At 55.6% G+C, this 113,408-nt stretch carries 111 protein-coding genes and 11 pseudogenes (2 of these 122 running past the window's edge); 78 read left to right on the forward strand and 44 right to left on the reverse strand.

Annotated elements, in window-relative coordinates:
• Nucleotides 1–1,129, reverse strand: partial view of a muconate cycloisomerase family protein gene (locus J2Y83_RS18330; protein WP_253397317.1) — the 5' portion only. Its footprint begins 20 nt before the window's first position; the window shows 1,129 of its 1,149 coding nt (coding positions 1–1,129); it begins with the start codon at nt 1,127–1,129; the stop codon falls past the left edge of the window.
• A 127-nt stretch (nt 1,130–1,256) separates the two neighbouring features.
• Here J2Y83_RS18330 and J2Y83_RS18335 point away from each other — a divergent pair, with 127 nt between their 5' ends.
• The gene (locus tag J2Y83_RS18335) at nt 1,257–2,150 is read left to right on the forward strand and encodes a LysR family transcriptional regulator (RefSeq protein ID WP_253397319.1); all 894 of its coding nucleotides are present in this window, start codon (nt 1,257–1,259) and stop codon (nt 2,148–2,150) included.
• A 658-nt stretch (nt 2,151–2,808) separates the two neighbouring features.
• Here the strand turns inward: J2Y83_RS18335 and J2Y83_RS18340 are convergent.
• Nucleotides 2,809–3,486, reverse strand: a pseudogene (locus tag J2Y83_RS18340) (IS5 family transposase); the annotation flags it as partial.
• On the opposite strand from J2Y83_RS18340, the pseudogene J2Y83_RS18345 reads away from it, so the two are divergent.
• Nucleotides 3,487–4,416 (forward strand): annotated as a pseudogene (locus J2Y83_RS18345) (MFS transporter); the annotation flags it as partial.
• Nucleotides 4,417–4,729: 313 nt separating this feature from the next.
• On the opposite strand, the pseudogene J2Y83_RS18350 reads toward J2Y83_RS18345, so the two are convergent.
• Nucleotides 4,730–5,461: pseudogene (locus J2Y83_RS18350) on the reverse strand (IS5 family transposase); the annotation flags it as partial.
• Between the two features lie 112 nt (nt 5,462–5,573).
• On the opposite strand from J2Y83_RS18350, the pseudogene istA reads away from it, so the two are divergent.
• Nucleotides 5,574–7,066 (forward strand): annotated as a pseudogene (gene istA / locus J2Y83_RS18355) (IS21 family transposase).
• Between the two features lie 20 nt (nt 7,067–7,086).
• Complete coding sequence (gene istB, locus J2Y83_RS18360; protein WP_253397321.1) at nt 7,087–7,842, forward strand: IS21-like element helper ATPase IstB; 756 nt, start codon at nt 7,087–7,089, stop codon at nt 7,840–7,842.
• Between the two features lie 50 nt (nt 7,843–7,892).
• Here the strand turns inward: istB and J2Y83_RS18365 are convergent.
• Nucleotides 7,893–8,153: pseudogene (locus tag J2Y83_RS18365) on the reverse strand (transposase); the annotation flags it as partial.
• Between the two features lie 180 nt (nt 8,154–8,333).
• Nucleotides 8,334–9,974: a sigma-54-dependent Fis family transcriptional regulator gene (locus J2Y83_RS18370; RefSeq protein ID WP_253397323.1), complete on the reverse strand. Its 1,641-nt coding sequence runs from the start codon at nt 9,972–9,974 to the stop codon at nt 8,334–8,336.
• Between the two features lie 273 nt (nt 9,975–10,247).
• Between J2Y83_RS18370 and J2Y83_RS18375 the strand changes: the two genes are divergently transcribed.
• The 6 genes from J2Y83_RS18375 (at nt 10,248) to J2Y83_RS18400 (ending at nt 16,635) form a co-directional block, all read left to right on the forward strand.
• Nucleotides 10,248–11,894 carry a bifunctional 3-(3-hydroxy-phenyl)propionate/3-hydroxycinnamic acid hydroxylase MhpA gene (locus tag J2Y83_RS18375; protein WP_253397325.1) on the forward strand — a complete coding sequence of 549 codons (1,647 nt, stop codon included), beginning with the start codon at nt 10,248–10,250 and terminating at the stop codon, nt 11,892–11,894.
• A 25-nt stretch (nt 11,895–11,919) separates the two neighbouring features.
• Entirely contained in the window at nt 11,920–12,975 is a 1,056-nt protein-coding gene (locus J2Y83_RS18380) for a maleylacetate reductase (RefSeq protein ID WP_253397327.1), read from the forward strand.
• Between the two features lie 74 nt (nt 12,976–13,049).
• Nucleotides 13,050–13,889, forward strand: a complete 840-nt coding sequence (locus J2Y83_RS18385; protein ID WP_253397331.1) for a dioxygenase — start codon at nt 13,050–13,052, stop codon at nt 13,887–13,889.
• 106 nt (nt 13,890–13,995) lie between these two features.
• Nucleotides 13,996–15,240, forward strand: coding sequence for an MFS transporter (locus tag J2Y83_RS18390; RefSeq protein ID WP_253397333.1), 1,245 nt, complete (start codon nt 13,996–13,998; stop codon nt 15,238–15,240).
• Nucleotides 15,241–15,376: 136 nt separating this feature from the next.
• On the forward strand, nt 15,377–15,607 hold the full coding sequence (locus tag J2Y83_RS18395; RefSeq protein ID WP_258170890.1) for a 2-hydroxymuconate tautomerase: 231 nt from the start codon (nt 15,377–15,379) through the stop codon (nt 15,605–15,607).
• A gap of 83 nt (nt 15,608–15,690) precedes the next feature.
• Nucleotides 15,691–16,635 carry a SphA family protein gene (locus J2Y83_RS18400; RefSeq protein ID WP_253397335.1) on the forward strand — a complete coding sequence of 315 codons (945 nt, stop codon included), beginning with the start codon at nt 15,691–15,693 and terminating at the stop codon, nt 16,633–16,635.
• A 143-nt stretch (nt 16,636–16,778) separates the two neighbouring features.
• Here J2Y83_RS18400 and J2Y83_RS18405 read toward each other — a convergent pair whose 3' ends face one another.
• Nucleotides 16,779–17,675, reverse strand: a complete 897-nt coding sequence (locus tag J2Y83_RS18405; protein ID WP_253397337.1) for a LysR substrate-binding domain-containing protein — start codon at nt 17,673–17,675, stop codon at nt 16,779–16,781.
• 148 nt (nt 17,676–17,823) lie between these two features.
• Here J2Y83_RS18405 and J2Y83_RS18410 point away from each other — a divergent pair, with 148 nt between their 5' ends.
• The 9 genes from J2Y83_RS18410 to J2Y83_RS18450 all read left to right on the forward strand — a co-directional run bounded on the left by J2Y83_RS18410 (nt 17,824) and on the right by J2Y83_RS18450 (nt 25,053).
• Complete coding sequence (locus J2Y83_RS18410) at nt 17,824–18,609, forward strand: fumarylacetoacetate hydrolase family protein (RefSeq protein ID WP_253397339.1); 786 nt, start codon at nt 17,824–17,826, stop codon at nt 18,607–18,609.
• A 13-nt stretch (nt 18,610–18,622) separates the two neighbouring features.
• Entirely contained in the window at nt 18,623–19,411 is a 789-nt protein-coding gene (dmpH, locus tag J2Y83_RS18415) for a 2-oxo-3-hexenedioate decarboxylase (RefSeq protein WP_010562994.1), read from the forward strand.
• Between the two features lie 18 nt (nt 19,412–19,429).
• Complete coding sequence (locus J2Y83_RS18420; protein WP_010562995.1) at nt 19,430–19,621, forward strand: tautomerase family protein; 192 nt, start codon at nt 19,430–19,432, stop codon at nt 19,619–19,621.
• Nucleotides 19,622–19,666: 45 nt separating this feature from the next.
• Nucleotides 19,667–20,614: an acetaldehyde dehydrogenase (acetylating) gene (locus tag J2Y83_RS18425; RefSeq protein WP_010562996.1), complete on the forward strand. Its 948-nt coding sequence runs from the start codon at nt 19,667–19,669 to the stop codon at nt 20,612–20,614.
• On the forward strand, nt 20,614–20,910 hold the full coding sequence (locus J2Y83_RS18430) for a 2Fe-2S iron-sulfur cluster-binding protein (RefSeq protein ID WP_253397341.1): 297 nt from the start codon (nt 20,614–20,616) through the stop codon (nt 20,908–20,910). The genes J2Y83_RS18425 and J2Y83_RS18430 overlap by 1 nt, the downstream gene beginning before the upstream one ends.
• A gap of 49 nt (nt 20,911–20,959) precedes the next feature.
• A complete protein-coding gene (locus J2Y83_RS18435; RefSeq protein WP_010562998.1) occupies nt 20,960–21,883 on the forward strand; it encodes a catechol 2,3-dioxygenase in 924 nt (307 codons plus the stop codon).
• Between the two features lie 31 nt (nt 21,884–21,914).
• A complete protein-coding gene (dmpG, locus tag J2Y83_RS18440) occupies nt 21,915–22,928 on the forward strand; it encodes a 4-hydroxy-2-oxovalerate aldolase (RefSeq protein ID WP_010562999.1) in 1,014 nt (337 codons plus the stop codon).
• Nucleotides 22,929–22,948: 20 nt separating this feature from the next.
• A complete protein-coding gene (locus J2Y83_RS18445) occupies nt 22,949–24,073 on the forward strand; it encodes a hypothetical protein (protein ID WP_010563000.1) in 1,125 nt (374 codons plus the stop codon).
• Nucleotides 24,074–24,165: 92 nt separating this feature from the next.
• Entirely contained in the window at nt 24,166–25,053 is an 888-nt protein-coding gene (locus J2Y83_RS18450) for a SphA family protein (RefSeq protein ID WP_253397343.1), read from the forward strand.
• 217 nt (nt 25,054–25,270) lie between these two features.
• Here the strand turns inward: J2Y83_RS18450 and J2Y83_RS18455 are convergent.
• Both J2Y83_RS18455 and J2Y83_RS18460 read right to left on the reverse strand, forming a co-directional pair.
• Nucleotides 25,271–26,167 (reverse strand): annotated as a pseudogene (locus J2Y83_RS18455) (alpha/beta hydrolase).
• On the reverse strand, nt 26,164–26,616 hold the full coding sequence (locus tag J2Y83_RS18460; protein WP_253397345.1) for an Lrp/AsnC family transcriptional regulator: 453 nt from the start codon (nt 26,614–26,616) through the stop codon (nt 26,164–26,166). The pseudogene J2Y83_RS18455 and the gene J2Y83_RS18460 overlap by 4 nt, the downstream one beginning before the upstream one ends.
• 147 nt (nt 26,617–26,763) lie before the next feature.
• Here J2Y83_RS18460 and J2Y83_RS18465 point away from each other — a divergent pair, with 147 nt between their 5' ends.
• The 3 genes from J2Y83_RS18465 to J2Y83_RS18475 are packed head-to-tail and all read left to right on the forward strand — an operon-like array spanning nt 26,764 to nt 28,755.
• The gene (locus J2Y83_RS18465; RefSeq protein ID WP_253397347.1) at nt 26,764–27,381 is read left to right on the forward strand and encodes a LysE family translocator; all 618 of its coding nucleotides are present in this window, start codon (nt 26,764–26,766) and stop codon (nt 27,379–27,381) included.
• Nucleotides 27,382–27,406: 25 nt separating this feature from the next.
• Nucleotides 27,407–28,270, forward strand: coding sequence for a 3-methyl-2-oxobutanoate hydroxymethyltransferase (panB, locus tag J2Y83_RS18470; protein WP_253397349.1), 864 nt, complete (start codon nt 27,407–27,409; stop codon nt 28,268–28,270).
• The gene (locus J2Y83_RS18475) at nt 28,270–28,755 is read left to right on the forward strand and encodes a MaoC family dehydratase (protein WP_253397351.1); all 486 of its coding nucleotides are present in this window, start codon (nt 28,270–28,272) and stop codon (nt 28,753–28,755) included. Before panB ends, J2Y83_RS18475 begins: the two co-directional genes overlap by 1 nt.
• 104 nt (nt 28,756–28,859) lie before the next feature.
• On the opposite strand, the gene J2Y83_RS18480 is transcribed toward J2Y83_RS18475, so the two are convergent.
• Genes J2Y83_RS18480 through galB form a run of 3 tightly spaced genes read right to left on the reverse strand, consistent with a single transcriptional unit; the run spans nt 28,860 to nt 31,404 of the window.
• The gene (locus J2Y83_RS18480) at nt 28,860–29,954 is read right to left on the reverse strand and encodes a 4-oxalomesaconate tautomerase (RefSeq protein WP_253397353.1); all 1,095 of its coding nucleotides are present in this window, start codon (nt 29,952–29,954) and stop codon (nt 28,860–28,862) included.
• A 2-nt stretch (nt 29,955–29,956) separates the two neighbouring features.
• The gene (locus tag J2Y83_RS18485) at nt 29,957–30,673 is read right to left on the reverse strand and encodes a 4-carboxy-4-hydroxy-2-oxoadipate aldolase/oxaloacetate decarboxylase (RefSeq protein ID WP_253397356.1); all 717 of its coding nucleotides are present in this window, start codon (nt 30,671–30,673) and stop codon (nt 29,957–29,959) included.
• On the reverse strand, nt 30,670–31,404 hold the full coding sequence (gene galB, locus J2Y83_RS18490; protein WP_253397357.1) for a 4-oxalmesaconate hydratase: 735 nt from the start codon (nt 31,402–31,404) through the stop codon (nt 30,670–30,672). Before galB ends, J2Y83_RS18485 begins: the two co-directional genes overlap by 4 nt.
• A 157-nt stretch (nt 31,405–31,561) precedes the next feature.
• Here galB and J2Y83_RS18495 point away from each other — a divergent pair, with 157 nt between their 5' ends.
• Nucleotides 31,562–32,788: a LysR family transcriptional regulator gene (locus tag J2Y83_RS18495; protein ID WP_253397360.1), complete on the forward strand. Its 1,227-nt coding sequence runs from the start codon at nt 31,562–31,564 to the stop codon at nt 32,786–32,788.
• Nucleotides 32,789–32,868: 80 nt separating this feature from the next.
• Here J2Y83_RS18495 and J2Y83_RS18500 read toward each other — a convergent pair whose 3' ends face one another.
• The 4 genes from J2Y83_RS18500 to J2Y83_RS18515 all read right to left on the reverse strand — a co-directional run bounded on the left by J2Y83_RS18500 (nt 32,869) and on the right by J2Y83_RS18515 (nt 38,624).
• Nucleotides 32,869–34,494, reverse strand: coding sequence for a methyl-accepting chemotaxis protein (locus J2Y83_RS18500; RefSeq protein ID WP_253397362.1), 1,626 nt, complete (start codon nt 34,492–34,494; stop codon nt 32,869–32,871).
• Between the two features lie 119 nt (nt 34,495–34,613).
• Nucleotides 34,614–35,861: an OprD family porin gene (locus J2Y83_RS18505; RefSeq protein ID WP_253397363.1), complete on the reverse strand. Its 1,248-nt coding sequence runs from the start codon at nt 35,859–35,861 to the stop codon at nt 34,614–34,616.
• A gap of 137 nt (nt 35,862–35,998) precedes the next feature.
• The gene (locus J2Y83_RS18510; protein WP_253397365.1) at nt 35,999–37,261 is read right to left on the reverse strand and encodes a gallate dioxygenase; all 1,263 of its coding nucleotides are present in this window, start codon (nt 37,259–37,261) and stop codon (nt 35,999–36,001) included.
• 25 nt (nt 37,262–37,286) lie between these two features.
• Nucleotides 37,287–38,624 (reverse strand): MFS transporter, encoded by a 1,338-nt coding sequence (locus J2Y83_RS18515; RefSeq protein WP_253397367.1) that lies wholly within the window; start codon nt 38,622–38,624, stop codon nt 37,287–37,289.
• 179 nt (nt 38,625–38,803) lie between these two features.
• Here J2Y83_RS18515 and J2Y83_RS18520 point away from each other — a divergent pair, with 179 nt between their 5' ends.
• Entirely contained in the window at nt 38,804–38,968 is a 165-nt protein-coding gene (locus tag J2Y83_RS18520) for a hypothetical protein (RefSeq protein ID WP_253397369.1), read from the forward strand.
• A gap of 455 nt (nt 38,969–39,423) precedes the next feature.
• On the forward strand, nt 39,424–39,972 hold the full coding sequence (locus J2Y83_RS18525; RefSeq protein ID WP_253397371.1) for a hypothetical protein: 549 nt from the start codon (nt 39,424–39,426) through the stop codon (nt 39,970–39,972).
• 366 nt (nt 39,973–40,338) lie between these two features.
• Here J2Y83_RS18525 and J2Y83_RS18530 read toward each other — a convergent pair.
• The 8 genes and pseudogenes from J2Y83_RS18530 to J2Y83_RS18565 all read right to left on the reverse strand — a co-directional run bounded on the left by J2Y83_RS18530 (nt 40,339) and on the right by J2Y83_RS18565 (nt 49,198).
• Nucleotides 40,339–41,178: pseudogene (locus tag J2Y83_RS18530) on the reverse strand (ABC transporter ATP-binding protein).
• Nucleotides 41,179–41,210: 32 nt separating this feature from the next.
• A complete protein-coding gene (locus J2Y83_RS18535; RefSeq protein ID WP_253397373.1) occupies nt 41,211–42,113 on the reverse strand; it encodes a FecCD family ABC transporter permease in 903 nt (300 codons plus the stop codon).
• 22 nt (nt 42,114–42,135) lie between these two features.
• Nucleotides 42,136–42,579, reverse strand: a pseudogene (locus J2Y83_RS18540) (iron chelate uptake ABC transporter family permease subunit); the annotation flags it as partial.
• Nucleotides 42,495–43,541 (reverse strand): MFS transporter, encoded by a 1,047-nt coding sequence (locus tag J2Y83_RS18545; protein WP_253397375.1) that lies wholly within the window; start codon nt 43,539–43,541, stop codon nt 42,495–42,497. The gene J2Y83_RS18545 and the pseudogene J2Y83_RS18540, both read right to left, overlap by 85 nt.
• 150 nt (nt 43,542–43,691) lie before the next feature.
• Complete coding sequence (locus tag J2Y83_RS18550; protein WP_253397377.1) at nt 43,692–44,975, reverse strand: ABC transporter substrate-binding protein; 1,284 nt, start codon at nt 44,973–44,975, stop codon at nt 43,692–43,694.
• A 106-nt stretch (nt 44,976–45,081) separates the two neighbouring features.
• Entirely contained in the window at nt 45,082–46,350 is a 1,269-nt protein-coding gene (locus tag J2Y83_RS18555) for a DUF1479 domain-containing protein (RefSeq protein WP_253397379.1), read from the reverse strand.
• Between the two features lie 160 nt (nt 46,351–46,510).
• Complete coding sequence (locus J2Y83_RS18560) at nt 46,511–47,383, reverse strand: helix-turn-helix domain-containing protein (RefSeq protein ID WP_253397381.1); 873 nt, start codon at nt 47,381–47,383, stop codon at nt 46,511–46,513.
• Between the two features lie 276 nt (nt 47,384–47,659).
• A pseudogene (locus tag J2Y83_RS18565) lies at nt 47,660–49,198 on the reverse strand (IS3 family transposase).
• Nucleotides 49,199–49,309: 111 nt separating this feature from the next.
• On the opposite strand from J2Y83_RS18565, the gene J2Y83_RS18570 reads away from it, so the two are divergent.
• The 3 genes and pseudogenes from J2Y83_RS18570 to J2Y83_RS18580 all read left to right on the forward strand — a co-directional run.
• A complete protein-coding gene (locus tag J2Y83_RS18570) occupies nt 49,310–49,708 on the forward strand; it encodes a hypothetical protein (protein ID WP_253397382.1) in 399 nt (132 codons plus the stop codon).
• A 48-nt stretch (nt 49,709–49,756) separates the two neighbouring features.
• Nucleotides 49,757–50,551, forward strand: a pseudogene (locus tag J2Y83_RS18575) (tyrosine-type recombinase/integrase); the annotation flags it as partial.
• 7 nt (nt 50,552–50,558) lie between these two features.
• Nucleotides 50,559–51,469, forward strand: a pseudogene (locus tag J2Y83_RS18580) (site-specific integrase); the annotation flags it as partial.
• A 346-nt stretch (nt 51,470–51,815) separates the two neighbouring features.
• On the opposite strand, the gene J2Y83_RS18585 reads toward J2Y83_RS18580, so the two are convergent.
• Nucleotides 51,816–53,954, reverse strand: coding sequence for a methyl-accepting chemotaxis protein (locus J2Y83_RS18585; RefSeq protein ID WP_253397383.1), 2,139 nt, complete (start codon nt 53,952–53,954; stop codon nt 51,816–51,818).
• A gap of 137 nt (nt 53,955–54,091) precedes the next feature.
• Here J2Y83_RS18585 and J2Y83_RS29620 point away from each other — a divergent pair, with 137 nt between their 5' ends.
• The gene (locus tag J2Y83_RS29620; RefSeq protein ID WP_301295027.1) at nt 54,092–54,220 is read left to right on the forward strand and encodes a hypothetical protein; all 129 of its coding nucleotides are present in this window, start codon (nt 54,092–54,094) and stop codon (nt 54,218–54,220) included.
• Between the two features lie 20 nt (nt 54,221–54,240).
• Here J2Y83_RS29620 and J2Y83_RS18590 read toward each other — a convergent pair whose 3' ends face one another.
• The 7 genes from J2Y83_RS18590 to J2Y83_RS18620 all read right to left on the reverse strand — a co-directional run bounded on the left by J2Y83_RS18590 (nt 54,241) and on the right by J2Y83_RS18620 (nt 61,533).
• Entirely contained in the window at nt 54,241–54,492 is a 252-nt protein-coding gene (locus tag J2Y83_RS18590) for a Sec-independent protein translocase subunit TatA (protein ID WP_101270298.1), read from the reverse strand.
• Nucleotides 54,493–54,641: 149 nt separating this feature from the next.
• Complete coding sequence (gene catA, locus J2Y83_RS18595) at nt 54,642–55,571, reverse strand: catechol 1,2-dioxygenase (RefSeq protein ID WP_101270295.1); 930 nt, start codon at nt 55,569–55,571, stop codon at nt 54,642–54,644.
• Nucleotides 55,572–55,762: 191 nt separating this feature from the next.
• Nucleotides 55,763–57,094 carry a hypothetical protein gene (locus J2Y83_RS18600; protein WP_373423768.1) on the reverse strand — a complete coding sequence of 444 codons (1,332 nt, stop codon included), beginning with the start codon at nt 57,092–57,094 and terminating at the stop codon, nt 55,763–55,765.
• Between the two features lie 240 nt (nt 57,095–57,334).
• Nucleotides 57,335–58,069 (reverse strand): hypothetical protein, encoded by a 735-nt coding sequence (locus J2Y83_RS18605; RefSeq protein WP_101270290.1) that lies wholly within the window; start codon nt 58,067–58,069, stop codon nt 57,335–57,337.
• Nucleotides 58,070–58,098: 29 nt separating this feature from the next.
• Nucleotides 58,099–58,470, reverse strand: coding sequence for a c-type cytochrome (locus tag J2Y83_RS18610; RefSeq protein ID WP_101270288.1), 372 nt, complete (start codon nt 58,468–58,470; stop codon nt 58,099–58,101).
• A 10-nt stretch (nt 58,471–58,480) separates the two neighbouring features.
• Nucleotides 58,481–59,941: a flavin monoamine oxidase family protein gene (locus J2Y83_RS18615; protein WP_253397384.1), complete on the reverse strand. Its 1,461-nt coding sequence runs from the start codon at nt 59,939–59,941 to the stop codon at nt 58,481–58,483.
• Nucleotides 59,942–60,522: 581 nt separating this feature from the next.
• Complete coding sequence (locus J2Y83_RS18620) at nt 60,523–61,533, reverse strand: AraC family transcriptional regulator (RefSeq protein WP_253397385.1); 1,011 nt, start codon at nt 61,531–61,533, stop codon at nt 60,523–60,525.
• 784 nt (nt 61,534–62,317) lie between these two features.
• Here J2Y83_RS18620 and antA point away from each other — a divergent pair.
• The 21 genes from antA to J2Y83_RS18725 all read left to right on the forward strand — a co-directional run bounded on the left by antA (nt 62,318) and on the right by J2Y83_RS18725 (nt 82,385).
• Nucleotides 62,318–63,721 carry an anthranilate 1,2-dioxygenase large subunit gene (gene antA / locus J2Y83_RS18625; RefSeq protein WP_101270286.1) on the forward strand — a complete coding sequence of 468 codons (1,404 nt, stop codon included), beginning with the start codon at nt 62,318–62,320 and terminating at the stop codon, nt 63,719–63,721.
• A 4-nt stretch (nt 63,722–63,725) separates the two neighbouring features.
• On the forward strand, nt 63,726–64,217 hold the full coding sequence (gene antB, locus J2Y83_RS18630; protein WP_101270284.1) for an anthranilate 1,2-dioxygenase small subunit: 492 nt from the start codon (nt 63,726–63,728) through the stop codon (nt 64,215–64,217).
• Between the two features lie 16 nt (nt 64,218–64,233).
• Nucleotides 64,234–65,256, forward strand: a complete 1,023-nt coding sequence (gene antC, locus J2Y83_RS18635; protein ID WP_106803925.1) for an anthranilate 1,2-dioxygenase electron transfer component AntC — start codon at nt 64,234–64,236, stop codon at nt 65,254–65,256.
• A 121-nt stretch (nt 65,257–65,377) separates the two neighbouring features.
• Nucleotides 65,378–66,322: a PDR/VanB family oxidoreductase gene (locus tag J2Y83_RS18640; RefSeq protein ID WP_101270279.1), complete on the forward strand. Its 945-nt coding sequence runs from the start codon at nt 65,378–65,380 to the stop codon at nt 66,320–66,322.
• An 18-nt stretch (nt 66,323–66,340) separates the two neighbouring features.
• Complete coding sequence (locus tag J2Y83_RS18645) at nt 66,341–67,672, forward strand: aromatic ring-hydroxylating dioxygenase subunit alpha (protein ID WP_101270277.1); 1,332 nt, start codon at nt 66,341–66,343, stop codon at nt 67,670–67,672.
• Nucleotides 67,662–68,195, forward strand: coding sequence for an aromatic-ring-hydroxylating dioxygenase subunit beta (locus J2Y83_RS18650; RefSeq protein WP_253397386.1), 534 nt, complete (start codon nt 67,662–67,664; stop codon nt 68,193–68,195). Before J2Y83_RS18645 ends, J2Y83_RS18650 begins: the two co-directional genes overlap by 11 nt.
• 11 nt (nt 68,196–68,206) lie before the next feature.
• Nucleotides 68,207–68,788 carry an isochorismatase family cysteine hydrolase gene (locus tag J2Y83_RS18655; protein ID WP_253397388.1) on the forward strand — a complete coding sequence of 194 codons (582 nt, stop codon included), beginning with the start codon at nt 68,207–68,209 and terminating at the stop codon, nt 68,786–68,788.
• Entirely contained in the window at nt 68,785–69,579 is a 795-nt protein-coding gene (locus J2Y83_RS18660; RefSeq protein ID WP_106803928.1) for an SDR family oxidoreductase, read from the forward strand. The genes J2Y83_RS18655 and J2Y83_RS18660 overlap by 4 nt, the downstream gene beginning before the upstream one ends.
• 22 nt (nt 69,580–69,601) lie before the next feature.
• Nucleotides 69,602–70,837, forward strand: coding sequence for a dienelactone hydrolase family protein (locus J2Y83_RS18665; protein ID WP_101270267.1), 1,236 nt, complete (start codon nt 69,602–69,604; stop codon nt 70,835–70,837).
• A 102-nt stretch (nt 70,838–70,939) separates the two neighbouring features.
• Nucleotides 70,940–72,406, forward strand: coding sequence for an aldehyde dehydrogenase family protein (locus tag J2Y83_RS18670; RefSeq protein ID WP_101270265.1), 1,467 nt, complete (start codon nt 70,940–70,942; stop codon nt 72,404–72,406).
• A 268-nt stretch (nt 72,407–72,674) separates the two neighbouring features.
• On the forward strand, nt 72,675–73,424 hold the full coding sequence (locus tag J2Y83_RS18675) for a hypothetical protein (RefSeq protein ID WP_101270262.1): 750 nt from the start codon (nt 72,675–72,677) through the stop codon (nt 73,422–73,424).
• Nucleotides 73,425–73,539: 115 nt separating this feature from the next.
• Entirely contained in the window at nt 73,540–73,764 is a 225-nt protein-coding gene (locus tag J2Y83_RS18680; RefSeq protein WP_101270259.1) for an AlpA family transcriptional regulator, read from the forward strand.
• Nucleotides 73,765–73,768: 4 nt separating this feature from the next.
• On the forward strand, nt 73,769–74,614 hold the full coding sequence (locus tag J2Y83_RS18685; RefSeq protein ID WP_253397390.1) for a ParA family protein: 846 nt from the start codon (nt 73,769–73,771) through the stop codon (nt 74,612–74,614).
• An 80-nt stretch (nt 74,615–74,694) separates the two neighbouring features.
• Nucleotides 74,695–74,904 (forward strand): hypothetical protein, encoded by a 210-nt coding sequence (locus J2Y83_RS18690; protein ID WP_101270254.1) that lies wholly within the window; start codon nt 74,695–74,697, stop codon nt 74,902–74,904.
• 14 nt (nt 74,905–74,918) lie between these two features.
• Nucleotides 74,919–76,508, forward strand: a complete 1,590-nt coding sequence (locus tag J2Y83_RS18695; protein WP_253397392.1) for a ParB family protein — start codon at nt 74,919–74,921, stop codon at nt 76,506–76,508.
• Nucleotides 76,505–77,053 (forward strand): DUF2857 domain-containing protein, encoded by a 549-nt coding sequence (locus J2Y83_RS18700; protein ID WP_253397394.1) that lies wholly within the window; start codon nt 76,505–76,507, stop codon nt 77,051–77,053. The genes J2Y83_RS18695 and J2Y83_RS18700 overlap by 4 nt, the downstream gene beginning before the upstream one ends.
• On the forward strand, nt 77,050–78,237 hold the full coding sequence (locus J2Y83_RS18705) for an STY4528 family pathogenicity island replication protein (RefSeq protein WP_253397396.1): 1,188 nt from the start codon (nt 77,050–77,052) through the stop codon (nt 78,235–78,237). Before J2Y83_RS18700 ends, J2Y83_RS18705 begins: the two co-directional genes overlap by 4 nt.
• 220 nt (nt 78,238–78,457) lie before the next feature.
• Complete coding sequence (locus tag J2Y83_RS18710; RefSeq protein ID WP_253397399.1) at nt 78,458–79,213, forward strand: PFL_4669 family integrating conjugative element protein; 756 nt, start codon at nt 78,458–78,460, stop codon at nt 79,211–79,213.
• The gene (locus tag J2Y83_RS18715; protein WP_253397401.1) at nt 79,210–79,725 is read left to right on the forward strand and encodes a DUF3158 family protein; all 516 of its coding nucleotides are present in this window, start codon (nt 79,210–79,212) and stop codon (nt 79,723–79,725) included. The genes J2Y83_RS18710 and J2Y83_RS18715 overlap by 4 nt, the downstream gene beginning before the upstream one ends.
• The gene (locus J2Y83_RS18720; protein ID WP_253400416.1) at nt 79,725–80,195 is read left to right on the forward strand and encodes a single-stranded DNA-binding protein; all 471 of its coding nucleotides are present in this window, start codon (nt 79,725–79,727) and stop codon (nt 80,193–80,195) included. The genes J2Y83_RS18715 and J2Y83_RS18720 overlap by 1 nt, the downstream gene beginning before the upstream one ends.
• Before the next feature lie 222 nt (nt 80,196–80,417).
• Complete coding sequence (locus J2Y83_RS18725; protein WP_253397403.1) at nt 80,418–82,385, forward strand: DNA topoisomerase III; 1,968 nt, start codon at nt 80,418–80,420, stop codon at nt 82,383–82,385.
• 44 nt (nt 82,386–82,429) lie between these two features.
• Here the strand turns inward: J2Y83_RS18725 and J2Y83_RS18730 are convergent, their stop codons facing one another.
• Nucleotides 82,430–82,687, reverse strand: coding sequence for a hypothetical protein (locus tag J2Y83_RS18730; protein ID WP_145338316.1), 258 nt, complete (start codon nt 82,685–82,687; stop codon nt 82,430–82,432).
• A gap of 209 nt (nt 82,688–82,896) precedes the next feature.
• Here J2Y83_RS18730 and J2Y83_RS18735 point away from each other — a divergent pair, with 209 nt between their 5' ends.
• From J2Y83_RS18735 to J2Y83_RS18790, 12 genes are all read left to right on the forward strand, one after another.
• Nucleotides 82,897–83,238, forward strand: coding sequence for a helix-turn-helix domain-containing protein (locus J2Y83_RS18735; protein WP_253397406.1), 342 nt, complete (start codon nt 82,897–82,899; stop codon nt 83,236–83,238).
• 904 nt (nt 83,239–84,142) lie between these two features.
• Nucleotides 84,143–84,724 (forward strand): STY4534 family ICE replication protein, encoded by a 582-nt coding sequence (locus J2Y83_RS18740; RefSeq protein ID WP_253397408.1) that lies wholly within the window; start codon nt 84,143–84,145, stop codon nt 84,722–84,724.
• Between the two features lie 71 nt (nt 84,725–84,795).
• Nucleotides 84,796–85,053 carry a hypothetical protein gene (locus J2Y83_RS18745; RefSeq protein ID WP_253397410.1) on the forward strand — a complete coding sequence of 86 codons (258 nt, stop codon included), beginning with the start codon at nt 84,796–84,798 and terminating at the stop codon, nt 85,051–85,053.
• A gap of 100 nt (nt 85,054–85,153) precedes the next feature.
• On the forward strand, nt 85,154–85,648 hold the full coding sequence (radC, locus tag J2Y83_RS18750; protein WP_253397412.1) for a RadC family protein: 495 nt from the start codon (nt 85,154–85,156) through the stop codon (nt 85,646–85,648).
• A gap of 52 nt (nt 85,649–85,700) precedes the next feature.
• Nucleotides 85,701–86,447, forward strand: coding sequence for an ABC transporter substrate-binding protein (locus J2Y83_RS18755; protein ID WP_253397414.1), 747 nt, complete (start codon nt 85,701–85,703; stop codon nt 86,445–86,447).
• 106 nt (nt 86,448–86,553) lie between these two features.
• A complete protein-coding gene (locus J2Y83_RS18760; RefSeq protein ID WP_253397416.1) occupies nt 86,554–87,096 on the forward strand; it encodes a PilL N-terminal domain-containing protein in 543 nt (180 codons plus the stop codon).
• Nucleotides 87,093–87,764 (forward strand): chemotaxis protein, encoded by a 672-nt coding sequence (locus J2Y83_RS18765; protein ID WP_253397418.1) that lies wholly within the window; start codon nt 87,093–87,095, stop codon nt 87,762–87,764. The genes J2Y83_RS18760 and J2Y83_RS18765 overlap by 4 nt, the downstream gene beginning before the upstream one ends.
• A gap of 9 nt (nt 87,765–87,773) precedes the next feature.
• Nucleotides 87,774–88,493, forward strand: coding sequence for a TIGR03759 family integrating conjugative element protein (locus J2Y83_RS18770; protein ID WP_253397420.1), 720 nt, complete (start codon nt 87,774–87,776; stop codon nt 88,491–88,493).
• Complete coding sequence (locus tag J2Y83_RS18775) at nt 88,475–89,023, forward strand: lytic transglycosylase (protein ID WP_253397423.1); 549 nt, start codon at nt 88,475–88,477, stop codon at nt 89,021–89,023. Before J2Y83_RS18770 ends, J2Y83_RS18775 begins: the two co-directional genes overlap by 19 nt.
• Nucleotides 89,020–89,535 (forward strand): integrating conjugative element protein, encoded by a 516-nt coding sequence (locus J2Y83_RS18780; RefSeq protein WP_253397425.1) that lies wholly within the window; start codon nt 89,020–89,022, stop codon nt 89,533–89,535. The genes J2Y83_RS18775 and J2Y83_RS18780 overlap by 4 nt, the downstream gene beginning before the upstream one ends.
• 9 nt (nt 89,536–89,544) lie before the next feature.
• A complete protein-coding gene (gene traD / locus J2Y83_RS18785; protein ID WP_253397427.1) occupies nt 89,545–91,650 on the forward strand; it encodes a type IV conjugative transfer system coupling protein TraD in 2,106 nt (701 codons plus the stop codon).
• Between the two features lie 90 nt (nt 91,651–91,740).
• Entirely contained in the window at nt 91,741–92,472 is a 732-nt protein-coding gene (locus J2Y83_RS18790) for a TIGR03747 family integrating conjugative element membrane protein (RefSeq protein WP_253397429.1), read from the forward strand.
• Between the two features lie 150 nt (nt 92,473–92,622).
• Here J2Y83_RS18790 and J2Y83_RS18795 read toward each other — a convergent pair whose 3' ends face one another.
• Entirely contained in the window at nt 92,623–93,231 is a 609-nt protein-coding gene (locus J2Y83_RS18795; RefSeq protein WP_253397431.1) for a hypothetical protein, read from the reverse strand.
• Nucleotides 93,232–93,724: 493 nt separating this feature from the next.
• Here J2Y83_RS18795 and J2Y83_RS18800 point away from each other — a divergent pair, with 493 nt between their 5' ends.
• Nucleotides 93,725–94,102: a hypothetical protein gene (locus J2Y83_RS18800; RefSeq protein WP_253397433.1), complete on the forward strand. Its 378-nt coding sequence runs from the start codon at nt 93,725–93,727 to the stop codon at nt 94,100–94,102.
• A 77-nt stretch (nt 94,103–94,179) separates the two neighbouring features.
• Here J2Y83_RS18800 and J2Y83_RS18805 read toward each other — a convergent pair whose 3' ends face one another.
• From J2Y83_RS18805 to J2Y83_RS18845, 10 genes are all read right to left on the reverse strand, one after another.
• Nucleotides 94,180–94,878, reverse strand: coding sequence for a hypothetical protein (locus J2Y83_RS18805; RefSeq protein WP_253397435.1), 699 nt, complete (start codon nt 94,876–94,878; stop codon nt 94,180–94,182).
• Nucleotides 94,879–94,887: 9 nt separating this feature from the next.
• Nucleotides 94,888–95,196 carry a hypothetical protein gene (locus J2Y83_RS18810; protein ID WP_253397437.1) on the reverse strand — a complete coding sequence of 103 codons (309 nt, stop codon included), beginning with the start codon at nt 95,194–95,196 and terminating at the stop codon, nt 94,888–94,890.
• 53 nt (nt 95,197–95,249) lie between these two features.
• Nucleotides 95,250–95,576, reverse strand: coding sequence for a DUF6388 family protein (locus J2Y83_RS18815; RefSeq protein ID WP_253397439.1), 327 nt, complete (start codon nt 95,574–95,576; stop codon nt 95,250–95,252).
• Between the two features lie 53 nt (nt 95,577–95,629).
• The gene (locus J2Y83_RS18820) at nt 95,630–95,956 is read right to left on the reverse strand and encodes a hypothetical protein (RefSeq protein WP_253397441.1); all 327 of its coding nucleotides are present in this window, start codon (nt 95,954–95,956) and stop codon (nt 95,630–95,632) included.
• A gap of 118 nt (nt 95,957–96,074) precedes the next feature.
• On the reverse strand, nt 96,075–96,263 hold the full coding sequence (locus J2Y83_RS18825) for a hypothetical protein (RefSeq protein ID WP_253397443.1): 189 nt from the start codon (nt 96,261–96,263) through the stop codon (nt 96,075–96,077).
• A 95-nt stretch (nt 96,264–96,358) separates the two neighbouring features.
• Nucleotides 96,359–96,643 carry a hypothetical protein gene (locus J2Y83_RS29695; RefSeq protein ID WP_367399737.1) on the reverse strand — a complete coding sequence of 95 codons (285 nt, stop codon included), beginning with the start codon at nt 96,641–96,643 and terminating at the stop codon, nt 96,359–96,361.
• A gap of 176 nt (nt 96,644–96,819) precedes the next feature.
• Nucleotides 96,820–97,197 (reverse strand): hypothetical protein, encoded by a 378-nt coding sequence (locus J2Y83_RS18830; protein ID WP_253397445.1) that lies wholly within the window; start codon nt 97,195–97,197, stop codon nt 96,820–96,822.
• Between the two features lie 38 nt (nt 97,198–97,235).
• The gene (locus J2Y83_RS18835) at nt 97,236–98,054 is read right to left on the reverse strand and encodes an abortive infection family protein (RefSeq protein ID WP_253397447.1); all 819 of its coding nucleotides are present in this window, start codon (nt 98,052–98,054) and stop codon (nt 97,236–97,238) included.
• Nucleotides 98,055–98,800: 746 nt separating this feature from the next.
• Entirely contained in the window at nt 98,801–99,109 is a 309-nt protein-coding gene (locus tag J2Y83_RS18840) for a hypothetical protein (RefSeq protein WP_253397449.1), read from the reverse strand.
• A 50-nt stretch (nt 99,110–99,159) separates the two neighbouring features.
• Complete coding sequence (locus J2Y83_RS18845) at nt 99,160–99,840, reverse strand: site-specific integrase (protein ID WP_253397451.1); 681 nt, start codon at nt 99,838–99,840, stop codon at nt 99,160–99,162.
• Between the two features lie 328 nt (nt 99,841–100,168).
• On the opposite strand from J2Y83_RS18845, the gene J2Y83_RS18850 reads away from it, so the two are divergent.
• The 10 genes from J2Y83_RS18850 (at nt 100,169) to J2Y83_RS18895 (ending at nt 108,834) form a co-directional block, all read left to right on the forward strand.
• Nucleotides 100,169–100,501, forward strand: coding sequence for an RAQPRD family integrative conjugative element protein (locus J2Y83_RS18850; RefSeq protein WP_253397453.1), 333 nt, complete (start codon nt 100,169–100,171; stop codon nt 100,499–100,501).
• A complete protein-coding gene (locus J2Y83_RS18855; protein ID WP_110656613.1) occupies nt 100,498–100,737 on the forward strand; it encodes a TIGR03758 family integrating conjugative element protein in 240 nt (79 codons plus the stop codon). The genes J2Y83_RS18850 and J2Y83_RS18855 overlap by 4 nt, the downstream gene beginning before the upstream one ends.
• A 17-nt stretch (nt 100,738–100,754) precedes the next feature.
• Nucleotides 100,755–101,126 (forward strand): TIGR03745 family integrating conjugative element membrane protein, encoded by a 372-nt coding sequence (locus J2Y83_RS18860; protein ID WP_253397455.1) that lies wholly within the window; start codon nt 100,755–100,757, stop codon nt 101,124–101,126.
• Nucleotides 101,127–101,133: 7 nt separating this feature from the next.
• Nucleotides 101,134–101,547 (forward strand): TIGR03750 family conjugal transfer protein, encoded by a 414-nt coding sequence (locus J2Y83_RS18865; protein WP_253397457.1) that lies wholly within the window; start codon nt 101,134–101,136, stop codon nt 101,545–101,547.
• Nucleotides 101,544–102,185 carry a PFL_4703 family integrating conjugative element protein gene (locus J2Y83_RS18870; protein ID WP_007901048.1) on the forward strand — a complete coding sequence of 214 codons (642 nt, stop codon included), beginning with the start codon at nt 101,544–101,546 and terminating at the stop codon, nt 102,183–102,185. Before J2Y83_RS18865 ends, J2Y83_RS18870 begins: the two co-directional genes overlap by 4 nt.
• A complete protein-coding gene (locus J2Y83_RS18875; RefSeq protein WP_253397458.1) occupies nt 102,182–102,994 on the forward strand; it encodes a TIGR03749 family integrating conjugative element protein in 813 nt (270 codons plus the stop codon). The genes J2Y83_RS18870 and J2Y83_RS18875 overlap by 4 nt, the downstream gene beginning before the upstream one ends.
• Nucleotides 102,984–104,501 carry a TIGR03752 family integrating conjugative element protein gene (locus tag J2Y83_RS18880; RefSeq protein WP_253397459.1) on the forward strand — a complete coding sequence of 506 codons (1,518 nt, stop codon included), beginning with the start codon at nt 102,984–102,986 and terminating at the stop codon, nt 104,499–104,501. The genes J2Y83_RS18875 and J2Y83_RS18880 overlap by 11 nt, the downstream gene beginning before the upstream one ends.
• On the forward strand, nt 104,464–104,880 hold the full coding sequence (locus tag J2Y83_RS18885; RefSeq protein ID WP_253397460.1) for a TIGR03751 family conjugal transfer lipoprotein: 417 nt from the start codon (nt 104,464–104,466) through the stop codon (nt 104,878–104,880). The genes J2Y83_RS18880 and J2Y83_RS18885 overlap by 38 nt, the downstream gene beginning before the upstream one ends.
• Entirely contained in the window at nt 104,880–107,636 is a 2,757-nt protein-coding gene (locus tag J2Y83_RS18890) for a conjugative transfer ATPase (protein WP_253397461.1), read from the forward strand. Before J2Y83_RS18885 ends, J2Y83_RS18890 begins: the two co-directional genes overlap by 1 nt.
• Nucleotides 107,637–107,871: 235 nt before the next feature.
• Nucleotides 107,872–108,834: a Shedu immune nuclease family protein gene (locus J2Y83_RS18895; protein WP_253397462.1), complete on the forward strand. Its 963-nt coding sequence runs from the start codon at nt 107,872–107,874 to the stop codon at nt 108,832–108,834.
• A 96-nt stretch (nt 108,835–108,930) separates the two neighbouring features.
• On the opposite strand, the gene J2Y83_RS18900 is transcribed toward J2Y83_RS18895, so the two are convergent.
• Nucleotides 108,931–109,188 carry a LasR-specific antiactivator QslA gene (locus J2Y83_RS18900; protein ID WP_253397463.1) on the reverse strand — a complete coding sequence of 86 codons (258 nt, stop codon included), beginning with the start codon at nt 109,186–109,188 and terminating at the stop codon, nt 108,931–108,933.
• A 169-nt stretch (nt 109,189–109,357) separates the two neighbouring features.
• On the opposite strand from J2Y83_RS18900, the gene J2Y83_RS18905 reads away from it, so the two are divergent.
• From J2Y83_RS18905 to J2Y83_RS18925, 5 genes are all read left to right on the forward strand, one after another.
• Nucleotides 109,358–109,612, forward strand: a complete 255-nt coding sequence (locus tag J2Y83_RS18905) for a helix-turn-helix domain-containing protein (RefSeq protein ID WP_100845509.1) — start codon at nt 109,358–109,360, stop codon at nt 109,610–109,612.
• 105 nt (nt 109,613–109,717) lie between these two features.
• Entirely contained in the window at nt 109,718–110,674 is a 957-nt protein-coding gene (locus tag J2Y83_RS18910; protein ID WP_253397465.1) for a TIGR03756 family integrating conjugative element protein, read from the forward strand.
• Nucleotides 110,671–112,053 (forward strand): integrating conjugative element protein, encoded by a 1,383-nt coding sequence (locus J2Y83_RS18915; RefSeq protein ID WP_253397466.1) that lies wholly within the window; start codon nt 110,671–110,673, stop codon nt 112,051–112,053. Before J2Y83_RS18910 ends, J2Y83_RS18915 begins: the two co-directional genes overlap by 4 nt.
• 3 nt (nt 112,054–112,056) lie before the next feature.
• Nucleotides 112,057–112,365 carry a hypothetical protein gene (locus tag J2Y83_RS18920; protein ID WP_253397468.1) on the forward strand — a complete coding sequence of 103 codons (309 nt, stop codon included), beginning with the start codon at nt 112,057–112,059 and terminating at the stop codon, nt 112,363–112,365.
• 10 nt (nt 112,366–112,375) lie between these two features.
• On the forward strand, nt 112,376–113,408 hold the 5' portion of the coding sequence (locus tag J2Y83_RS18925) for a conjugal transfer protein TraG N-terminal domain-containing protein (RefSeq protein WP_253397471.1). The gene runs 509 nt beyond the window's last position; 1,033 of the gene's 1,542 nt are visible here — the first part of the coding sequence; its start codon is at nt 112,376–112,378; its stop codon lies beyond the right edge, outside the window.

The following is a 113,408-nucleotide window of genomic DNA, read 5'->3' on the forward strand; positions in this document are numbered from 1 at the left end:
TAGCGGTTCTATCGCGACGGAAGAACGCCAGGCGCTCTTCATCGAGGCTCAGGCCCAGCCCCGGTGTGTTCGGCACGTGCAGCTCGAAATCGCGATAGACCAGCGGCTCACTGAGAATGTCCTCGGTCAACAACAACGGGCCGAACAGCTCGGTGTCCCACGCCAGTTTGTTCAGCGTGACAAAGGCATGGGCCGACGCCAGCGTGCCAATACCGCCCTCGAGCATGGTGCCGCCGTACAGGCCGATACCGGCCGCTTCGCCGATCGCGGCGGTTCGCAGCACAGCACGCGGGCCTCCGTTTTTGGCGATTTTCAAGGCGAATACTGAAGCGGCGCCCTCACGGGCCAGGTTGAACGCATCCTCCACGCACTCGATGGATTCGTCGGCCATGATTGGCGCCGGACTCATGGCGTTCAGGCGTGCCATACCCGCGCGGTTGTTGCGCGAGATCGGCTGCTCGATCAGATCGATGCCATTGCTGCCGAGAATCCGGCAAGCGCGCAACGCGACTGCTTCATCCCAGGCCTGATTGACATCGACTCGCACGCTGGCGCGATCGCCCAGGGCTTTCTTGATGGCGATGACGTGTGCCAGATCGCGGTTGACTTCACCGGCGCCGATTTTCAGTTTGAAGATACGGTGGCGGCGCAGGTCGAGCATTTTTTCTGCTTCAGCAATGTCCTTGTCGGTATCGCCACTCGCCAGGGTCCACGCCACCGGCAATGCATCGCGAACGCGGCCGCCCAGCAGCTCGCTGACCGGCAGCCCAAGACGTTTGCCCTGAGCGTCAAGCAAGGCGGTTTCAATACCTGATTTAGCAAAAGTGTTGCCACGGATGCTGCGCTCCAGGCGCAACATGGCGGCATTCACGTTAGCGCTGTCCTGACCCAGCAGCAGCGGCGCGAAGTGTTGGTCGATGTTGGTCTTGATGCTGTCGGGACTTTCGTTGCCGTAGGCCAGACCACCGATGGTGGTCGACTCGCCAATACCTTCGATGCCATCGACGCAGCGCACACGGATGATCACCAAGGTCTGGTTCTGCATGGTGTGCATCGCCAGCTTGTGCGGGCGAATGGTCGGCAGATCGATGATGATCGTCTCGATCGATTCAATGACTGTTGCAAGCATGTCGATACCCGTCAGGTTCTTAAAGTTCTGGGTCCGATTCTCTTACGGCTTTTTTCGCGAGGCCAATATAGAATTGGTCTGACTTGATACCTTTAAGGTATGCATCCAATGCATTCACGGAGGCTCCATGGAATTGCGTCACCTGCGGTATTTCCAGGTATTGGCTCAAACCCTCAATTTCACCCGTGCCGCCGAGTTGTTGCACATCGCCCAGCCGCCGCTGAGCCGACAGATCCAGCAACTGGAAGGTGAGCTCGGGGTCTTGTTGCTGGAACGCGGGCGGCCGTTGAGACTGACCGACGCCGGACGTTTTTTCCATGAGCACTCCACTGCCCTGCTCGAACAACTGGGCAAGGTTTGCGACAACACACGACGGATCGGCCTGGGTGAAAAAACCTGGTTGGGCATCGGTTTTGCGCCGTCGACACTGTATGGGGTGCTGCCGGAACTGATTCGCCGCTTGCGCAGTGGCGAACCGCTGGAGCTTGAACTAGGGCTCTCGGAAATGACCACGCTGCAACAGGTACAGGCGCTCAAGGCTGGGCGCATCGACATCGGTTTCGGCCGTATCCGCATCAATGACCCGGCGATCATCCAGACCGTCCTGACCAACGATCGCCTGGTTGCCGCCCTGCCCAACGGCCACCCTTTGCTCGCAGGCCCCATCAGCCTGAGCGACCTGGCCAGAGAACCCTTCGTGCTGTACCCCGGCAACCCGCGCCCCAGCTATGCCGACCACGTGATTGCGCTTTTCGAATCCTACGGCGTGAGTATCCATGTGGCGCAATGGACCAACGAGCTGCAGACAGCAATTGGTCTGGTGGGGGCTGGAATCGGCGTGACCCTGGTGCCGGCCTCGGTGCAACTGCTGCACCGCGACGACATCGGCTTCACCCCGTTGCTGGAAGACAACGCGACCTCGCCGATCATCCTCAGTCGGCGGATGAGCGATGTATCACCGGGGTTGAACCATTGTTTGCGAATGATTGATGAACTGATACCTGTGGCCCATCTCCGCTAGCGCCAGTACAGCTGCAGCAATTTGCAATTTCTTACTTTGCTGTTGAGAACAATATCAGAAGATCGAGGCCTGACAGTTGCCAGGCCGCCTCTTCCTTGGCGACCCAAAACCGATTCGCTCCGGGTAGCTAGGCAGAACGCCTTGAGTTCAGAGCCTTCTCTTCGGCGTAGTTTCATTCCTGATTTGTGCTCAGTTTGATCACGATGGCGGATGCGTGCCAGCAGTTCTCGAACCTGGCCCCGACAAGACCCGAAGGTCCTAATGCCAGTCAGTTAAGGAAGAAACTTTCACTGTGGCGAGGGAGCTTGCTCCCGTTGAACTGCGTAGCAGTCCCATCTGTTGGGGCCGCTTCGCGTCCCAGCAGGCGCACGCTCCCTCGCCACGGGTTACCGGGTACCAGTTTTATCGCTTAACTGACCGGCATTACCCGACGGTCCTTATTTCAATCGTTTACAAAATTCCGTGGAACTCTGCAGCGTAATATTTGGAGCGGAAAACGAGACTCGCATCTAGCGTCCGCCCCATTGAAATCTAAGGATGCTCCGATCAACTTGCCGCACGGCGGCGGCAAGTCGAAATTTCCTCGGGGCGCACCGCTATTTGCCAAAAAACGACCGATGCCTCGTGTATTGAGGGCTATTTCGTCTGGTCTTCCGTGTTAAGCACGCAACTCGCCCATACCCATCAGCTGTTTTCGAGCCATCCACGGGTTTGACAGGGCGAACAGCGTGGTCAATTGAGTTGTGTTTTTCATCAGTCCACGAAAGCGCACTTTAACGTAACCAAACTGCCGCTTGATCACCCAAAACGGATGCTCAACCTTGGCCCGTGTCTGAGCTTTGCAGTACTCGATCTTGCGCTTGGCTTTGTACAGCAGGCTGCGTTTATTCAACTTGGAATAGGTACTGCGGCGCGCTGCGATTTGCCAGATCACCTCACGATTTTCATGCTCTTCACGCTTCTCGACACCGGTGTATCCAGCGTCCGCATACACCGCGTTTTCTTCGCCATGCAGTAGCTCGGCGACCTGTGTGACATCGGCCACATTGGCGGCGGTGCCATGGACGTGATGAACCAATCCCGACTTTGCATCGGCGCCAATATGGGCCTTCATCCCGAAGAAATGCTGATTACCTTTCTTGGTCTGATGCATCTCGGGATTGCGCTTGCCTTCCTCGTTCTTGGTGGAACTGGGGGCATGAATAATGGTGGCATCGACAATAGTGCCTTGACGCAGCGACAGACCTTTTTCTTGTAAATAACCGTTGATGACCGCGAGGATCGCAGGTGCGAGTTGATGCTTCTCCAGCAAGTGCCGGAAGTTCATGATCGTAGTTGGGCACCTATCGGGCTGATTGTGCTGCGGATTATCCAGGGCATTTCGGTCGGTGGTGAATGGGGTGGCGCGGTGTTGATGGCCAGCGAGCACGCGCCAGCTCACCGTAAAACCTTCTATGCCTCCTTTGCCCAACTCGGCAGCCCCGCCGGTTTGCTTCTGGCCTTGATTGCCTTTCGCCTGGTGACGTCACTTTCGCCTGATCAGTTCGCCCAGCGGGGTTGGCGCCTGCCGTTTTTGTTCAGCGGTGTGCTCATGATGATCGGCCTTTTGATCCGCTCGAGTGTGCATGAATCCCCCGAATTCAAAGAAGTGCAGGACAAAGGCCAAACCGCCAAATACCCGGTACTTGAAGTGATCCGTACCTGCTGGCGCCAGATTCTATTCGCTGCTGCCGCCGTGACCATCGGCTCGGCAGGGTTCTTTTTCACCAACACCTTCATGATTACCTACGTCACGCAGTACCAGGGAATTGCACGGCCCACGATTATCGACTGCCTGTTCCTGGTCACCATCCTGCAGTTCATTTCCCAGCCCATCAGCGCCCTCCTGGCCGAGCGCATAGGTGAAGCTCGCTTTTTGATGCTCGCGGCAGTGCTGTCGATGCTCGTGCCCTATCCCATGTTTCTGCTGGTCGGCACCCAGAACCTGGTGCTGATGACGCTCGGTATTGCCATGGCCGTGGTGACGCTGTCCGGGCTCTACGCCGTGATTGCCGGTTACATGGCCCAAGCGTTTCCCGCGCACCTGCGTTACTCAGGAATCTCCATTGCCTACCAACTGATCTGCGCGATTGCGGGCGGTTCGACACCGATCATCGGCGCGCTGCTAGCGAGTCGGTTTGCCGGGCAATGGCTACCGCTAGCGATCTTCTTCAGCTTGCTGGCGGCACTTTCACTGTTTGGTGTATGCGGCCTCGCTCGCCTGCGTGGTTACTCCTCGGAGCGGTCGGATGCACCACTGGACGTGAGCCCAGTCACGGGCAAGGGTAATCATATCGTAACAGGCAAGATCCAAGGCAGCCGAGGCGGTAGAATCCTAATAAGAAAAAAGCAAAAACGAATGGCAAGTGATGTTGTACGCAGGAAAGCGGTCTAGGGAGACGTTGAACAATTAACCCGTTCTCGCCGTCCTCCATTTTCAAGCCGTTTTTTTCAACCCATCGGCCTTATTCTGCGTTTCTGGGGCCGATTTCTGCTCTCCTTTTGCTGATTTTCGGGCCAGCCTCGCCTTTCAGACGGATTTATCCCGCCGCCCGTTGCAAATACCGCTTGGCCAGCAACAGATTGGCCAACCCAAACAGACTGAACAACTGCGCCGTATTCTTTTCCAGTCCACGGTAGCGAACCTTTCGCTGATTGAAACGCACCTTGATTACCTGGAAGGGATGCTCGACCTTGGCACGCAGTTGCGCCTTGGCGTATTCGATCTTGCGCTTGCCCCGGAACAGCAAGCTGCCTTTGCCATGGTGCTGGTAACTGCTCGGCCGTGCTGCAATCGACCAGATAACGTCTCGTTCAGCATGCTCCGGTCGCTTGGCCGCACCGGTGTATCCAGCGTCACCCGAAACATAGGTTTCGGCACCGTGCAGCAACTGGTCGACCTGGGTGACATCCGCCACTTTGGTGGCCGTCCCTACCAAGCTGTGTACCAGCCCCGACGTGGCGTCGACACCGACATGGGCCCTCATCCCAAAGTGCCACTGATTGCCTTTTTTCGCCTGATACATCTCAGGATCGCGCTTGCCTTCTCGGTTCTTGACCAAGGGCGGCGCGGCGACCAGGGTAGCGTCGACGATAGTGCCTTCCTTGAGCAGCAGACACCGGCTGGCCAGATGCTGGTTGATCGTTTCAAACAGCACTCGCGTCGGCTGATGGGTTTCCAGCAAGCGGCGAAATCGCAGCAAGGTGGTAGCATCCGGTGCCGACTCACGGCCCAGGTCGATGCCGATATAACCAAGAATGGCATGGCTATCTGCGGATTCCACGGCCATCCGGCCGCCCTTAAGGCAGGCAGCAACGCAGGATTAATTCACTACCATCGACCTCTTTTATCGAAGCAGAGAGGCCGTCGTGGAGCGGTTATCCATGCGTAAGATTCGAGAAGTGCTACGTCTCAAGTTCGAGGTCGGCCTATCTGCCCGCCAGGCCGAGCCAGCGTCGGTGAGTACCTCAATCGCTTTGCTGCCAGCGGCATGACTTGGCCCTCCGCGCTGACTGACGCCGAGTTGCAACGGCATCTTTTTCCGCCGCCGCCCGCCGTTCCCAGTGAGCAACGCCCGATACCTGACTGGGCTCATGTTCACGCCGAGCTGCGCCGTCCCGGCGTCACCCTAGCCTTGCTCTGGCAGGAATATCGACTCAGCCACCCACAAGGTTTCCAATACATCTGGTTCTGCGAGCACTACCGACTCTGGGCCGCCAAGATCGACGTGGTCATGCGTCAGGAACATCGTGCCGGTGAAAAGCTGTTTGTCGATTACGCCGGCCAAACCGTGCCGGTCATCGACCGGCGAACCGGCGAGATCCGCCAAACCCAGATCTTCGTCGCCGTCCTCGGCGCGTCCAGCTATACCTTCGCTGAGGCCACCTGGTCGCAGAAACTGCCTGACTGGCTGGGCTCACACGTGCGCTGTTTTGCTTTTTTCGGCGGTACTACACAGATCCTGGTGCCTGATAATCTGCGCAGCGGCGCCACCAAAGCCCATCGCTACGAACCTGATATCAATCCCAGTTACCGAGACTTGGCCGAGCATTACGGCGTAGCCGTATTGCCTGCTCGCTCGCCTAAGCCGAGAGATAAAGCCAAGGTTGAAGTCGGCGTGCAAGTGGTCGAGCGCTGGATCCTGGCGGTGCTGCGCAACCGCCAGTTCTTCTCGCTGGGCGAACTCAATACGACCATCGGTCTGCTGCTGGATCGCCTCAATCATAAGCCCTTCAAAAAGCTGCCCGGCTCACGCTGGTCAGCCTTCGAGACCCTCGACCAACCGACACTGCAAGCGCTGCCGGAACATCCATACGTCTACGCCGAGTGGAAAAAGGTACGTGTCCACATCGATTACCACGTCGAGGTCGACGACCACTTCTACTCGGTGCCGTACCAACTGGTGAAGCACCAACTCGAAGTGCGGCTGACCGCACAAACCGTCGAATGCTTCCACGCCAACCAGCGCGTGGCCAGCCACCTGCGCTCGCCACACAAAGGCCGCCACACCACCCAAACCGAGCACATGCCCAAGAGCCACCGCGAACATGCCGAGTGGACGCCGCAGCGACTGATCCGCTGGGCAGAACAGACCGGGCCTAACACCGCCGGCGTTATCGCTTACATCCTCGAACACCGAATCCATCCGCAACACGACTTCCGCGCCTGCCTGGGCATCCTGCGCCTGAGCAAACAGCACGGCGAAGAGCGGCTGGAAGCCGCTTGCCAGCGTGCGCTGGCACTAGGCGCGTGCAGTTACAAAAGCCTCGAATCGATCCTGCGCCAAGGGCTGGAACGACTACCGCTGGCCCAGCAAAACCTGCCGTTACTGCCCGAAGAACACATCAATCTGCGCGGCCCCGGCTACTACCACTGACCTGAAAAAGGAGCACAAACATGCTGGCCAATCCGACACTCGACAAGCTGCAAACCCTGCGCCTGCACGGCATGGTCAAGGCGCTGAACGAGCAACACGCGACGCCTGACATCAACGACCTCAGTTTCGACGAACGCCTCGGCCTGATGGTCGACCGCGAGCTTACCGAGCGCGAAGACGCACGCTTAACGACTCGCCTCAAAGCCGCACGACTGCGCCATAACGCCTACCTGGAGGGCATCGACTACCGCAGCCCGCGTGGCCTGGACAAGGCGCTGATCCTGCAACTGGGCAGCGACCAGTGGCTGCGCGACGGTCTGAACCTGATCATCGGCGGCCCGACTGGCGTAGGTAAAACCTGGCTCGCCTGTGCGCTGGCCCACAAAGCCTGCCGCGACCGTTACAGCGTGCGCTATCTGCGCCTGCCGCGCTTGATGAAAGAGCTGGGCCTGGCCCACGGCGACAGCCGCTTCGCGAAACTGATGGCGGGTTATGCCAAGACCGACTTGCTGATCCTGGACGACTGGGGCCTGGCGCCGTTTACCGCTGCGCAACGGCGTGACATGCTCGAACTGCTGGACGACCGTTACGGCAACCGCTCAACACTGGTGACCAGCCAAATGCCGGTGGACAAATGGCATGCACTGATCGGCGATCCGACCTTGGGCGATGCGATCCTCGACCGACTAATGCACAACGCTTATCGGATCGAACTGAAGGGCGAATCGATGCGCAGACGCGCAACAAAATTGACGGTAACACAGACTTCAGACTAACAATGCAAACCTGCGTCGCTGCGCTCCGACTGCCCGACCGGATGGCGTGGAATGCGCAGGCTGTCGTAGACGGCATCTTCGGTGCCTTCGTCGGAGAAACCGAAACACTGCTGCACGACATACATGCGCAACATACGCTACAACCCAATTGCAGGGCACCCGCGCTTGCCTGTGGTGTCGCTATCAAACGGCGCCACTTGCGCCTCCAGTTGTGCCCAGGGCACCAGCTGTTCAAGGTCAGCCAGGAAGCGATCTCGGCGAGTCTGCTTTTTCTTGCCGGTGTATTCGAGTTCAGAAAAGGTCTTCTGCACGCGCGTAAAAAGGCTCACGGAGAGGGTGGCTGGTTGAAGATACTCAGTGTGTCAAGGGTGGGGACAGTTGGCTATTTTTGCAGCGCCTCCCTAGAGGGCAAAATAGCTCCGCTCAGCAACAGCCCCTGTAGCTAAGTCAAATCACTTTCATAGCCACGGTGGTAGTCGGCCAGTATCAATTTAACTACTTACCTTGCTCTCAACTCGCTCGCCACCAGAATTCCGCGAAAGATCTTTTTTCTGGCGATGCTCCAATTGTCGGCGAGTAACACCGAGAAGCCGCGCAGCCTTTGAAATGTTGCCACCGGCCCGAGTAAGTGCGCGATTTACCGACGTTGTGATCAGTGCTTCCAAGTGATGTTCGTCCAACCAACGCTCAATGATTTTCTGGGATTGTTGCGGGCCATCAACGCTCTTGCGCGATACCTGCTCCCGAGTCGAAGAAAGAAAAAGCTCACTCAGACCGATCGGCTCATTTTCATCGGCCAGCACAACTCCACGCTCGATGATGTTCTCCAACTCTCGCACATTGCCCGGGTAATTATACTCCAACAGCGCCCGCACAGCCGCCCGCGAAAGCCCCTTGATCGAGCGTTGATGCAAGGTGGAAAAACGCTTGACGAAATAACGGATGAGCAACGGAATGTCTGTAGGTCGTTCGCGCAGTGCCGGTATGTGAATAGGTACTACATTGATGCGATAGTACAGATCCTTACGGAAGCGGCCCTGTCGGACGTCCTCTTCCAAATCCGCATTGGTTGCGGCGATGACCCGAATATCTACCGGATAGGGTGCATCGCCACCCAACCGATCCACCTCACGCTCCTGCAACACCCGTAGAAGCTTTTCCTGCGCCACGGAGGTCAGGGTGCCGATTTCGTCGAGGAACAGTGTTCCGCCATTGGCCTGCTCGAAACGTCCGGCCCTGGTACGCGTAGCGCCAGTGAAGGCGCCCTTTTCAACCCCGAACAGCTCCGACTCGATCAGCGTCTCCGGCAGTGCAGCACAATTGACGGCCACGAAGGGGTTGTTTGCCCTGTTGCTGAGCTGGTGCAGCAGTCGGGCAAAACGCTCCTTACCAACACCGGTTTCCCCTTGGAAAAGCACGGTGACATTCCGCCCCGCGATCTTCTCGATCCGCCGGCAGGTGGCGAGAAAACTGGGGGCCGCCCCAATCAGATCTGAGACTACCAGGGCGTCATCGAGTATCGGGTCGTTCAGTGAGGCATTGATGTAATCGGTGGAACCGAACAGTTCCAGCTGGTCGGCATCGGGGCCCCACTCCTCGATAGGCTTACCGATGATGCGGCATTGCGCATGCCCCATTCCACGACACTCGACCTCGCGAAACAGCACCGTTCGACCAAAGAAAGCGCTGGTAAAGCCGGAAGCGTGGCCGACCTGCATCCAGCAGACGGGCTCGGCGGAAAGCGGCAGATGGGCCAAGTGGGCGTTGGCCTCGATAGAGTCGTGCCAGATCTGCTCGACATAGTGGTGGCCAGACTCAACGTCGACTTCCATGCGCAACGTCTCTACGCGTGTCACACCTTCCATCGCATGGAGTAATGGTCCGGCCATGAAAGCGTGATCACTTTCGTCGCCCCGAAGGCTTCGCGCGAGCTCGGCATCGCTTGAGCCAGCGGCGTAACCCATTCGCGCCAGGAGTCGACGTGAGTGGGCTATGCCTATTTCAGCGATTAGCTCACGCCGAAACGCGGCGAAAGCCGGCAACTGCATCAGGAAGGCACGTTGGTTGCCGAGCCAGATTTTGCCCTTTTCCGGCTCCAGTCGTAGCTGCCGAATCAAATCCTTTGGGAACATTTAGCACTCATTATGACGTAACATTTTTGTTGTTATTTACATAACTTATAACAATTATGTTAATTCCTAGCAACACATACAAAAATCATTGCCAATAACAAAAACGTCAACTTATTGTTTTATATAAACAATTAGCTTCTTATCTGATTTGGCACACCGCTTGCTCTTCCTAGTCGTCATGCATCGGAGGATACCTCTCCCCTGCAAGGCGAACTTCCAACAATAAGATAGTGGTGCCGGACGTGGCCGTCCGGTGTCAGGAGAGCGATAACAATGACAATGAATGTGCTAAGCCTGCCCGTGGATCACAGCAATACAACTGATCATTCCGACGTCGATGTCGCCATCGTCGGAGCCGGTCCAGTAGGTACCCTGTTGGCAATCCTGCTAGGGCAGAAAGGACACCGAGTCACACTCGTAGAGCGCTGGAAAGAGCGCTATGAACGCCCCCGCGCCGTGACATTCGACCATGAGATTGCCAGGATCCTCGCTAGCCTCGGCATTGACTCCGACAATGACTCAGCCATCGACTACCACGACGATTTTTACTATTGGCGCAACGCCAAGGGTGAAGACCTGCAGATCGTCGACTGGAAAAGCACCTCGGCATCGGGCTGGCGGGTTCGTTACTGGTTCTATCAACCGGACCTCGAAAAACGCCTGCTGGATATAGCCGCCACCATTCCGAGTATTCAGTCGATCCGTGGCTGGGAAGCCAACACGCTCAGCCAGGATAGGGACAGTATTTGCCTGGGTGGCCAGAGCGAAGATTCCGGGGTGCCCACTCGAATTCGTGCCAAGTATGTTGTGGGCGCAGATGGCGCAAACAGCTTTGTGCGCAAAGAACTGGACCTCGGCTTTGTCGATTGCGGCTTCTTCTATGACTGGTTGATCCTCGACATGATCCCGCATCAGGAGTTCGCAATCGATCCTGTGCATTGGCAGCTATGCGATCCGAAGCGACCTACGACCATCGTGCCTGGCGGCCCCGGTCGCAAACGGTGGGAATTCATGGCCCTTCCCGGCGAATCAGCCGAAGAATTGGCGTCTCCTGAAAGTGCCTGGAAACTGATGGCCCCTTGGGGGATGACACCGCAGGTGGCCACTATCGAGCGCAGTGCTGTGTACCGCTTCCAGGCGTGCTATGCCCAATCCTGGCGTAATGGTCGCGGGCTGATCGCGGGTGACGCTGCGCATTTGATGCCTCCCTTTGCCGGGGAAGGCATGTGCGCAGGCTTGCGAGATGCCGTGGCCCTTAACTGGCGCCTGGATGCCATCCTCACCGGCAAGATGACCGATAAAGTACTCGACAGTTATACCTCCGAGCGTCGCGAACACGCCAAACACTACATCGAGTTCTCCATGGATCTGGGGCGCATCATCTGTATCACCGATCCCGCCGAAGCGGCAGCGCGTGACGTGCGCATGCAGGCAGAGCTGCAAACTTCCGGTCGCGTTCCGGTCGCCACCGACAAGGCCACCCTGGGGCCGGGTGCCTGGTGCCGTGACGCGGGTCATGCCGGTGAGCTGTCGGTCCAGGGCATCGTCTGCAAAGGTGACCAGCGTGGCCGCTTCGATGACATCGTCGGCCGTGGCTGGCTGGTCATCGGTTTCGGGGAGTCGCCCCGTCAGGCGCTCAAAGCGCATCAACTGGACGCCCTGGAGCGGTTGAGCGCGCAGTTCATCAACTTGGGCGCGGTAGGTAGCCCCTGTGACGTGGAAGACGTTGACGGCACCTATGCGGCCTGGCTTGAAAACATCAATGCACGCTACCTGGTAATTCGCCCTGACTTTTATGTCGCGGCCAGCGCGCGCTCGGCCGACGCCCTGCAACGCCAGTTGGATGAACTGCTGGAGCAGCTTCATCTAACGACAGCCGACCAGGCCACTCCGTGCGCAGTCATTGCCACATCCGCCTGACCGACAGACCCAGGAGTATTTTCTGATGACCGATTTCATCTACATCAACAATCCGGCACGGATCATTTTCGGTGCAGGCAGCTCCCAACGAGTGGCTGAAGAACTCAAAACCCTGGGCCTCCGCCGCGCTTTGGTGCTTTCGACGCCTGCCCAGCAGAAGGACGCAGAACGACTCAATGATGCTCTCGGTGGGCTGGGCGCCGGCGTATTTGCTCACGCGACGATGCACACACCCATTGAGGTCACCGAAGAGGCGTTGAGAACCTATGTTGAGCTCGGCGCGGACTGCGTCGTCGCCATCGGTGGCGGCTCCACCATTGGCTTGGGCAAGGCGATTGCCTATCGCAACGACGCACCGCAGGTAGTGGTGCCGACCACCTACGCGGGCTCTGAAGTCACACCGATTCTCGGACAGACGGAAAACGGCGAAAAAACCACCGTGAGCGCTGCGTCAATCTTGCCCGAAGTGGTGATCTACGACCCGGAGCTGACGCTGGGGCTACCCGTCTCCATGAGTGTTACCAGCGCCCTCAATGCCATGGCTCATGCAGTCGAAGCGCTCTATGCCCGCAATAGCAATCCCATCACCTCACTGATGGCGGTGGAAGGCATTCGGGCGTTGAAGGAGGCCTTGCCGGGCGTAGTCAGGCAACCAGAATCTATCGCCTCACGCAGTACGGCCCTTTATGGCTCATGGCTATGCGGCACCGTGCTGGGCACTGTCGGCATGGCCCTGCATCACAAACTATGTCACACCCTGGGTGGCAGTTTTAACTTGCCCCATGCAGAAACCCACGCCGTCATGCTCCCGCATACGGCCGCGTACAACCAAGTCGCCGCGGCTGATGCCTTGCGTCCCGTGACAAAACTGTTCGGTGGGCTGTTGGGAAGCGGACTCTACGACTTCGCTGCAGCGCTGGGCGCTCCGCTGGCGTTGAAGGACCTGGGTCTGAATGAACGTGACCTCGACCATGCCGCAAACTTGGCAGTCAAGAACCCCTACTGGAATCCGCGACCGGTTGAACGCGACGCCATTCGCGCACTCCTGCAACGGGCCTGGTCCGGCCTGCGACCGGAATGACCAGAAGCGGGCGATCGTAAGCGGACGCCCTGCACCCGCCAATCAGGATCACAAACATAATCCAGGTGGACAACATGATCGAATACTTTACCGAAGAAGGCTCGGCGAAGGCCGTTAACGCACGCATGGGAGACACCGTCAACCCGCGCCTGCGCACTATCATGGTTTCGTTGATTGAGCACCTCCATGGTTTTATCAAGGACGTCGAACTCACAGAACCCGAGTGGGAAACGGCGATCGACTTCCTGACCAGAACGGGGCAAATCTGCTCTGAGCATCGCCAGGAATTCATCCTGCTCAGCGACACCCTGGGCGTCTCCATGCTGGTGGACGCCATAAATGCCCGACGACCTCAAGGCGCCACTGAAAATACCGTTTTCGGACCTTTCCACGTTGACGGAGCGCCGATTCGTGAAATGGGGGAAACCATCTCCTTGGATGAAAAGGGAGAAAGCTGCCTGTATGAAGGGCGAGTCCTGGACTTGCAAGGCAACGCCATAGAAGGGGCCATGCTGGACGTCTGGTCGGACAACATTGATGGATACTACGACGTGCAGCAACCGGACCTGCAGCCCAAGTGGAACAATCGTGGTCGATTTGTCACCGGCGCCGATGGATGCTACAGCTTCCGCGGCATCAAACCGGTGTCCTACCCTATTCCGGACGATGGGCCGGTGGGTCAGATGCTGGCCCTGCTCGGACGCCATCCCTGGAGGCCGGCGCATATGCATTTCATGCTAACGGCGCTGGGTTACCAGCGCGTCGTGACGCACACGTTCGCCGTCGGCGATGAGTACTTGACCTCCGACACGGTGTTCGGTGTGAAAGCCTCACTGCTCCAGACGTTTGAACACAACAAAAGTGGCGCCACTCAGTGGAAAGCCGAATTCGACTTTGTCCTGGTGCCAGGCTGACTGCCGGAACCTGTTTTTCTTCGCCTGGAAACCTCCGTGCCGGTTGAGTACGGCGACTCGTTGCGCCGGCACACTCCTAATTACAAGAACAATAACGGAACACACTATGAAAAACCCATGCAGCTATCGTGCAGATGCTTCTTATGAGTGGAAAGCAGTCACCCTGTTGGCGCTCGGTTTCGGGCTTGTGAGCATTGATCGTTTCATGATCATGCCGCTGTTCCCGGTCATCATGAAGGACCTGAATCTGAATTATCAGGACCTCGGCCTGATCACAGGAGTCCTCTCCGTAACGTGGGGCATTTCGTCACTTTTTACGGGTAAGTTGTCTGATCGGTTCGGCCATCGCGCGATCATCGTGCCGGCTGTCATCCTATTCTCCCTGCTGGCCGGTTTCAGCGGACTGGCCAATGGCTTGCTCAGTCTGATGTTGATTCGCGCCGTGATCGGCGCTGCGGAAGGCGCCTTCACCCCGGCAAGTATTGTGGCGACGTTGGATGCTTCAAAACCGAGCCGTCATGGCTTGAACCTGGGTATCCAGCAGGCGGCAATGCCGCTCTTTGGCCTCGCGCTGGCGCCGATTCTGGTGACTCAGTTGTTGCACGTCGTCGCGTGGCATTGGGTCTTTGTCATGGTGATGGTTCCAGGGCTGATCGTCGGTCTCCTGCTGCACAAGGTGTTACGAAACACCGACTCCACCGAGGCCGCCGAACACACGATGACCCATGATGCAACCAGCCACCGCTGGACCGACATTTTCACCAGTCGCAATGTTTCGCTTAATATTTTGGGCATGATGTGCTGGCTGACAGTCCTCGTGGTGCTCGGCGCATTTCTTCCCAACTACTTGTTGGACTACATGGGGCTGAGCCTTGAACAAATGGGCTTTGTCCTCTCCGCCATCGGGTTCGGGGGCGCTGCGGGAACCATCCTCCTGCCATGTCTTTCCGATCGCATCGGTCGCAAGCCGGTCATGATTCTGTCGGTCATCGGTGGCGTTGCCTCGCTCTATCTACTGATTAACATCGGTGCCGATACCACTCGCTTGTTCGCGGCCCTGTTTTTCACAGTCTTCTTCGACTTCGGACTCATTTGCCTGACCGTAGGCCCCTCCACCACCGAGTCCGTGCCCGCAAGGCTGATGTCGACCGCTTCTGGTTTCGTTGTTGGCATTGGCGAGATTTTTGGAGGCGGCATTGCGCCCAGCCTAGCGGGCTACGTCGCGCATAACCATGGCATCCAATACACCTTAATGTTGGCAATCGGTGCCATGGCTACGGGGCTTTTGATCACGCTTGCGATAAAGGAGACAGCGCCGGTGCGTACCGCAGCGGTTCTCAAAACCACCTGATCGTCTCGTTCCTACAGAGACTGCGAAAAGAAACCTTACCTGAGTCGGGGCAAGGTTTCAGGGCTCGTCCGTAGCTCAAAAAACAATCACTACTGCCGCGATGCGCTGATTTATCACAAAGGCTCGGTGCCACTCAATCAACGCGTCGGGACTTACACAGGAAAATCCCATGCCCATTATCACTATCAATCTTTTAGAAGGCCGCACCGATGAGCAGAAAGAGCGGCTGATCCATGAAGTCACAGAGGCTTGTCACCGAGCTATTGATGCGCCTCGGGATTCAGTGAGGATCATCATTACCGATATGTGCAAACAGCATTACGGTGTCGGTGGCATCTCTAAATTGAAGTCGCAAAGTCAGCAATAGCAAACCGTTCCTTTATCTGCTTGCACCACAGAGACCCCGTAAAACATTACTCTGCGATTCTTTATGACATAACGGAAATTTCTATGCCCACTAATAAAAACAATATGAAAACATCTAAAACAACAGCGTGGATCAACATTCTTGGAGGGTTGCTCTGTGTAAGTCTTGGCGTGCTTGCCGCGGGACTTTCTGGCAATGCGCAGGCCACTGAGAGTGGCGGCTCCAGCTATCCAATGGGTGTTGAAAACTACATGAGTGGAGCCATGCCTCCGCCAGGATTCTACGCCATTGTTTACGCTAGCCATTACGACGCGGACTCTTTACGCGGTAACGATGGGGCAAAACTTCCGGTCGACTTTCGAGTGCGGGCCAGCTCTATTGATCCGCGTTTCATATGGGTGAGTGATCAGCAGATACTGGGTGGTTCCCTGGCATTTCATACCATCATGCCATTGGTTGACCTCAAGGTAGACGTCAATGGCCAGTCGCAAAGCAAGCAAGGGTTGGGCGATATGACGTTCGGGACGGCGCTTGGCTATCATATGAGCGATAATCTACAAGCCATCGTAGCCCTCGATGTTATGGCGCCGACGGGTGAATACGATCGCCACGACATCGCCAATATCGGTCGCAACTACTGGGATATCCAACCCGTCTTGGCATTATCGTATATCGATCCCGAGGGTTTGAATGCCGATGCGAAAATCATGTATGACTTCAATCTGAAAAATCACGCTACCGATTACACATCAGGTCAGGAGTTTCACGTCGACTATTCTATAGGTTGGGGGCTTGGCAATAGTTGGGTAGTGGGTGTGGGTGGCTATATCTATCAACAAACAACGGATGATCGGCAGAACGGTGAGCGTGTCGAAAATAATAAGGGCCATGCGCTCGCCATTGGTCCATCGATCAAATATACCAACCGCAAAGGTTGGTTTATAACGGCGAAATGTCAACAGGAGTCCAACGTAAGAAATCGTGCGGAAGGCGATGCATATTGGCTGAAACTGACAATGCCGTTTTGAAGTTGGCCTGCCAATACAATGTCTCACGAACCGCTTGATACCATTGAATAAAAGCCTTGGATCGGGACAGGTGCGGCGATCCATGGCTTTCGGCGACAGTAGCTCAAAGACGTTATCTCTGAACAGCACAACGTAGATCAGACCTAGCTATCTGTCTCACTAATAAACGCCCGTATCGTCTGCAGAAAAGCCTGCAGAACGGGTGATTTGTCACCTTTGCGATACAAGCAAATCAATTCGATCGAGGAGTCTCCCCGACATTTCAGCGGCCTATACACCACGCCAGGCAAACGCAAGTTTTTCGCCGCGTTAGGTACAATGCTCAACCCTCCCCCGGCGGCCACCAACGCGATACTGGTGGTCACGTCTGTGACTTCCTGGGCAACCACGGGCACCGCTCCATACTCGGAATACAACTTGCGTACCTGAACCATCAAGCTGCCCCGAACACCTCGCGGGTACAGGATCAAAGGCTCGTCCAGCACATCCCCTAATTCAACCTCCTTTCGTTTTGCCAGCGGATGCGTGGCCGGAATCGCGATGATCAGGGGTTCCGTTCGTACCCGTTCCTGTTCGATATCCGGCTCTGCCGGGACCAATCGATTGAAACCGATGGTGAGGCGGCGTTCGCGCAATGCCTGGATCTGGGCATCTTTGTCCATGGGGTGCAGCGAGACATTCACATTGGGATAAATCGTAGAAAACCGGTGCAGGACTTGGGGGATCAAATCCAGGATCGCCGAACCGAATATCCCCACACTCAGATTCCCCCTCTGGCCCACTGACAACATGCGCGACTCATCCGCCGCATGCTGCAACTGCTCCAGAATCCTGATCCCGTGCTCATAGAACGACTTGCCAGCGTCGGTGAGCGTCACCCGCTTAGAGTTCCTTTCCAGCAGCACTGCTGGGATAGCTTCTTCAAGCTGTTGGATCTGTCGACTCAACGCGGGTTGAGTGATGTGCAATCGCTCAGCGGCGCGATTGAAGTTCAACTCTTCCGCAACGGCAATGAAGTAACGCAGCTGCCTGATTTCCATGGGGGTACCTGAGGGCTCGTCAACGATGCCTGATCGGCATCAGTTAGTAATTATATGGCATTGGACGGCATCGTCTAACTTTTACACCATGAGCTGCCTAAAGGTCTTGCGCATCAGGACCAGGACTAAACCAATAAAAGGCCTTCTTATGCAGCCCATGTTTATCGAGCAGTTAAGTGATGAGCTTTATCGCGCGCTCAAGGATAGCCAACCCATCGCCCCGCTCACCGAACGGGTCCCTAGCCTGACTTTGCAAGATGCTTACGCCATTCAAATGCGTGTGTTGGCGCATCGCGTCGAAATCGACGGCGAGCGCGTCATTGGCAAAAAAATCGGCGTGACCAGCCAGGTAGTCATGGACTTGCTAAAAGTCGATCAGCCGGATTTCGGCCACCTGACCAGCGCAATGCTGCGCGAAGACGGAGCGGCTATCGCGATCAATGAGTTGATCGCACCTAAGGCAGAGGGCGAAATTGCGTTCATCCTCAAACACGAATTGGCCGGCCCGGGGGTTACCGTTGCCGATGTATTGCGGGCCACTGAATACGTAATGCCTTGCTTCGAAATCGTCGACTCGCGCATCCGTGACTGGAAGATTCAGATTCAGGACACCGTGGCGGATAACGCCTCTTCAAGCCTGTTTATCCTTGGCGATTGTGCCGTCGACCCGCGTGAACTCGACCTCTCATTGGTCGGCATGACCCTTGAGCTCAACGGCGAGATCGTTTCGACGGGCGCGGGTGCCGCAGCACTGGGCCACCCCGCGAATGCCGTAGCTTGGCTGGCCAATACGCTGGGCACGCTGGACATGACCCTTAAACCCGGCGAAGTGATTTTGTCCGGCTCGCTGGGCGCCATGGTTGCCGTGAAAGCCGGTGACAATCTGCGTATGAGCATCGGCGGCATCGGCTCGGCCGGCGTACGTTTTATTTGAAGGGAAATGCCTGATGAACCTGACACAAGACGTTATCGAGCAACTGGCGGTGCACCTGGACGCAGCGGAAATGCAAAACCGAGCCGTCCATAAAATTACGGACGACTATCCCGAAATGGATTGGGAAGACGCCTACGCGATTCAGGACGCAATTCGTGCCCTTAAAATCGGCCGGGGCGTGCGGATTGCCGGCTTGAAAATGGGCCTGACTTCACACGCCAAGATGCGCCAGATGGGCGTTATCGACCCGATCCACGGTTTTATCACTGACTACGGCTCGGTTGCCGACGGCGGTGTTATCGAAACTGCCGGGCTGATTCACCCCAAGGTCGAAGCCGAAATTGCCTTTGTTACTCGCAAGCCCCTGCGTGGCCCAGGTTGCAACGTCGGCAGCGTCTTGGCAGCGACCGATTTCATTCTGCCTGCCGTCGAAGTCATCGACTCTCGCTACGAGAACTTCCGCTTCGATCTGAAAAGCGTGATCGCCGACAACACCTCGTCTGCACGCTACGTACTGGGAGGCCGCCATCGCAACGTGCAGGGACTGGACCTGAAAAACCTCGGCGTGGTGATGGAGAAAAACGGCGAGATCGTAGCCCTTGCCTCCGCCGCCGCCGTGCTGGGTAACCCCGCGCAAAGCGTCGCAATGCTCGCCAACATGCTGGGCGCCCAAGGACGTGAAATCCCCGCAGGTACCCTGATTTTGACCGGCGGCGCCACAGAAGCGATCGCAGTCCAGGCCGGAGACAACATCACTGTGCGCTATCAGCATTTGGGCTCCGTCTCAATGCGTTTCGTCTAACTCGTCTGGAGTAATGCTATGCCCATCATGCAAGTCCACCTGATCCAGGGTCGCAGCGAAGCACAGAAAGCGCGCCTGATCGAAGCACTGACACGCGCTGCAGTTGAGGCCCTGGACGCACCGATCGAATCGGTGCGCGTGATCATCAACGAAGTGCCCAATACCGACTTCGGTATTGCCGGTCAGACCGCCAAGCAACGCGGTCGCTAGCCAGTGCTGTACGCAAGACCAAAACAATAAGTGTCTGGGGTTCACATGAAGACGACAACAGCTCGTTGCAAAGTTGCAATCATCGGCTCGGGAAACATCGGCACCGACCTGATGATCAAGGTATTGCGCCACGGCGAACACATCGCCATGGGTGCAATGGTCGGTATCGACCCCGCTTCGGATGGCCTGGCTCGTGCCAAACGCATGGGCGTCGCCATTACCGCCGACGGCGTCGAGGGTTTGCTACAGCTACCCGAATTCAAAGATATTGGCATCGTGTTCGATGCTACGTCCGCACAGGCCCATGCGCACCACAACACCGTATTGCAGGCACACGGCATTCGAGTAATTGACCTCACACCCGCGGCCATCGGTCCTTACGTGATACCGGCAATCAATCTGGATGACGAACTGGAGGCCACCAACATCAATATGGTGACCTGCGGTGGCCAGGCGACCATACCGATAGTCAAGGCCATCTCCCAGGTGACCCAGGTGCATTACGCCGAAATCGTAGCTTCGATCTCCAGCCATTCGGCAGGCCCGGGCACACGGGCCAATATCGATGAGTTCACCGAAACCACAGCCAAAGCCATTGAAGTGCTGGGCGGTGCAACACGTGGCAAGGCAATCATCATCCTCAACCCGGCGGAGCCTCCACCCATCATGCGCGACAGCGTGTTTGTACTGTGTGACCCCGCCGACCGCGAAGCGATAACCGCCAGTGTCGAAGCAATGGTGGCCCGAGTACATGCATATGTGCCGGGTTATAGGCTCAAGCAGGCGGTACAGTTCGAGCAGATCGACACGCCGGTCAATGTGCCTGGCCTGGGCCTGACACGCGGATTGAAGGTCTCGGTGTTTCTCGAAGTGGAAGGTGCAGCGCATTACCTGCCCGCCTATGCAGGCAATCTGGACATCATGACCTCGGCAGCACTGGCCTGTGCCGAACGGTTGGCGGCAACCACGGCATTGCCTGGCAACCTGGACTGATGGGCGCGCGAACACACTGCATCCGCGAACGCGTAAGCGGCGAGGTGTTCCAGGTGCTGGAGGGAGCCCCACTGTTGCGCGCCATGGAATTGGCAGGTTGCCGTGCCATTGCTGTGGGCTGTCGCGGTGGCGGCTGCGGAGTTTGCAAGGTGCGAATCCTGTCAGGGGACTACAAATGCGGGCGAATGAGCCGCCAACATATTGCTGACGGAGAACAGGAGCAAGGCTTCGTATTGGCGTGCCGCGTTATCCCCCAGAGCGATCTGGAAATCGAGCGATTGAAAGAACCTATATAGGCGCCCCTTCGGGCAGCCGAAAAAACAAATACAACAGACAGGTGAAATCATGAAAAAAGGCATATTGCGTCCTGGCCACGTGCAAATCCGTGTGCTGGACATGGAAGCCTCAGTCAAACATTACGTTGAACTGGTGGGGTTGATTCTGACCCACCGTGACAGCCAAGGCAGGGTTTACCTCAAGGGCTGGACAGAGGTGGAACGCTTTTCAGTGGTGCTGGTTGAAGCGGATAAACCGGGCATGGATTTCATGGGTTACAAGGTCATCGACGATCAGTCGCTGGTGCAGTTGACCCAAGACCTGCTGGCCTACGGCTGCCAGGTCGAACATATCCCTGCCGGCGAGCTGGATTTTTGCGGACGCCGCGTGCGTTTCTTCGGCCCCTCCGGGCACTGGTTCGAGCTGTATGCAGAGAAGGAATACACCGGCCGCTGGGGTATTGCCGAGAAGAATCCGGAAGCCTGGCCTCGCGGGCTCAAAGGCATGCGCGCCATGCGCTTCGACCATTGCCAACTGCACGGCGGCGACCTGCACCTGACCCGTGAACTGTTTATCGACGTCCTGGGTTTTCACCTTGCCGAACAGGTCGTCAACGAAGAGGGGCATGCCGTGGCCAACTTCCTCTCACTGTCGACCAAGGCCCATGACGTCGCATTCATCGAGGACGGGAACATCGGCGGATTCCACCATGCCTCGTTCCTGATCGACACCTGGGAAGGCCTGTTGCGCGCGGGAGACTTGATCTCCATGAGCGACACCTCGCTGGACTTTGGCCCAACCCGCCACGGTATCACTCATGGCCAGACCATTTACTTCTTCGACCCCTCGGGCAACCGAAACGAAGTATTTGCCGGCGGAGACTTCCACTACCCGGATCAGAAGCCCATCACCTGGGATGAAAAACACTTGGGCAAGGCGATTTTCTATCACAGCCGCGTACTCAACGAACGCTTCCTGACTGTGATGACCTGATCATTTATTCAGATGCTCAATGGGACCCCCAATGAACAAAAAACTCTATATCTCCGACGTGACCTTGCGCGATGGCAGCCACGCCGTGCGCCATCAGTACTCGATAAAGAATGTGCAGGACATCGCTCGCGAACTGGACAAGGCCCGAGTCGACAGCATTGAAGTCGCTCACGGCGACGGTCTGCAGGGCTCCAGTTTCAACTACGGCTTTGGCGCCCATAGTGATATTGAATGGATCGAGGCAGTGGCGGATGTTATCAGCCACGCCAAGATCGCAACGTTGCTGTTACCCGGCATTGGCACTACTCACGATCTCGACAACGCACACAAGGCAGGGGCCAGCATCGTTCGCGTAGCGACCCATTGCACAGAGGCCGATATCTCTCAGCAACACATCGAACATGCCCGCGGCCTGGGCATGGACACGGTGGGCTTCCTGATGATGAGTCATATGATCGAACCGGCTGCGTTCGCCCAGCAGGCGAAGAAGATGGAGCGGTATGGCGCGACTTGTATCTACGTCGTCGATTCTGGCGGAGCGATGAACATGCAGGATATTCGTGAGCGCTTCCGAGCCCTCAAGGACGTGCTCGAACCGACCACGCAAACCGGTATTCACGCGCACCACAACCTGAGTCTGGGGGTGGCCAACTCCATCGTCGCCGTGGAGGAAGGTTGCGACCGGATCGATGCCAGCCTGGCCGGCATGGGGGCCGGTGCGGGCAATGCACCACTGGAAGTATTTATCGCGGCGGCCGAGCGTCTGGGCTGGAACCATGGCACCGATCTGTACACGCTGATGGATGCCGCCGATGACATCGTGCGCCCGTTGCAAACCCGTCCCGTGCGGGTCGATCGGGAAACCCTGGCCCTAGGCTATGCCGGTGTGTACTCAAGCTTCTTGCGCCATGCCGAAGTCGCTGCCGAGCATTACGGACTCAAGACGTTGGACATTCTCGTCGAACTGGGCCGCCGGCAAATGGTCGGCGGCCAGGAAGACATGATTGTCGATGTCGCCCTCGACCTGCTGAAAAAAGCAGGCTGACCCTACCAGGAGCACTGAGCATGAATAATAAAAACAATAGCGTTACTCAGGACAACCCCACCCCACTGCGCCAGCCGAGCCGGGTTGCGCTAGCTCCGCTGGCGCGACAACCGGTGCTTGGCAGCCTCATGTTGCTGGTGGTCATGGCACTGTCACTGTTGATCATCGGTGGCTTCAAAGGTGATTTCTTCGCCAGTTGGGTGACCTTTGTGGTTGTCGTCGGCGTGCCCGTGGAGATCGTGCTGTCCATGCTCTGGCGCAGCCAATACCCTGGCTGGGTCGCGGCATTACCCCAGCCGGCCAAGGGGCTGGTAATGCTGGTTTTGACGCTGGCCGTGGCGTGTGCGGTCAGTGCGGTGATCTTCTATACCCAGGCCCAGCAAGTCGGGCCACCTACGCCCTTCACACTGATGTATGTGATCTTCTGCGTGCTGCTGACGTTCTGGTTCGTGATTGTCTGGCGCTGCTGGCCACTCTCGTCATTTACCGAGAATCCGGCGATCCTCGGCATCGGGACACTGCTGGTAGCTTATGGCCTGGGCTATCTGTTGTTCTGTGTGCTGTTCGATTTCTCCGCGATGGCCGAGGCGCCGTTCTACCTTGCAAGTCTTGACCCCCACGGTCTGTTCGCAGCGTTTGAAATACTGGCCTTTGCAGTCACCAGTGTGAGTGTCGTGTTTTCCGGCGTGCTGCTGGACTTCTGGCCACTGAACACTGCGACACTGGCACGCAAACCACGGTTGCTGGCGGTTGCCATCACCGTTCAGACGATGGCTGTGACTGCGCTGCTCTATTGGCTGGGCACTCGCGTGCTGGGAATCGAACCGGTGAAGTTCATGGTGCATGGCGCCATCGCCCTGCTGTTTGGCGCACTGGTACCGTTACTGATGTTTGAAGACCAGTTGTTTGAACACCGAACTCAACCCGTCAGGGGTTTGTTGCAACTGGGTATCGCCTGCCTGGCAGGTGCCGTTTTGCCACGCCTCTACTGGGCCCTGGGGCCGCTCCTAAGTGGGCCAATGAGCGAGGGCGCGCCCACTTATACCCACGAACTTTGGCTCGCCTCTGCGTTACTGGCCATGACCTTCCCGCTGCTGGTTGTGTCCAGTCAGTACTTTGATTTCTGGCCATTGCGCAAAGCCTGATCTCAACGCGTTCAACATCTTTCATTAACCACGGCTGCTCCTTACCGCTCGAGCGGCTGGGCGCTCTATTGCCTCGAATCCTGGATAACCACATGAATAACAAGAAACGGTTTTTCCTCATTGGCGTGTTGAGTTGCACGCTTGGCACTGCATGGGCCTCTGAACGGGGCGGCTCGTCCTACCCCATGGGTGCCGAGAACTACTTGTCCGGCGCCTTGCCGCCACCGGGCTGGTACGCACAGGTCTATAGCGAGCACTATGCCGCGAACGACCTGAAGGACAATGGCGGGCACTCTCAGGCCATTGACTTTCGCTTGCGTGCCAATGTCATCGCACCGCGAGTGGTATGGGTAACGCAACAGACAGTACTGGGAGGCGACTTGGCGTTCCAAGCTATCGCCCCGCTGGTCGACCTCACCGTAACCGTCAACGGCAACCGCGATCATCGCACCGGTCTAGGCGACATCATCTTCGGCCCTGCGCTGGGCTATCACTACAGCGACAAGTTTCATGCCGTCTACGCACTGGACATAATCGCGCCCACAGGTCAGTACGATAAAGATAACCAGGCCAATATCGGACGCAATTACTGGGCCGCAGAGCCCGTGGCAGCGTTCTCTTACATCGACCCCGTTGGTCCGAACATGGATATCAAATTGATGTATGACTTCAACGCGAAAAACCCCGCCACCCATTACCGTTCAGGCCAGGAAGCCCATGCTGATTACGACTTGGGCTGGGGCATGGGCAATGGCTGGGTCGTGGGCATAGGGGGGTATATCTATCACCAGGTCACAGACGACCGGCAAGACGGTGATCGCGTCGCCGACAACAAAGGCCGTGCCTTTGCCATTGGCCCTTCGATTAAATACAGCAGCGCCTCGGGCTGGTTCGTAACCGCCAAGTGGCAGCAGGAAAGCGATGTGCGTAACAGACCGGAGGGAAGTGCCTACTGGTTGAAATTGACTTATCCACTTTGACCTAGAAAATCACTTTCCTGCGTCCGCCATCATCAACTTTGACTACTTACAGACGATAGCTTGATCGTGGCGAGCGTGCAAGATTTCCGCTGGATGAGTAGGATCTCCCTCAATCCGATTGCTGTAGACAGAATTAACCGCTCGCAAAAGCACAGTCATTGGACGCCTGAGTGGCGTAGGGATGTTTGCGTTCAATGCTGCATCTAAACTCCACAATTCAACGACAGCATCTTGCAGTTCTCCAGGAGCGGAGTCTCGAGTGATGAACAGTGTGAGATTTATCATTTTCCGGCTGGAAACCTATGTCGCTTGTGCCTCTCGCTGGGTTTTGCAGCCAAAGCAAAGAAGTGTGAACGACCTCTGCAGTACCATCGGCAATCCAGCAAACAATAGAGTCGACAGGTACGGTTTGGTAGGTACCCGTCAGCGAGGGATAGACGATGCGAGAAATTTCGCTTCCATCGTGAAAGAGATCCTTGCCTGACCGCGTTAGCCGGGCACAAGTGCCCGAAGAAGCGATACCTCCATCAAGGGCATCGTAGAAATCTTCTACCTCAGCAACTCCATAAGCACGAAGACTTGCAAGAACCAATCCCTGAAATATGCGCAAATGAACAGGCACACCCGCTTTTCGAAGCGCACTCGCGTACGCAATTCCGTGATCAAATAGCGGGTCGTACTCAGCAACGCCAATGAACGCCGGAGCCAAGCCGGTAGCGTTGTCGATTTCCAGCGCAAGGGCTCGGGGGGCGGCCTTGCGTTCTTATCCTGGAACATAGCCTTCTAGCGAGGCAAGCAAGCCTGAGGTAGTAAGCATGGGAGCCTCTGCGTGCGCCTGCATAGAGAGCAACTCGACGCTGGCCGTCAAAACCGGATAGACCAAAGCTTGAAGCTTGGGCTGCGGCAACTCCATCTCTCTTAGAGCCACGCATAGTCCTGCCGCCAATGAACCACCAACACTATCTCCTGCATTTGCAAGGCTGTTCTGATCTAGCTATGGGAAATCACCGCGACATAAAGCGCGCCAAATCTCCAGCCCATCTTCAAGAGGTGCTGGGAACGGATGCTCTGGGGCCAGCCGATAATCCACGGCCACGACGGCTATCGGGATCACAAAGGAAGAGGCCTGTCCTGAACGACCCGTTTCATAACCAGCGTCGAGGTCAGACGTTGAACGTTGGGCAGCGCCGAAAGGCTCTCATCGTAGAGCCTTTGAAACGCTGGCAGATCTTGAGTGATGACGTGTAGCAAGTAATCGGGCTCGCCAAATAATCGTTGAGCGTCAACCACTTGCGGGATATCAACAAGCGCTCTCTCGAATGCCTCGACCGCTTGCCTGTCACCTTCACGCAACGTGGCAAATACCATGGCGGAAAAGTTAAGGCCTAATGCGCCTGGATCAAGCTGTGCTCGATAGCCGAGCAGCACACCCGACTCTTCCAGTGCGCGTACCCGTCGATGGCAAGGGGAGAGGCTCAGCCCAACGCGCTCGGCGAGTTCGGTGACTGAAAGGCGACCATCCTTTTGCAGCTCAGAAAGAATTTTTCGATCAATCCTGTCCATTTAGAAGAATCTTCCCAACAATAGAGATTATCTGATTATCTTTGGAATTAAATTCTAACAAGAATTCATTATTCTTCCTTGCACCAATAATTACCGGAGCGGGACGATGCAGTACGCGGGATGTCAGCAGCAGGGGTGGATAGCACCATGACCTTGAGCGTTTTCGTTGCCTTTTGGGCAGTGTCGATTTTATTCGTCATTACCCCGGGCGCAGATTGGGCCTATGCAATTTCGGCAGGCCTAAAGGGCCGAGTGGTCATACCCGCCGTGGGTGGGCTGTTGTCCGGCCATTTGATCGCAACCATGATTGTTGCCGGCGGTGTCGGCACGCTGGTGGCCAACCACCCCACTACCTTGACCGTACTGACCGTTGCCGGGGCGGGCTATCTACTTTGGCTGGGCCTGAATATGCTTGCGCACCCCGCTACACCACACTCTGATGAAGTTCAGACATCGGGATCCTGGACGCACTGGGCGATCAAGGGGCTTTGCGTGAGCGGGCTGAATCCGAAGGTCTTCCTGCTGTTCCTGGCGCTTTTACCGCAATTCACCGACGCCACCGCTGCCTGGCCTGTGCCGATGCAAATGATTGCGCTGGGACTCATCCACACCTTCAGTTGCGGCGTGATCTATCTGCTGGTCGGATTTGGCTCGCAGGTGGTACTGCGGGCACGTCCAGCTGCAGCTCAATTCGTCAGTCGTTTTTCCGGCGCGGCCATGATCATCATCGCAGTCATTCTGCTCAGCGAGCAGATGTTCAGTTAATCCAATTTTTCCGCGAGACCGCATCATGAGCGATCAGCCTTCGCCATATGGCAACGCCCAACCGGCGACCCGAGTGCGAATTCCGCACCTGAAACAAATGAAAATGGAGGGCCAGAAATGGGCGATGCTCACTGCGTATGACATGTACACCGCAGCCATTTTCGAGGAAGCGGGAATACCCGTCCTGTTAGTCGGCGACTCTGCATCCAACAATGTCTACGGTAATGAATCCACGCTATCGATCACCGTTGACGAAATGATCCCGCTGGTTCGTGCGGTCAGCCGTTCGACCCGACGGGCACTGGTGATCGCCGATCTTCCATTCGGCTCCTATCAGGCATCTGCGGAACAGTGCTTCCATACAGCGGTGCGCTTCATGAAAGAAGGCGGTGCGCATGCGGTCAAACTCGAGGGCGGGATCGAAATGCTGCCGCAGGTCGAGAAGCTCGTGAAGTCAGACATACCGGTCATGGCGCACATTGGCTTTACCCCTCAGATGGAACATCAGCTGGGCGGTTACCGCGTCCAGGGCCGAGGCGAAGATGCGCAGCGCCTGATTGATAGTGCCAAAGCGCTTGAGGCCGCTGGTGCCTTTGCTGTTCTGATTGAGATGGTGCCTGGTGACGTCGGTCGAGCGATCACGGAAGCCATTTTAATTCCGACTGTCGGGATTGGCGCGGGTAATCATTGCGATGCCCAGGTGCTGGTCTGGCAGGACATGGCCGGACTGCGCGGCGGCCGTCTGCCGCGATTCGTCAAACAATACGCAGATCTTCGATCAGTACTTCACTCGGCAGCGAGGGACTTTGCGCTTGAGGTGAATGCTGGAACATTTCCAGGCCCTGAACATACTTTTCAGGCCCAGCCCTCACCGTCCAGGGAGTTGTGATGAAAAGTCCAAGAGAGCGTGCAGCCGAAGGTCTTGAGGTAGGAGACCGATTCACGGTAGTCCGCTGCTTTACAGAGGACGATATTCGCCGATTCGCGCAAATCTCTCGCGATTACAATCCGGTTCACTGCGACACACGCTACGCAGAGTTGCGTGGGTTCAAGGCCCCCATTGCCCATGGCTTGCTGACGGCCAGCCTCGTCACCGAAGTGGGTGGGCAAATTGGTTGGCTCGCTACAGGAATGAGTTTCGAGTTTAAACGTCCCGTTTATGCGGGAGACGAGATCACCTGCCACTGGCTCATCGTTGATATCGATGAGCGCGGTCGCGCAAAAGCAGAAGTCAGAATACTGAACGCAGAGGGCATTACGGTGCTGGAGGCGAAGACGACTGGCGTACTGCCTGGGACTGAGGAACGTCAGCGCTTGAAACAGATGCTCGCTGATGGAGATCCAACCAATGGAGTCACACACTTTGTCGGTTGATTGCTTGCCGTCGATGGGTGGGCGTCCGACTTTAGCTGCTGGGTACCGACTGCGGCTGCACAGGGCGCAGCCCGTCGGCACCAGGTCTTTCATTTCGCTGAGTGTTATCGCCGAGATGGGCCCCGGCCTTCCCACAAATTCGCCGGAACACATACGGCTCCATCCAACAACAACCTTGCCGTTCGCATCAGCCCGCAACTGACCAACTGACCATTGTGAAGGCGCATCTCCACTGTGAACTCGCCCATCGAGTGTTCAACCGAAACTCGCTTTACGTCTCCATCCTTCACCCTGGTCAGACGTGAAGCCACACTGCCCTCGATCAAGCAGGCAGCGGCAACACTGACTGCACCGAACACCCCAATGCTGGTATGGCAACGATGAGGGATGAATGTACGGGTGCTGAGCGCCCCACCGGCTTGTGCCGGTGCAATCAGGCACATTTTGGGCACGTTACGCTGACTAACATCGCCGAGGTTCATGCGCGGGCCGGCCTGCAGGCGGATCGATTCAAGGCGGGCTTTCAACTCAGTATTGGCATCCAGTTGTGCCGGACTCTCATAGCCGCCCAAAGCGAGGTCTTCGGCTCGGATCAGCACCACTGGCATGCCATTGTCCACGCAGGTGACTTCAACGCCGTCGAACAGATCCACTGCGTTGCCAGTCGGCAACAAAGCACCGCAACTAGAGCCGGCGACATCCTCGAACTCCACGATCAACGACGCACCACCACCGGGAACTCCGTCGATTCGCACATCACCGGTGTAGCAAACCGCACCATTGGGAGTAGGCACATGCGCAATCGCAATCTGCCCGGTGTTCTCCATGAAGATACGTACCGGGGTCACATCCCCCGTCACATCCACCAGTCCGCGTTCGATGACGAACGGGCCGACACCGGCGAGGATGTTGCCGCAGTTCTGGCCATAATCGACTCGCGGCTCCTCCACCAACACTTGGGCAAACAAGTAGTCGACATCAGCTTCGGCACGCGTGGACGGCTTAATGATCGCCACCTTGCTGGTCAGCGAGTCGCCGCCACCGATGCCATCGATCTGGCGCGCATCAGGCGAGCCCATGACGGCCAGCAAAACGCGGTCTCGCAGTGCCGACGCCTCTGGCAAGTCTTGAGCAAGGAAATAAGCCCCTTTCGACGTCCCCCCGCGCATCAACAGGCAAGGAATGCGTGTCTGGCTCATGCTCAATCTCCGAGATCGTCAAGACTGTCGACGTACCGCAACCCTTTTTCAGCGAGGCGTGTACGCATGTTGTAGATGTCCAGCCCCAATTCGCCCTTCGCCAAGCGCAAGGCCTTTTGCTCTTCCAGATCGGCACGCGCTCGACTGGCTTCGACAACCTGGGGCACTTCGCCGCGACGCACGATAACCACACCATCGTCATCGGCTACCACCACGTCACCAGGGTTGACCAACTGACCGCCGCATACCAGTGGCAAGTTGACCGAACCAAGGGTCTCCTTGATCGTGCCCTGAGCACTGATGGCACGAGACCATACCGGGAACCCCATCTCGCGCAGCGTGTGGGTATCACGCACGCCGGCATCGATCACCAGGGCGCGCACGCCGTGAGCCTTGAGCGAAGTGGCGAGCAGGTCGCCGAAGTAGCCGTCGGTGCATGGCGAACTGGGGGCGACCACCAGGATATCGCCGGGGCGGCACTGCTCCACCGCCACATGGAACATCCAGTTGTCGCCCGGCGCCACCAGCACCGTGACCGCCGAGCCACTGATCACTGTGCCTCGTTGTATTGGTGTGATCGAAGACGTCAGCAGGCCTTTTCGCCCCTGAGATTCGTGGACGGTCGCGACACCGAAGCGCCGCAATTCATCGACCAACACCTGGTCGGCCCTGGCGATGTTGCGCACGACAACACCGGTTTTTCCGATCAACTCGCTCATCCCAGATTCTCCGTCACGCGCGGGAAGATGCTTTGGTAGCCCTCGCCATAAATGATGTCGCGGCTGGAGGTAATCCCGACGTTGCGCTTGGCTTGCACACCACGCTGCAGGGCAACGCGCGTGTAGTACTCCCAGAGGTGTTCCTGACCGGCCATGCACTGGATGGCGGCGTACTTTTTGTCCCAGACCGAAGTGATGTCAAGCAACACGTCAGGGCGCCATTCGCATTGCTCGGGCTGGTGAGGTTCGAAGCTGTAGACCGGTGGTGCGCCGACGATTTTCTCGCCCGGTTTGTAGCCTTCGGCCTGGGCGATGATACGTGCCTCTTGGGTCAAGTTCATGGCAAGCGGGTGATCGTAGTTGTAAGGATCTTTCAGCGAATGGCTCAACACGAATTCGGGCTGAACCCGGCGGAACACATCGGCCAGGCGAAACAGCGTTTCCTTGTCGGCACGCATCGGGTAGTCGCCGATATCGAAAAACTCGACACTGGCACCCAGGATATCGGCGGCGGCCTGGGCCTCTTCGCGGCGAGCGCTTTTGACTTTGCCTTCGCTCATCTCGCCCTTGCGCCACAGCTTGGCGGACTCACCGCGTTCGCCGAAGGACAAGCAGACGATGTGCACGTTGTAACCCTGCTGTGCATGCAGCGCGATGGCACCACCGGCACGCCAGACGAAATCGGCAGAGTGTGCGCTGACGACCAGCGCGTTTTTTGGTGATTCGTTCATTGCGGATTCTCCTCCTGCGTTTCGAAAGAGCATCGCACCGTGAACCACTGAGGTAGAAATGCGTTAGAGTTTTCGAGGTATGCTTTTTTTTTATTGCCTACAGCCAATGGGCGATACATAGTCAGACTTAAACATCGATATGTAGAGCACGCTTCCCATGGAGACCAATGAACTTCCCAGCCTGATGCAGGTGCGAGCCTTCGTCAGAGTCGCCGACCATGGCAGCGTTTCGAAGGCTTCTGTGGCCCTGTTCCGGGCGCAGTCAGTGGTCACCCGGTCTATTTCCGAATTGGAAGCCCGGCTGGATGTACTGTTGTTTGAACGTCATGCCAACGGTATGCGTTTGACCGATTACGGTGCGCGGCTATTGCCTCGGGCTCGTCGGGTACTGGCCGAGCTTGAAAGCGTGCCACGCTTACTAGGTAATGGGGAGAAGCGTGCTGTCGAACCGCTTTACCTGTTCCAGAACAGGCGCCTGCAAGTTTTTGTCAAACTTTGTGAAACCCACCATATGCAGACCGTTGCCAGCTTGCTTGGTCTAAGCCAGCCGGCGATCAGCTCGACCATCAAGGTCATGGAAAATGGCTGTGCCCAATCATTGTTCGAGCGTACACCTCGCGGACTGCAGCCGACGCGTGTCAGCCATGAAATCCTCTTTCCGATCCGTCGGGCGCTGAACGAGTTGCGCCATATCGAGACCGATATCACCGCAATGCGCGGTGACCTGCAAGGCCTGGTACATGTCGGTGCCCTGCCCTTGGGTCGTACGCGTATTTTGCCCGAGGCCATCGTGCGCTTGATGGCCGAACACCCTGCGACCCAAGTTATCACCAACGAAAGCCCATTCGATCTGCTGGCGACCGAGTTGCGAGCCGGCGATGTGGACTTCATTTTTGGCGCCCTACGGCCGCAGGCCTATGCCAGCGACCTGAGCGGTGAAGTGTTGCTCACGGAGGAAATGGTAGTGGTGGCGCGGCGTGATCACCCACTCTATCTAAAAACGGCTTTGCAAGATGAGCTCAGCGCCGCCCAGTGGGTACTGCCTCGCGCCGGATCGCCCGCCCGGCAAATGCTCGACGAGTGCTTCACCCGATTCGGGATTGCGCCGCCCCGACCGATGGTGGAAAGCGGCGACATGTCTATCATTCGTGGACTGTTATTGCGTTCGGACATGCTCGCCGCAGTGTCCACTCACCAGCTGGAACATGAGATTGCCTCTGGCGAATTGTGCATCCTGCCGCTGGAGCTGAGGCAAACTACCCGGGCCATCGGCCTGACTTATCGTAGCGGCTGCCTGCACTCTCCGGTGGCTCAAGCCCTGATGGATACGATTCGCCGGGTAATCCTTGAGGCAGGCAGTGGTTCAGGCCCGTCACCAACCTAATATGTGCCTGGAGCACTGCTTCGCGAGGAGGCTCAATGAAACAGTTTGAGTTTGCCCATTTACGGGAAAACTACCAATAGTCACGTGCGAAAGCGTCCTACCAGCCCGCTTAACTCCTCCGCAAGCTGTGTCAGCTGCTTGCTGGCAGTGTTCGTTTGTTGCGCACCTTCCGAAGATTTCGCCGAGAGGTCGCGGATTGTGAGGAGATTGCTGTCCACTTCACGCGCCACCTGCGCCTGTTCTTCCGCTGCGCTCGCGATCACCAGGTTGCGCTCATTGATCTGGCCGATGGCAGCGAATACTTCTTCCAGCACTACACCGCTCGCTTGAGTCATGTTTAGCGCCACCTGTGCTTTAGACGAACTAGCGTGCATAGCTCCAACCGCCTGTTCGGCTGTGCTCTGCACGCTAGCAATGATCTGTTCGATTTCACGAGTCGACTCCTGCGCCCGGTATGCCAGCGTCCGTACCTCGTCGGCCACCACCGCAAAACCACGTCCGGCTTCACCGGCGCGTGCTGCTTCAATGGCAGCATTGAGCGCCAGTAGGTTGGTCTGTTCGGAAACCGACCGTATTACGTCCAGTACTTTGCTAATGTTTCGCACTTCATGAGCCAGATTTTGAATGCATTCGGCGCTGCCCTGGATATCGGCTGTCATCGATTGGGTTCCCTCGATATTCTCGTGGACTTGCTGACGGCTCTTTTTCGATAGGTTGTCGGAGGCAGCGGCCGTTTGCGAAGTCGACACGGCGTTACGAGCCACCTCTTCGATGGCGCTCGTCATTTCGTTGACTGCCGTGACGGCCTGTTCCAATTGCTGGTTCTGCTGCTGAAGCCCACGATTGCTTTCTCCTGTTATCGCATTCAGTTCTTGTGCAGCTGACGCCAGTTGGGTCGCGGAACCGGTGATCAGATCCAGGGTGACGCGCTGGCTGGTTTGCATGCGATGAAGCTCGACGAAGAGTTCGCCAATTTCGTTGCGGCCAGGAACGGTCACAGGCTGAGTGAGATCGCCACCTGCGATACGTCGAAAATGTTGACCTGCATCGCGCAAGGGCCGCAATACACGGGTAGCGATAAAGACCCAGCACAGGATGGCCATGGCCAATGTAATAACGCCCAGTGTAGCTGCCACGGTCTGCGCCATTTTCAGCCGGTCAACTGATTGCACAATGATCTGCTTGCTTCGTGTTTCCAGCTCGCCAACCAGCTTTAGGCGTACCGCCTGCAGCTTGGCCATGCCATCAACGGCCGCTTTATTTGACTCAATGTAATCTGCGGCCGACAAAGCACGCACCGCTGCGCGCTGGCCGACAACGGCAGCCCCGAACTTGTCGAAGCAGACCTTGAGTTCGTCGGCCATACCCTTGAGCAACGGATCTTTAATGGCGTCGGCGGCAGCATTGAGCTTGGCGATACTTTCCACCCAGATACCCTCGCTACGCAACAGACGCGCATGTGCATCCTCAACGTGGCCGCCCATACTTTCTATGAACGCCGAAGAGACGTTAGCACTAGTTCGGGTAGCCAATAGCAGCGAATTGTTTACGCCGTCGATGACAATAGTGGCGCTGTTCAACTCGATGATCTCGTCGTGGCTGGTGACTGCCGCCCGCCAACTGCTCAGGGTCAAGAAGAGCAATGCCACGATGAAGAGTAAGAGCACCGTGATCATACCGGTGCGGATTTTAAGATCAGGGAACATTTGACGAGCTCCAAGTAGTGACCGCGGCTGAGCAGGCTCGCACCCGCAGGGGATTGAGGCCGTACACGACTTCGTGAACGACAATGGTCACCTGTGGGGCGAATCTGCTTGCCAAGGCGTTAGAGCAGGCTCAATGGATAGCTGATGATCAGACGGTTCTCATCAAACTCATTGCTGCTGTAGTCCCGACGAATGCTGGAATTACGTAGGCGCAAGTTGAGGTTCTTGAAGGTGCCGCTCTGCACGGTATAGGCCAGCTCGGACTCACGTCCCCACTCCTTGCCATCGGTGATGCTGCCTGTGTGCACGTTTTCCCCGCTGATGTAGCGGTTCATCAAAGTCAGGCCGGGGATGCCAAGGGCAACGAAATTGTAGTCGTGGCGCAGTTGCCAGGATTTCTCTCGGGCGTTGTCATAACTGTTGTTGAAGCTATCGTTGGCCAGGGTACCGCCGCTGGTGCCGTTGACCCGCATCCATGCGTTGTCACCGGTGAGCTTTTGCAGGCCGACGTAGAAGGTGTTGCCACCGTACTTGGCCGAGAGCAGCGCTGAGGCGGTGCGGTTGTCTAGGTCGCCGGCGCGGGCACTGCCGTCCTCGCGTCCCCAGAAGTAACCCAGGTTTGCCCCCAGCGTCCAGGCGCCGAGCGGTTGACTGTGTACCAGTTGCAGATACTGTTGCTGATAGATGTCCTTGAGCTCGGCATTCCACAGGCCAATCATGGTGCGCTTGTCGTTAAAGCTGTATTCACCGCCGACGAAGTTGAAGCGATCGGACGTGAACGCGGTTTTCCCCTGCATGAACATGTCGTCCATGCTTGAATCGTTGCGTGGGCTGTTATGCCGGAACTGACCGCCGTACAGGGTCAGGCCATCGATATCCTGCGAGGTGATCTGGCCGCCACGGAAGGTTTGCGGCAGCGAACGGCCATCGTCGGAACGCAGGATCGGCAATACCGGCATCCACTCACCGACCTTCAGTTCGGTTTTGCCCACTTTCATTTTCCCGGCGACCGCCAAGCGGCCGAAATCATCGGCAGGACGCCCATCGCTATCGAGTGGCAATAGCTGCGTACCACCGGTGCCCTGCCCACCATCAAGCTTGACCGAATAGAGTCCCAACACATCTACGCCAAATCCCACCGTGCCCTGGGTGAAACCCGAACGAGCATCGAGGATAAAGCTCTGCGTCCACTCTTCGGCCTTGCCTTGCGGGTAAGCCGGATTGGTAAAGTTGCGGTTGATGTAGAAGTTGCGCAGGTTCAGGTTCGCGCTGGCGTCATCGATGAAACCTGCGGCCTGAACTTCCAGAGGTGCCGTACAAGCAACAGCCAGCGAGCAAGCGATTCGGCGATTAACGGTGATTTTCATTGTTATTGTTTTCCGATTTTTGGGTAAAGAAATGCCCTGCGCCCTTATTTGCCGGGCACACTGGGATCAAGCGAAAAATGGGTGATGGCGACCCGGAAAAGGTCGCCGAGAACTAACGGAGCGATCGCCCCTGAGGATCAGCGAGAGGTTTTGCCCGCCACCGAGTACAGCACCTGCTGGTTGCGGGTCTTCATAAACTCCTCAAGGGTCTGCCCACGCATTGCTGCGTAGACCTGCAGATTTGGAATGCCGAGCACAGCAGCGAGTTTTTCCAGCACAAAGAAAATCGCCCCGTACTGGATCAGACCGCGCCAGTCACGACGTCGCATCAGATCGCATTCCTCTTCGCTCAAGCCACCCTCCTCGTACAGCGCCTCCGGTGCCTCAAGAAATCGTTGGCGCCATTGCGGCTCGATCATCCGGTGCAGGAATTTGTTCAGGCAATAGCCCTTGGCGCTGCGCTCCAAGGTGAACGGGTAGGTGCCTTCCAGTTTTTCGATACCCGCCAACTGATGCTGCATATGCTGCAAGTGACGCGCAGTGACTTCGACGGGCACCTCCCTGTCCTGATTCTCCAACAACAGCGTGGCGATACCCGTCATGGACGGCAGGTAGTAGTCCTGATGCAGGTTCTTCACCGTGGCCGACAGGGCACCGCGCATGATCAGCCAGGTGATGACTTCAGAGCCTTCCATTCCGCCGAGGGTGGCGTACTCGGCATGGGTGATTTCGGTCAGGCGCACCGGGTCGTTGACCAGCAGATCAACAAATTGCTCATCCCATTGCGGGTTATTGAAGCCGCAACGCTCGCCATGCACCTGATGGGACACCCCACCGGTCGCGACAATGGCCACCTTTAGATCTTCGGGATAGCTTTCAATGGCACGGCGCAAGGCCTGGCCCAGTTTGTAGCAGCGCAGGGCACTGGGAATCGGGAACTGCAACACGCCGACCTGTAGCGGCACGATTTCTACCGGCCACTCAGGTTCGCACGGCAAAAGTGCAGACATCGGCGAAAAAAAGCCATGATCCAGTGGCTTGTCACGGAAGAAACTCATGTCGAATTCATCGGCCATCAGACTTTGACCAATGTGCCGCGACAGCGCCGCATGTCCGCCAACCGCGGGCAGCAAACGCGGATTACCGCCCTCATCCGCCACCTCGTAATGCTCATCGACTCCCAAGGAGAACCCGCCATAGTGGTCGAAGAAGAACGAGGTCACATGGTCGTTGAAGATGTAGAATAACACATCCGGTTGTTGCTCCTTCAGCCAGACTTTGATCGGTTCGAAGCCTTCGAAGATCGGCGCCCAGGCCGCCTCATTCTGTTTTTCGTGATCGACGGCAAAGCCGATGGTTGGTGTGTGCGATACAGCGAGGCCACCGATGATGCGTGCCATGATGAGTTCCTTTGTTCGAAGTAGATTATTGCGTCAGCAAAGCCTTATTTACCCGTCGCCGAGCATGACCGTTGGCCAGGATTGCCAGTGCAGCGATGAAAGCCGGCACGCTCAGCAGGGTGAACAGCAACGGCAGACCTAACCCGAGGCTGAGCACTGCACCACCGATGAGAGAACCAAAGATAGCCCCGAAGCGACCGATCCCCAGCATCCAGCTCACACCCGTAGCGCGAAAATCAGTTGGGTAGTAGCCGGGAGCAAAAGCATTGAGTCCGGTCTGCGCACCGCTCATACAGAATCCAGCCGCCACTACGCCGAATGCCAACAGACTTGACTCGAGACTGAATGCTCCCAGTAGCAGGATGAACGCACCGCCCATCGCGTAGGCCATTGCAATCACACGGTTTGGATTACGCCGATCCATGGCCCAGCCGACCACAATTGCGCCGACCGTGCCGCCGATCTGGAACAGGCCAGTAATAGTCGCCGCGCGCTCGATGGACAGACCACCTTCGCGCAAAAGCGTCGGCATCCAGCCCATGGTCAGGTAGATCACCAACAGGCCCATGAAATAAGTCATCCATAGCGCGACGGTGCCAAACCGGAAGCCCTCGCTGAAGAGCATGCGCACGGGCGCCTTATGCTGAGTCTGAGGCTCGGTCATGGTGAATTTCGTGGTGGCCGAAAAGGTGCCACCCAGTTTGTTCAGCACTCGGGCGATCTGGCTGGCGGGGGCATTACGAGTTGCCAGGAAACGTGCGGATTCGGGCAACAGCAGCCAGAGGAACGGCAACAACACTAGCGGCAGGATTCCACCAGCCAGGAGCACCGATTGCCAGCCGTGGTGCGGGATTAGCCAGGCCGCCAAAAAACCGCCCATCCCCGACCCCATGTTGAAACCGGTAAACATGATGGTAATGAACAACGACCGGTTGCGCTCTGGCAGGTACTCGGAAAGCAGTGTTGTGGTATTGGGCAGCGCTGCGCCCAAAGCCACACCCGTCAACAAACGCAAGGCCGCCAGTTCGTAAGGATTGCTGGCAAATGCGCAAGCAAGACTCAACAAACTGAAACCAGTAACGGCGAACAGCAGTATTTTTTTGCGCCCTAGGCGATCGGCATAGGGGCCAGCCGTCAGGGCGCCAATGGCCAACCCGACCATGCCGGCACTCATGACTGGGCCAAAGGCCGCTTTGGACAGGCCCCAATCTTGAATCAGCGAAGGCGCGATAAAACCCATGACCGCGACGTCAAAGCCATCGAACAGCACAATGAAGAAACACAGGCTCATGATGAGCCACTGATAGCCGGCAACCGGGCGGTTGTCGATCCACGCTTTGATATCGACCGTTTCGTGACGCATGCTTTTCACCTTCTTATTTTTGTAGACCATCCGACAGGCTAGGGAATGAAAAGACCTTTTCACTCAGTCGGATACTAGGCATGACTGTAAAGCCGCAAGTGCTCGCCCCGCCTCTAGGAAATCCTTAAGCAGATATCGGTTTTTCTTATCGGGGACGCAAGGACGGCGTAATCAACGCAATGGTTCGCGAACAGCTAATCAGTGCCAGCCTGATCACAGGCGCCAGCGTATTGTTTCCCGCGCTGCCTGCTTCGGAGAGCGTTTTGGATGTCTTCGTGGCAACCGACTCTTCCGGCAACTTCATCATCGCAACTCAACAGGCAATCTATGAGCGCATGACATAAACAGGCGCTCTAATGCTGCTTGGTTATCGCTGCCCCATGAGCAATTGCGCGAATGGCGCTACGACACCACAGCCCTGGAGTGCCGAAACCGCATTTGCGCAGATGGCCGCAGGTGCTGCGTGCTCGCACTGTGCTTATCCCTTTGCCAACCGTCGCGCCAATCGCGAGAAGGTGCAGGCGCAGGATAAGCCAAGTTTCTGGCTGGCGGCCCGCCGCCAGCATTAGGCCAAGTTCTTCTTGCCCGATTCTCGGCACAGGTCGCAGATTCAATCACCTACGCTTTTTGCTAGATAAGCTGATACAAAGCTCAAAATCACCCGATAAAGAAAAACGATACCTGCTTAAGCATTTCCCAGAGGAGTAGCAGAGACCTGTGGCCTAGAGTCAGCCCCAGAGTTAGGCTATTAAGCAGTCCAACTTTGTAGTCTTTTTTACAACAATAAGAAGGTGAAAGCATGAGTCACGAAACAGGCTTCAGCATGAGCGGCAACGATGTCAACACGGGTTCGACGTTGAACTCAAATAAGCAGAATCTGAGAGCTTTAATTCGCGCCGGTGTGATTGGCGGGCTGACTGGCGCGGTAATCATCTGGATTTACGAGGCCCTGATTTGGGTTGGGGTACAACATCTAATGCCGCTCGCCGGCATTCCGCGTAACGCGACAGGTCTCGTGTTCGGCAAGGAAGTTCAAGAGGCGCTCGGCCCATGGGCCTATCTTCTCGGCACTGCGATTCATTTTTTCTTCGCAATCGGATGGGGCGTCCTGTTTGCCCTCATCTGGCCGTATTTCCGCCGTCGTGGATATGAAGCGACTTTCATCGCGCTGTTCTACGCAGTCATCGCGTGGGTCGTGATGCACGTGGCTATCGCCATTGCTTCGGACAATCATCCGAATTACTACGACCCTGTCGTCATCATTGGCGGCTTCATGTCGCACTTCTTCTTCACGGTATCACTCGCACTAACCGTGAAGAGGTTGATGGCGTCGTGCCCGGGCGCGTAGTTCGGAGCACCCGTTAAGACTGATCTATCGGTAGCTTAAAAGCGTTCGACCTTCAGGCGGCAGAGATCCGGTTTTTCGCCTTGCGCCGGTTCACCGCCCCTGAAGGAAATGTCCTTAAGTAACAGCTTGATCTGTTTGGGCCGTTGATACGATGCCAGGTTCTCTCGGTTTACTCTTCCGGCCCCGATCACCTTGAGTCCGGCAGCAAACATCCCATAAGGTCTATTAGTTACAGAAAGAAGTCGACCGTTGTCGCTTCCCTACCCACTCGGTCAATCCGCTCCCCATTACATCTAGAGAAAACATTCAATCCCTGCGCAACAGAGCCTTGTGGTACTTGCTTGAGGCTCTTACTGGCAGTCTCGATCAGCACTGAAACTCTTCAGCCACGAACTCTGTCTGACCTTGCTGCTTCTGCTGCTTATGCGGTAGCGGTTGAATCGCGGTGATAACAGGCTTGCCTGTCTGGGGGCACTTCAACAGTACACAACTCACTCCGTAAAGCTCTTCAATGAGAGCAGTAGTCACGACTGTGTCTGGAGCGCCCTAAATAACAATACGCCCCGCCTTCATGGCCACCAGATGGTCTGCATATCGGCACGCGCTGGAAAGATCATGCAGAACCATGACCACCGTCTTGCCGGCATTGGTCAGTTGGCGAACGAGCTCAAAGACTTCTATCTGGTGACCCAAATCCAGCGCTAAAGTTGGCTCGTCCAACAACAGCAAAGGCGTGTCCTGGGCGATTGCCATCGCAATCCAGGCGCGTCGTCGCTGTCCACCGGAGATGGATTCGAGCGCACAGCCTGCCAACTCGACAAGGTCGGCGGCGTGCAATGCATTTTCTGAGATCAGTTGATCCTTGGAGCTCCACTGACGCATCAAGCCCTGATGCGGTTGCCGGTCAAACCGGATGAGCTCATTCACGGTTATCCCCTCTGGCGCACTTGCGTCCTGAGGTAGCAGGGCCAATAACCAGGCAACGTCGCGGGTTGGCAATGAACCAATTGGCTGACCGTTAAGCAAGACGGCGCCACTGCGTGGTTTATTGAGCCGCGCCAGGCCAGCGAGCAAAGTGGAGTTTCCACAGCCATTGGGGCCGACGATGACCGTCACCTGTCCTTGCGGAATGTGCAAGTTCAGGCCATTGACCACCATGCGTCGTCCGTACCCGAGATACAGATCGCGCGTTTCCAGAGTGGCCATGGCGTCGCCGATGCACGGTAACTCGAATCGCTTTATTGGACTCTCCGATCAGGTTGGCGCAAAACAATCCATATCAGATAAGGGCCGCCAATGATGGCCATCACGATACCGACAGGCACCTCTATGGGGGACAGGTTATTGCGACCTGCCAAGTCGGCGACCACCATCAGCAGCGCCCCGCTCCAGGCCGAGTTCAAAACCGGAACACCACGCTGCCTGGCAAGATAACGCGCTATTTCCGGTGCAATCAGCGCCACAAGTCCTACCGGGCCGACCACCGCTACGCCCAACGCTGTAAGCCAAACGGTCGCCGCCAACGTCGTCAGGCGCACGCCGAGGCTGATAGACACCCGTTCAGAAAAACCCATCGCAGCCAGCCGGCGCCCCAGCAGACAGGCCCAGGGCGAGCCAAAGAACAATCCTGCCGCGAGCGCCCTAATGGCAACGGCCGACGTCCCATTCAGGCTGCCTACCGTCCACGGGTAGGCGCGATTGGCAGCGTCTATAGGGGCCTGGGAGAGCATGAGATTTGTTAGTGCGCTGAACATCGCGCCGACGCCGATACCCGTAACGATGAAACGATAGCCCCGTGAACCCGAGCCAGACGCCAGAGCGAACGTCAAAACAACTGCAGTGGCCGCTCCGGAAAGAGCCAGAATCGAGGGCAACAGGCTAGTGGACGTTGCCACGATGGAAGCCACCGCAAAAGCAGTGGCGCCATTGTCCAATCCGACAATTCCAGGAGTAGCCAGTCGATTGCGCGCCAAGGTTTGCATCAGGCAGCCGGCGGCGCCGGTCGACACAGCCGCGAGTATCCGCGGCATTCGAAGCGTATTGATCAGTAACCGGCTGACGGCATCTCCCTGATCTGCCAGGACGAGCAACGCGTCCTTGACAGGTAAGCCCCAGGAATCCAATCGGGCCAGCCGCGGCATTGGCCGTTCCGACCAGTATCGCGACCACGATTAGCGCCCCCAGACGCACTCGCTGTGGATGATGGCCAAGGCTGCTGGCCAACGCCTCTCCCAAGGCCAGTGCCGCCAATGGGCGAACCAAAGGTAGCATCAATATCAGTCCGCAAATCAGGCCCGGTAGCGCTGCGTAGAGTGTTTCGACAGGCCGACCAGCCAGAGAGCCAATCACCCAAAAGCGCATTTCGTCGGCGGTACGCTGATCCCGGAGCAGCAACAGACCACTCAGGGCGCTGAGAAACCCTGAAAACGCCGCACCAGCCAAAATCAGGCGAACGGCATCACTGCCTACGCCACGAAGCCAGCAGACAGCCATGACCAGAAAACAGCCGATTAATGCGCCGACTACGGCAACACTGAAAGCGAGAGATAAGGCCGAAGCGCCTTGGCTAACCCAGATGCCAGTCCACCCTGGAAGGCTCCCAGCAATAAACCCAAACCCAGCGTTACAGCCATATTGATCGGCGCAAAGGTATACACCGAAACCACGCACGCCTGGCAGATCAAAAACAGCATGAAGGCCTTACCGCGACTAATGTTGACGCTGATACGACCATAGATTAAAGACCCCAATAGCGAACCGATGATGTGCACCGCCAGGTATCCTGAGGTCGACGCCACCGGTAGGTTGAGCACCATGCGCATGTAGGTGGGGAGCCATGTGATCATGATGTAAGCATCGCCAAAGATGCCGCTGGCCAGAACCGTACTGATCAAGGTTACTCGACGGTGCTCACTGCCGAAAATTTCCCGTAGGTTCATTTTCTTCGGTGTGCGGCTGGCTTGAGTAAATGCCTCGGATTCTGGCACAAGGCGCCGGATGAACCAGATCAGAAACGCTGGTAACAGCCCAATGGCGAAGAAGGCGCGCCAGGCGATGTATTCTGGCAGCCAGGCGAATACGACCGGCATCAAGGTCAGCGAAATAGCATATCCGACGGCATAGCCACTTTGCACCGAAGCAGCAACACGCCCCCGCAAGGCCGGTGAAATGGCTTCACTGATCAAAACCGCGCCGACAACCGCTTCTCCGCCGTAGCCGATACCCTGTAGAAACCGCACTGGCAGAAACTGCCAGAAGCTACTGCATAAGCCGGCCAGGCAGGTAAACAATGCAACCAACAACACAGTGATCTGCATTACCTTTACACGCCCAAAGCGGTCGGCCAAAAGGCCTGCACCCCAACCTCCGATAGCGCTGCCGATCAGCGAAACCGAACCCAGCATGCCGGCGTCAGATTTGCTCAACGCCAGCACAGTCATCAACACAGGCATCATCAGTGCATAGATGGTTGAATCCATCGTATCCAGCGTGAATCCACCAAAGCAGGCCAATAGGTGCGTTTTTCTTTTGGCGTAAGCACCGAATACCAACCAAGTCGCATAGCGCAAACATCTTCTTTTTATGATCTGCGGGAATGTTAACGAGGGGCTTCGGCAGGGGGGCGTGCGAAAAACTTATGCAGGAAGCGGTAATTTTTATACGGACTTATTCAAAGACCTGCCGTGTTGTTTGCAGGTCTCGAAGGCAACCATCCACTGCTACTGAGCAGCGGCCTTGATGGCCGAAAACATCTGTTTGCCAGCCTCACCAGGGGCAGCATTCTTGTTGCTCAGGAAATTGCTGACCACATCGAAGATTGCCCCCTGCACTGCTTGGGAAGTGGACATGTTGAACGCCATACTTGGCTCCAACGTACCAGCCTTCTCGGCTTCGGCGAAATCTTTGGAGGAAGCTTGAGCACACCTATCAAACTTGCTCATGTCCAGCCCCTTGATAACCGGGATTGAGCCTTTGTTCTGATTGAAGACGTACTGGAATTCCGGTTCCAGAGCGACCTTGGCCAAGTAGTCACGCGCCGCATTGTTGCCGGGCATATCATTCTTCTTAGACAATTTGAACATGACCAGTGAGTCAATCGTGTAGGTATAGATCCCTTGCGAACCTGGGAAAGGTACACACTCGTAATCCGTACCAGCATTCTTACCGGCCGCCGTCCACTCACTTTTGGCCCAGTCGCCCATGATTTGCATGCCCGCTTTGCCATTGATGACCTTTGCCGTTTCCAGGTTCCAGTCCTGGCCGGTGCCATCAGGATCCATATAGGTTTGTAGTTTGCGAAGCGCCGCAAAAACCTCGGTCATTTTTGAGCCGGTCAGTGTCTCCTCATCATTTTCAATGAAGGCCTTCCGAAAACCCTCGGCTCTCATGATGCTCAGCACCAGACCTTCAAATACAGTTGTGTCCTGCCAGGGCTGTCCACCGTGAGCAATCGCAATGAAGCCCGCAGCCTTGAGCTTGTCGCCCGCAGCGTAGAGTTCTTCCAGGGTTGACGGGGCCTTGTCCACGCCGGCCTTCTTGAGCACCTCAGGGTTGACCCACAACCAGTTGATGCGATGGATGTTCACCGGCACTGCTACATAGTGACCTTCGTACTTCATGATGTTGGCAACGGTCTTGGACAGCAAACTGTCCCAGTTGTTTGCCTTGGCCACCTCATCGACGCTGGTCAGCAAATCCAGCTTGCCCCACTCCTGAATATCCGGCCCCTTGATCTGTGCAGCTGAGGGCGGGTTACCGGAGACAGCTCGGGTTTTTAGCACCGTCATTGCAGCTGCTCCGCCGCCGCCCGCCACAGCGCTGTCTTGCCAAGTGAAGCCATCCTTTTCCACTATCTGTTTAAGCACTTCCACAGATTTGGCTTCTCCTCCCGACGTCCAATAGTGAACGACTTCGACAGTGCCCTTGCTATCAGCGGCGTGCACCGAGAGAGGACAAAGTGTGGCCAAGGAAATGACAGCAGCAAGGCGATTGATTGCGTTCATCTTTGTACCTTTTTTGTTGTTATGTATGGCAAGCGTCGCCTGCCAAGTAGAGGCGCTCCTCAATCGGATTGAGTGCGCCAATTTCGATAGCAACAGCTCCGTGAACTCAGGAGATACCTAACCCGTTGCGACCGATAGCATTCAATTGTTCCGACGTGAATCGGTCTTCCCATGCTGTTTCGTAATGCTCTGGCGGGAAATCGTCTGGCGACTCGCCTGCCTTGAACGCTCTAAATACGTCCTTGGCATATTTGAGATTTTTTGGGCACATCGGAGCCGCCGGCACGTACATTACGTTGCCCCACCCCTCTTGGTTTTCAACAGGAGCAACACTATGGATGACGTCGCAATGCCACCAAACTGAATCACCTGCCTGCACGTCGGGGATAGGGGTCATTCCCTGCAGCAGTAACGGGTGCCACTTTTCCGATACCGGAAGTACCTTGCCTGGGGAAACACCACACAGCTCATCATCTGGAACGTCGTTCAGCAATGGGCGTAAAAGCATATAAGCCATGGCTTTGGGGATCGGCAATGTATGCAGGACTCCCTGATCGGCTCTCATGTCGGAAAGGGCTGTCCACCCCTGAAAAGTTCTGAAAGCTGAACACTTGACTGTATTTTTGTACGCGTACTCATCCACCTCAGTGCGATGGGCGGCATCCCACGGGTCATATGATTTGAAATCGTTGCTGTAGATTTTGTCGAAAATTTTCAAATAGGCAGGATGCAGCCACCGCTCCAAAGCACCCGAATCGGTGTGTGCCCCCAACCCTTTAGAGGTGGTGCCAGGTGGCCGGCGGCGTACTCGGTCAGGGTAAAGAGCGTTGACATTCGGATTGAACCAGTCCTGCCCCTGGGAATGAATTTTCCATAGCCGATTCAGAAAGGATTGCGCAGTGCCCATGCGCTCATCCTGGCGCAGTTGCATCTGCGAGCTCGACCAATAAATCGGAAAAATCTCCGGCCGCGAAGCATCGAGGTTTCCAAAAAACTGATCGACAGGCCCGCGATAAACCCCATCAAAATCATTCCTGTCGAGGTACTCCAACAGGTTCCTGTCCCACGTCAGGACTTGCTCTCTAGGAAAGTGGTTTTTAATGACCAAGCAACCGCGACGTTTAATTTGTGTCAATTGCTCCTCTGTCACTTTCCCATTGGCTATGGTGTCGAACTCAAGCACGGGCCAACCCGAGCCGGTCAGTGCCTGCTGCTCTTTGATCGATCCAATTTCGGCCGTAATGAACTCGCTTACCTCAGAAAAAAGCGATTCCACATCGCCTATCTGCGCACGCAACGTCTTTTTCATTTTGACGATGCTGTCTTTGTAGTTTTCGGGAAGGTCGGCACTTTCGAAAGATTGATACTTGCTCATGAGACACCTGAGTTCTTGTTTTTCCTACATGCATGAAAACACCGCAATAGGGATTACGGCAGCCTCATTTCGAGCGTTGGATAATACGATTCTGGCGTTTCTTTCGACGCCTGCGGAACGATCGAGCTACTGGATAAGCTCGATCAGTCGCATGGCAGCATCACTGGAAATGGTGTCCGTGCTTATGCCGGAACTCTGAAGGGGTAACGCCCTTTAGCGTCTTGAACTGACGATTGAAGAGCGCTTGCGATGAGTAGCCCACTTGCTCGGCGATCATTGAAATGGCCAGATTGCCTTGCATCAATAACGAGCAGGCATGTCCGATACGTAGTCGAACGATGTAGTCCAACGCCGAACACCGCGTATGCTTTCTAAACATTCGATGAAACGCTGAAACGCTGACACACGCCATCTCAGCCAACGCCGGCAAACCAAGAGCGCTGGTGTAGTGAGCGTGAATGTAATCGAGGACTCGCCGAATCCTCGCATCCTCGGTGACTTGACTAGCAGCATCCGGAATTCTTGCGGCGGCGATCTTCCTGGCATTTGCATCTTGAGACAGCTTGTTAAGGACGACTAACAGTGAAACCAGACGCTGCGAAGCGTCTTGATCAACCATCGACTCAATGATGGGGCGCAGTTCTCGAGATGCCGCATCGCTGAAATGCAAAGCAGTTTGCGCAGCACTCAGTATGGTTCGAATAGCCCCCATTTCCGGGCAGAGCTTTACCAGTGATTCTGCCCATACATCGGAAAACCAAATGACCAAGGCAATATAAGGTTTCGCGGGATCGATGCGCTCGACTGATGACCAGCTATGTGGGACATTCGGGCCAACCAACACCAGATCACAATCCTCGTAGAGCGCTACATCGTTACTGATATAGCGGTGACCACGACTGTTCAAAGTGAGTGTCAGCTCGTACTCCGGGTGATGGTGCCACTCAAAAGGTATTGCATCCGCAAGCCGCCTGTTCAGGAGCGTCCAGGAAGTATTAGCGTCGGTAGGAACCTGCTCGAAACTGGGCTTCATGACAGCATACTGCCCTTCAAGGAATTGAACACGCCACAATCGTACCATTCAACGCCATTACTGATACTGCCCTGCTCAGCCAATCTTCGGCATCCTCCCATTTTGTCACGGTCAACAAACCGTGGTGCCCAACCTCTCCTACCAAAAAGACAATAGGGAGCGCCAGTGATGCACGGGACGATTACCACCGAAGTACAGGCGCCGACACTTGCCGATAGCAAAGTCCAACGCCTCAGCTTTTTTGTATTCGGGGATGCGGACAAAAACTTGGACTGGTTATGCCGCGAGGCCCAGGCTCTCACGATACTCAATGGGACTGAGAGCGCCGAGGGAAATCTTGATTCGTTTCTCGTTGTACCAACGAATGTATGAATCCAGGGCCTGAATGAACTGCTCGATGCTCGTTGACTGCCAATTGCGAGGATAGAACAGTTCCGTTTTCAGCCGGCCGAAGAAGCCCTCACAAGCCGCGTTGTCAGGCGAGCAGCCCTTGCGCAACATCCAACGAATCAGCTTCGCATCAGCGATGCGCGATAACCAGCCAGGCCAGCGGTAGTGAGCGCCACGATCGGAGTGAACAACAGGCCGTTTATCGGTGCAGGCCACCGTTTCAACGGCGGCATCCAGCATCGTGTTCACAAGCTCGGCATCAGGACGCGTGCCGATCGACCAACTGATTACCTTCCCATCGAAGCAGTCGATCATGGGCGACAGGTACACCTTGCCAGCCGGGATCTGGAACTCCGAGATGTCAGTCAGCCATTTCTCATTCGGAGCAATAGCCGTGAAGTCACGGTTGACGAGGTTTTCCGGCGCGGGACTGATTTCCCCGAGGTAGGAACCGTATCGACGCCGTTTCGGCTTTGCGACGACCAGGCACTCCTGCTTCATCAAGCGCTGCACAACCTTCTCTGACAGACGCATACGCTGCCTGCTCAGCGAAGCCCGCATCCGTCGGTAGCCGTAGCAGCGATGATTGCGCTCGAAAATGTCCGCCATGGCAACACGCACTTCGGTGTACTTTTCCGCGACCTGCATTCGGGCTCGATGATAGAAATAGGGGCTTCGGGCCAAGCCAAGCGCTTCAAGCAGCTCTGACAAGGAATACGTCTGACTCAGGGCATCAGCCAGCAATGTCTTCTCCCGATTGGTCAGGACTTGCCGATCGATGCCCGTCTATTTTTTTATGAGTTCACTCGCCCTCATCAACAGTTCGTGTTCAAGCTGCAGACGACGCACGTCGAGCCTAAGAGATTCAAGTTGCCGCTCCAACTCTTTTCGTTCCGGTGACGACGGAGTTTGTTGTCGGCGTTTCATGGATGCGGATGCCTCTGGGCCGAGTAACTGATTTTTCCAGTTGTACAAGGTCGGCCTGCACACGCCCAGCTTTTGAGCCACGGCGTTCGCACTTTCATGTCGCGTGCACAGCGCGATGACCGCTGCCTGCTTCATCACTGGCGGGCGGGCCAGCCCGTCAGATCGACCGATGACACGCGTATGCAACTCGGGGTGCAATTCGTAAATCCAGGCACGCAACGAATCCCGTGCGGGGTAGCCCAACGCCTTGATGGTAGCGGCGATGCTACGACCGTGTTCGAGATAGTACCCGACAGCCTTTTCCCTTTGGGCCAGTGAGTACTTCGACTTCGAGGGCGCGTAGCCACGCGGCAGGTCGAGGCATCGCTCATACTCTGCATACTAGGTCTTCAAAGAGTTCTTCGTCGGGTAGCCCAACTGACGAATAGTTGCCCCGGTGCGCTTCCCCAGTTTGATGTAGAGCTTGACTGCTCGGATGCGGTCTTCGTATGAATACATGAACTACCTCCAGGTAGTCCAAGATTTCCGCCGCATCCCCAACAGCCTTTACTGGGTCAGTTTTCGGTCAGCGGCAACATATCAGGTTGTTGGCCAAGGAAGCTGGAAATATTGAGCGCTTGGCATACTCCAGATGGCAAAGGCCTAAACAACGCTGAGTTTTATGCTGCTGCAAGTCCTGCCGTAGTCCTGTCTATGATCGCTACGATTGATGTGCTTCGAAATGACGCGGAATCTCGATGCGAGTGGGCAAATGAGGCTAGCGCCGAAATTGACCGGTTTCAAAGCATAGAGGATGAGCGCGACCAGCTCAAGGCCGAGAACGAGGCGCTGCGTAAGGATGCAGATCGTTATCAGTGGCTGCGAAGCCGTGAAAGCGCAGAAGATCCTGAGATCAGCGTAACCCGATGGAATCAGATTTCCCCAGATCGCGCTATGGGCGAAGCCCCTCGCCTTGAAGTCCTGGATGTAGCCATTGACGCCGCTATGGCCAAAGGTGATCAGCCATGACCACCCACCGAATCCAGGACAACACCGGCCGCTGGCACCCTGTCAGCAAAGGATCAGGCGTCGATACACATTTCAGCGACCTATATGGAACAGCTCGACCCGTTCATTGGCGACATGCCGCTGACTCACATAGATGACGACGCGCTTGCCCCATACGTGCGATCGAAGCTTCACCCGGCGACGGGAAAGCCGGTCACGAATAGGACTGTGAACATCGCGCTACAGAGGGTTATACGGGTTTTGAACCTCTGCGCGCGCAAGTGGCGAGATGAAGAACGCCGACCATTGCTCGACGTGGTACCGATGATTTCCCTGCTGGATGAGAAGACAAACAGCCGGAAGCCCTACCCGCTTTCGTGGGAAGAGCAGTCGATCCTGTTTGCCGAGCTGCCGGCGCACCTTCAGACCATGGCGATGTTCAAGGTCAATACGGGGTGCGGGGAGCAGGAGGTTTGCAAACTTCAGTGGAATTGGGAGATTGCCGCAGCTGAGCTGGGAACGAGTGTGTTCCTGATACCGGCTGGATTTGGAGGTAGGAGCGCGAGGGCTGGAGTGAAGAACCGGGACGAGCGCCTGGTCGTAATGAATGACGTTGCCAAGTCAGTGATCGAGAAGCAGCGCGGGAAGCATCCGCTCTACGTGTTCCCGTTTGGCAAGCCAGATGGCGAGGGGAATGAGACGACGGTTCACCGCATAAATGACTCGGCCTGGAAGAAGGCGCGGGTTCGGGCGGCAAAGAAGTGGCAGGAGAAGTTCTTGCGGCCGGCACATGATGGCTTTGCCAGAATCCGCATCCACGACTTGAAGCACACCTTTGGGAGAAGGTTGCCTGCTGCTGGCGTGCGTAATGGCTAGCGGCGCTACTCGTCAGGCCATCAGTCTTTTTTCGGATATCGTTCAGATGCTTGGATGGGCTCAGAAACGCCAGCCATGGCGAACACTGCTGATTGACGGAAACCCAGCAGACTTGGTCGAAATCAACAAGCTTGTACCCAGTGACTACCAGGAGGAGCGAACTCGGATCCTCTCCTCTATTGAACTTCAAGAATTATACCAACGCTTTCAAAAAATGACTGCGGACTATGCAGCACTACCTGCCGGCGAAAAGTACGATGGGATTCGCCCACTTAAGCCAGAGTCCCAACTTGCGCTTTGGATCTGTTTGGGAACGTTATGCCGGATTGGTGAACTGCTTCAGGCCGAATGGAAAAACGTTGATTTGGAAAATGGTGTCTGGTTTATTCCCGTGGCAAACGTCAAAGGTAGCCGGGGAAAAAAGCAGGACCACCACGTTTTCCTATCTGCGTTTGCGATCCACTATTTCAGCAAGCTTCGGCTGCTCACAGGACATTCTCAATGGTGGTTCCCCGCAAAGCATCATGACGGGCATGTTGATCTCAAGGTCATCAGCAAACGGTTAGGGACCGACAATCACGCTTTAAGAATCGCAAGCCGCTAGCACGTCGCCGACATGATGACACCTTGGTGCTGTCCGGTGGTTTGAATGGCGAATGGACCCCTCATGACTTGAGACGAACAGGGGCAACCATGATGCAAGCCTCGGGGATAAGCCTTGATGTAATAGATCGATGCCAGAACCACGTGCTGGCAGGTTCCCGGGTCCGTCGGCACTACTTACACCATGATTATGCTGTAGAGAAAAAAGCTGCTTGGAACCTGTTGGGCGAGAAGCTAATCGACATCTTGATCGACCAGGATGACTTGGAGGGATTTGAACACACAAATGAGGAGACACTTTGAGTGCGGGCCGCGAAACGAGACTCGTACCTAGCATCCGACTTATTGAAATCTAGAGGTTTCTTTTGCTGACGTAGCAAGAAAAGACTTAATTCTGGATTTGTTTTTGGAGAGTATCAAGGGCGAAGAACGCGTGATTCCGGGCTATGCCATTTTCTTCGCCCCATTGCCAGCCGGACGGAAAGGGGGCATCGGCGAAGGATGATGTCCACCCCAGGCCGAGCATCTCTCAATTGACAATGTCGCGGCCCGATGGGAGTCCTGCCACCTCAGCCATTTCGCAGCTTAGTAACATGAGCTGTTGCCTAGTTACCGTCCCACTCGTCACGCGCCGCTATACCGCCGCGTGTTATACGCGGAACTGATCCATCAGCTTCATCTGTTGATTGGCCCGTGCGTTGAGCTGACTGCTGATCTGCGCCGACTCGGCGGCCTGTTCAGTCAGGGTCTCGGTCACACTGCGGATGGTCGAAACGTTGCGATTGACCTCTTCGGCTACCGCACTTTGCTCCTCCGCCGCGCTTGCAATCTGCAGGTTCATGTCGCTGATCACCGTTACCGCGTCGCTGATCTTGCCAAGCGCCTGCACGGCCTGATGGATCTGCCCGGCGTTGTCCTGGGCGAGCGTCTGGCTGGAATGCATGGTCGCCACCACGCCCCGCGTGCCGGTTTGGATGCGTTCGATGACCATGCGTATTTCCTCGACGGAATCCTGGGTGCGCTTGGCCAAGTTGCGTACTTCATCGGCCACTACCGCAAAACCCCGGCCACTTTCCCCGGCGCGCGCCGCTTCGATCGCGGCGTTGAGTGCCAGCAGGTTCGTTTGCTCGGCAATACTGCGGATCACTTCCAGCACCGAACCGATCTGCTCGCTGTTGACCGCCAGGGCTTCGACTTCCGTCACGGCCTTACTGACCTCGCGGGCCAACGCATTGATGTCCTGGGTGCTGCGCTCAATGAGGGTGATGCCTTCCCTGGACGCCTGGTCGGCACCGCGCGCTGCCTGGGCAGCACTCGAGGCGCTGTGGGCGACTTCATGCGCAGTCGCGCTCATTTCGTTGGACGCAGTTGCCAGTTGATCGATCTCGCGAAATTGCACCTGCATCCCTTCACTGGTCAGCCGCGCGATTTCCGAAGACTGGTCGGCGGTACCGCGCGCATCGGTAATGCTCTGCTTGATCTGCGCGACGGTGGGCTGCAGTTTGTCGAGAAAACGGTTGAACCAGTTCACGAGCTCGCCCAGTTCATCTTTCTTGCGGTAGTGCAGGCGTTGGGTCAGATCGCCGTCGCCGCTGGCAATCGCCTTGAGCATCTGCGCGACACTGTTGATCGGGCGCGTCACCCCGGAAGCGGTGAACCCGATGAGCAGCAGGCCCAACAGGCCTGCGCCTATGGCCACGAGCAGCGACTTCAGGGTGTCGCGGGTTTGGGTCTGATCAAGCAAGGTCTGAAGCGCTACCGAGTCGGCCAGCAATACTTGTTTGGGCAAATCAATGACCACCCCCCAAGCTGGCGCATCGGGGATTGGGGAGACGGGGTAGACGGCGCGGATCAAATCATTCTGTGCCAGCACCAGCGGTTTTTTTTGCGTCAATGCTGCGAGTATCGCCTTGCCGTCCTCGCCCATAGTGATGCTGACAGGTTTGCCGACCTGACCTGCGTCCTTGCTGTAGGCCGCAAGTACACCACTGTCGGATACAATCAGCATGCTTCCAGAGCCTTCGAACAGGGTACGCTGAGCATCGCTTGCGGCCGCTTGTAGGGCGCCGAGTGCGAGGTCTACGCCCAGGGTGCCGATCACCTTGCCATCGGCAATCAACGGCATAGAGAGCGTAGTCATCACTTGGGCTTGCCCGTCCAGGGTGACGGCGTAAGGCGCCGTCAGGCACGTGCGCCGCGTGTCTCGCGGGCAGGTGTACCAACTGTTGTTTGCGGTGCCGCTAATGCTCAGCTCGGTATTCTGCAGATCGATTTCTGTAATCATCAAGTTCATCGATTGGCCGCCACCCCGATTCCAGGCGCTGCTAAAGCGTCCGCTTTCGTTGGAGGCGCGCGCTGCGTCGTTAACGAACTCGCTGTCTTTACCCTCCAGCGCATTCGGTTCGTACACCAGCCAGAACCCAAGAATCTGCGGATTGTGCTCGAATGTTATCTTGACGCTATGGTTCAGTTCCTCACGCAATGTAGCGGCCGGCAACCCACGCTGGCTGGCCATGTTACGCAAGTTGTTCACCTGGTCGGCCAGAGCAGAGATGAGCAGCAAGCTGTTACCGAAGACATGCTCCAAGTTTCTAGCCTGTTCGGCGGCCTTGGCCTGCAGCAGACTCTCACCGCTGTCGGTCAGCATCTTACTACTCGAGGCACTGATCAATCGGTTGTTCTGGTCGCCTTGATAGAGGTTCATGTAGACGATCAAGCCGATCACCCCCATGAGGCACAAGCCGGACAGCAGGATGATTTTCAAGCGGATGGAGAGTGCGTCGATCATCGGAGTATCTCGTGAGTGAACAGCGGCCAGTTGACCATCAGGTGGCCTGGGCCACTGACTTCTTATAGGTGATGTCATTACATCGGCCGGTCTCGCGATTTAACGAGACCGACTTGGTAATTTTGAACTGTTGACTCATGACTGCCGCTGGTCTTTACACCGTCACTTCGCATGGTTTGGTGGTTCTGGCCAGCGGCTCGACTGTGGTGCTGGCGATGTTCGCCTACAATATTCTGCAGATCGCCGTAGGTGTGCTTGGTGAATAGCCTAGATTCAATACAGGAATCTAGGGCCGAACATCGCTACGAAAATGTTCCCCAACCTTTTGAGACTTGACGTCGATGGTGTGAGACTGCTCGAGCGTAGCGTTTTGAGAGGCCGTCGAACATTCGTTACTCTCGTCGTCAGTCATTGATTTGCGAAAACCCTTTATGGCTTCGCCAATGTCTCCGCCCAAACCTTTTATCTTCTTTGTCCCAAAAATCAAAATCACTACAGCTAGGATTACTAGCCAGTGTTTCCAATCAAAAACTCCCATGGGTAAAGCCTCTCTCGGTAAAAATCTTGAAGAAGCGAAATTCGCTTTTTTGCGCCTAGGTCACGAAGCCATTTGGTGGCAAGAACAACGGAATAGGAAGCAATGCATATATCGTTGAGAGACGCATCGCCTCCCTGCATTCAAAGACTTCACCCCTCGAGCGCGCGAACTCGCTCGTGACGTTGCTGTTCTTTAGGTTGGTCGGATAATTGAAGCGTAAAGTCGAAATCGATCTCAGCGAAGCGGCCAGTAATGCCATACGCTGCAGCGCGCTCAGGATCATCGGTAAAAATGATCTTCGCGATCAGTTCATCACGGGTGGCGTAGGCGAAATCGTCATGCAGATACCGATCGCCATCCAAATTGATTTGCGTGGTCAGATGGCGATGATCGGGCGCCGAGATGAAAAAGTGCACGTGCGCCGGGCGCTGGCCATGACGACCCAACTGGTCCAGCAATTGCTGCGTAGGGCCATCTGGGGGGCAGCCATAGCCCGAAGGAACGATACTACGAAAACGGTAACGGCCGTTGGCATCGGTAACGATGCGGCGACGAAGGTTGAACTCCGATTGAGTAGTATCAAAGTAAGAATATGTGCCGAGGGTATTAGCGTGCCAAACGTCAACTACCGCACCTGCCAATGGTTCGCCGGAGGTATTTCTAACTTGGCCTTGCATGAATAGCACAACACCTAGATCGGTACCGTCGTCTAATCGTGCCTCAAAATCCGAGAGCGGCGCACCTGCGACGTAGAGCGGACCTTCAATGGTCCGAGGAGTGCCGCCGGACTTACCCGCCAGCTTATCTTCAGCATCCATGAGGAGGTCCAGGTAATGCTCAACACCGAGTCCTGCAACCAAAAGACCGGCCTCTTGACGAACGCCAAGAACGTTGAGGTAGTTAACCGCTCTCCAAAACTCCTCAGGAGTTACCGAAAGGTCTTCGATAATTTTCACGGAGTCGCACAGAATTCGGTGAATCAGAGTTTTGACTCGTGGGTTGCCGGCACTGTTGGTGAGGCCGCTAGCGTCCTCAAGAAATTTCTGAGCATTGCTGGTATGTGAAATCATAACGGCCATTTTTTATCCTCCTCTTGTAACTCTTAAAACAGAAAAAGTAAGAAAGTCGGACTTAGAGGTCACCTTCAAGAATCGACGAGGTTTGCTGGTATAGCCGTACAACCTCAATAGCCTTGAGGGTCCCTAAGAAGAATATATAAGCAGCGCATAGGCACATCCCTCAAAGGGACGGGCCTTGCGCCTTAAAAAACTTAAAAATGCGTGAGAAAAAGAACCTGACTATAAATATTACGTCGATCAGTACCGATTTGAGAACCACCTTCTAAATCAGAAGCATCAGGCTTATAAATACCCAACAAAGGCACCACTGTAAGTTCTTTAGTTGCCTGCCAACTTGCATATATATCCACCTCATTTCCGCCAAGGTTAGAAAATGTTCCAGCCCTCTTACTTAATGTATCGAAATTATATAGAAGCACACCCAGCGAGAGCGACTCAACGGGGGTGAATGAAAGAGCAACCTGATGAATTCTTGTATTAGAGTTAAATGGGCCTGCGTAATTCGAAGCCACTTCGCCCTGAAACCAAGTTCCAAGCCCGCGAATATTTCCAAAGAAGAAAGGATCGTAACCTTCAGAGAATCGGCTGTAACGATAATTTACAGAAGGTGTACCATATACATCCGAGAACTTCCAACCTGCCTCAAGATACCACGCACTTTCATTGCCAGCAGGGCGGTCCTGCCATGCATATTCGCCAGAAAGAAAAAGATCTGGGTGGCCTAAGCTACCTTGGCCTCTAACGGTATAGGTCTTAGTTCCGTTTCGACGAATTAAATCAAACTTATCATCGGTATTCAATACATCCATATATGTGAAACCGACAGTTCCTTTTTCACCCACGTTTTCTAACGTGGCGACGAAGGACTCTGCTTTGGCTTGGGCAGGGTTATCTGACTTCAACCACATCAAATCACTGCGCAAACCTTCACGCCCGCCGATCCGAAGGACTGCGGTCTGGTCAAACGCCTTACGTGGAGTGATGTAATACGCACCACCACGATTCAGAGTTCCGTTAGAGATCCCTTTGCCAAGGTTCAGCGCGTCACCGCCAATAAGAAATCCATCGCCCACAACAATATTTTGCCGACCAAACGATAAATCAATTCCGTCAAGCCCAAGCGCGGGAAAGTAATTTCCCGATTTCCAGCCAAGATATGCGTCTTCGACTTTGGTAGTCCGCTCTGTGCCATCAGTCCATCCGGCAGCATCTCCTTGGCCGAACGTCGCACTACTAACCCAGTTTAAAGCACCATACACTTTTTGCTTCTGTTCGCCCGCAGAAACCCAACCGGATAATCCGTACTTAAAATATGCCTCTTGCCAATCAGTCCCCCCTTTCTTCAAAGTTCCAGACTGAGCATAATTTTGTTGGCTATGATAAATTCCAATACCGCCATCAAGATCGGCATTTAACCCGTAGCTTTCGTCCGAATATAATTCCAACGCGCCTACGCCGCTAGAGCACAGGGAAAAAGCCATAAAAGAGAAACTAACTGACACGGTTCGAAGAGACGTATTCATAACTACCCTCAACATATTAGGCTTTTTATTTTTAAGCAAATCGAAGATTCGATTCACTCCTCAATAAATCATTTCAAGCTACCCAGGAAATCGAAAAAAACGGCGTAAACAAGTGGAATCGTCCCCACTACTGTTTACGTAGTTATAAATCTTCTTAACTTGATCACTAACGTAAATTGCAACGAGGTTCCACATGAGAGAAAGGATGCTGCAAGTGGCAGCATCCTATTGCGAAACTAGCTATTGCTGCCCTGAAGATTGGGCAACAGTTGATTTGCCTTTCCAAGCCAATACGCCGAGCCAAAAGAACCAGATAGGGGTTGCGTACAGAACACCCTGGAGACCCAAGCCGGCAATTTCACCGGCATCTAGTATTTTCGCAGCACTCGATAACAACCCAAAACAGCCGTTCAAAAAAGTTACAGTAGCGAAGCCTTTACGGTGCGGCCAAATGACCAACGCTAGACCTACGTACCAGACCCCGGAAAGGAAGAACTCTAAACGCCCCCACATGCCGTCCTGAACAAACATGGTGATTACACGAAAAAGCTCCGTGTAAATTTGAGCAGCGGAAGGATCCGATGCGGTAGCTGTTGCAATCGTAAGCACAGGCCACGCTACAGACAGAATCGATGCACCAATAGCACCTACCAATGCGAAAAATATGCCTGCAACTGTTGCCAGCGATACCAGAAACGGATTTTCCTGCTTAAAGTTCATCCATAGATAAATAGCAGCAGGAATGCTAAATAGGTAAAAACCAAACGTATCGCTCAGCATCATCCATTTGAGGTTGGCAGCGCCTGCGACACCAACTTGCAACTGCGCGGCAACATCACCAGCGGCCTCATATTCGAAACTACCGGCTTGGATTGCCAAGTATGTTGTCAACATACAGAAACAAATAGCTAACCAACTGGTCACTGAGACCAGCCTATTTCTACTGAGAACAAGCTGTTTGTCTAAACTATTCACAATGGGTGCTCCAATCTATATTTATAAGGTTAAGTGGACTTTATTTTGCAGATAACGGCCGCTCTGTCTTCGGGGTTTTTAAGGCCGCTAAAAGGCATACGCGTTTGAGGCACTACATCTTGGGGAGCGGCCAAGAACGCATCAAGCTTCTCGATCGTAAACACTACATCCGAGGCCTTCATCGCTGGCGAATAAATAAACCCCTCGAGCGAGCCCGCTTTTCGGCCAATAACGCCATGTAGGTTCGGGCCCAGCATCGAGTTATTACCCTCTGCAAGAGAATGACAAGCTGCACACTTCCCCCACGCTTTTTCTGCGGTCTCTGGCGAACAGTTAGCAGTATCCGCTTCTGCCAAATTCGAAACCAACATAAAAGTCAGAACCAGTGTTGTTTTTTTCATCTGAAGCCCCTCACCCCAACTGCTTCAGTACAATTCTTGACGCCCGCAATCCTGTTTCAATCGCACCGTCGATAAACCCCCGCCATCCATTGGCTATGTCGGAGCCAGCAAAAACCACGCGGCCCTCGTCTTTGCGCATATCCTCGCCATACTTGCTCCACATCCCCGGCTTGTAATCGCACCAGGTCCCCTTCGAATACGGGTCGGAATTCCAGTCGTAGGCGAAACTTTCCATAATTTCGGCTCCCGGTAACAAACGAGTAAATGCTTCACGAACATTATCGTCGTCGTTTACATCGAAGCCGGGCACTGAATATCCCATAGCTACAAACTTGGTATGATGGTCAGAAATATAATCGGTATATACCAAGTTGATAGGATATCCGGAGGATGCCATACCTTGATAGCTACCTTTGTTGCCCTTAACCTTAACCTTCAATTCAAAACCAGAACCCACGTGCCGTTCTTTACTTGCAGCTACTTTTCCTGGAGATAGAGCAGGCAACCACTCAATATCGTTCCAGCAGTTCATAGGCAACGCGACGATGCAAGACTTAGCGAAATAGGTTTTGCCGTTTTCCGCAGTTACTTTTACTCCGCGCGAAGACTGCTCCACCTTTTGCACTGGCGTATTCAATTTTACTTCAGCACGACTGTCACGAAACAACAATTCAATAAGCGAAGACGTACCGGTACTAATTTTATATTGAGTACACGCCCGTAACAGACGATCCATATCGTTGCCTGCGCGCGCATACCAATGAATCTGATCCAAGTACCCAGCCTGCTCGATAGGGCCGTTCACAGCAGTAGTGAAATAAGATTCGAGAATTGCTCGGGTTTCATCAGAAACATTGATCTGTTTCATTCGCTGAGCAATAGAAATATTATCGGTCTTTAAGGAGTCCGGATTGAAATTTGGGTCATAGGGGCGAGGAAACAGATCAATCACATCCTTACTAAACACTTGCATGCCTAGGTTTAACAGCTCAAAGGCCTTAGCAGGATCAAAGGGTTCGAGCTTACCATTTACCACAACACCGTAAGCAGTTGGACTTGCACCTGGCGTTTCAAGCAGCTGCAAACCATAACGTTGCATTTCCGCCCAAACATGCGGCTGGATCCAGTGGATCCATTGACCACCAACGTCTGCACGCTCGCCAAAGACCTCTGTAGTGAAAGTGCGGCCACCTGTTCGGTTGCGCGCTTCTAATACTAAGCATTTCTTGCCTCGAGTTCCCAACTCTCTTGCTGCTGTAGCCCCCGCCATACCGCCGCCGATAATAATAGTGTCGTAGCCCCCGTCAGCCGAAGTTTTTTCCGGAACATCGGGCGCAGGCTTTATCGAACTTGCCATCGCAGAATTCAGCACAGAAGCGGCAAGCACTGTGGTGGCGCCTGCGGCAATCCCTTTTAGGGTTTGGCGACGGTTGTAAGTAGCCTTTAATAAGTCATTATCGTTGTCAGTCATTTAAGTCTCGCCATTACTTTATTGGTTTAATTCCCAGGCAGTCGGACAAACAACCCATCAACTAGAGTTATATGCTTTTCGACAGCAGTTAGCACGCAAGAGATACAAATCCCAGCACCACCTAAAACCCACAGATTTAACTAATGCAAATTTATTAGACGTTAAAACCCCTATGACGTCTATCCTATTTATACTTCATTCTCATCCAAAAAATCGGCCGATTTTGACAACTCAACACCGCACTATAGAGATATGTCAGCGCTATTTTGATTTCGACTTGTAAATTCATGCTTAAACCGGCAATAGCTTTAGAGAAATCCCCCCCCACAGTTAAGCGCGGTAGCTCGCTAAGTCGCTACCTGCCACAGTTAGAAATGGATCTGTATGACTGAAACTATACTCTAAAGCCCTTCTACAAACTCAACCCCTTTGGCTATAGCACTAGAACTCTCGTGACTTCTAGCCAAAGGTCACTCAGTCACCACATCGAGTTCTTATCCGACGTCGCTAATAGCGAAATGCAAGCTTCGGACACTGACACCAGCCCCCAAGGATCTCTTGCATAGAAAAGCCGTCCCATATCAGAGAAACCTTTCCCTATTCATTTCACCGCGATGCAATGTCGAACTCGGTGTTTCATTGAATAGTTTACGATACTCAATCGCGAATCTTCCCAAGTGATTGAAGCCCCAGTCAGTGGCAAGTAGTGACAAACTTTTAACCGGACCACCCTCTAAAATCTCTCTACGAACGGCAGTAAGCCTGTATTTTTTTAGATACGCCATAGGCGGCATACCGAAGTACTTTTTGAAACCATCAAAAACCTTGAACCTTGATACGCCCGAAGCTCGCTCTATATCCTCCAGACAAATATTTTCACGAGCATTATTGTGAATATAATCTCGCGCCTTTATAAGATAATAAGGGAGCTGACACTGAAGATGCTCATTTATAAGGTCGCTATAGTTATTGCGCTGAGACAAAATTAAACCTTTGATCAGAGCAGCCTCAATATCTCGAGAAAATATAGCATGCTCAAACACACCACCGCCGCGCTCAAACTCTTCTGCGAAGTTTCGCACTAAGCGCCACCACGAAGCTGTAGCACCGTTAATTGCATCAATAACAGGTTCAAATCGAAGAGGAACGTCTAGGGTACGATGAAGCATTTCCTCAAGTGTCTGCCGCATAGACATCCGAGGAATTACAATAGAGAGTTTTCTACAGTTACCAGCCATCCACAACTCTTGTGTTTCGTGCGGAGAAACAATTAAACCGCTACCTGTATAAGAGTTAAACAACTTACCATTTTTCATTAGCTTTTGCTCTCCCATCAACGGGAGACTGAGGCTGTAACTATTTAAACAATCAGATTCTTCAATTTTTACAGTGACGTCAGCGCCATACTCCATAAAACCTAGCGCAGTGGAAAAACTGTTAAAAACCTTGGCACTATGACGAAACCGGATATCCTGAGGTTTGGTTGCCCGGAGCGAATGCGGCCCGCAAATTCGCTCCATCCATGCTTGCGCCCCGGAAAAATCAAATTGATCAACACGAATATTACCAACGACGTGACTATTCGTTTGCATGATAAGGCACTCACGGCTATTTTTTCACGCTCTAATCGGCGTGACTCAGCGCTATCCAAGCAAGTGTTGTGCCGACGAACCGCTCAACCTCAGGAAAAAAAATATCGGGATATCAATATGAAAATTTACGGATAACCCCACTCAAAAAAATCAGTTCCTGGGCCGATTCAGATCAATAAATTATTCGATAGCACCAAAACAGTGCTCATTTTTTTAGCGACTAGACCTGCGTCGTTACCATCATTCCCGATTGCCCAGACTAGGTAACAGATGCCTCGTAGCTCAGTGTGACGTTACAGCGGCTCCGACAGCTCTTGATCACCTGGCGTCATCCGGAAACGGTCCAAATGCAGCCCGAAAAACTGGCTCAGGATAGCGGTTTCGAAGACGTATGCCACCGAGCCACCCCCTCATTAAAGCCAACCAATTTGGATAGTATCAGCGGAATAATCGGACAACTTCGCCTATATAGCTCGTAATTTCCACCTGAAGCATTATTGCGAGCACCATTCATGATCAAAACAAACGAATTTGCCCTGCATCCTACCGGAGAAAATTGCCCTGAATAACGGGTCGACACCATTCTACTCAAGACAAGTAACCCCCCCTCACAAACAACAATGATTATCACTATCAATTACGGCAATCGTCAAATTGCTGCTCACATTTCGGATGTTTCTAATCTCATTAAGTGGCTTTAAGTCATCAATAAATTGGATAGACCAATCGGCGCCCGCCACCTCTAATAGGAACCCTGCATAACCGCACGATTGAGGATCTACCCATGAGCCGTATGCGTGATATTAACCAATGGAAAGAATATATCGAGAGCTGCTTGGACTTTCGAAGCGAGGAAGGCATCTATCGCATTGCCCGTGATATGTTCACGGAGCCAGAACTTTTCGATCTGGAAATGGAATTGATTTTCGAAAAAAACTGGATCTATGCCTGCCACGAAAGCGAGATTTTAAACAAACACGACTTCCTTACAATGCAAGCAGGCCGTCAGCCACTTATTATTACGCGTGATGGCGAGGGCAAGTTAAACGCTTTGATTAATGCGTGCCAACACCGTGGCACTACTTTGACTCGCGTCGGCAAAGGTAATCAGTCGACTTTTACCTGCCCTTTCCATGCTTGGTGTTATAAGAGCGATGGGCGACTTGTGAAAGTCAAGGCACCTGCTGAATATGGGGAAGACTTCGATAAAGCCACTCGTGGATTGCAGAAAGCCCGTATCGAAAGTTATAAGGGTTTCGTCTTCGTCAGCCTTGACGTGAATGGCACTGATTCGCTTGAAGATTACTTGGGCGATGCCAAAGTATTCTTCGATATGATGGTCGCCCAATCGCCCACTGGCGAACTGGAAGTGCTGCCGGGCAAATCCGCCTATACCTACGATGGTAATTGGAAGCTGCAAAACGAGAATGGTCTTGATGGCTATCACGTCAGCACTGTCCACTATAACTATGTGTCGACCGTGCAACACCGTCAGCAAGTTAACGCCTCCAAGGGGCATAACGCCGGCGAATTCCTCGACTACAGCAAGCTAGGCGCAGGGGATGCCGAAACCGACGATGGCTGGTTCGCCTTCAACAACGGCCACAGTGTCTTGTTCAGCGACATGCCGAACCCGGAGGTTCGCCCAGGGTACGCAACCATTATGCCGCGACTGGTGAAGGAATACGGCCAGGACAAAGCCGAGTGGATGATGCATCGCCTACGCAATCTGAACGTCTATCCGAGCATGTTCTTCCTTGATCAGATCAGCTCACAACTGCGGATCATCCGCCCGATTGCGTGGAACAAGACTGAAATCAACAGTTTTTGTCTTGGAGTGAAAGGCGAGTCCGATGCCGACCGCGAAAACCGCATCCGCCAATTCGAAGACTTCTTCAATGTGTCCGGCATGGGAACTCCCGACGACCTCGTCGAGTTTCGTGAAGCGCAGCGTGGATTCCAGGCGCGCCTGGAGCGCTGGAGCGACATCTCCCGTGGTCGCGACAAGTGGACAACAGGACCGACGAAAAACACGGACACCATTGGCATTTCTCCCGCCATGATCGGGGCCGAATTTACACATGAAGGCCTATACGTGAATCAACACGGCAACTGGCAGAAGTTCCTGCTCAATGGTCTGGCGCGCAAAGCAGCCGATGCCCAAGCGCTGAAGTTGAAGGAGGTATAAGGCAATGAACGTCGAACTTCAGTATCAAATAGAACAATTCCTTTACAAGAAAGCAGAGCTTTGCGATGACCAAGATTGGGACGGCTACCTCGCGCTATTTAGCGAAGATAGCGTGTTCCACCTTCCCCAATGGGATTCCGAGCACATCTACACCACCGACCCCAAGCGCGAGATGTCGCTGATTTATTATCCCAATCGCGGGGGCCTGGAAGACCGGGTATTTCGAATTCGTACAGGCAAAGCGGCCTCTGCGACACCGCTGCCAAGGACATTGCATCAAATAAATAACGTGCGGATTAACCCGTTGGAGGGTGGCGATCTTGAAGTGCGCGTTAATTGGCAGACTTTGTATTACCGCCAGTCCTTGTCTGAGCAATTCTTCGGGCGTGCTACCTACACGCTTCGACCGCATGGCGATAGCTGGTTGATCTCCAAAAAGCACAGCGTGCTGCTGAATGACAAGATCAATTCAGTGCTGGATTTCTACCATATTTAAGTCCGAGAAAGGTTAAATCATGTACAAGGTTGCGTTGAACTTCGCCGACGGTAAAACACTGTTTTGCCCCGTCCAGCCTAACGAAATTTTGCTGGACGCTGCGCTCAAAAGTGGGATCAAAATCCCTCTGGACTGCCGCGAAGGGGTTTGCGCGACCTGCCAAGGCCGTTGTGAATCCGGAAGTTACACTCAGGATTACGTAGACGAAGAGGCCCTTTCCAAACAGGACTTAGCGGATCGCAAGATTCTATCGTGCCAAACAAGGGTGTTGTCCGACGCATCCTTCTATTTCGACTTCGACTCGACACTGTGTGGAAGTACTGGAACCTCGGAATTGATAACGACTGTCACTGACGTCATTCAAGTGTCTGATAGCACCGCAATATTGAAGGTAGAGTTGGCCTCCGGTGCTGCTCCACTCAATTATCTACCCGGCCAATATGCGCGCCTGCAAGTGCCGGGCACCGGTCACAGTCGCTCCTATTCGTTTGCCTGTGCACCCGGAAGTAGAACACTTGAATTTCTGGTTCGGCTTCTACCCAGCGGGGTCATGACCGACTACGTGCGCGATCGTTGCAAAGTAGGCGACATCATCAAGATGGAGGCGCCATTGGGAGCCTTCTACCTAAGACATATCGACCGTCCGGTGTTGATGGTCGCAGGCGGAACCGGACTGTCCGCCTTCCTCGGCATGCTCGACCAGTTGGCAGAGCAAGGTGGGGCCGGGTTCCCTGTCCATCTTTTCTATGGCGTCAGGACAGAACAGGACCTGTGCGAGATTCCGCGTATCGAGGCGTATAAATCAACGATTCAAGCCTTCGATTTCACACCGGTCCTCAGCAATGCCGCTGACGATTGGCAGGGTAAAAAGGGGTTTATTCCTGAACACCTCGCCCCCTTTGAGGATTCAGACAGCCCCTTTGACCTGTATATGTGCGGCCCTCCCCCAATGGTAGAGTCTGTAAAAACCTGGCACATGGAAAAAAAACTTACTTCCGTCAGAATGTATTTTGAAAAGTTTACGGAAAGCAATACCTAGGTTCATTCAAACACTGCCGATAACGCGGTGAAGACTTCCCTGATTTGCATTGTTTTAATGATTAGCGGCACCGCAAGCCCAGCTGATTTTATTGACTGCTAGTTATGTACGCAGGTTATTTATGTCCACTTTATCAGTAAAAATAGAAAGCATTGAGGCGCTTACTCCCCGCATTCGACGCTTGGTATTAGTTGCTCATGACGGTAGGCGGCTGCCTGAATTTACCCCAGGCGCCCACCTTGAGCTGCACATCCCAGGTGATAGAAAGCAAAAGCGTGCCTATTCAATCGTGAATGTGTCGGCAGGCGACCACTATGAAATAGCCGTGCAACTCGATGACAAAAGCACGGGAGGTTCGAAGTGGGTACATACACTTACTGAAGGTCAAGTCATTGAGGTAGAAACACCTCGCAATCATTTTCCACTGGTCGACGAGGCGAAACACATACTGTTGATAGCCGGTGGAATCGGTATTACACCGATGCTGAGCATGGGCCGCGCACTGCAAGCGTCCAAAAAGGCTTTCACCCTGCATTACGCTGGCCGCGATGCCACCCACATGGCGTACCTGGATGAAGTCCAGTGTTTGGGCAACAGCCAATGCTGGATAAGCGGCGGAGACGCCAGCAAACGTTTTGCCGCATCCACTGTATTGGCGACACCATCCGAAGGCACTCATCTGTATATATGTGGCCCCGTAGAGATGATCACCTCGGTCATACAAATCGCTCGGGAACTTGGCTGGCAGGAAGATCACATCCATTACGAACTGTTCGCCGGTGCCCTTGAAGAAGATGGCGACCAAGCGTTTGAAGTAGAACTTCGCGCCAGTGGAGTAACGCTTGCAGTGAACACAGGCCAGACCCTCTTGGACGTGATGATCGAGGCAGGCCTGGACCCGATGTTCGACTGCCGACGTGGTGATTGCGGAGTATGCGTAACTCAAGTCATTGAGGGTGAACCCGATCACCGTGATATCTGCCTGTCTGATCGCGAGCGCTCCGGCGGCGCCTTCTGCACCTGTGTTTCTCGTGCCAAGACTGCCAAGTTGGTACTTGACCTCTAATAAGTAAAGGAGCGAACAATGATTCCCAGCAATGAACAAATTGCCGATTTGATCCGGCCCGACAGCGTTCATAAAAGCGTGTACACCGACCCTGTTCTCTTTCAACTCGAAATGGAGCGAATTTATGGGCATGCCTGGATTTATGTGGGCCATGAGAGTCAAGTAAAGAACCCTGGCGATTACCACACGACCCGGATCGGCGACCAGGATGTGGTGATGGTTCGTGCGCCTGACGGCAAAGTAAACGTCCACTACAACCGCTGCCCTCACAAAGGAGCAAAGTTGGTGGCGGACGGTGACGGCAATGTCGGCAAGTTCTTCCGCTGCCCCTACCACGCCTGGACATTCAAGTTGGACGGCACTCACCTGTCGGCACCGCTGAAGAGCGGCTTCGAGGGCACATGCTATGACCCGAAACATCCGGATTTCTCCATGGCCAGTGTGGCCAGGGTCGATAGCTACCGCGGTTTCGTATTCGCCAGCCAGGCGTCCTACGGCGAAGACCTGAAGACGTTCCTTGGCGGCGTCGTCAGCTCCATCGACAACATGTGCGACAGATCTCCGGTGGGTGAGCTTGAAGTAGCGGGCGGTATTTTCCGCGTCCAACAACGTTCCAATTGGAAAGTTTTCTACGAAAACCTCCACGACACCATGCACGCACGTGTCACCCACGAGTCATCAGTCGATGCAGCTCGGGAACAGGCTGAAGCCATCGGCGAGATGCCGTTCGAACTGCTGATCATGGATGGCAATGGCGAGCCCTATGACTTCTGGGAAAAGCTGGAACTGCGCGCCTACCATAATGGCCATGGCTACATGGAGGCGATCTTCGATCCGGACGCCGCCGAGAAGGACGAAGTTTCCCGCGCGCACTTTGAATGTTTGAGCGAAGCCTACGGAGCGGACCGCGCCCGTGAAATCATGGGCATGAACCGCCATAACACCGTGATTTACGGCAGCGGATCGCCTCATACCGTCTTCATGCAATTTCGGGTTATCCGCCCGGTTGCTGTCGATAAAACCATGGTGGAGATCCAGACGTTCCGCTGTAAAGGTGCCCCAGATGTGGTGTTCGATCGGGCACTAACTTACGCCAACGTCATCAACTCCCCCTCTTCCAATGTCATGCCGGACGACGTTGAAGTGTATGCACGCTGCCAGGAGGGCAACATGACCCGAGGCGGCAACTGGATCAGCATGCACCGTTATGTCGGCACCGACACCCTTCTTGAAGACGGTGCAGTCTCTACCAATGGCACCAGCGAACTGCCCATGCGTAATCAGTTTGCAGCCTGGAAAAAGTTCATGACCGGAACAATTATCGCCAAGGAGAGCAATAATGTTGCTTGACCGCGCTTTCAACGTAAATACATCCGACCTCAAGCCTGCACTTGCCGAAGAAACCACCCTTCGCTCGGTCGAGCAGTTTCTGTTTAAGGAAGCTCGTCTGCTGGATACATGGAAGTTCTGGGAGTGGGACAAACTCTTTACCGACGATGGCATGTATTGGGTACCGCAAAAGCATAACCAGGTAAATCCTTTCGATCATATTTCCCTGTTCTGGGAAAACCGCATGCTGCGCGAGACGCGTATTCGTCGCGTGGAGAATGCGCGTAACTGGTCACAGCAACCACAAACTCAAACAGCGCACCTGGTTGGGAATGTGTGCATCGAAGGTCTGGACGAGGATGATTACCTTGTGGTCAGCGCGGTGTTCCAAGCCACGGAATGGCGCTTGGATCAACGTCAGCTCGCCGGGCGTTACACCTACAAACTTGCCGGCAATAAAGTGGAAGGTTGGAAGATCAAGCTCAAGCGTGTTGACCTGGTCAATTGCAATGATGTTTTTGCCAACCTGGAGGTATTTGTCTGATGGAGCGGCCCGTGGTTATCGCGCTCCACTATCAGAATGATGTCCTGCATCCGGAAGGACGTATCAAGGTAGGCATGGACGAAGATGGGGCCGTTCGCGCGAATCTGATTGCCTCTGCGACGGCATTACTTCGTGGCGCGCGATTAAACGGCTGGCCCATCCTCCATGCGCGTGTCGCGTATCGAGGTGATTACTCCGACTTGATTGCCAACGCGCCCATCTTGAAGAACGTAAAGAAGATAGGTGCCGTGATTGACGGCACGTGGGGCGCCGAATTCCTCGACGCGTTGAGCCCCCATGAAAACGGCAGGGAATTCATCATTACCCACAAGCGGATCAATGCGTTTTACGGGACGCATGGGGAAGCACTTCTAAACATGCTTAACGCGAGGACGCTGATCATTGCCGGCGTGGCAACTCATTCTGTAGTGGAAAGTACCGTAAGGCACGCCGTGGACTGCGGTTATCACGTAGTCGTCCCTGCAGATGCCTGCTCTGCCGCAGAACCGGCGGCGCATCAAGCGTCGATTAATAGCATGAGCTTAATCGCTGAAATTTCCAGCGTTGACCAATTGTTCAAGGTGCAATCATGAGCCTGACAGGAAAAGTCGCAATCATCACGGGAAGCACCCAGGGACTTGGTCTGGATATTGCTAAAGTCATGATAGCCCAAGGGGCGGAAGTCATGCTGGTTGGTCGCAACGCCAGTGCCGGAAGAACATTATGCGACGAGCTGGGTCCATGGGCTTCCTATACAGAGTGCGACGTGGAAAACGACGAAGATATTGATAAGTGCATTGACAATACAATCAATCAATTCGGGAAAATTGATATTCTGGTCAATAACGCATGTATCTACACTGATTTGGGCATCCAGTCTTCAAGGGAAGATTGGCACAAAAGCCTGAACGTCAACGTCATCTCTGCCGCCATCTTCGTGCAAAAAGTATCTCCGCTTCTAAAGCCTGGCAGCACGATAGTGAACATCACCAGCACGGGTGGGAAATTCGGTGCAGCAGGCCGCGCACTCTACCCTGCGTCTAAAGCCGCGATGCTTCAATTGACCAAGAATTTCGCCGTGAGCTTGGCACCCAGGGGCACGCGCGTGCTGAGCGTCTCACCGGCGTGGACCTGGTCCCCAACCGTAGCCAACCTGACCAATAACGATATTGCGCTCGCTGACCGCGTCGGCGCTGACTTCCACCCTCTAGGGCGTATCGGACGAGGTGAGGAAGTCGGGAATGTGGTCGCTTTTCTCTGCACACCCGGCGCCTCTTGGATGACCGGTGTGGATATACCTGTAGATGGAGGTTTTTCCATCCTGGGTCCAGACAGAGGTATATCACCTCGTGTGTGGTTCCAGCGTCATTCCGATTCTCAATAGTTTGATCGAGAGGAACATAAAAATGGGCGAATTCATCGGTATCCAGACCCTGGACAAAGCACAAACGTTTCGCGGCTATCTTGCTGTTCCCGCGAGCGGAAAAGGCCCGGGACTGGTTCTTGGTCAGGAAATTTTTGGCGTCAACGCAAATATGCGGGCCGTTGCAGACCTCTATGCTGAAGAGGGATATGTGGTACTGGTGCCCGACCTGTTCTGGAGAATGGAGCGGGACGTCGACCTCGGTTACACGGAACAGGATTTTGCAAAAGCGATCGATTTCTTCCAGCGCCTGGATTTGGATCTGGCGGTTGACGATATTTCTGCATGCTTTGCCAAGCTCAAGACCCTGGACCAGGTCGAAGGTGACGACTTGGGTTTCGTCGGTTTCTGCATGGGCGGCAAACTGGCGTATCTCACGGCCACACGCACCAAGGCTGCTTGCTCCGTCGGTTTCTATGGCATGGGTATCGAAAACTATCTCGACGAAGTGGATAACATCCAGGGGCGGCTGGTTCTTCATTTTGCCGAAAACGATGCTTACTGCGACGCCCGAGCCCGCGCCAAAATCAGCTCAGCATTAAAAGGCAGTAAAGGCTCGGAGATCTATGTCTATCCGAATGTCGACCATGCTTTTGCACGTGTAGGTAGTGACCACTTCGACAAACCCGCCGCCCTTATGGCCCACGAAAGAACCATCGCCGCGTTGAAGCGGGAGATTGGTCCAAACTTCAACCTTTCTGATTTGTGGGACGAGCATGTAAAGCATGAGTTCGATACTCGGGACGTTCCTGCAACGATGGCAACCATGGTCTCGGAACCCTACGTCAACCACATTCCGACGATGACTGGTGGGGTTGGCAGCAAGCAACTGAGTCGTTTTTATCAGCACCACTTTGTCCACGGAAACCCGCCGGACATGAAACTGATCCCCCTTTCCCGGACGGTCGGTGCGCTCCAGATCGTCGATGAATTCATCATGTGTTTTACCCACACGACAGAGATCGATTGGATGCTCCCGAACGTGGCGCCTACCGGAAAGTATGTCGAAATCCCCATGCTGGGAGTCGTCCGATTCAGGGGCGACAAGCTCTATCACGAGCATATTTACTGGGATCAAGCGAGTCTGCTGGTCCAGGTCGGTCTTCTTGACCCGAAAGGCTTGCCTGTCGCAGGCGTGATCACTGCGCAGAAGCTTCTGGATGAGGCACTGCCTTCGAATACGCTGATGAATAATTGGAAGAATAGCGAAGCCTTGTAATGCGCCGCTGGAGAGTCCTAAGGACAGGGACGCGCAGCCCCTATCCAGTTCGTTACTTCAACAATAATTTTCTGCGCAAACATGACCCATAGGTGTGCTGCAATGACCGACTTAGCCCTAAAAGACCTAAAAATCTACCACCCTTATATCAATGGTAAATCCTGGCAGAGCGAAGACCAGCCGGAACAGGTCGTGATTAACCCCTACACCCAAAAAGCTATTGCACGTGTGAAGCTTGCAACGGCAGCAGACATCGATAGCGCTATCGCGTCAGCCTTCGAGGCGCAAAAGGCCTGGGGGAAAACCCTCGCCAAGGAGCGCGAAGCCATTCTCTGCCGTGCTGCGGACATCATCGAACGTCGTCGAGGCGACATTGCGAAGATCCTCATCGAGGAAGGTGGCAATGTGTTCGGCAAAGCCATGTTCGAATGCGACTACATGGTCAGCACATTTCGTATAGCGGCAGGACAGGCGCGGGATATCCGTGGCGAAACCATGCCTGCCGATGGTGCGGGTCGTATCTCGATGTCCATAAGGCAGCCGCTGGGTGTCATTGCGGGCGTTGGTCCTTTTAACGCACCGCTGCTCTTGAACGGGAAAAAGCTTGCACCAGCCCTGGCCGCCGGGAACGCGTTCCTAATGAAGCCTGCCCCGCAAACCCCGCTGATTGGTTTGCTCTTCGCTGAGATTCTGGAAGAAGCCGGCGTCCCTCCAGGCGTGTTCAGCGTGCTGCCCACTACCAATGAAGCGTTAGGGGATAAGTTCTTCTCAGACAAACGCGTGAAAATGGTGACCTTCACGGGGTCGGCGAAAGTCGGTCGGTACCTGTCCGAGCTGGCAGGGAGGTTCCAGAAGCGAATTGTCCTGGAACTTGGCGGCAAGAGTCCCATCGTCATCCTCAATGATGCGAAGCTGGACTATGCCGTCAGCGCCGCTGCATTCGGAATTTTCTTCAACCAGGGCCAGGTGTGCATGGCCAACTCCCGGATCATTGTCGAAGACGGCATTTATGAGGCGTTTTGCACTGCGTTCGTTGAGAAAGTCCGCTCCATTCGGTGCGGTGATCCTACCGACCCCACCACGATAGTGGGTCCACTGATAAGCGCCAACCAGTGCGAATTTATCCGTGGTCAGATCGACGACGCCATTGCCAAAGGTGCAACTCTGCTGACGGGTGGTGAATATCTGGGAAACCTGTTCCAACCCGCCGTATTGACCGACGTCACGCCGTCGATGGCTGTCTATGATGAAGAGAGCTTCGGACCGTTGGTTTCCATCTACAAGGCCAAAGACTTCGAGCACGCCATTGAGCTGGCAAACGATACTTCCTACGGCCTTTCTTCAGGCATCGTGACAAACGATCTTCAGAAGGCATTCGACTTCGCACTTCGTATCGACGCAGGTTCGGTACATATCAATGATAATTCTTTTGACGACGACCCCAATGCGCCTTTCGGAGGTTTCAAGGATAGCGGTCACGGTAAGGAAAATGGTCGTTATTCAATTCACGACATGACCGAGCTTAAGTGGGTGACTTTACAACTGGGGGAGCGTGCCTTCCCTATCTGATGAGCAATGTATGGCCCCATCCTGTCGGATTGGGGCCATTGCACTAAACCACACAGTTGCTGGAGATGGGTTTCAGAAGACGGAAATAATGAGCACTGAGCGAGAACTACTATTTCCGAGAAATTTTACGCGTAAAAAATCGTTTAACTGGAAATGGAGTGACCTCACCGAGTTGGTCAACCGAGGAAACAGCTAGCGTGAATAGCTAGTTTTGATTTTTTGATAGTCGGTGTGAGGCCTACCCATTAGGAATGGAAGTCCGCCGCAGATGAGCGTTTATGTTTTCAATCCACATAGCAAAAGCTTCTATCGCCCTGTAGACGCAGCATTGCGCTGGTGCAATCTCACTCGCTACGAATCCCAAATAGTTCAGGCGGATTGGTCTCAGCCCGAGAAGCTTGCAGTCCTATTTCCCCAATGGCCCAATCTTCACATGGCTTTCGAAAGGATTTTAGACGCCATACGCAATGGTGAGCTGCCGTATGGCTGTCTCGGCATTTCTGTTCCTTTGGGAAGCTATGTAGAGCCCTATCAGCTGACCATACGCCATTCGGACTTACGCCGTTGGATGGAGATTCATTACCCCGACCACAAGCCCAGTTTCTTATTCGAGTCTGGTGAAGATGCGCCTTCAAAGGTCAGTCTAGGAACTTTTCTCTCCTTGAAAGCAGATCGAGATGAGTTATCGAGAGCGTTCAAAGCGCAACAGCATCGCATTCAAGAAATCTTGGGAGAGCTCCAGTCGATTGGACTTGAAAGAGATGATCTCAAAGCCTTGGCCAAAACGAATGGTCAACTCAGCGAGCGCAGCGAACTGACCTATCACAACATCATTGGGGCATTGGTCAGCCTTCTCTTGGACCGTTCGCCTGCCGGAAAACCTCTTTCGGTATTCACGAATCAAGCAGCCATCGTTGACGCCATTGTCGCCCGCCACAAAGATGTCCCCGGCCTCAGCAAGCGCACGCTGGATGAAAAGTTTGCCGTGGCCAATCGTAGCCTCAAGAAAAACAACTGATCCAGTCAATTGCGTTGCAATGGGCTTGATTGCAATGCAATGACTCATCCCGCCTTGTGCGATTCAATCCATGTCACTTCCCACCACGCGCCAATTGGCGCCAGGAGTGACTAACATGTCCAACCAACCTGTCACCTCAGTTGAAGCACCTCAACCCCAACGCCACATCATGCGACGTGACGAGGTTGAACAAAAAACCGGCTTCAAACGTGCGCACATTTACAACCTAATGAAGGAAGGCAAGTTTCCGCGGGCGAAGCGTATTGGACTGCGCGCAGTTGGCTGGGACTCACTGGAAATCGAGCACTGGATTGCAGAACGCCTTTCGCGACAGGAGTGAGGTGATGCACGTGGTCTCTGTGGTTTCCACCAAGGGTGGGGTAGGCAAAACTACAGTAGCGGCCAATCTTGGTGGTCTGTTGGCCGACGCTGGCCTGCGTGTTCTGCTCTTGGATCTGGATAGCCAACCCACCCTCTCCAGTTATTATTCATTGAGCCAGAAAGCTCAGGCAGGTGCGTACGAGCTCATTGCACTCAATCTAACAATACCTGAACGAATAATTTCTAGGACTGCAGTCGTCGGTCTCGACCTGATTTTCTCCAACGACGATCAAGGTCGACTGAGCACCTTGTTGCTGCATGCCCCTGACGGACGACTGCGCCTGCACAATTTGCTCAACGAGTTGTGTCTCAATTATGACCTGCTTTTGATCGATACTCAGGGAGTACGCAGTGTACTGGTGGAAATGGCAATCCTGGCCTCCGATCTCGCCCTCTCTCCCATCACGCCGGAAATGCTCGCTGCCCGCGAAATGCGCCGGGGCACCTTGACGCTACTGAGTGAGCTCGAACCGTTTCGCCATCTAGGTATAGACCCGCCGCCGTTACGGCTCTTACTAAACCAAGTGAACGTCAATCGACTGGACACCCAGATGATCATCCGGAGCCTGCGGGCGACTTTCGCAGAGGCTACCAATATCTCGGTGCTAGACACTGTAATCCCGGACAGGGTGGCGTATCTCAATGCCGCCTCCCTCGGCTTACCGGTCCACCGAATAGACGCTCGCCCGTCGAGTAAACGCCGACGCTCGCAATCTGCGCTAGAAGTCATGCAGGCGCTGGCCATCGAATTATTCCCTCAATGGCGTGAAGCGATCTCTTCGGTAATGAGGTGTGCGGAGCCTCGATAAAAAATCACCCAATCAGCATTTCACCGATTTTTTTGTTTGATCGACCTTGAAGCAAATAGAGCTTGGTAAGGAGTTTTCTAATGTTGGATCAGTTTCCTATCGTTGTTCAGCCTTCCATTCGACCACGCGACGCGGCTTGCGAGGAATACTGCACCGTGGTTTTTCGTTTGCAAGGTGGGCGCTCGGCAATGGTGTGGTTCCTCGCAGAACTCTCCGAACATTTCGAAGGTTCAGGGACTGCCGAAATCGTGAAATTCGAGGTCGGTGACCATTTACATAGCCGACGTTAACCGAGGCGGTTGAGATGAAGAAGCTCAGTCAGGAGGAAATCACCGACAAGCTGCACCAGGACCACTTCACTCGAGGTCCAGAACTGGAACGCCTGTCCGATCCCGTCATAGACACTCCCATGCTGGTCACTCTGGAACAGTTACGTCCCTACGAACTCAACCCACGCTTCATTCGTAACCCGCTTTATGACGATATCAAGGCATCGATCCGTGAACGCGGGCTGGATCAACCGCCACCGATTACCCGCCGCCCGGGTGAAACCTCTTTCATCATCCGCAACGGCGGTAATACGCGCTTAGCAATTCTCGGCGAGCTGTGGCAGGAAACTCGCGACGAGCGTTTCTTTCGGATTCACTGCCTGTTCCGACCTTGGAGCAATGAAACCAACACCCTACTCGGCCATCTGGCGGAAAGCGACCTGCACGGCCAACTCACGTTCATCGAAAGAGCCCTGGCAGTAGCCAAACTCAAAACCATGCTTGAGTCGGATGGCCCAGAGCTCTCACAACGGGAGCTGGCTCGACGTCTTGCCGCTGGAGGCTATCCGGTTTCGCAGTCGCATATCAGCCGGATGCTGGACACCCTCGAACACTTATTACCCGCCATTCCACAAACTCTGTATGCCGGCTTGGGTAAGCCTCAGATAGAACGTCTGATCGGTCTACGTAGTCAGGCTGAGCGAACCTGGAACCGCTATCCAACCGCCACAGTCGCGTTTGCAGAGTTCTGGCTGGAGACCATGGGCTACTTCGATAGCGATCCTGAATCCTTTGATCTTGAGCAGATCCAGGACGAATTGCTCGAACGCATGAGCCACTTGCTGGGACAGTCCTACCGTATGCTGGCCCTGGAGCTGAGCGATACCCAACGGGTCGTCTCCACGCCTGGGGCTGTCCCCACCACGCCCTCAGAAAGCAGCCATCGGCCAAGCGTGCATGAAACTGCGGCTGAGTTGCCCTCCTCCGATACTAAACCCGAATCAACTGATGCCAAGAGCAAGATAGAGCCAATTTCAGAGGAACGGCTCAACGAACCCGAAACAAAAACTTTACCTGCGGTCAGCCACGTATCACGCGTTCAACAGATTCGTGAGCAAATCGATCGCGAGATCATTGCCGAAGCGGAGTCTTCATTCGAAACCTGCACAATCGACGACCTCTGGACCATCGCACCAACGCTGGATACGCCCGAACAACTGCGTTTAAGCATTGCAGAACTGGCTCGGGAAATGGCGGCCTATGCCGGAGATGCCGAGTGCATCATTGATCAAAAGCTTGGCTTGGGCTTCGCGTTGGACATTGAGCGACTCGATCTTTCAGCGCCTCGCTCGACCGGCGTTCACCTAATGCTCCTGGCCCTGCTACGTGCTCAAGACGAGGTGAACTGGGAAGATCGCAAGCAAATACCTTCCGCACTGTTCGGGCAACTGTTGTTAGGGGTCTATCAACTCTATCTGCCAGATCGACCAGTCACGGACGTGGGGCTGGAGCGACTGCCTGACAGTCTGTTAATTAAGCTGTTTCGCCTGATACGCCTGGCCCGACGTCTAATCGACTTAACACTCATATCTGAAGACAAAAACTCACCGGAGGAGCTGAGATGAACTTGTCCTTCAATATGCTCAATCAAGCCATGCTAACCCAGGTACTGCACGAACTACGCCTGGGCAACCTGCAACGCTGCAAGGCACTTGGACTCAGTGAGGATGACATCTTCGTGCTGCAATCCTTACCACCGACCACGTTATCGCGCCTGGCCCATGCCACAGTCCCTTGGCTTGAGGTCAAGATTGACTCGCCAGTGCTGCATCGTTTGATTGAACAAGCTGAACGCGACGAACAGAACGAACGGTTGATCAACCGAGCGCTCAAACTCGGCGCCAGCAGCACCATTATGTACCAGTGTTTTGGCTTGGCGCATTCGGAAACAGCCATGCGCCGGCGTCTACTCAAGATAGAAACCCGTAAAGGCCGCCCCCAACATTTAAGCGAAGCGCAGGAGCATGTGTTGTGGCAACGTTGGTGTCAAATACGAACAGAGGACGGCACCGAGGATAAACTCGACGCCATGATGATGCTTGCAGAAGAACAGCAGATCAGCTTGACCATCGTTTGGCAGCAAATCGACCAGTACAGCAACAAAACATGAATGCTGGTCCTGCCAGTCGCTGGCAACGTGTCCTGCAGCAATGCACACAGCAGCTGCATGAGCGCTGGCCAGCACGCCCTACCACTGAACAGCCCTCCAACCAGGCTCTACAGGCTGGCTTTCTGTTTAGTGGCCAATCACACGAAGTCGTGCCACGTCGGCTGCTGTTGGATAATCGGCTGACGCCATTGGAGCGAAATGCCTGGCAGGTATTTCGACTCATGCTGCAAGGCCAGGGCGTGGTCACGCCGCGCTATGAGGATTTGCAGCCTTACCTCTCGAGCGTGCCTTACGGTGCCTCAGCCTCGCGTGAAACCATTGCTCGAGTGTTGACGATGCTCAGGCTCACTCGTTGGCTCAGTTTGGTTAGCCGCGGTCGCGATCAAGTCAGCGGGCGTCTACAAGGTTCTTTGTACGTTCTGCACGATGATCCGTTAACCCCCGCCGAAGCCATGGAACTGGATCAAGATTATCTAGAACTGGTCGGACATGCCCTCGGTCATGCGACAAAGGCCGTGCGTATTGTCGCTCAGCACATTGTGGAGGAGGTCCGACAGGACACGAATATCGATCAGGGTCGGTTACCGACGCGGCTGGACAGCTGGGCCGAACAGTGGGCGCAGCAAGGCTTGGATCAGCCACCCGGTGATGCATTCCACGATTCCGAACATGGGGAAGATCACCGCGTTCGGAATCGTGCAGGCCCTCGTTCGGATTCCGAATCAGGCTCGAATCCTAACGTTTCCAGCACCGTTCGGAATCCGAACGCTGCCTGTACTGTATTAAAAGAAAGTAAATGTACAGTACCGCGCGCGACCTCTACTGTGGATAACCTGCGCTGGCCCACTGCGCTACACCTGAGTCCCAGCGAACGTCAGGCCGTCGCGGTGGCGCTGATCAAGCTTAACCCTGCGGATCAGCAGGCTGTGCTCAACGAGGCGGGGGCACGCTGTAAGGCCGGCGGTATCCGCAAGCCAGCGGCCTATCTGATGGGCCTGATCCAGCGTGCGCTGAAAGGCGACTTTCGTCCTTGGGCAAGTCAGGTCGAACCGTCACCCGTCGCAGAGCCGCCCCCACCCGCTCCCTCGCGGCCGACTCGGGAAAAGGGCGAACCCGCATCAGCCCTCGCCCAAGCGTGTCTGAATGAGCTGCGCCAACTGCGTGGACGCGGTGGAACTCAATAGATTTGATGCCAGTGGCATCAAATCCATAGAGCTCCAGTCTACGAAAATGTCGGACCGAGCCATGGAGCTTTTAGAGGAACACAGGGACGTCCTCAACTAAACGTAGACGTTATGTATTTTCTCTTTCTCATCAAACCGAATAGACCGCGTTCAGCTTTTTGGCTGCCCTTGCCCCTCATCTGTCGCAACGTCCCGTCCAAGCCTATGCGAGGACAACACCATGGCCGATCACTATCAACTCAATCTGGGTTCATTGCGCAGCAGCATCACCTTAACCCTGCATACCCACCATGCAGCCCGCATATGGCAGGGTCGGGCCGCACGTGAAGGCGTCCACTCGATCATGGGCATGGCCGGCTACATCAGTGTCACCAACCTGATCAAACAAGCCGCGGCCCAGGACGATCCCTATGCCGATTGGGCCATCGTGCAGCTCGAAGAAAAACTGATGCAGGCAAAGGCTGGGATGGGAGAACTGACCCAACAGCTGGACCGGATCAGACAGGACTTGCCGACTCAGATCGACATGGGGGACAACCTCAACATCCACCCCGTCACTTTGCCATTGTACATTGGCAGTCAGCTGGGTTTTCTGGCGGTTTACCTGCTAACCGACTACGACACGCTGGTCCGCCATACCCTCTTGGCCCATCACACGGCTCTGATCGGCCGAAGAGACATGGAAGCCTGGATCGACGACGGTGCCCACCTGTTACGCAGCCTGTTCGGTCAGGCGCAACGTTATCGACATGCCGGCATTACACGCGATGATATGGCCGCAAATAATGCCCGCGCACTGGCGGCCGTGGAGAAGTATGGATTGCCCCCGATGGACATCCTTGAGGGTCATCGCCGTTCTCAGTTTGCGCCGCCGATCATTCGCCGTGGTGCTGTAGCAGTGGATGACGCTGACGCTTTGGCAGAGGTAGTGGACGGTCCGTCTGCGAGCGTAGATGAGTCGGAGGCTGATGCATGAATCCCATGACCCCTATTCAACCAATGTCCTTCGAAGCGTTGACACCGGATGCCTATCGGCAGCTCGAACACGCTGCCTCCCTAAAAGGCCTTTTAAAACCTTTTAAGGGTAAGGGGGAGTTGGAGCACCTGGCGCAGGTGGCGAGGGAAATCGAGGCGCAGTTATGTCGCCTGATGGAGGCTGTCGTGCAGCAATCCGGGGAGCCGCCGTACTCGCTATTGAAGATACGATTGGTGCTGCAGAAGACCAGTGCGGGCAGCACCTTTTTGCGTTGGCGCACCCGTGATTTTTCTCGCATGGGTGTGGCGGTTTGGGAACGTCAGATCTCCAACAAAGCATTGCCGCAGATCGTACGAGAGGAATTGCACCGTTTCGAATGCGCGCGTATCGCACTAAACCTTCAGATGAGTGTGGTGCATTCGCTCTACCGCCAGGCTACGACCTGCGCGATCAAAATGGCCAGCGCCGAACAACTGCTGCGCCAGTTCACACCAGCAGTGGAGATATCATGATGAGTACTTTTTTCGTCGGCGAAGGCAACATCGGCAGTGCGCCAGAGTTCCAAGAATTCGCCTCAGGCAATGACGAGCCACGGCGTTTACTGCGGCTGAATGTGTACTTCGACAACCCCGTACCACGCGAGGGCAGCTATGAAGATCGAGGCGGCTATTGGGCGCCGGTTGAGCTCTGGCACCGCGAGGCTGAACACTGGAGCACGCTGTACCAGAAAGGCATGCGCGTGCTCGTCGAAGGTCGTACGGTGCGCGATGAATGGGAGGACAGCGAAGATAACGCGCGGGTGACCTTCAAGATCGAGGCCCGTCGCGTCGGCATCCTGCCTCACCGCGTGCACAGCGTAGTCATGCGGGAACGCTCCAGTGAACCGGCGGCATCGGCGACACCCGTCGGGCAAAACACAGAGCAAGCCAGTTCACCTGCGTCGAAATCCAGAAAGCGCAGAGGGCAACCAGCGACGGACTGACAGACTTCAGGCATAAACATTGCGCCTTAGCGCGAGGTTGCTGAGCCGTTTTTACTCTCTGCTCGTGAATATGCACACTGTCGTCGGTGCGATGGGGTACAACCTCGTTCCATACCTGGCGGCCCTGACTGACTAATATGAGGATCCTTCGATTCAGGTTTCTCATATTCCTCACCTGCTGTTTCCAACAACGCTGCTCCGAACTCAATTCGGAGCAGTTCTATGCGCCTCTTCCTCTGCGAGAAACCGTCCCAAGGTCGTGACATCGCCAAGGTTCTCGGAGCCAGCCGGCGCAGCGATGGCTGCCTGATCGGACCCGAGACAACCGTCACCTGGTGTATCGGCCACCTGCTGGAGACAGCACCGCCTGAAGCTTATGGTGAACAATTCAAGAGTTGGTCGTTGGATCACCTACCGATCATTCCCCCGCAGTGGCAGGTAGAGGTCAAACCCAAGACTGCGGCACAGTTCAAAGTCATCAAGCGCCTGCTCAGTGAAGCGGCCACCGTCGTCATCGCCACCGACGCCGATCGCGAAGGTGAAATGATTGCCCGAGAATTGCTGGAGCTCTGCAAGTATCGAGGCCCTGTTCAGCGCCTCTGGCTGTCCGCACTCAACGAGGCGTCGATTCGCAGGGCACTGTCCTCGCTGAAGTCTGGTCAGGAGACCTTCCCGCTCTACCACTCCGCCCTCGCCCGTAGCCGCGCCGACTGGCTGATCGGCATGAACCTGAGTCGTTTGTTTACCCTTCTTGGTCGGCGGGCGGGCTACGACGGTGTACTGTCGGTTGGACGCGTCCAGACACCCACTTTACGTCTGGTGGTCGATCGGGATCGTGCGATTGCCAGCTTCGTCTCGGTGCCCTACTGGGAAGTGGAGGTGCACCTGTCCTCCATGGGGCAACCATTTATCGCGTCGTGGTTACCACCCAGCTTAGGACAAGATGAAGCCGGTCGTTGCCTGCAGCAGACGCTTGCCCGTCAGGCAGTCCAAACAATTATTGACGGTTGCGCCGCCACAGTTCTCTCATTGCAGACTGAGCATTTCCGCGAAGCGCCGCCCCTGCCCTTCGACCTGAGCACCCTGCAGGAGATCTGCTCGCGCAAGCTGGGACTCGGCGTTCAGGAAACCCTGAACATCGCCCAAGCCCTGTATGAAACCCACAAAGCCACCACCTACCCGCGCAGCGATTGCCGCTATTTGCCAGCGAGTATGTTCGACGAAGTACCCGCGGTATTCGATGCCCTGCTCAAAACGGATCCCGCACTGCGGCACGCACTCGGAAGCCTCGATCGATCACTGCGCTCACGGGTATGGAACGATGACAAGGTCACCGCGCACCACGGCATCATCCCCACCACCGAGTCGGCCAACCTTGCGCGGATGTCTGAACAAGAGCGCCAAGTCTACGAACTGATCCGTAGCCACTACCTCGCGCAATTTCTTCCGCACCATGAGTTTGATCGGACCCAGGTCGAACTGGAGTGTGGCCCAGAGCGATTGACCGCTGTTGGCAAACAGATCCTGGTTCAGGGCTGGAAAGGCTTGCTCTACGAGAACACCGAGGAGGATGAGCCCAATCACAAGTCCCAGGTCTTACCCGTCTTGCAACAGGGTACGCAGTGCGCAGTGGACGACGTCGAACTCAAGTCCATGCACACCGCCGCCCCCAAACCTCTCACTGAGGGCGATCTGATCAAGGCGATGAAAAATGTGGCTAAGCTGGTCAACGATCCACGCCTGAAACAGAAACTTCGGGACACCACCGGTATCGGTACCGAAGCCACGCGAGCCAGCATCATCAAGGGGTTGATTGATCGCGGTTATTTGCTGAAGAAAAAACGCGCCTTAATGGCCTCGGCGGCTGCCCATACCCTGATCGAAGCGGTACCAATAGCGGTTGCAGATCCGGGTATGACCGCGATCTGGGAACAGGCTCTGGACGAAATCGAAGCGGGACGTCTGACCCTGGATGCATTCGTCGCCAAGCAGGCAAACTGGATAGCGCAACTGGTCGCACACTGCGGATCACTGACTTTAGCCATGCCTGTCGAAGCCAGCCCGGCCTGCCCCATTTGCAACGCCTCAATGCTCAAGCGAAAGGGGAAATCAGGGCCGTTCTGGTCATGCTCCCACTACCCAGACTGCAAGGGCACTGCCCCGTTCAAAAAAGATACGCCTCGCCCATAACGCGCCATTGGAGATCAACATAAGCATTGGGGTCAATGTAATGGTCAGTGCATCATCAACGGTGACTGATCCCTCTCTAAGTCGATTAAGGGTTGTCCGATTTCACGGGCCAGGGCGATGCCTGTCGAAATCCATATCTGCCCCAGTTCGTTGAACGCTTTCAGGTGATCAGGATTTTCGTTGAGCCAATGAACAAGGCTGTCGAAGTGTTCGGGGTTATCCGGGCAATCATGGATCTTGATGAACAGCTCCAGTGTTCGATCCCAGATCTGATCCATGACGTTCTCGCTCTTCTCTTCCATGCTCAACCGTTCCTCAGCTTGGCCCTTTCAGACCGCTCATTCTCACTGACCACCTCGGACTCTGATTCCTGGAGGAATAGAAGCCACGTCGCATTACACAGCGATTTCAGCCAATATAACAACCTAATAAGTCGATACTCAACCGTTAAGGATGTTCATGTCAACGGGTCTTTGCTCAACCATTCGGGTTGAACTGGAGAACTCATCACTTGGCACATAAACATCCAACCCAAGCCCAAATCGGGCGCATGATCGCGAAGCACCGCAGCGAGCGTAATCTGACTCAGGAAGAGGTGGCTGAACGCTTGGGGATCGGCAGCGAAGCTGTATCGCGTTTAGAGCGAGGTGTGGTGGAGCTTTCCGTGGTCAAGCTGATGCAACTGGCGGATGTCTTCGACTGCCGGATGGATGAACTGCTGACGGCGTCGAGCAATCGCCCCAATGACCAGGGCCAGATGATCGCGGGTCTGCTGAACGGTCTGAAAGAAAGCGACCGTGCCTTTATCTTGGCAACCGTCGAACAATTAGTCGCTCATCTCGCCAACAAGTGAGTTCATTCACTCGCATCCGATACCGGGGTCTTTGAGGCGGCGCACTCTGCCTTGACGTCGTCCCACCCTCTCTGCTGTAGTGCCTCAGGATCATCGCCAACGGCGACCCAAGACCGATTCGCTCCGGGCAGCTCGGTCAGACTCTTAGAGTTCGGAGCCTTCTCCTCTGCGGGATTTCGTTCCCGTTTTGTGCTCGACCTGATCGTGGTGGCGGATGACCAGTGTTGCCTCTACAAGGCAACAGCGGCCATCCGCCTCGGCGATCGTATTCAGTCCCGGAGCCCCCCGGGGAAACACGGGGCACCCTTTGTGCGCGGATGCGTGCCAGCATGTTCCGACCCAGGCCACGACAAGGGTCGGTTGACGAATCAAGGCGCAGTTAAACCAAGCTTTGCGAGGAGCTTTTCGACTGCGTATGACCGTCAAAGGTGGCTTTTCTATTCCTCGCCTGGTGACCCACCAGGCCAGCTCTTCTTTTTCTCATTCCAGTGACTGCCACCGTATTCCGGCCATAAAAAATCGGGTTGCAGCGTCTTGACGCTCCCCTGTGACAGGCTTATACAAAGGGCGTGGTTCGCTGTCGTTGACAGCCCAGCCCAGGTAGCTTGAACCTTCAAGGCTACGCCACGTTCGTGGTGGTTTACCCAAGTGCGATCAGCGTTCGGAAGCTCGCGCGGTTACCGCTTCAGCGGTGATGAATGCCCACTACCCCATGCCTGCGGATCACCACCGCGGACGTTTCTCTGCTGCACCGCTATTCCCCCAGACGCATCGTTCTGCTCGTCATCGGCTTGCCGGTGGCGAGTCGTTCATCGCTCGCCTTCACCTTACCCACCCTGACGGGGGCTCACTTCCCCGTTAGGGCTTGTGCGTCGCCGTTTTCCCTTGAAGCAGGAGAACCACCATGGCCCACGCCAACCACTCCCAAGAAGCGACCACTTACTTCAATCTGCACACCGCCGGTATCGGCTACCTCAACCGTGTTCGTGAAGTCCAAGTCCGCCGCGGCCAGCCGTTCATGGCCTGCGATATCGCCGCCCTGCACGGTGCCACCGACGCGGTGGAGTACACCCGCTTCGACTGCAAAGTCGCTGGGGGTGAAGCTGAACGCTTGATTCGTCTCTATATGGACGCCGTCAAGGCCGAGAAAAAAGTCTTGCTGTCGTTCCGTATTGGCGACCTGTGGATCGATCCGTTTCTCTACGAGAAAGGCGAGAAACAAGGTCAACCAGGCGCCAGTCTGAAAGGTCGTTTGCTGTTCATCGACTGGATCAAGGTCGACGGCACATTCGAGTACAAAGCGCCCGCCAGGCAGGAAGCAACAGCACCTGCTGAGCAAGCGCCCACCAGTGAGTCATCCCCATCATCGGCTGATGCCGAAGTTGAGGAGGCCGAAAACCCAATAGAAACTCGGGTCGAACCTGAATCTCCACCCACTCCGCGCGCGGCCCGCCGTGATGCCACCCGTACCGTTCAGTCCGCCTGAATAGTCCACGATGTTCCACATCAAGGCGCTCCCTCGAGCGCCTTTTCTTCAATCCGCACAGGAGAACCGACATGGAATCCTTCTGGCTATGCGACGACTGCCTGTTCGCTGCGGCTTACGAGGACTACAGCACGTTATCGCTCTACTACACGACGGATGAAATCGAGAAACGCATCGCCGATATCCATCGTGGACTGGTTCGCTTAATGCCCATCAGTGCCGACTTCGATCCCGAAACCGGCTGGGGCATAAAAGCCTTTTCCCCATTGCCCTGCGACGGTTGTGGCTCACCCCTACACGGTCAACGTCACCGATTCACCCGGCTGTAAACAGCGCGTCATCGGCTAATGCCCGCGACTCTATTTCCACCTCGGGGACACCACTCCCCTCGGGCGTGTACCCCTGATTGTTCCCTTCGGAGGTACCACCATGAACACCCAATTCACACTGATTGAAACCTCGGATTTCGATGCTGATCGAATCAGCCAAGAAAACCAGGTGATCGACGAGGCACTGCATATTCTGGATCGTCGGCTGTTCGCCCGCGGCCCTAACCTGACGTCACCTGGCGCCGTGGCCTCATACCTAAAACTGCATCTTGTGCAACAAGAGCATGAAGTCTTCGGTGTGATTTTTCTCGATGCCCAGCACCGCGTGCTGGCATTCGAAGTCCTCTTTCACGGCAGCATTGATGGCGCCAGCGTTTACCCCCGCCAAGTCGTTAAGCGCTCTCTCGCGCATAACGCTGCAGCCGCCATTTTTGTGCACAACCACCCCTCAGGGTGTACGGAACCCAGCCAGGCGGATCGCATCTTGACCGCACGGTTGAAAGAGGCCTTGGCCTTGATCGAAGTGCGCGTACTGGATCACTTCATCGTGGGTGAAGGTCGTCCGCTCTCACTTGCCGAATACGGCTGGCTTTAACCCTCACAGGCGCCTACGGGCGCCTTGTTCATTTCCATTCTGGAGCACCCTCATGAACCTCACACACCAAGCCCCAGCACTGCTAACGGCCTCAAACCCATTTGCTCGCGGTTACGACAACTTGCATATCGAACGGCGGCTACTGATCACCTACGAAAACGACTGCCCTCCCTGCTTTCGACCTGTGCACGACTCACAGGCCCATCTGTCCGACGATGAGTTGCAGCTGTTCCCCTGCCTGTTCAATGACGATTTCGCCTTGATCAGCGAAGGCCAATCCATTCCTGAAGAGTTGGATGAACGCTGCCAGTCCACCGGACTGGTGCGCCAAGTGATCTACGCCGTGATGGGCGAGATGTTCAACGAGCAGCATCACGTCGGCGATCTGTACTCCCTGGAAGAAGCCCAAGCCATGGTCCATCGCTTGCGCTTCGAAACGGGACACTACAGTCGAGCCTGGGAGATCAGTACCGCACACCTTCCTGAAGAAGCGATGTTCTATCTGGAAGGGTGGGTCAGTCACTCCGCTCCGAGGCAAACCGGTCTTTTGTTCGAACTTTTCGCGTTGCCGGATTGCTGCGGCATCGGTTGCAAGTTGATCGGCACACCATGGACGGACGAGAACTTGCTGAACATTGAGGGCAAACGTTATTCAAGCTTGAGACAAGAGCAACTCGACGCCGGCACACCGGAAGCCCTGGTCACGGTGTTATACCTGGCGGCATTGGCGGATGTGCGATTGTTGATCTTCGACCCCGACGCCACCGTCTTGGATGGACTCGCCATTTTTGATGAGTAACAACGCGTTCTGCTTTAACACGACCCGCTTTGAATCAACTTTCTCACTGAATCGCTCCTTCACCTCATGTCAGGTTCTGCACTGAATCTGACATGAGGTTTTTTCCATGGAGCGTTTTTTCACCCCTGTCTGCCTACTGGGTTTGTTGAGCGCCTGCACCGCGCAAATCCCCACCCCATTGCCGCCCCATCCAGAAATCGGCAGCGGCTCCAATCAGGCCCCGCACTCGAGGGGTACAGCCGAAGAAAGCCATCCGGCGGAACTTCGTTATGGCCGCTACACGCTGGTCAGCACCGAGCCCACCACGGAACAACGCGATCTTCTTGCCCAAATCATTGACGTGAGCATCCCGTCCAGTCTGAGTCCTTCGGTGCAGGATGCGTTGCAGTACGTATTGCGACGCTCGGGCTATTCGCTCTGCCCCGCTACTGCGTCGGTGAAGGTGCTCTTTACTCGGCCCCTGCCCGCGGCTCATTACCGGCTCGGCCCGCTCTCTTTGCGCAACGCGCTACAAGTGCTAGCTGGGCCCGCCTGGCAACTCACGACCGATGAAGTCAGCCGTTCAGTCTGCTTCGAACAGCAGAAAACGGAGGCCGGCGTCGTGCGGGCCACACCCGTCTCGCCCCATCAGGCGGAGGCACGTCCATGAAAGCCTCGACGTTTCAAACCCTCATTATTGGATTGCTTTGCCTGGCGGCCGCCGGGCTGAGTGGTGGATTGTATAACCAGTATCAGCGCGTGGCGGAACTACAGAGCACGAACACGCAATACCGACAAACCCTGGATACCCTGCAACGTGATTCAAGCGCCCTCAAGGACGCCCAGGAGAAGCTGCAGTACGCGCTGAAAGACCTGAAACAGATGGTCGATACCGGCGAGCAACAGGCCAATACCCTCGATCCGATGTTGGATCAGTGGGCGCAAGAAATACAGGAACTGCGCGACGGTCTGGCAGCCCGCGCCACCGTGGCAGACCTGACAGCGCTACGCGCACGCATTGAGCACGTCGAGCAGCAGCTCCTGGGGCTCAAAACTCTGTCATCAACTCCACCACCGACGTCTTCCGCGACCAAGCTGAAAAAGACCATTCGCCCCAAGCCCACCCCGCTCTCGCCACCGTTCTCGGTGTTGAGTGTCGAGTCCCGTGGTGGTGAGCGTTTTCTGGCGGTCGCACCTCATGACAGTCGCTCTCTCACGGATGTCCGGCTGCTACATAGCGGTGAGCAACTGGGGGCCTGGCACCTAAAAGTACTGGAGCCGAACTCAGCCGTCTTCGCGGTGGCCACTCAGCCAGACCAGGCCGTGCAAGTCCCTTGAGAAGCGATCATGAACAAAGCGTCACTACTCCCCGTCGCCTGCCTGGTTTCGCTACTGACCACAGGTGCTGCGATGGGTAACCCCGTCACGACACAGTCACGGCTCCAGGACACACAATCCGCTCCGCTGGGACGCTCTGACTCTGCACAGGCGGCGAGCTGGGGTCTGACGGAGCAGGAGTGGACGCGCTTCGAACAGATCCAAGCCGGCCCACGCGGTTTCTGGAGCCCGAACCTTGATCCGTTGACCACACTCGGGGTTGAGGCCGAGACCGACCAAGAGCGCCAGCGCTATGCCGAATTACAGGTAGCGCTGGAAGCCAAACGCGCCGAACGCGAGTTGGCCTACCAAAGCGCTTACACCACAGCCTGGGTCAAGCTGTTTCCCGGGCTGCTGCCGATCCAGGGCATGGCATCCTCGTCCCCTGCCAGCTCATCGGTCGTGCCGCGCCAGGTCCTGTTTGTGGAGGACCAATGCCCAGCGTGCATCGCCGAAGCACAGCGTTTGCAAAGCAGCAACACGGAATTCGATATCTACCTGGTGGGCAGCCAAGGCGAGGATAAACGCGTCCGTAGCTGGGCTCGGCAAGCAGACATCGATCCGGCCAAGGTTCAACGCCGACAGATCACCCTGAACCATGACCGTGGTCGCTGGTTCAGCTTGGGTGCCCCGGGGCCATTGCCTGCCACATTTCAACAGGTGAGTGGACAATGGCAACGCCTCGACTGAGTGGTATTGCGCTGATGTTGGCGATGCTCGCCGTCCAGGCTGACGAACTTCCGCCGCCTGCCTACCAACTGGCGGCGCATGACGCCGACATCCCGTCTACGGTGCTGTTCGCGATTACCTTGCAGGAGAGTGGTATCCATGTCCGTGGTCGACTGCTGCCCTGGCCTTGGACCCTGAACATCGCCGGAACACCCTACCGCTTCACCACTCGCCAGGCCGCCTGTCACGCCTTACTTCAGGCGCTCACTCAGTATGACGCCAAGCAGGTCGACGCCGGACTTGGGCAAACTAACCTGGGCTACCACGGACAACATTTTTCCAGCCCCTGCGAGGCCCTCGACCCCTACCGAAATCTCGCCGTGACCGCCGCGCTGCTGCAGGAGCATCACACCGCCACCGGTGACTGGGTGTCAGCTGCCGGACGCTATCACCGCCCGGCAGGAGGAACGCCGGCGGCGCGTTACCGCGCCGGATTTTCCCGGCAACTCGAACGACTACTGGTCTCCTTCGAACAGGGCACACCACCATGAAGCGAACATCCCTTACCTGTTATTTCTTCCTGCTCGTGACACCTTTCGCCCAGCCGGGACTGACCGTAGCTGGGGATCAGCCTAGCGACTTCACCCGGCCCCATTTTCAAGTTTCCAGGCCGCCAATAAACAACAAGACTCAGCCTGATCGGGCCATGCATGCGGACCTGTCCACGTTTGCCGATGAAGCCTGGATACTGCCCATCCGCAGCTCTCACTTGAGCCCCGGCCAAATCACGTCCCGCTCCCTGAACATGCCGGGGTTGCGGCCATTTTTCCTGGTCGGCGACGATCTCCAGTCGCTGGCTTGGCTGCGTCAACGCGCGGCAGAGCTGCAGGAAATGGGCGCGGCGGGGCTCGCCGTCGAAGTGGCCAATACTGAAGCCCTGGCCCGGATTCGAGCAGCCGCTCCCGGCATCACCATCCTGCCGGTCAACGGCAACGACATCGCCACCCGCCTGCAGATTGAGCACTATCCCGTTTTGATCACTGCCACCTCACTGGAACAGTGAGTCCAGGTCATGGCCGAGCATGCGATGGAGTCCAAGCTCCGGCCAGCGGTGGAGCTGTATACCGTAGCAATCTGTATCGCTGCCGCGGTGTTGTGCGTGTACTCGCCCTGGGCTGTGGCCCTGTCACCCGAGATCGGTCTGGTTGCAGCGCTGGCCTATGCCCTGTTCGGCCTGATCCGCCTGCGACAAGCTTGGGAGGTGCTGCGTTATCGGCGAAATATCCGTCGGCTGCCCCGCTACGAGCTGACCAGTCGGCAGATTCCGGTCAGCCGCAAGCGTCTGTTCATGGGCCGAGGATTTCGCTGGACCCGCCTGCACACCCAGCGCTTGGTCGAGGCCCAGGATCCGGCGGTCGCCCACTATGTCGAGCAACCGACCCGTTACCGCCTGGCACGTGGACTCGAACGTCGCCTGGAACATGCACCGTTTCCGTTCTCGACACTGGCGCGTGTCACCGCCTGGGACAGTGCCTTCAATCCGTTGCGCCCATTACCCCCGGTGGGTGGCTCGCCGCTGTTGCATGGGGTCGAGCCCGACGAAACGGAAGTCAGTCTGCCGCTGGGCGAAAGAGTCGGACACACACTGGTGCTCGGCACGACCCGCGTCGGCAAGACGCGACTCGCCGAGGTGTACATCACCCAGGACATACACCGCGCCGAACACGAGGTAGTGATTGTCTTCGATCCGAAGGGCGATGCCGACCTGCTCAAGCGCATGTATGTCGAAGCCAAACGCGCCGGTCGGGAGAAGGAGTTTTATGTCTTCCATCTGGGGTGGCCAGAAATCTCTGCCCGCTACAACGCCGTGGGACGTTTCGGACGTATTTCTGAGGTGGCGTCTCGCATTGCTGGGCAGCTCAGTGGTGAAGGTAACTCTGCAGCCTTCCGTGAGTTCGCCTGGCGTTTCGTCAACATCATCGCCCGCGCACTGATCGAGCTGGGCCGACGTCCGGACTACCTGCAGATCCAGCGACATGTGGTCAACATCGACGCACTGTTCATCGAATACGCCCAGCAGTTTTTCGCCAAGACCGACCCGAAAGCGTGGGAAGTGATCGTCCAGCTTGAAGGCAAGCTCACCGAGAAAAATATTCCCCGGCATATGGTGGGACGCGAAAAACGTGTGGTGGCCATCGAACAGTACCTGGCGGTGAAGCGGGTATTTGATCCGGTAATGGACGGACTGCGTTCGGCGGTACGCTATGACCGTACTTACTTCGACAAAATCGTTGCCTCGCTGCTGCCGCTGCTGGAGAAACTCACCACCGGTAAGACCGCCCAACTGCTTGCGCCAAACTACACCGACTTAGATGACCCGCGGCCAATCTTCGACTGGATGCAGATCATCCGAAAACGCGGCATCGTCTACGTCGGTTTGGATGCGCTGACCGACGCCGAGGTGGCCGCCGCTGTGGGCAACTCCATGTTTGCCGACTTGGTCTCGGTCGCCGGACACATCTACAAACACGGCATCGACCATGGCCTGCCCCCATCGGGTAACAGCAGTGACAAGTTGCCGATCAACCTCCACGCTGACGAGTTCAACGAGTTGATGGGTGATGAATTCATCCCACTGATCAATAAGGGCGGCGGTGCCGGTATTCAGGTAACCGCCTACACCCAGACCCTCAGCGATATCGAAGCGCGAATCGGTAACCGCGCCAAGGCCGGCCAGGTGATCGGCAATTTCAACACCCTGCAGATGTTCCGCGTGCGCGAAACCGTCACCGCTGAGCTGCTCACCCAGCAGTTGCCCAAAGTCAACGTGTTGACCAAAGCCCTGGTGTCGGGCACCACCGACACCTCCGATCCTGAGGCCAACACCGACTTCACTTCTTCCTCACAGGACCGTGTCAGCAGCACCAGCGTGCCGCTGATCGAGCCAGCGCATATCGTCAGTTTACCCAAGGGGCAAATGTTCTCCTTCCAGGCCGGTGGGCAGCTCTGGAAGGTCCGCATGCCGTTGCCAAAACCCTCCAACGACGATGCCATGCCCAAGGACCTGCAGGAGCTCACTCAACGGATGCGGGAGGCCTACAACTCGCAGGCAGGTCAATGGTGGAGCGCAAGCGGTGGCGGCCCAACAACAAACTTCGATTGGGATCAGGTGGGGTAGTCCGCACCCGCGACAGGTTTCGATTCAGCAGAAAACGATCCAGAAGGCGTTGTGACGACATCAACTTTGCAGCGCGCAATGGAGTGAACAATGGCGACTTCCGCCCAGAACATGCCGCCACAACCGATCCAGCACCCAGGATTAATCGTCTCGGCGATTGGCTTGGTCCTGCGCATCATCGGTTTGCTGATCGCCTCGTTGCTGTTCTCGATTCTGATCGAATTCGCCGGGCTGCTACTGTTCTGGGGTGATCAGGGCTGGCGACATAGTCAGGCCATGCTAACCAGTGAGTTGGGCTGGCTCAACGAGCACTTCAAATCTTCACTTCTCATCCAACAGCCTGGGGCAACGATTGTCCAGTGGCTGGATTTACTCAATCAGTGGTTGTTGGTCAAGACCGGCTTTGCAGACTTCACCCAGCAGGCACGAGCATTGAGCCAGAGCAACGGTTTCTGGAGCTGGATCAACCAGCTCTACGTGAGTATCGAGGACTTTGTGCTAGCGGCGGTGTATGTCACCTTCACCTTCGTGGTGCGCCTGACCATTCTGGTCCTGATCACACCCTTGTTTCTGCTGGCCACGCTCACCGGTTTTGTCGATGGCTTGATGCGCCGTGACCTACGCAAATTTGGAGCTGGGCGAGAAAGCAGTTTTGTCTATCACCGCGCTAAACGAGCAGTGATACCACTGCTGATCGTGCCTTGGGTCATTTACCTGTCCCTGCCCTTTTCACTCAATCCTATAGCTATTCTATTGCCTTGCGCAGTAGTACTTGGAGCAACAGTAGCGATCACAGTGACGACGTTCAAAAAACATCTCTAGGTGCTTAGTTAAGCTTTTTCCTTCGTGTCGTAGCTGCATTGGTAAAGCGCTCATGACTGTCCCCGGCCAGCTTGATTGGGCAATGAACGCTTTCCGATACAGCCCCGTGGGGCCGGTCGGGATTTTCCTATTGCCAGCGTTTAGGAGTCGCTACCAAGTAATTTTTATCAAAATCAGAACTCCCAGCACCACAATCACCCACCCGATTTCTCGCAATTGCCTTAACATTTTCGGGTCCGAAACCAGGGTAGGTACGGGGACCTGTACCGTTTCAAAAGCCTGCTCTTCCGCAGGAAGCTCTTTCGCTTTTACGACAACTTTGAATGATTCGGCCTTGAGAGGATCTCCCTTCTTCAGATCCCAAAATTTCTCCCATCCATCAGGGTCGTAACCATATGCCAAGCCCTTATCATCAAAACCTGTGTCAAAAGTCAGAAAGACCTGGAAATCATCGAGGCTAACTGCGGTGAGTAGCTTAAAAATATCATTTTCCAGAATGGCACCGAGGGAAAACGCATGAGGATCTGAAGTACCGTCTAATCTGTCCTCCCAAGCATCTACGTACTTGAGAGTTGCAATTAGGCTTTCATGCGGTGTTGTTGTGAACGTAACGTCTCCCTTCTGTAGCAAACCTTTGTCGATGACATTGAGTTGGCCCGAAATAACAGCCGCCTCAAAAATCAGTCTACTTTGGCTGTAGTCTGCACCTCGTGTGTAGATATAGCGCCGACTGGAAAGCTCAAGGTTTAGAATTGCCATAGCGGCCTTTTCCTCTTTACTCCGACTGCTCGACTACCCTCGCGGTGAAAAACGGATTGCCACCGCACGACAGGGACCAAGGCTCATTCGCCCGCGATTTTGTAATCTCTAAATGGGGTGCAAAAAGCCCAGTGTTTGCCCGAGCGAACGCACTCACAATCTCGTCCTCAGAAAGGCCATGTTTAGCCACTAAACATCTGAGCACGTCTTCTACTCTGCTCTCAGGAAGATCGCTACACGGAATCTCTTTCGACCAGATCGAGGCCTGACCTTGCCAACCTTCAATGATCCAAACGCGCTTGCTCATGAGCATTTTTCCATCGTGTGAGGACGCGAAAACCGTGCCTCTCTTACGGGCTTAGCCCAACGTTCGACGGCTGGGCTTGTGGTGCAATGGGCGGGATTTTCCCCGAGCTTATTCAGCTTGTGGCGCACCTATGTCGCGATCACGATCTGGTGTTAGATTGCTGCCATTCATAATGGAGCGATCGTGATGCATAAGGTTTTGATAGCGCTGGTTATTGGTGTTTCGTCTCAGGCATCTTTTGCTGCCGGTAGTGTCACATATTTGTCCTGCCCATCTCTTGATAAAAGAGCTGATGACTTATTGGTTATAGTCGATCAACCAAGCGGAACGGCCTCCCTGCAAAGCAATAAGAGTGGATCAGGGCTTAACTTTACATCTCCTGCGTCGTTTGGACCTAAAGAGGTGACTTGGCGTAGTGAATCGAAGAGTTTTCAGCAGAAATTTTCCGTTGATCGTGTCAACTTGACTCTGAAAAGAGAAACTACAAGCGGAATGACCGGCTCCATCTACGTTGAAACCTCGCCATGTTCTATTGTCAAGGCGCCAAGCAATACGAAATTCTGAAGTTTTATGCGAAACAAGCCGCCTATTGGTGGCTTTTTTATTGTCCGGAGGAAAACAATGGCTCAGAATTTCCTGGATCAATTCATCATCAGCCGAGGGGGAAGCTCTACCAGTGCGTCCATCGCGTGGATGAGACATGCTCCATGGATGAAATGGATAAGCCCGGCGTCTTGTCCAGCCCTGATGACTACACCGGCAAATAAGTGAGGGTCACCTGATATGAAGACGGGTGATCCACTCAAACCATCAATATCATCCACATGACCAAAATCAGTACGCATCGTAATCACCGCGTCAGTAAGCTCCCCCACCAAGGGGCCACTGAACGCTGCCAAGCCAGCCACAAATCGTTTTGTATCGTAGTGAAATTCTCTTCGACATTGAGGGTATCCGACAGCCAGAAACACTGAACCCTTTTTGAAATCTTCGGCCGGAAATATGAAGGAATTCAAATCGAACGCTCTCATTTGGGCTGGGGGATTGCTGGCCATGATCTGACTATCGACCCGGAGAACCTTCAGATCACTACGCTCTTCAGGGCCAAAAACGGCTTCATAGTCGAACGGCAGCGCCCAATCATACCCAGGGATAAATATGCGAAAATTCTCAATCGTAATCCCCATATTTTCCCAAGTGTGACGGGCACAAATTACGAAAACCTGCCCTCTATACTGGCAGATAAAGGCCGTCCCACTGCCGATGAACTGGTAATAGTCGTCGTCGCAAGCAATCGTAATTGGCCGAATGAAAGTCTTCATCGCTGAATCGAAGGTCATTGCTTCGGTCTACTTGTCGTACGTCACCATCGCCGTGGCAGGAAAAGCGACGTTATGAGCCAGATCACAGAGATACTGCTTCCATTCCTGCCAACCGGGTTCACCGCCTCCAGACCGGATGATCTGTTCGGCTTCATGATGACAAGTCCTGCCATCAATGCTGCCTTTGTGGACATGCAGCAGCTTCAAACGCTCTTTATCTGGTCGGAAGTTTTCGTAGACGACTGCTGCTTTACCAGCGTCTTCAATTCGCTCGCCGCAAACGTCACAGAAAAGAAACGGCGAGCTTTGCCCGTTTACAACCTGAATCTCGACCATCGTATTAGTCCTTCGGCCATCGGCCGTTTCGGTGGAAAACCGGTCGCCTTTTCCTATCCAGCGATACGGTTTAGCTGCTTGTACTCATCCCAATCGATACCAAGCGCTGCGGCGATTTTGCGGTGTTGATCCAAGCGCCATTCGTTAGCTTGCTCCGGTGATTCGGCTACCAAGCGAATCACGAACTCATCAACCTCAAGTCCACGGCTTCGGGCAGCTTCTGCGAAAACCACAAGGCGCTGCTGTTCACGGTACTCATCAACGGTCATGCCGCATGCCTCGATTATGGCTGGTTTGACCGACTCAATCTGAGTGAGAGCGCGAGGATTTTCAGCGAAGAATCTTTCGCGGGCTGCGCTGTAGCGGTTTTCAATGTTCATTGATTCAACGTTCCCTTAACAATTGATCGAAACGTCATCGCCAGCAAGAGTACCTAGAGTTTCTCTATGTCCTTGAGGACTAATGCCCGAACCTCGGCGGTCGCTTTTACAGGATCTTTGCAGAATTTGATGGCACCTTTGAACATTCCTTCCTTAGCTTTTTGTTCATCGGAAAACCCGACAATGCTCACTCCTGTGCTCATGTACAAGGACAGTACCGCCTCCTCTGATTGTGATAGCTGCCGTGCATTGGGAATACCTGACAGCACGCATAAATCAGCGAGCCCCATCGTCCCCTTTCCACTTTGCAGTTGTTGTGGATCTCCAATTGCGCCGCTACTCAAAGACAGCCCTAAGGCGATCAGGCCGAGGTTTTTCATTCAGTTGCCTTCCGTGATATTAGATTGATATCTGATCTTACACTCATGCACTGTAGCGGACTGTTCGTGCACCTCAGCCCGCATCTGCGAGCTGGTGGGTGCAGCGGATTGATTTTCCTCAACCTTCGGACTGTTTGGCAGTCGGACGCTCTGACCACACTTTGTAGAGGAAGAAAACTGCCGCGAAAATGGCACAGCCAATTCCCATGCTTTCCTGACGGAAGCGGAGAGAGTCAGCTATGTTGGCTGCACCAAATCCCACCAAAATTATGATTGCCAATGGCAGATATGACTTCCATTTAGACATGCCTTACTCCTTTGTATTCTGGACGCGAAAATGGGCGTCCTCTACTGACCTGGCCCCGCATGAACGAGGCTGGTGGTGGATCGAAATTTCCTATATCACTGGCCGCTATTGTTATGCGAACCAAGAGACTCATCTCCTGGTAGGAGATGCTTTGAGCGCCACACCACCAAAATCTTTGACGCCTCATTTTTTTGCTCAGCAGTTAGCCTACCTTCGATAGCACCAACGGCCTTCCTCGAATCAGTGAGCGCCGCGTCTACGGCCTGCCCCCTTCCAACGGCAGCAAGCAGTTTCTCTGAAGCATCGCGACAAAGTGCCAAGGCGATGACGGAGTCCTGCGGCACGCCCGCGCCTTTGTAGTACAGTACTCCGAGTAACATAGATGCCTCGCCAAGCCCCTGATTTGCAGCTCTCCTGGCAAAGGAATAGGCTTTTTCAAAGTTTTGTGCTTGGATTTTGCCGTCGTAGTAAACGCCTGTTTGTGCTGTATATGCTGTATATGCTGTATATGCTGTATATGCTGTATATGCTGTATATGCTGATCATAAGTGGATGATCAAGAGTTGAGCTGGTGGAGGATTCTGCGGATCTCGCCGGCATCGATCTCACAATGCATCCCCTCAAAGAGAGCAACCACATTGTGCCCCTGCAAGGCCTGGTAGACCTCATCTCCAAAAGCAGTCCGGCGCTTACAACCCACCATCGCTTTGCTCAGATCAGTCTTCGCTACGTCTTCTATCAAGCCGATATCTTCAAGCTCAATCGAAATAGAATCTGCGAACTCGGCGGCCTCTTCGCGCGTCGGTCCCATGGTGAGTCCGGCGGCCTTGCCTTCACGGTAATAAGCGTCAACCACGCTCCCAGGAAGAAAACTCTGCCGATCGGTTGCACTGGACAAAAGACGCTTGATTAATTCCCACATCGTAAAGTCCATCTGAATTTCCTATTTGTTTGGAATGCTGAGTGTGTGGATCAAAATGGTATGGTCTCATCCCACAGGGGCTCGTCAGTCTTCTGAGCTGGGCTTTTGGCCTTGATTCTCGCTTCCAGCGACTTGATAAACCGGATGGACGTTGCCACGTGATTGAAGATAAGCAGGCTCTCGTCGTAGTTCAGGATCGGGTTGTCATGCGCGAGGCTTTTGTTGTTGCGCACATCATTGAAGGCCTCCAGCACCGAGATACTGGACCTCAATATGCGTTCCGTCATCGCCGACTCAAGATGGCCACTCCCACGTAGCGACTTCACGTACTCGCCGAAGACACTGTGCAGCGGCTTGTCTCGGCTGATCGTTATTCCATGCGGCTCACAGGTGACCCGGATGAACTTGTTCACGAACGTATGCAGGCGATCAAGGGCGCCCTCGGGTTGATTTTTTTCGATGGCTTCGCGCACGTGCTGGGCCACCACCTCGAAATCGCGCTCGTCGGCAATCGCCGTCAGCGCTTCCAGATCGGCGACAGGCTGGTCGCTCAGCAGGCGCTGAGCGATCTTGCGGCAGTCATCTACTATCAGCGGGTTGCTGTTACCAAGCCGCCCAATTTGGACCCCATAGGCAATCAGCCCTTCGAGTACCTTGCCAACGGTGTGGTTCGGTGCGGTGTCCCAGAAGGTACGCATCCGCTTGGCCTTGGAGCTACCAGCTACCCGGAACTGAGCGGAGTCAATATCGACACGGAAGTCGAGGAAGAACTCCGCATAGGTGCGATCTGAGAAGTTCAGGACATACCCGTCGCCCATCTCCAGCAGTTTTTCGAGCTTGCGCCGCTCTAATGCACTGATCTCTGCCATGACTTTTTCGTCTCAGTATCGCGGACGCGAAAGCCGCACCCTAGTACTGCAAAAGGCCCAATTAAGGGCCTGGGTGTGCAGCGATCTTTTCTGTGAATGGTTAGGAAGTGCATGCCTCGCGAGCAATTGACAGCCCAAGGTCCCGAGCAGCCTGTTGAGACCACCCCCGTGAAAAATGCTTTACGGCAATGGTTTGCACCCCTGCATGCCTAGCTCGCATAAAATCACCCGCATCGTTACCGTGAGCCACAACCAGCCTCGGCTTAAGCGTCTCAATTAAGAAATCGAAAGCTCGCGAGCACCTCATGCTAGAGGTAAGGTCCTTCGCGTCTTCTGTCGCCGATGCGTAAATGTTCGTCTCGAGAATGCGAATGTCAACCGCTGAGGATATAACCCAATCCAGAACTCGCCGCGTGTTACTGATGGGATTTCGACGAGTTTTACCAGGTTTAAGCGGACGTAGCGTTCTATCAACAAGATAGCTCTCAAACCATGCGCGCTTGTCGAAACCTCTTTCACAATCCCAGAACTCCCAAAAGTCTCTTTCACTAGCAGACGCCGGGTTCAGACCGACGATGAAAACTCGACAATCAAGGGGAGAGCCGTCGCAGACAAAAGGCCTCTGATCGCTTGGTCTACCGATGATAGTTTCGAGCTTTTGCTGGAACTCTGAGAGAGTTGGCATGTGTTCGACCTGAAGTCTTTTCCCCTTTGCTTAGCATTCCACTCTTCCAGCGCCACACAGTTTAGCCGCCGTCTCGTGTGACTCCGGTGAAGTCGCCCAGGGCGGTGTCCTTCGGTCCAGTCAGCAGACCCAACCCTTTGGCTTTGGCACGTTCGACTTCCACGCCCAGCCAGTGTGCCAGAACACCGCAGGCGTTCGCCCATTCAGTGCTGGCCTTCTGGTAGTTCGCCTGGAACTGGTCGGTTTGCGCCTGGGTCACGGGTTGCGGCAACTCGCGATAAGCCTTCGCCAAGGCGTACCTAGGCTCGTTAGCTTCATCGACGGCAGCCAAGTAAGACAGCAGCGGTTCGGCATCTATCATCATGGGCATATTCGAATTTCCATATTAATGCTGACTAGTGGATAGAGTTACCGATCTCACTATGCCAGTGCAAGCTCGAAAGCGCGGCGGATAACCTCGATATCAACAGTTAGATACGGCTTGCTGTGGTCGAGACAGGCATGCCCGAGAATGATCTGAACTGTCTCAACGTCGCCGGTTGCGGCCAGGACTTTTGCAGCAAGCGAGCGTCTGCCACTGTGGGATGATCCTAGCTTGATACCGGCCTGTCGGTAGAGCCTGCTGATGGTCTGTTGGAGCGAATCGCACGCCCGGTAAACCTCTGGCCCACTGTCCAGCTCCCGATGCTTGAAGGCCAGTTCAAAAGCCTGGCCCTTGTGTGTCGTGACCAGCTTCGATGCAGGCCGCAACCCTCGATACTCACCAGTGCCGGAAAGCCCCCAGCGGCGCCGAGATCGCACCGCTATCCAGTCATCCAGGGCGGCAAGGCATCGAGCATGGGTCAGGTACACGTTTCGCGGTCGACAGCCCTTCGTGATATCGGCACGCAGGTAGACTTCGGGCTTAATGGTGCCACTCGGGTACAGCACGTCTGCGATCTCCAGCAAGGCCAGCTCGGTTACACGGATACCGGTTGTATGAGTAAGCCAAAGTAAAAGCACGTCCCGCTCAGGCATTCGGCCCGTGACGGATGCAACGCGAATCAGGTGCCGAAATTGTCCAGGGCGAAGGGATGCTGCGCGGCGGGTAGCGGTGGCCATATGGGGCTCTCTGTCAGGATTGGTATGTAATCGCTAGCGATCCTGAGAGAGTTGGACTGAGGCCTCCTGTGTAGCTTACAGGCAAGCCTGCTGTGCTGTTCACGGAAAGTGGGTTGTGACGATATCGTTATCAACGAAACTCATCGAGAGTGGAATTTCCCTAGAGCCTCAATCACTCTCTCCACCAAAGATCGAAGGAGCACATTAGCTGTAATGTAAACATCCCCAGTCCTTTCCCAGAAAAAGCGATTCATCAGACCTCAGGTTTCTTACAGAATAATTCGACCTCTGACTTGATTCTTCTCCCAGATCCATATGGGCCAGCATCATGCCAACTACCGTCTTTCGCTGCTTACTACTCTCGCTGGCTATCGTCGATGGCAGCAGCTATGCCGCATCTGGTCATGAGCAGGATCAGCTCAGCCTAGTCCAGCAGCAGCTCGACATTATCGAACGCCTTGCAACGCAAGCTGAGGCAGCCAGCACGGCTGAACCCGACGATCGCTATCGCTTCGACTATCCCCGTCTGTCTCAGGACATCCAACGTATTCGCCAGGGCGTGCAGGGCTATCTGTCCCCCTCCCGCGCCCAACCTCGCGATCCCATTGAATTGGTCGACGATTACCGTCTCGACACACTGCCCGCGAAGCCCTCGCCATGAGCATGACCGACGCTCAGACCGCCGCTTTCCAAAACGCCTCCGGCTTCGCACCGCAGAGCAGTTCGACACTGTGGCTGTCCCTGGTTCTCGTCCTGGCTTTGCTTTGGTGTGCCTGGGTGATGTGGACGGCTTATCGGGGTTGGGCGGCCGGCAGTGTGCGCTTCGGCGCCTTCGGCGGCAGTGCCGCGCGCGTCTTGCTCGCCCTACTCGTCCTGATGTTCTTCACCCTGTCCTAACCCAGGAGATCGCCGCCATGCTCAAGCACTTTGCCCCTCTGAAAAACAACCTGCGTGATCGTGCAAGCCAGCGCTTGATCGGTCTGCTGTTGGTACTCGGTCCAAGCCTGGCTTTTGCCGAACTACCGACCATGGAAGCGCCTTCGCGTGGCGAAGGATCCGGGTTGATCGAGACGATCAAAAACTACGCCTACGACGGTGGCATCCTGCTCGGCCTGCTGATTGCCCTGCTCGCTTTTCTCGGTGTGGCTTGGCATTCCCTGACCGTGTATGCCGACGTGCAGAACCAGCGTAAGACCTGGAAAGACCTCGGCGCGGTGGTTGGCATCGGCGCCCTGCTGGTGGTGATCATCATCTGGTTTCTGACCAAGGCCGCCGCGATTTTGTGAGGTTGGCATGAACGACACTATCGAACGTTTTGCCGACGGCACCTTGGTCTTTCTGCCGGAGCGACTCAACCGTGATCCCGCCGTGTTACGCGGCTTGACCAATGATGAGATGTGGGTAGCGCTCGGCGCTGGCGCAGTCATTGGTCTGCTGCTGGGCATCCCTCTGGCGATCACCACCGCCTCCATTGCAGTGGCGCCGACCGGCATGATCGCGGGCATGACGGTGGTGCTATTGGCCGGTGGCACGCTACTGCGGCGGGCCAAACGAGCCCGCCCCGAGACCTGGCTGTACCGCAAGCTCGAATGGGTACTGGCCAGCCGTTGGCGCTTGGGTCGCGGCAGTCTGATCCTCCACTCCGGCGCCTGGACGGTTCGCCGTTCGAGCCGACTGCGTCCTGCCCTGTCCCGGTGGCAGCCATGAGCCGATTTCGGAACAAGGTGGATGCCCAACAGGCCCATATCTTCAGTCTGCGCCTGGCGGTAATGATCCTGACCCTGCTCTGTGCCGGACTCTGGTACGGCTGGCGCTCGGCACCGACCGATCTGACCGTGCATGTCCCCCCGGATCTGCGCTCGGGCAGCACGCGCAAGTGGTGGGATATCCCCTCAGAGAATGTCTATGCCTTTGCCCTGTACATCTTCGGTCAGCTCAACCGTTGGCCCTCGGATGGCGAGCAGGATTATCGCCGCGCTATCTATAGTTTGCAGTCCTACCTGACACCCGCCTGCAAGGCCTTCCTCGACGGCGACTACGAGTACCGCAAGGCCGCCGGCGAACTGCGCCAGCGGGTGCGTGGCGTCTACGAAATTCTGGGTCGAGGTTACAGTGAGGATCCGGAACTCAGGGTCAAGCAACTCGACCGCGACAGCTGGTTGGTCAAGCTCGACCTCAATGCCGATGAATATTACGCCGCGGAACCGGTGAAACGGGTGGTGGTGCGTTATCCATTACGCGTAGTGCGTTTCGACCAGGATCCCGAGCGCAATAAATGGGGGCTGGCACTGGATTGTTATCAGGGCACACCGCAAAAAATCTCCCTGCCTGGAGGTGAGCCATGAAGCGGATGTCTACCCTGGGACTCACCGTCGCACTGATGCTATGGGGAGCTGCAGCGCAGGCCGTCGAGCTGATGCACTGGGAACGCCTACCCCTCGCGGTCCCTCTGGTGATCAATCAGGAACGAGTGGTTTTTTTCGATGAGGATGTTCGAGTCGGCGTGCCCTCAACCCTGACAGGTAAGCTGCGCGTGCAATCAACTGGTGGCACGCTGTACCTGCGCGCGTCGGAAGCCATTGCACCGACCCGACTGCAACTGCAATCGGTCGCGACGGGTGAAATCATCCTGCTGGATATCGCAGCCACGCCTGGTGATCAATCGCTGGAGCCCGTGCGTATTCTCAAGAATGCTCAGGTGCAAGCTACCGAGGCTGAATCTAGCGCCGTCCCTGTTCCAGAACGCACACCGATCCCGGTCGCTTTGACGCGCTACGCCGCGCAAAGCCTGTACGCGCCGCTGCGCACCGTGGAGTCCCTGACTGGTGTACGCCGCGTCCCGCTCAAGCTGCGCACCGAACTGGCAACCCTGCTGCCGACCGAAAACGTGTCCTGCACGCCCATCGCCGCCTGGCGACTCGGTGATTACTGGGTGACGGCGGTGAAGTTGCGCAATCGTGGTTCAGAAATAGTGCAACTCGATCCGCGCCAGCTTCAGGCCAAGCTGTTCGCCGCGACCTTCCAGCATGCTTTCCTCGGGCCTGTCGGCAGTGCGGAAGACACCACGATTACCTACCTCGTCACCCGCGGTGCCGGCCTCGAGCAAGCCGTACTGCTCCCGCCCGTTGCGCGAGGTGCAGACGATGAAGGCTAACGTATTGCTCAAATGGCTGGTACCGGCTGCGCTGCTGGCCGTGGTGTTGATCATCCTGAAAAGCTGGGTCGCGGGTGGCAGCACGCCCTCTCCAGAGCACCCAGTTGATCAGGGCAATATTCAGTTATCCGCCGAGCAAGCCAAGTCGCTCGGCATTGCGGGCGATACCCCACGCGACACGGTCGCCACCCTGGTCGGGCAGGTGAAGGCCATGCGCAGCGACATGCTCGGTTTGAAGAAACACAACGATTCACTGCAGACGGAGAACAACCGCCTACGCGTGCGGGAAAACAGTGTCGATTCGCGTATCCAGACGGCGCTTGGCAGCGTAACCCAGCAGGTCGACGAAGGCCGCCGTCAAGCCAACGAAGCAAGACTCAAGGCTGAACAAGACAGTCGCCAGGCCCGTGGTCTGCTGAAGCAATTGCAGGACCAGTTGTCGGGACTGACCGGCAAAGGCAAAGACATGCCGATCGGATTGGGGCTTGAGCCCGGCGACGGTGCTCAGTTTGAAGGGCAGCACTCTGCCAATGATGCGCTGCAGTGGATTGAACCCTCGGATGCTCCGTCCACCGACGCCCGAGGCAAAACCAAGACTTCCCCCGCATTGAGTCTCCCTACCGCCTTCAACTCACTGGAAGGCTTGAAAGATAACGCTATTGATCGCAGCCAGAAACAGCTACGTGCAGTCACCCAGGGCGAGCGTGACCCGACACGATCCGCTGATCGTACCGAAGGCGCGAAGCCGGTCTACACCATTCCCGAAAACGCAACATTGATGGGCTCAGTTGCCATGACCGCGCTGATTGGCCGAGTCCCAGTGGACGGCACCGTGAATGATCCCTATCCCTTCAAGGTGCTGGTCGGTCCGGAGAATCTGACGGCCAACGGCATCGACCTGCCGGACGTCGCGGGTGCTGTGATGAGCGGCACGGCGTCCGGTGACTGGACCCTGTCCTGCGTGCGTGGTCAGGTCGAGTCAATCACCTTTGTGTTTACCGATGGCACCATCCGTACGGTGCCTCAGCCGAAGGCGGTCGCCGGCCGCAATGCCTCCACCACCCAGAGTTCGAACACCGACAAGATTCGTGGTGGACTCGGTTACCTTTCCGATCCGTATGGCATTCCTTGCATTGCCGGCGAACGTCGCTCGAACGCCCAACAATACCTCGGCAGCCAGAGCCTCATCACGGCGGCCGGCGCCGGTGTCGCCGCCTTGCTCGGGGATGAGCAGAACAACAGCAGTGTGATCAGTTCGGGCGGCAGTACGCTCGGGGTTACCAACAGCACGGGCAACAGCGCACTGAATTCAATTCTCAGTGGCGGGGTCAGCGACATCCGCGAGTGGGTCAACAAACTGTATGGCGAAGCCTTTGCCGCCGTATACGTACCACCGGCCGCACAGGTCGCGCTGCACCTCGACCATGAGATCACCATCGACTACGAGCCCAAGGGCCGGAGCGTTCGCCATGAAAAAGACCATGCCTCCCTGCCTGATCTGGATTAGCGTGTTCTGCTGGGTCCTGGCGGGGTGCTCCACCGACAAGGAGACGCTGCTGCCCCATGGCGAGCAAAGCATGCTGGACATCTGGAACGGTGCCGGTTCGCAAGGCACTCAGCAGCAACTGCTGGATGCTCGGCGGCAGTTACGCCGTCCGCTGGCCCAGGCAGATTTCTCCGCCTCTCTCCAAGAACCGTACACGCGCACCGCAGCGAACGAGATCCGCAGCCTGTTCCCTCGCCTGCCCAATCCCGATCTGGTGCTGTACGTGTATCCGCATTTGAGTGGTACCGAGCAGGCACCGGTCCCGGGTTACTCGACCGTCTTTCCGTTCTACCAGCGTGTGCAGTACGCATTGCCGGGTGAACGTCAGGAAGACTTGTAGTGCGTACCGGCGATTCGGGGCCCCCTACTCCTGCGTGGAAAGCCTGGCGCAATCCATTGCGCTCTCGCGCCACCTTGGCCGATGACGCCACACTCTATGCACACAACCCCAGCTTCACCGATCACCTGCCTTGGGTCGAGTACCTCGACACCGAGCAGTGTTTTCTGCTCGATGACAATCGCTCGGTGGGTGCAGTATTCGAGTTGCTGCCCATCGGCACCGAAGGGCGCGAACCCGATTGGCTGATGGCGGCCCGCGATGCCCTCGAGGATGCCCTGCAGGATAGTTTTGACGAGCTGGATCAAGCCCCTTGGGTGGCGCAGTTTTTTTGCCAGGACGACAACGACTTCACGCCCTACCTGACCCGGCTCACCAATTATATTCAGGACAGCGTGCGAGGCACGGTGTTCACCGAAGCGTACCTGGAACTTACTCGCCGACATCTGAAGGCCATCGCCAAGCCCGGCGGTCTGTTCGAGGACAAGGCCGTCACGCGCCTGCCCTGGCGCGGAAACAACCGCCGGGTGCGCCTGGTGGTCTATCGCTGGCTTGAGTCTGACGGCGAGGAGACGGGACTCACCCCGGTGCAATCCCTGCAACAGGCTTGCGAACGGGTCGGTGCTTCGTTGCAGGCGTGCGGGGTGCAATCGATGCGAGTCGATGGTCGAGGTCTGTATGCCTGGTTATTGCCCTGGTTCAATCCGGCCCCCAGTCTCACCGATGAAGCGCCCGAGGAGTTCTATCGCCGCGTGACCTATCCGGAGTCGGGCGACGGTGAGTCGCTGGAACTGCCCTTCGACCACGACTTCGCCGAGCGGCTGTTCTTCAACGAACCGCGTTCGGATCTGCAGCACGGACTCTGGTTTTTCGATGATCAGCCCCACCGGGTCATGGTGGTGGACAAACTGCGCCGGGCCCCATCGATTGGTCAACTCACCGGAGAAACCCGCAAGGGCGACGCGGTGAATGCCCTGTTCGACCAGTTACCCGAAGGTACGGTGATGAGTCTGACCTTGGTGGTCAAACCACAGGATGTACTCGAGGATCAGTTGAACCGCCTGGCGCGCAAAGCCATCGGTGAAAACCTGGCCTCGACCCAGACCCGTCAAGATGTCGAAGAAGCCCGCGCGATCATCGGTCGTCAGCACAAGCTGTACCGCGGAACCCTGGCATTTTACGTGCGCGGTCACGATGAACAGCAACTGCACCAGCGCTCGGTCAGCCTTGCCAACGCGCTGCTGGGTGCGGGGCTGCAGCCGGTACGCGAAGGCGATGAAGTCGCTGCCTGCAACAGCTACCTGCGTTGGTTGCCGATGGCCTACAACCCGGCCCGCGACACGCGCAACTGGTACACGCGCCTGATGTTCGCCCAGCACCTGGCGAACCTGGTTCCGGTGTGGGGCCGCAGCACGGGCACAGGCCACCCGGGCATCACCCTGTTCAACCGCGGTGGTTCGCCACTGAGCTTCGACCCTCTATCACGCCTGGACCGGGCCATGAACGGTCACCTGCTGTTGTTCGGCCCCACCGGTGCCGGCAAGTCGGCGACCCTGGTCACCCTGCTGATGCAGGTCATGGCGGTGTACCGCCCTCGCCTGTTTATCGCCGAGGCCGGCAACTCCTTCGGCTTGCAGGGCGACTACTTCGCGACACAGGGTCTGTCAGTCAACAAGGTCCAATTGAAACCTGGCGCCTCGGTCAGCCTTGCGCCCTTTGCCGATGCCTGGCGCCTGGTCGAGCAGCCGGATCAGGTGGCAAGTCTGTCGATCGATGAGTGGGACGAGGAGGCGGTAGCCAGTCGCGAGGACCAGCGCGATGTTCTCGGTGAACTGGAAATCACCGCCCGACTGATGATCACTGGCGGCGAGGCCAAGGAAGAGGCGCGCCTGAGTCGAGCCGATCGCAGCTTGATCCGCGAATGCATTCTGGATGCGGCGCAGTCCTGTGTCGCGGCGGGTCGCCAGGTCCTGACCCGCGACGTGCGCGACGCCTTGCTGCAAGTCGCCGCTGACACGCACTTGCCGGAGAAACGCCGCGAGCGTGCCCAGGAAATGGGTGAGTCCATCGACCTTTTTTGCCAGGGTTTCGAGGGTGCACTGTTCGATCGCGAGGGCACGCCTTGGCCCGAGAGCGATGTGACCATTGTCGATCTCGCCACGTACGCTCGCGAAGGCTACGAAGCCCAGATGTCCATTAGCTACATCAGCCTGATGAACACCGTGAACAACCTCGCCGAGCGCGACCAGTACCTGGGCCGACCGATTATCATGGTCACCGATGAGGGCCATATCATCACCAAAAACCCGCTGCTGGCGCCCTTCGTGATCAAGGGCACGAAGATGTGGCGCAAGCTTGGCGCATGGTTCTGGCTGGCAACCCAGAACCTTGCTGACTTTCCAGCTGCCGCGCAGACCATGCTCAACATGATTGAGTGGTGGATTTGCTTGAACATGCCGCCAGCGGAGATAGAGGAGATCGCCCGCTTCAAGAAGCTCACGCCAGCGCAAAAGGCCTTGTTGCTTTCCGCCAGCAAGGAACCAGGTAAATACACCGAAGGGGTCGTGCTATCGAAGAAGCTCGAAACGCTGTTTCGCGCCGTACCGCCTAGCCTCTATCTCGCGCTGGCCATGACGGAGCCGGAGGAAAAAGCCGAACGGTGGGCATTGATGCAGGAGAGCGGATGCACAGAGTTGGAAGCGGCTTACAGGGTAGGTGAGAGGATCGATAGTTGGCGTGGAATAGAGCAAAAAAAGTAGGTGGTAAAAATTGCCCGCTCCGCTTTATGCGATCTACGAAGAATACCTCTCCCTTGCTTAAACATTCGGATAACAACTGGGCAGTGAGTTTGCTCATGTACACATCACACGATGTCGATAGCGGTATAGTCAGCGAAACAAGCCGGTAAGGGGCAGCCTCAATTGAACATCATCATAAAAAATGGTGTAAATTTTACGCCATTCGGTGCCAGATCTAGTCGCAGAGGATAATAAATTGGCTGACCCACAAAATGTGCCCCAACAAATCCGCCGCATTTCGGCCGCGACTAAGCGCGAAGCCTTTAGGCGCTCAGGTAATCAATGTGCGTTTCCTGGATGTGAAGCTTCCCTGCTTAGCCCAAATGGCGCGATCGTTGGAGAGTTTTGCAACATAGAATCACTATCCTCTGGTGGTCCTCGCTATAATGCCCAATCTACCGCGCAAGAGCGCTTAGGTTTAGATAACCTTCTTGTACTCTGCCCTACTCACCACCGTTTGATAGATGCAATGCCTGACCTTTACACCATCGGATGGCTGCGTCAGATACGCGAAGGTTACGAGACCGCACTCGATGAAACGCGTTCAGAACAGGCTCCATTGGTACCTCGCCTTGAACCGGCAGCGCTTCGCACTTTTAAAGAGGCCATCTCTTTTTGGGAAAAGAATTCGACTAACCAAGATGAGGAGTTTTGGCAAAACTTCTTCAATACCAATCCGTTTGTGCTGGCCCAAGCATTCCCTGATAGCCTTTTAAAACTTAAGGACAAGTGCTATATGGGAGGGAAAGATATATCCAACCAAAATGGCAACTTAATCGACTTCCTGTACAGATCTAGCACAACCAAAAACGTAGTTCTTATTGAGATCAAGACGCCAGCGATGCGTTTGCTTGGAAGACAATATCGCGGAAATGCTTATTCAATTTCCGAGCAGCTTTCCGGTTCGATTGTACAAGTCCTAAACTATCGCGAGGAACTACTTAAAAGTTATTACATGCTCGCTGGGAACAGTCCTGATCGGTTCAATGCTTCTGCCCCAAGGTGTGTAGTCCTCGGCGGAAGCCTTTTAGGCGAGGAGATGGACACTACTCAGCGCCGCTCATTCGAGCTATTTAGGTGGTCCCAGCACACAACTGTGCTTACATACGATGAGCTGTTCGCGAAGCTCAGGGACATCGTGGATCTGGGCGATACATGAGAGTATTACGGATGGCTGCCCCGGTCTATTTGCGGCCTGACTTCTCTGCCGCGATCACGTACGGGGCAAACCGATGCGGCGATTACCAATAAAGGATCAGCGACAATCCCCAAGAAGCCGCTGCTGAATCCTCAACAGGAATCCGGCTTCAAAGGCATCCTGGTAGTCACCGACAGGAAAGGTTTTGCGCGCTTGCGCCAACTCCCACCACAGTGGAATCTCGCCGGGCGTATCAAGCCAAGCCTGAGCGCATTGCACGCCACGTTCGATCATCGGGGCAAATTCGTTGCCCCAAGGCGTCAGAAGACTTGGGCTACCATCCGCCGCAGGAATTGAAATGTAGTTTTCGTCCATACACACCCTAAATTTCTGATTTTTTGTTAGACGCTGGGCCCAGCTTCGAAAAGCTTAACGACACCAAATGAACGCTCGATAACAGACATGAACACCAAATGGCCTAGATCACTACCAATGTAGACTATATCCCGTGGATTGAGAGTCCCTCAAGGCGCAATTTGCGCGCATGACTCAAGACTACGAACAGCTTCGTCTGCAGCTGGCGGAAAACATCCGTTTGATGCGACGCGTGAAAAACCTTACCCAAGAGCAGCTGGCGCTCATGGCCGAGGTGGATCGCACCTACGTCAGTCAAATCGAACGATGCACGGGCAATCCGTCGCTGTTGGTCCTGTGCAAGCTCGCCAATATTTTCGAAATTACCGCAGATCAGTTACTTGTGGAACCCGATAGCCTGCGCAGCGCCCTTCACGTCAAATAATAGTCTCACGTCTCACAAACCCGATAGATCCGCCTTCATAATTTCCACTGACAGTCTTCAGCCCCTAACCGAACCTGCCCAGGCCATACACCGAGAGCCTGGATCATGCCTGTTGCCTGCTCGTCAATCCCGCCCACAAAGCTACGGCCCTTGGCGCTGAGCCTCCTGCTGGCGTGCGGCCCAAGCATGGCGCTGGACACCGGCAGCATCACGTCCTCCGTGCTTTCGCCAAACTGTCTCGAATACCGGGTCGTCGGCATTTGTTTCTGGCTGCTCTGCACGCCCTTCGGCTGCACAGTCAAAACCTCAACCAAGGTTCATCATTTCATTCCTGAACAGGTGGTCTCGAGCTACGCCACCACCGGCAGTAACCCCTGGACCGAGATGGCCACCCTCTCCGCTCCCATCAGTGGTGCGGAAGGTGGCGGTAACCTGATCACGCCGAACACCCAGCGCGACAACCTACCCCGCTTCAAGAACGTCGATGCCATCGGTCACCCCGGTGGCTGGGTCGCCACACAACTGGCCTCGCAATCCGGCTACGCCTGCGCCAGCGGCGCTACTGCGTTCATGCCCTACTACCTGAGCACCCTGGACTCACTGGCCTGGCGCCATGGCATTCCGGAAAGTCTTTACCCCGAGTCGCTTATACCGGGGATCCGTGAAATTGGTCGCCAGGCTTCGGGAAACATGTGGGGCAACGTCTATCCTCGGCAGGGCTTTCTGGTACAGCCCGACGATTTCAAGGCGGCTGCAGTCATGGCGCAACGGGTCGGCGATGTGATTACCCGCAACTGGCAGCCGCATGTGTACTTACCGCTCACGCCCGCCAAACGAGACGGCTACTGGCCGCCTGGCCCGATCGTTGAAAACGACGCCTCGACCCACAAATGGCAATTGCTCTACCCCCAGGTTCAACCGACTTGCGCCATCTTCCCCAGTGATCCGGTACAGAGCGCGGATGGCGGCTACGCCTGGTCGCTGTGGCGTCCCTATAGCTGTTGCAAACGAGAGGGACAGACCTTCCTGTTCAGCATCGACTTCGAAGGAGGTGCTTCATGAGTCGGCTTCTCGCACGACCCTGGTTGGGCGTGATGAGTCTGTTGCTCTGTGGACTGCTCGCCATGGCCACGCATGCCTACGCCGCCGAGGGCAATTACCGCCTGGGTACTCAAGGCGAAGTGCTCGACGACCGGGTGATGTACACCATCGGTGGCGGCTCGGCAGTCGGCTCACCGAGCTCGCTCTACCGACCTAGCGGTCTCGGGGTCGGCGGGTCCTGGCGAGCAAACATGATGTGCGGAAACATGAGCCTCACCAATACCCTGCAAAACCAGCTGAACGGCGCCACCGAAGGTTTCCAGCAGATCATGGGCAGCGTCGTGCAGAACGCGACCCAAGCGGTGATGTCGCTGCCGGCGTTGATCATCCAGCGCGCCAACCCCGGTCTCTATGAGTTGCTCAGTAACGGGGTGATGCAGGGCCGTATCGACTTCGATCGCTCCAAACTGACCTGCCAAGCCATGGCCGAGAAGATGGCGGACAAGGTCGGTCAAGCCGGTTGGGGTGCGCTGGCCAAGAACCAGGAGATGCAGGGCAATCTGGAGCAAACCGGCGGTGATGCGGTGGCAGCGGTGAAAAACACCGAAGCCCATAACGGCAACAATGGGGTGTCCTGGGTCGGCGGTTCGAAGGCCGGAGGTAACGGACAGACGCCCATTCGGGTGACCGCCGACGTGGTCCGCGCAGGCTATAACCTGCTGCATAACCGTACGGTGGATGACAGTGCCTCGATCAGTAGCAGTGATTGCCTGGGAGGGGCTATTTGTCAGACATGGGCTTCGCCCCAAGAGGAGTCCGACTGGGCCGTTCGGGTGTTGGGCGAGAGCGAAGTCGCGACCTGCGACAGCTGCGAAACTCTGCGTGCGACCGCTGGCAGCGGACTAACGCCGCTGATCCAGGAGGCCTATAACGAGCGCCTCAAGGCCCTGCAAGGGCTGTTGTCTGGCTCTCTGCCGCCTACCCCTGACAACCTGGCGAAAGCCTCCAGCCCGATGCTGCCGGTGACTCGTGGTGTGGTTGAAGCCCTGCGCGACGATCCCGATCAGGATCTGTTGGCACGGCGCCTGGCCAGTGAAACGGCCTTGTCCAGCGTGCTCGACAAAGCGTTGCTGCTACTGCGCACCCTGCTGGCGGGCAGTCACGAGCCGAACATCGCTTCCGCCGAACCGGCCCAAACCGCCTTGACGAAAAACATCGACGCTCTGGAGCGTGAAATCCGCCTGCTGCAGACCGAACTGCAGGTCCGGCAGATGCTGACCACCAATACCGCCAGCCTGGTGCTCGATCGGCATGCCGGCGGTGCTGATGCTTCGCGCACCGTCGAGCAAGGCGACCCCGAGCCCGGTCGACTCAAGGATGCTGACGCCAGGCGCAAGTGAGCCATGAAACGCTCACCGCTATTCACTTTGCTTTCGAGTCTAGGGATTGCCACGGTGATGATCCTGAGCGCCGCACTGGTCGCCTGGATCGGCCGCACTGCGCTGGGTAGTTTCGAGGCCTGGCAGCAGGCACTCGAATCCGTACGGCCCTATCTGCGGTGGTGGCGTGCCCTGCTCTACGGCGCCCTCTTTGCGCTCTGGTGGGATCTACTTCGGCGCCACCGACATCGACCACAGGATCGACTGCGCGTGAAACGCATCGGGACATTAGGTCTCGTACTCTTTACCTGCGTCGAACTCACCCGACTGTGAGATCACCACCATGCTCATGAGCACCAATAGCTACCTGGAGTTTTACCTCTCCCTGCTGGCCTGGATTATCAACAACGGCCTCTGGAGCGTCCTGTCCGACACCGGACTGTTCGCCGCGCCCTTTGGCGCAATCATCCTGCAGGAATGGTTGTCGGCCCGTCAGCAAGGCGCGGATGAAGGCAACAAGGGACTATTGTCGGTACCGCGGATTGAGAACCGATTGTGGCTGGCCTACATAGTCGTATTGTTTGGTTGTGCCCCCGTCTTTCCGTTGAGCCTCGCGTCAATGGCGTTCGATGATGCGGCGAGCCAGCGCTGCGGTATTAGTGTGGTCAAGCCAGCAGAAACGGCATGGGGGACCACCTTCAATACCATCGGCGAACGCTCCGCCAACGTACCGATCTGGTGGTTTCTGGTGCATGCCTTGAGCAAAGGGGTAACCGCAGCGGCCACCGCCTCCATCCCCTGCGCACCGGATATCCGACAAATGCGCATGGAGATCGACAGCTCGCGCATCGACAGTCAGGTACTGCTGCAGGAAGTTGCCGACTTCACTCGCGATTGCTATGGCTACTCCCGTTCTCGGTTGTTTACCAATCGCCCGCAGTTAGACAAGGCACAAAGTCACGACGCGTCCTGGATCGGCTCAAGCTACTTTCTCGATACCCCTGGCTACTATGATACGGATCGCTCACGAACGCCGCGAGTCAGTTGGCCGTATGACGACAACCGCGATGTCTCCTTACCGCGGCTGGAGAATGGCGCGGGCTACCCCACCTGCAAGCAGTGGTGGAGTGATAGCGGTGTAGGGTTACGCGAACGTTTGATCGAGCAGGTTGATCCCTTGCTGCTGACTCAGCTGAAAGGTTGGTTGGCTGGCCGTTCGGGCAACGAGATAGAGGATGCCACCCTCCGTGAGTTGGTCAGCCCGCGCCAGCAATCGATGTCCATGTCGCCCGGACAGGTGTACCAGGACTATGGCTCCAGCGCTCGTGGCGGCTCGATCAATCAGGGGCTCAATAATCTGGCCACCAATACCGGGT

Origin of the sequence: Pseudomonas marginalis, from assembly GCF_024169655.1 — a bacterium.
Classification (GTDB): domain Bacteria; phylum Pseudomonadota; class Gammaproteobacteria; order Pseudomonadales; family Pseudomonadaceae; genus Aquipseudomonas; species Aquipseudomonas paraveronii.

Excerpts from the sequence above, each read along its gene's own strand:
- J2Y83_RS18335 (WP_253397319.1), top strand. The coding sequence starts at position 1,257 with ATGGAATTGCGTCACCTGCGGTATTTCCAGGTATTGGCTCAAACCCTC.
- J2Y83_RS18900 (WP_253397463.1), bottom strand. The coding sequence starts at position 109,188 with ATGGACGAAAACTACATTTCAATTCCTGCGGCGGATGGTAGCCCAAGT.
- J2Y83_RS18685 (WP_253397390.1), top strand. The coding sequence starts at position 73,769 with ATGCACGTGGTCTCTGTGGTTTCCACCAAGGGTGGGGTAGGCAAAACT.
- J2Y83_RS18840 (WP_253397449.1), bottom strand. The coding sequence starts at position 99,109 with ATGCCCATGATGATAGATGCCGAACCGCTGCTGTCTTACTTGGCTGCC.
- J2Y83_RS18420 (WP_010562995.1), top strand. The coding sequence starts at position 19,430 with ATGCCCATCATGCAAGTCCACCTGATCCAGGGTCGCAGCGAAGCACAG.
- J2Y83_RS18510 (WP_253397365.1), bottom strand. The coding sequence starts at position 37,261 with ATGGCACGCATCATCGGTGGCCTCGCTGTATCGCACACACCAACCATC.
- dmpH (WP_010562994.1), top strand. The coding sequence starts at position 18,623 with ATGAACCTGACACAAGACGTTATCGAGCAACTGGCGGTGCACCTGGAC.
- J2Y83_RS18810 (WP_253397437.1), bottom strand. The coding sequence starts at position 95,196 with ATGGTCGAGATTCAGGTTGTAAACGGGCAAAGCTCGCCGTTTCTTTTC.
- J2Y83_RS18885 (WP_253397460.1), top strand. The coding sequence starts at position 104,464 with ATGAAAAAGACCATGCCTCCCTGCCTGATCTGGATTAGCGTGTTCTGC.
- J2Y83_RS18515 (WP_253397367.1), bottom strand. The coding sequence starts at position 38,624 with ATGCGTCACGAAACGGTCGATATCAAAGCGTGGATCGACAACCGCCCG.
- J2Y83_RS18550 (WP_253397377.1), bottom strand. The coding sequence starts at position 44,975 with ATGAACGCAATCAATCGCCTTGCTGCTGTCATTTCCTTGGCCACACTT.
- J2Y83_RS18555 (WP_253397379.1), bottom strand. The coding sequence starts at position 46,350 with ATGAGCAAGTATCAATCTTTCGAAAGTGCCGACCTTCCCGAAAACTAC.
- J2Y83_RS18805 (WP_253397435.1), bottom strand. The coding sequence starts at position 94,878 with ATGACCTTCGATTCAGCGATGAAGACTTTCATTCGGCCAATTACGATT.
- J2Y83_RS18465 (WP_253397347.1), top strand. The coding sequence starts at position 26,764 with ATGACCTTGAGCGTTTTCGTTGCCTTTTGGGCAGTGTCGATTTTATTC.
- catA (WP_101270295.1), bottom strand. The coding sequence starts at position 55,571 with ATGGCCGTTATGATTTCACATACCAGCAATGCTCAGAAATTTCTTGAG.
- J2Y83_RS18435 (WP_010562998.1), top strand. The coding sequence starts at position 20,960 with ATGAAAAAAGGCATATTGCGTCCTGGCCACGTGCAAATCCGTGTGCTG.
- J2Y83_RS18385 (WP_253397331.1), top strand. The coding sequence starts at position 13,050 with ATGATCGAATACTTTACCGAAGAAGGCTCGGCGAAGGCCGTTAACGCA.
- J2Y83_RS18390 (WP_253397333.1), top strand. The coding sequence starts at position 13,996 with ATGAAAAACCCATGCAGCTATCGTGCAGATGCTTCTTATGAGTGGAAA.
- J2Y83_RS18920 (WP_253397468.1), top strand. The coding sequence starts at position 112,057 with ATGAAACGCTCACCGCTATTCACTTTGCTTTCGAGTCTAGGGATTGCC.
- antA (WP_101270286.1), top strand. The coding sequence starts at position 62,318 with ATGAGCCGTATGCGTGATATTAACCAATGGAAAGAATATATCGAGAGC.
- traD (WP_253397427.1), top strand. The coding sequence starts at position 89,545 with ATGGCCGAGCATGCGATGGAGTCCAAGCTCCGGCCAGCGGTGGAGCTG.
- J2Y83_RS18600 (WP_373423768.1), bottom strand. The coding sequence starts at position 57,094 with ATGAATACGTCTCTTCGAACCGTGTCAGTTAGTTTCTCTTTTATGGCT.
- J2Y83_RS18775 (WP_253397423.1), top strand. The coding sequence starts at position 88,475 with ATGGCAACGCCTCGACTGAGTGGTATTGCGCTGATGTTGGCGATGCTC.
- J2Y83_RS18480 (WP_253397353.1), bottom strand. The coding sequence starts at position 29,954 with ATGAGCCAGACACGCATTCCTTGCCTGTTGATGCGCGGGGGGACGTCG.
- J2Y83_RS18700 (WP_253397394.1), top strand. The coding sequence starts at position 76,505 with ATGAACTTGTCCTTCAATATGCTCAATCAAGCCATGCTAACCCAGGTA.
- J2Y83_RS18610 (WP_101270288.1), bottom strand. The coding sequence starts at position 58,470 with ATGAAAAAAACAACACTGGTTCTGACTTTTATGTTGGTTTCGAATTTG.
- J2Y83_RS18370 (WP_253397323.1), bottom strand. The coding sequence starts at position 9,974 with ATGTTCCCAAAGGATTTGATTCGGCAGCTACGACTGGAGCCGGAAAAG.
- J2Y83_RS18660 (WP_106803928.1), top strand. The coding sequence starts at position 68,785 with ATGAGCCTGACAGGAAAAGTCGCAATCATCACGGGAAGCACCCAGGGA.
- J2Y83_RS18790 (WP_253397429.1), top strand. The coding sequence starts at position 91,741 with ATGGCGACTTCCGCCCAGAACATGCCGCCACAACCGATCCAGCACCCA.
- J2Y83_RS18820 (WP_253397441.1), bottom strand. The coding sequence starts at position 95,956 with ATGAAAAACCTCGGCCTGATCGCCTTAGGGCTGTCTTTGAGTAGCGGC.
- J2Y83_RS18875 (WP_253397458.1), top strand. The coding sequence starts at position 102,182 with ATGAAGCGGATGTCTACCCTGGGACTCACCGTCGCACTGATGCTATGG.
- J2Y83_RS18445 (WP_010563000.1), top strand. The coding sequence starts at position 22,949 with ATGAATAATAAAAACAATAGCGTTACTCAGGACAACCCCACCCCACTG.
- J2Y83_RS18675 (WP_101270262.1), top strand. The coding sequence starts at position 72,675 with ATGAGCGTTTATGTTTTCAATCCACATAGCAAAAGCTTCTATCGCCCT.
- J2Y83_RS18380 (WP_253397327.1), top strand. The coding sequence starts at position 11,920 with ATGACCGATTTCATCTACATCAACAATCCGGCACGGATCATTTTCGGT.
- J2Y83_RS18880 (WP_253397459.1), top strand. The coding sequence starts at position 102,984 with ATGAAGGCTAACGTATTGCTCAAATGGCTGGTACCGGCTGCGCTGCTG.
- J2Y83_RS18720 (WP_253400416.1), top strand. The coding sequence starts at position 79,725 with ATGAGTACTTTTTTCGTCGGCGAAGGCAACATCGGCAGTGCGCCAGAG.
- J2Y83_RS18730 (WP_145338316.1), bottom strand. The coding sequence starts at position 82,687 with ATGGAAGAGAAGAGCGAGAACGTCATGGATCAGATCTGGGATCGAACA.
- antB (WP_101270284.1), top strand. The coding sequence starts at position 63,726 with ATGAACGTCGAACTTCAGTATCAAATAGAACAATTCCTTTACAAGAAA.
- J2Y83_RS18835 (WP_253397447.1), bottom strand. The coding sequence starts at position 98,054 with ATGGCAGAGATCAGTGCATTAGAGCGGCGCAAGCTCGAAAAACTGCTG.
- J2Y83_RS18690 (WP_101270254.1), top strand. The coding sequence starts at position 74,695 with ATGTTGGATCAGTTTCCTATCGTTGTTCAGCCTTCCATTCGACCACGC.
- J2Y83_RS18825 (WP_253397443.1), bottom strand. The coding sequence starts at position 96,263 with ATGTCTAAATGGAAGTCATATCTGCCATTGGCAATCATAATTTTGGTG.
- J2Y83_RS18620 (WP_253397385.1), bottom strand. The coding sequence starts at position 61,533 with ATGCAAACGAATAGTCACGTCGTTGGTAATATTCGTGTTGATCAATTT.
- J2Y83_RS18870 (WP_007901048.1), top strand. The coding sequence starts at position 101,544 with ATGAGCCGATTTCGGAACAAGGTGGATGCCCAACAGGCCCATATCTTC.
- J2Y83_RS18725 (WP_253397403.1), top strand. The coding sequence starts at position 80,418 with ATGCGCCTCTTCCTCTGCGAGAAACCGTCCCAAGGTCGTGACATCGCC.
- J2Y83_RS18740 (WP_253397408.1), top strand. The coding sequence starts at position 84,143 with ATGGCCCACGCCAACCACTCCCAAGAAGCGACCACTTACTTCAATCTG.
- J2Y83_RS18525 (WP_253397371.1), top strand. The coding sequence starts at position 39,424 with ATGAGTCACGAAACAGGCTTCAGCATGAGCGGCAACGATGTCAACACG.
- J2Y83_RS18495 (WP_253397360.1), top strand. The coding sequence starts at position 31,562 with ATGGAGACCAATGAACTTCCCAGCCTGATGCAGGTGCGAGCCTTCGTC.
- J2Y83_RS18855 (WP_110656613.1), top strand. The coding sequence starts at position 100,498 with ATGAGCATGACCGACGCTCAGACCGCCGCTTTCCAAAACGCCTCCGGC.
- J2Y83_RS18505 (WP_253397363.1), bottom strand. The coding sequence starts at position 35,861 with ATGAAAATCACCGTTAATCGCCGAATCGCTTGCTCGCTGGCTGTTGCT.
- J2Y83_RS18760 (WP_253397416.1), top strand. The coding sequence starts at position 86,554 with ATGGAGCGTTTTTTCACCCCTGTCTGCCTACTGGGTTTGTTGAGCGCC.
- J2Y83_RS18640 (WP_101270279.1), top strand. The coding sequence starts at position 65,378 with ATGTCCACTTTATCAGTAAAAATAGAAAGCATTGAGGCGCTTACTCCC.
- J2Y83_RS18755 (WP_253397414.1), top strand. The coding sequence starts at position 85,701 with ATGAACCTCACACACCAAGCCCCAGCACTGCTAACGGCCTCAAACCCA.
- J2Y83_RS18375 (WP_253397325.1), top strand. The coding sequence starts at position 10,248 with ATGACAATGAATGTGCTAAGCCTGCCCGTGGATCACAGCAATACAACT.
- J2Y83_RS18710 (WP_253397399.1), top strand. The coding sequence starts at position 78,458 with ATGGCCGATCACTATCAACTCAATCTGGGTTCATTGCGCAGCAGCATC.
- J2Y83_RS18850 (WP_253397453.1), top strand. The coding sequence starts at position 100,169 with ATGCCAACTACCGTCTTTCGCTGCTTACTACTCTCGCTGGCTATCGTC.
- J2Y83_RS18680 (WP_101270259.1), top strand. The coding sequence starts at position 73,540 with ATGTCCAACCAACCTGTCACCTCAGTTGAAGCACCTCAACCCCAACGC.
- J2Y83_RS18800 (WP_253397433.1), top strand. The coding sequence starts at position 93,725 with ATGCATAAGGTTTTGATAGCGCTGGTTATTGGTGTTTCGTCTCAGGCA.
- J2Y83_RS18650 (WP_253397386.1), top strand. The coding sequence starts at position 67,662 with ATGTTGCTTGACCGCGCTTTCAACGTAAATACATCCGACCTCAAGCCT.
- J2Y83_RS18400 (WP_253397335.1), top strand. The coding sequence starts at position 15,691 with ATGCCCACTAATAAAAACAATATGAAAACATCTAAAACAACAGCGTGG.
- J2Y83_RS18765 (WP_253397418.1), top strand. The coding sequence starts at position 87,093 with ATGAAAGCCTCGACGTTTCAAACCCTCATTATTGGATTGCTTTGCCTG.
- galB (WP_253397357.1), bottom strand. The coding sequence starts at position 31,404 with ATGAACGAATCACCAAAAAACGCGCTGGTCGTCAGCGCACACTCTGCC.
- radC (WP_253397412.1), top strand. The coding sequence starts at position 85,154 with ATGAACACCCAATTCACACTGATTGAAACCTCGGATTTCGATGCTGAT.
- J2Y83_RS18845 (WP_253397451.1), bottom strand. The coding sequence starts at position 99,840 with ATGGCCACCGCTACCCGCCGCGCAGCATCCCTTCGCCCTGGACAATTT.
- J2Y83_RS18705 (WP_253397396.1), top strand. The coding sequence starts at position 77,050 with ATGAATGCTGGTCCTGCCAGTCGCTGGCAACGTGTCCTGCAGCAATGC.
- J2Y83_RS18485 (WP_253397356.1), bottom strand. The coding sequence starts at position 30,673 with ATGAGCGAGTTGATCGGAAAAACCGGTGTTGTCGTGCGCAACATCGCC.
- istB (WP_253397321.1), top strand. The coding sequence starts at position 7,087 with ATGCTGGCCAATCCGACACTCGACAAGCTGCAAACCCTGCGCCTGCAC.
- J2Y83_RS18695 (WP_253397392.1), top strand. The coding sequence starts at position 74,919 with ATGAAGAAGCTCAGTCAGGAGGAAATCACCGACAAGCTGCACCAGGAC.
- J2Y83_RS18860 (WP_253397455.1), top strand. The coding sequence starts at position 100,755 with ATGCTCAAGCACTTTGCCCCTCTGAAAAACAACCTGCGTGATCGTGCA.
- J2Y83_RS18560 (WP_253397381.1), bottom strand. The coding sequence starts at position 47,383 with ATGAAGCCCAGTTTCGAGCAGGTTCCTACCGACGCTAATACTTCCTGG.
- J2Y83_RS18815 (WP_253397439.1), bottom strand. The coding sequence starts at position 95,576 with ATGAACATTGAAAACCGCTACAGCGCAGCCCGCGAAAGATTCTTCGCT.
- J2Y83_RS18520 (WP_253397369.1), top strand. The coding sequence starts at position 38,804 with ATGGTTCGCGAACAGCTAATCAGTGCCAGCCTGATCACAGGCGCCAGC.
- J2Y83_RS18450 (WP_253397343.1), top strand. The coding sequence starts at position 24,166 with ATGAATAACAAGAAACGGTTTTTCCTCATTGGCGTGTTGAGTTGCACG.
- J2Y83_RS18715 (WP_253397401.1), top strand. The coding sequence starts at position 79,210 with ATGAATCCCATGACCCCTATTCAACCAATGTCCTTCGAAGCGTTGACA.
- J2Y83_RS18475 (WP_253397351.1), top strand. The coding sequence starts at position 28,270 with ATGAAAAGTCCAAGAGAGCGTGCAGCCGAAGGTCTTGAGGTAGGAGAC.
- J2Y83_RS29620 (WP_301295027.1), top strand. The coding sequence starts at position 54,092 with ATGACTGCCGCTGGTCTTTACACCGTCACTTCGCATGGTTTGGTGGTT.
- J2Y83_RS18795 (WP_253397431.1), bottom strand. The coding sequence starts at position 93,231 with ATGGCAATTCTAAACCTTGAGCTTTCCAGTCGGCGCTATATCTACACA.
- J2Y83_RS18405 (WP_253397337.1), bottom strand. The coding sequence starts at position 17,675 with ATGGAAATCAGGCAGCTGCGTTACTTCATTGCCGTTGCGGAAGAGTTG.
- J2Y83_RS18615 (WP_253397384.1), bottom strand. The coding sequence starts at position 59,941 with ATGACTGACAACGATAATGACTTATTAAAGGCTACTTACAACCGTCGC.
- J2Y83_RS18780 (WP_253397425.1), top strand. The coding sequence starts at position 89,020 with ATGAAGCGAACATCCCTTACCTGTTATTTCTTCCTGCTCGTGACACCT.
- J2Y83_RS18645 (WP_101270277.1), top strand. The coding sequence starts at position 66,341 with ATGATTCCCAGCAATGAACAAATTGCCGATTTGATCCGGCCCGACAGC.
- J2Y83_RS29695 (WP_367399737.1), bottom strand. The coding sequence starts at position 96,643 with ATGTTACTCGGAGTACTGTACTACAAAGGCGCGGGCGTGCCGCAGGAC.
- J2Y83_RS18915 (WP_253397466.1), top strand. The coding sequence starts at position 110,671 with ATGAGTCGGCTTCTCGCACGACCCTGGTTGGGCGTGATGAGTCTGTTG.
- J2Y83_RS18670 (WP_101270265.1), top strand. The coding sequence starts at position 70,940 with ATGACCGACTTAGCCCTAAAAGACCTAAAAATCTACCACCCTTATATC.
- J2Y83_RS18535 (WP_253397373.1), bottom strand. The coding sequence starts at position 42,113 with ATGCCGCGGCTGGCCCGATTGGATTCCTGGGGCTTACCTGTCAAGGAC.
- panB (WP_253397349.1), top strand. The coding sequence starts at position 27,407 with ATGAGCGATCAGCCTTCGCCATATGGCAACGCCCAACCGGCGACCCGA.
- J2Y83_RS18410 (WP_253397339.1), top strand. The coding sequence starts at position 17,824 with ATGCAGCCCATGTTTATCGAGCAGTTAAGTGATGAGCTTTATCGCGCG.
- J2Y83_RS18770 (WP_253397420.1), top strand. The coding sequence starts at position 87,774 with ATGAACAAAGCGTCACTACTCCCCGTCGCCTGCCTGGTTTCGCTACTG.
- J2Y83_RS18830 (WP_253397445.1), bottom strand. The coding sequence starts at position 97,197 with ATGGACTTTACGATGTGGGAATTAATCAAGCGTCTTTTGTCCAGTGCA.
- J2Y83_RS18590 (WP_101270298.1), bottom strand. The coding sequence starts at position 54,492 with ATGGGAGTTTTTGATTGGAAACACTGGCTAGTAATCCTAGCTGTAGTG.
- J2Y83_RS18665 (WP_101270267.1), top strand. The coding sequence starts at position 69,602 with ATGGGCGAATTCATCGGTATCCAGACCCTGGACAAAGCACAAACGTTT.
- J2Y83_RS18905 (WP_100845509.1), top strand. The coding sequence starts at position 109,358 with ATGACTCAAGACTACGAACAGCTTCGTCTGCAGCTGGCGGAAAACATC.
- dmpG (WP_010562999.1), top strand. The coding sequence starts at position 21,915 with ATGAACAAAAAACTCTATATCTCCGACGTGACCTTGCGCGATGGCAGC.
- J2Y83_RS18745 (WP_253397410.1), top strand. The coding sequence starts at position 84,796 with ATGGAATCCTTCTGGCTATGCGACGACTGCCTGTTCGCTGCGGCTTAC.
- J2Y83_RS18500 (WP_253397362.1), bottom strand. The coding sequence starts at position 34,494 with ATGTTCCCTGATCTTAAAATCCGCACCGGTATGATCACGGTGCTCTTA.
- J2Y83_RS18425 (WP_010562996.1), top strand. The coding sequence starts at position 19,667 with ATGAAGACGACAACAGCTCGTTGCAAAGTTGCAATCATCGGCTCGGGA.
- J2Y83_RS18460 (WP_253397345.1), bottom strand. The coding sequence starts at position 26,616 with ATGGACAGGATTGATCGAAAAATTCTTTCTGAGCTGCAAAAGGATGGT.
- J2Y83_RS18910 (WP_253397465.1), top strand. The coding sequence starts at position 109,718 with ATGCCTGTTGCCTGCTCGTCAATCCCGCCCACAAAGCTACGGCCCTTG.
- J2Y83_RS18585 (WP_253397383.1), bottom strand. The coding sequence starts at position 53,954 with ATGATCGACGCACTCTCCATCCGCTTGAAAATCATCCTGCTGTCCGGC.
- J2Y83_RS18865 (WP_253397457.1), top strand. The coding sequence starts at position 101,134 with ATGAACGACACTATCGAACGTTTTGCCGACGGCACCTTGGTCTTTCTG.
- J2Y83_RS18430 (WP_253397341.1), top strand. The coding sequence starts at position 20,614 with ATGGGCGCGCGAACACACTGCATCCGCGAACGCGTAAGCGGCGAGGTG.